Annotated in this window: 94 protein-coding genes, 6 tRNA genes, 1 riboswitch and 1 other annotated feature (2 of these 102 cut by a window edge); of the genes, 5 read left to right on the forward strand and 95 right to left on the reverse strand. The window is 60.6% G+C overall.

The genetic code is table 11. The features are described from left to right. From DWZ54_RS02525 to thrC, 6 genes are all read right to left on the reverse strand, one after another. A protein-coding gene (locus tag DWZ54_RS02525) for a DNA translocase FtsK (RefSeq protein WP_199663180.1) crosses the window boundary here: on the reverse strand, positions 1-2,085 show its 5' portion. 588 nt of this gene lie to the left of the window's left edge; only the first 2,085 of its 2,673 coding nucleotides appear in the window; the start codon lies at positions 2,083-2,085; its stop codon lies beyond the left edge, outside the window. A gap of 141 nt (positions 2,086-2,226) precedes the next feature. Next, entirely contained in the window at positions 2,227-3,507 is a 1,281-nt protein-coding gene (locus DWZ54_RS02530; protein WP_118474367.1) for an amidohydrolase, read from the reverse strand. Positions 3,508-3,662: 155 nt separating this feature from the next. Beyond that, the gene (locus tag DWZ54_RS02535; protein ID WP_118474368.1) at positions 3,663-4,904 is read right to left on the reverse strand and encodes an adenosylhomocysteinase; all 1,242 of its coding nucleotides are present in this window, start codon (positions 4,902-4,904) and stop codon (positions 3,663-3,665) included. A 103-nt stretch (positions 4,905-5,007) separates the two neighbouring features. Then, positions 5,008-5,445 (reverse strand): hypothetical protein, encoded by a 438-nt coding sequence (locus DWZ54_RS02540; protein ID WP_158573596.1) that lies wholly within the window; start codon positions 5,443-5,445, stop codon positions 5,008-5,010. Between the two features lie 220 nt (positions 5,446-5,665). Further along, on the reverse strand, positions 5,666-7,315 hold the full coding sequence (gene pckA / locus DWZ54_RS02545) for a phosphoenolpyruvate carboxykinase (ATP) (protein ID WP_118474370.1): 1,650 nt from the start codon (positions 7,313-7,315) through the stop codon (positions 5,666-5,668). A gap of 348 nt (positions 7,316-7,663) precedes the next feature. Further along, on the reverse strand, positions 7,664-9,160 hold the full coding sequence (thrC, locus tag DWZ54_RS02550; protein ID WP_118474371.1) for a threonine synthase: 1,497 nt from the start codon (positions 9,158-9,160) through the stop codon (positions 7,664-7,666). Between the two features lie 258 nt (positions 9,161-9,418). Here thrC and nadE point away from each other — a divergent pair, with 258 nt between their 5' ends. Beyond that, entirely contained in the window at positions 9,419-11,308 is a 1,890-nt protein-coding gene (gene nadE, locus DWZ54_RS02555; protein ID WP_118474372.1) for an NAD(+) synthase, read from the forward strand. Positions 11,309-11,368: 60 nt separating this feature from the next. Here the strand turns inward: nadE and DWZ54_RS02560 are convergent, their stop codons facing one another. From DWZ54_RS02560 to DWZ54_RS02585, 6 genes are all read right to left on the reverse strand, one after another. Next, complete coding sequence (locus DWZ54_RS02560; protein WP_118474373.1) at positions 11,369-12,625, reverse strand: type II secretion system F family protein; 1,257 nt, start codon at positions 12,623-12,625, stop codon at positions 11,369-11,371. Continuing rightward, positions 12,606-13,691, reverse strand: coding sequence for a type IV pilus twitching motility protein PilT (locus DWZ54_RS02565; protein ID WP_118474374.1), 1,086 nt, complete (start codon positions 13,689-13,691; stop codon positions 12,606-12,608). The genes DWZ54_RS02560 and DWZ54_RS02565 overlap by 20 nt, the downstream gene beginning before the upstream one ends. Continuing rightward, entirely contained in the window at positions 13,666-14,928 is a 1,263-nt protein-coding gene (locus DWZ54_RS02570; protein WP_118474375.1) for a GspE/PulE family protein, read from the reverse strand. The genes DWZ54_RS02565 and DWZ54_RS02570 overlap by 26 nt, the downstream gene beginning before the upstream one ends. 191 nt (positions 14,929-15,119) lie before the next feature. Beyond that, positions 15,120-15,818 (reverse strand): winged helix-turn-helix domain-containing protein, encoded by a 699-nt coding sequence (locus tag DWZ54_RS02575; RefSeq protein ID WP_118474376.1) that lies wholly within the window; start codon positions 15,816-15,818, stop codon positions 15,120-15,122. Between the two features lie 52 nt (positions 15,819-15,870). Continuing rightward, on the reverse strand, positions 15,871-16,614 hold the full coding sequence (locus DWZ54_RS02580) for a hypothetical protein (protein ID WP_118474377.1): 744 nt from the start codon (positions 16,612-16,614) through the stop codon (positions 15,871-15,873). A 49-nt stretch (positions 16,615-16,663) separates the two neighbouring features. After that, complete coding sequence (locus tag DWZ54_RS02585; protein ID WP_118474378.1) at positions 16,664-18,136, reverse strand: GDSL-type esterase/lipase family protein; 1,473 nt, start codon at positions 18,134-18,136, stop codon at positions 16,664-16,666. 216 nt (positions 18,137-18,352) lie between these two features. Between DWZ54_RS02585 and DWZ54_RS02590 the strand changes: the two genes are divergently transcribed. Continuing rightward, positions 18,353-19,315 (forward strand): site-specific integrase, encoded by a 963-nt coding sequence (locus DWZ54_RS02590; protein WP_233519418.1) that lies wholly within the window; start codon positions 18,353-18,355, stop codon positions 19,313-19,315. 85 nt (positions 19,316-19,400) lie between these two features. Here the strand turns inward: DWZ54_RS02590 and DWZ54_RS02595 are convergent, their stop codons facing one another. The 46 genes from DWZ54_RS02595 to DWZ54_RS02825 all read right to left on the reverse strand — a co-directional run bounded on the left by DWZ54_RS02595 (position 19,401) and on the right by DWZ54_RS02825 (position 81,463). Continuing rightward, positions 19,401-21,470 carry a polyribonucleotide nucleotidyltransferase gene (locus DWZ54_RS02595; protein WP_118474380.1) on the reverse strand — a complete coding sequence of 690 codons (2,070 nt, stop codon included), beginning with the start codon at positions 21,468-21,470 and terminating at the stop codon, positions 19,401-19,403. A 179-nt stretch (positions 21,471-21,649) separates the two neighbouring features. After that, positions 21,650-21,928, reverse strand: a complete 279-nt coding sequence (rpsO, locus tag DWZ54_RS02600) for a 30S ribosomal protein S15 (RefSeq protein ID WP_118014071.1) — start codon at positions 21,926-21,928, stop codon at positions 21,650-21,652. Positions 21,929-22,069: 141 nt separating this feature from the next. Beyond that, on the reverse strand, positions 22,070-22,996 hold the full coding sequence (gene ribF, locus DWZ54_RS02605) for a riboflavin biosynthesis protein RibF (RefSeq protein WP_118474381.1): 927 nt from the start codon (positions 22,994-22,996) through the stop codon (positions 22,070-22,072). Between the two features lie 42 nt (positions 22,997-23,038). Next, a complete protein-coding gene (gene truB / locus DWZ54_RS02610; protein ID WP_118474382.1) occupies positions 23,039-23,914 on the reverse strand; it encodes a tRNA pseudouridine(55) synthase TruB in 876 nt (291 codons plus the stop codon). Further along, entirely contained in the window at positions 23,914-24,912 is a 999-nt protein-coding gene (locus DWZ54_RS02615) for a bifunctional oligoribonuclease/PAP phosphatase NrnA (protein WP_118474383.1), read from the reverse strand. Before DWZ54_RS02615 ends, truB begins: the two co-directional genes overlap by 1 nt. Position 24,913: 1 nt before the next feature. After that, the gene (rbfA, locus tag DWZ54_RS02620; protein ID WP_118474384.1) at positions 24,914-25,321 is read right to left on the reverse strand and encodes a 30S ribosome-binding factor RbfA; all 408 of its coding nucleotides are present in this window, start codon (positions 25,319-25,321) and stop codon (positions 24,914-24,916) included. A 67-nt stretch (positions 25,322-25,388) separates the two neighbouring features. Further along, positions 25,389-27,839 (reverse strand): translation initiation factor IF-2, encoded by a 2,451-nt coding sequence (infB, locus tag DWZ54_RS02625; protein ID WP_118474385.1) that lies wholly within the window; start codon positions 27,837-27,839, stop codon positions 25,389-25,391. A gap of 14 nt (positions 27,840-27,853) precedes the next feature. Further along, a complete protein-coding gene (locus tag DWZ54_RS02630) occupies positions 27,854-28,186 on the reverse strand; it encodes a ribosomal L7Ae/L30e/S12e/Gadd45 family protein (protein ID WP_233519419.1) in 333 nt (110 codons plus the stop codon). Positions 28,187-28,188: 2 nt separating this feature from the next. Beyond that, positions 28,189-28,467: an RNase P modulator RnpM gene (gene rnpM, locus DWZ54_RS02635; RefSeq protein WP_118474386.1), complete on the reverse strand. Its 279-nt coding sequence runs from the start codon at positions 28,465-28,467 to the stop codon at positions 28,189-28,191. Then, positions 28,464-29,603 carry a transcription termination factor NusA gene (gene nusA, locus DWZ54_RS02640; protein WP_118474387.1) on the reverse strand — a complete coding sequence of 380 codons (1,140 nt, stop codon included), beginning with the start codon at positions 29,601-29,603 and terminating at the stop codon, positions 28,464-28,466. The genes rnpM and nusA overlap by 4 nt, the downstream gene beginning before the upstream one ends. Positions 29,604-29,647: 44 nt before the next feature. After that, on the reverse strand, positions 29,648-30,100 hold the full coding sequence (gene rimP / locus DWZ54_RS02645; RefSeq protein ID WP_118014089.1) for a ribosome maturation factor RimP: 453 nt from the start codon (positions 30,098-30,100) through the stop codon (positions 29,648-29,650). Positions 30,101-30,294: 194 nt separating this feature from the next. Next, positions 30,295-34,155 (reverse strand): PolC-type DNA polymerase III, encoded by a 3,861-nt coding sequence (locus DWZ54_RS02650; RefSeq protein WP_118474388.1) that lies wholly within the window; start codon positions 34,153-34,155, stop codon positions 30,295-30,297. A 105-nt stretch (positions 34,156-34,260) separates the two neighbouring features. Beyond that, the gene (locus DWZ54_RS02655; RefSeq protein WP_118474389.1) at positions 34,261-34,857 is read right to left on the reverse strand and encodes a lytic transglycosylase domain-containing protein; all 597 of its coding nucleotides are present in this window, start codon (positions 34,855-34,857) and stop codon (positions 34,261-34,263) included. Beyond that, the gene (gene coaE, locus DWZ54_RS02660) at positions 34,847-35,455 is read right to left on the reverse strand and encodes a dephospho-CoA kinase (protein WP_118474390.1); all 609 of its coding nucleotides are present in this window, start codon (positions 35,453-35,455) and stop codon (positions 34,847-34,849) included. The genes DWZ54_RS02655 and coaE overlap by 11 nt, the downstream gene beginning before the upstream one ends. Beyond that, positions 35,452-36,288 (reverse strand): bifunctional DNA-formamidopyrimidine glycosylase/DNA-(apurinic or apyrimidinic site) lyase, encoded by an 837-nt coding sequence (gene mutM, locus DWZ54_RS02665; RefSeq protein WP_118474391.1) that lies wholly within the window; start codon positions 36,286-36,288, stop codon positions 35,452-35,454. The genes coaE and mutM overlap by 4 nt, the downstream gene beginning before the upstream one ends. Before the next feature lie 455 nt (positions 36,289-36,743). Continuing rightward, entirely contained in the window at positions 36,744-39,383 is a 2,640-nt protein-coding gene (gene polA, locus DWZ54_RS02670; RefSeq protein WP_118474392.1) for a DNA polymerase I, read from the reverse strand. A gap of 135 nt (positions 39,384-39,518) precedes the next feature. Then, entirely contained in the window at positions 39,519-40,739 is a 1,221-nt protein-coding gene (locus tag DWZ54_RS02675) for a L,D-transpeptidase (protein WP_118474393.1), read from the reverse strand. 163 nt (positions 40,740-40,902) lie between these two features. After that, positions 40,903-42,975, reverse strand: a complete 2,073-nt coding sequence (fusA, locus tag DWZ54_RS02680) for an elongation factor G (protein ID WP_118474394.1) — start codon at positions 42,973-42,975, stop codon at positions 40,903-40,905. Between the two features lie 186 nt (positions 42,976-43,161). Next, a complete protein-coding gene (locus DWZ54_RS02685; protein WP_118014105.1) occupies positions 43,162-43,680 on the reverse strand; it encodes a cob(I)yrinic acid a,c-diamide adenosyltransferase in 519 nt (172 codons plus the stop codon). Positions 43,681-43,717: 37 nt separating this feature from the next. Further along, positions 43,718-44,155, reverse strand: coding sequence for a nucleoside-diphosphate kinase (gene ndk, locus DWZ54_RS02690; protein ID WP_118474395.1), 438 nt, complete (start codon positions 44,153-44,155; stop codon positions 43,718-43,720). A 14-nt stretch (positions 44,156-44,169) separates the two neighbouring features. After that, entirely contained in the window at positions 44,170-44,688 is a 519-nt protein-coding gene (locus DWZ54_RS02695; protein WP_370245724.1) for a gamma carbonic anhydrase family protein, read from the reverse strand. A gap of 81 nt (positions 44,689-44,769) precedes the next feature. Next, entirely contained in the window at positions 44,770-46,002 is a 1,233-nt protein-coding gene (locus DWZ54_RS02700) for an HD domain-containing protein (RefSeq protein WP_118474396.1), read from the reverse strand. Between the two features lie 198 nt (positions 46,003-46,200). Continuing rightward, on the reverse strand, positions 46,201-47,130 hold the full coding sequence (thrB, locus tag DWZ54_RS02705; protein WP_118474397.1) for a homoserine kinase: 930 nt from the start codon (positions 47,128-47,130) through the stop codon (positions 46,201-46,203). A gap of 3 nt (positions 47,131-47,133) precedes the next feature. Beyond that, positions 47,134-48,432, reverse strand: a complete 1,299-nt coding sequence (locus DWZ54_RS02710; protein ID WP_118474398.1) for a homoserine dehydrogenase — start codon at positions 48,430-48,432, stop codon at positions 47,134-47,136. 18 nt (positions 48,433-48,450) lie between these two features. After that, on the reverse strand, positions 48,451-48,897 hold the full coding sequence (locus tag DWZ54_RS02715) for an ACT domain-containing protein (RefSeq protein ID WP_118014114.1): 447 nt from the start codon (positions 48,895-48,897) through the stop codon (positions 48,451-48,453). 128 nt (positions 48,898-49,025) lie between these two features. Beyond that, complete coding sequence (plsY, locus tag DWZ54_RS02720; RefSeq protein WP_118474399.1) at positions 49,026-49,640, reverse strand: glycerol-3-phosphate 1-O-acyltransferase PlsY; 615 nt, start codon at positions 49,638-49,640, stop codon at positions 49,026-49,028. Further along, complete coding sequence (der, locus tag DWZ54_RS02725; RefSeq protein ID WP_118474400.1) at positions 49,640-50,974, reverse strand: ribosome biogenesis GTPase Der; 1,335 nt, start codon at positions 50,972-50,974, stop codon at positions 49,640-49,642. Before der ends, plsY begins: the two co-directional genes overlap by 1 nt. A 90-nt stretch (positions 50,975-51,064) precedes the next feature. After that, positions 51,065-52,453, reverse strand: coding sequence for a DUF512 domain-containing protein (locus DWZ54_RS02730; RefSeq protein ID WP_118474401.1), 1,389 nt, complete (start codon positions 52,451-52,453; stop codon positions 51,065-51,067). 91 nt (positions 52,454-52,544) lie between these two features. Next, positions 52,545-53,588 (reverse strand): 30S ribosomal protein S1, encoded by a 1,044-nt coding sequence (gene rpsA, locus DWZ54_RS02735; protein ID WP_233519425.1) that lies wholly within the window; start codon positions 53,586-53,588, stop codon positions 52,545-52,547. Positions 53,589-53,590: 2 nt separating this feature from the next. Continuing rightward, positions 53,591-54,418, reverse strand: coding sequence for a 4-hydroxy-3-methylbut-2-enyl diphosphate reductase (ispH, locus tag DWZ54_RS02740; RefSeq protein ID WP_118474402.1), 828 nt, complete (start codon positions 54,416-54,418; stop codon positions 53,591-53,593). A 109-nt stretch (positions 54,419-54,527) separates the two neighbouring features. Next, entirely contained in the window at positions 54,528-55,133 is a 606-nt protein-coding gene (locus tag DWZ54_RS02745; protein ID WP_199663199.1) for a 1-acyl-sn-glycerol-3-phosphate acyltransferase, read from the reverse strand. Beyond that, positions 55,133-55,798 (reverse strand): (d)CMP kinase, encoded by a 666-nt coding sequence (gene cmk / locus DWZ54_RS02750; RefSeq protein ID WP_118474404.1) that lies wholly within the window; start codon positions 55,796-55,798, stop codon positions 55,133-55,135. The genes DWZ54_RS02745 and cmk overlap by 1 nt, the downstream gene beginning before the upstream one ends. Positions 55,799-55,837: 39 nt before the next feature. Next, entirely contained in the window at positions 55,838-57,142 is a 1,305-nt protein-coding gene (gene aroA / locus DWZ54_RS02755; RefSeq protein WP_118474405.1) for a 3-phosphoshikimate 1-carboxyvinyltransferase, read from the reverse strand. Between the two features lie 75 nt (positions 57,143-57,217). Continuing rightward, a complete protein-coding gene (locus tag DWZ54_RS02760; protein WP_118474406.1) occupies positions 57,218-58,462 on the reverse strand; it encodes an NAD(P)/FAD-dependent oxidoreductase in 1,245 nt (414 codons plus the stop codon). Further along, positions 58,459-59,196: a pseudouridine synthase gene (locus DWZ54_RS02765; protein ID WP_118474407.1), complete on the reverse strand. Its 738-nt coding sequence runs from the start codon at positions 59,194-59,196 to the stop codon at positions 58,459-58,461. Before DWZ54_RS02765 ends, DWZ54_RS02760 begins: the two co-directional genes overlap by 4 nt. Positions 59,197-59,257: 61 nt before the next feature. Further along, the gene (locus DWZ54_RS02770) at positions 59,258-60,484 is read right to left on the reverse strand and encodes a D-alanyl-D-alanine carboxypeptidase family protein (protein WP_233541596.1); all 1,227 of its coding nucleotides are present in this window, start codon (positions 60,482-60,484) and stop codon (positions 59,258-59,260) included. A 96-nt stretch (positions 60,485-60,580) separates the two neighbouring features. After that, positions 60,581-63,970 (reverse strand): DNA polymerase III subunit alpha, encoded by a 3,390-nt coding sequence (locus tag DWZ54_RS02775; RefSeq protein ID WP_118474408.1) that lies wholly within the window; start codon positions 63,968-63,970, stop codon positions 60,581-60,583. Positions 63,971-64,077: 107 nt separating this feature from the next. Further along, the gene (locus DWZ54_RS02780) at positions 64,078-65,676 is read right to left on the reverse strand and encodes a ribonuclease J (RefSeq protein WP_233519426.1); all 1,599 of its coding nucleotides are present in this window, start codon (positions 65,674-65,676) and stop codon (positions 64,078-64,080) included. A 337-nt stretch (positions 65,677-66,013) separates the two neighbouring features. Continuing rightward, a complete protein-coding gene (locus DWZ54_RS02785; protein ID WP_118474478.1) occupies positions 66,014-66,832 on the reverse strand; it encodes a class I SAM-dependent methyltransferase in 819 nt (272 codons plus the stop codon). A gap of 65 nt (positions 66,833-66,897) precedes the next feature. After that, positions 66,898-68,868 (reverse strand): DNA mismatch repair endonuclease MutL, encoded by a 1,971-nt coding sequence (mutL, locus tag DWZ54_RS02790; protein WP_118474409.1) that lies wholly within the window; start codon positions 68,866-68,868, stop codon positions 66,898-66,900. After that, a complete protein-coding gene (mutS, locus tag DWZ54_RS02795; RefSeq protein WP_118474410.1) occupies positions 68,865-71,492 on the reverse strand; it encodes a DNA mismatch repair protein MutS in 2,628 nt (875 codons plus the stop codon). Before mutS ends, mutL begins: the two co-directional genes overlap by 4 nt. 153 nt (positions 71,493-71,645) lie before the next feature. After that, positions 71,646-72,980, reverse strand: coding sequence for a tRNA (N6-isopentenyl adenosine(37)-C2)-methylthiotransferase MiaB (gene miaB, locus DWZ54_RS02800; protein ID WP_118474411.1), 1,335 nt, complete (start codon positions 72,978-72,980; stop codon positions 71,646-71,648). A gap of 748 nt (positions 72,981-73,728) precedes the next feature. Then, a complete protein-coding gene (locus tag DWZ54_RS02810) occupies positions 73,729-78,204 on the reverse strand; it encodes a hypothetical protein (RefSeq protein ID WP_147369883.1) in 4,476 nt (1,491 codons plus the stop codon). After that, positions 78,188-78,949, reverse strand: a complete 762-nt coding sequence (locus DWZ54_RS02815) for a DUF6063 family protein (protein WP_118474414.1) — start codon at positions 78,947-78,949, stop codon at positions 78,188-78,190. Before DWZ54_RS02815 ends, DWZ54_RS02810 begins: the two co-directional genes overlap by 17 nt. Continuing rightward, the gene (locus DWZ54_RS02820) at positions 78,946-80,442 is read right to left on the reverse strand and encodes a replicative DNA helicase (protein WP_118474415.1); all 1,497 of its coding nucleotides are present in this window, start codon (positions 80,440-80,442) and stop codon (positions 78,946-78,948) included. Before DWZ54_RS02820 ends, DWZ54_RS02815 begins: the two co-directional genes overlap by 4 nt. Next, positions 80,420-81,463, reverse strand: coding sequence for a DUF2399 domain-containing protein (locus DWZ54_RS02825; protein ID WP_158573597.1), 1,044 nt, complete (start codon positions 81,461-81,463; stop codon positions 80,420-80,422). Before DWZ54_RS02825 ends, DWZ54_RS02820 begins: the two co-directional genes overlap by 23 nt. Positions 81,464-81,698: 235 nt before the next feature. Here DWZ54_RS02825 and DWZ54_RS02830 point away from each other — a divergent pair. After that, positions 81,699-81,785 (forward strand) — tRNA-Leu (locus DWZ54_RS02830). A gap of 211 nt (positions 81,786-81,996) precedes the next feature. On the opposite strand, the gene DWZ54_RS02835 is transcribed toward DWZ54_RS02830, so the two are convergent. The 9 genes from DWZ54_RS02835 to typA all read right to left on the reverse strand — a co-directional run bounded on the left by DWZ54_RS02835 (position 81,997) and on the right by typA (position 87,794). Beyond that, positions 81,997-82,914, reverse strand: a complete 918-nt coding sequence (locus tag DWZ54_RS02835; RefSeq protein WP_118474417.1) for a hypothetical protein — start codon at positions 82,912-82,914, stop codon at positions 81,997-81,999. 92 nt (positions 82,915-83,006) lie between these two features. Continuing rightward, positions 83,007-83,080, reverse strand: a tRNA-Cys gene (locus tag DWZ54_RS02840). A gap of 9 nt (positions 83,081-83,089) precedes the next feature. Next, a tRNA-Gly gene (locus tag DWZ54_RS02845) sits at positions 83,090-83,164 on the reverse strand. Between the two features lie 12 nt (positions 83,165-83,176). Further along, positions 83,177-83,250: transfer RNA gene (locus tag DWZ54_RS02850), tRNA-Cys, on the reverse strand. A gap of 9 nt (positions 83,251-83,259) precedes the next feature. Beyond that, a tRNA-Gly gene (locus DWZ54_RS02855) sits at positions 83,260-83,334 on the reverse strand. A 5-nt stretch (positions 83,335-83,339) separates the two neighbouring features. Then, positions 83,340-83,416 (reverse strand) — tRNA-Asp (locus DWZ54_RS02860). Between the two features lie 217 nt (positions 83,417-83,633). Continuing rightward, positions 83,634-85,085: a beta-Ala-His dipeptidase gene (gene pepD / locus DWZ54_RS02865; protein WP_118474418.1), complete on the reverse strand. Its 1,452-nt coding sequence runs from the start codon at positions 85,083-85,085 to the stop codon at positions 83,634-83,636. Positions 85,086-85,225: 140 nt separating this feature from the next. Further along, a complete protein-coding gene (locus tag DWZ54_RS02870) occupies positions 85,226-85,789 on the reverse strand; it encodes a cell division protein SepF (RefSeq protein WP_233541597.1) in 564 nt (187 codons plus the stop codon). A gap of 187 nt (positions 85,790-85,976) precedes the next feature. After that, on the reverse strand, positions 85,977-87,794 hold the full coding sequence (gene typA / locus DWZ54_RS02875; protein WP_118014162.1) for a translational GTPase TypA: 1,818 nt from the start codon (positions 87,792-87,794) through the stop codon (positions 85,977-85,979). Positions 87,795-88,101: 307 nt separating this feature from the next. Between typA and gltS the strand changes: the two genes are divergently transcribed. Beyond that, entirely contained in the window at positions 88,102-89,355 is a 1,254-nt protein-coding gene (gltS, locus tag DWZ54_RS02880; RefSeq protein ID WP_118474420.1) for a sodium/glutamate symporter, read from the forward strand. A 288-nt stretch (positions 89,356-89,643) separates the two neighbouring features. On the opposite strand, the gene metK is transcribed toward gltS, so the two are convergent. From metK to DWZ54_RS02985, 21 genes are all read right to left on the reverse strand, one after another. Beyond that, positions 89,644-90,819, reverse strand: a complete 1,176-nt coding sequence (gene metK, locus DWZ54_RS02885; RefSeq protein WP_118474479.1) for a methionine adenosyltransferase — start codon at positions 90,817-90,819, stop codon at positions 89,644-89,646. Positions 90,820-90,921: 102 nt separating this feature from the next. Continuing rightward, positions 90,922-91,027, reverse strand: a riboswitch (SAM riboswitch). Positions 91,028-91,105: 78 nt separating this feature from the next. Next, complete coding sequence (pyrR, locus tag DWZ54_RS02890; RefSeq protein WP_118014166.1) at positions 91,106-91,660, reverse strand: bifunctional pyr operon transcriptional regulator/uracil phosphoribosyltransferase PyrR; 555 nt, start codon at positions 91,658-91,660, stop codon at positions 91,106-91,108. Between the two features lie 43 nt (positions 91,661-91,703). Further along, positions 91,704-92,630 (reverse strand): RluA family pseudouridine synthase, encoded by a 927-nt coding sequence (locus tag DWZ54_RS02895; protein WP_118474421.1) that lies wholly within the window; start codon positions 92,628-92,630, stop codon positions 91,704-91,706. Between the two features lie 21 nt (positions 92,631-92,651). Further along, a complete protein-coding gene (gene lspA, locus DWZ54_RS02900) occupies positions 92,652-93,086 on the reverse strand; it encodes a signal peptidase II (protein WP_118474422.1) in 435 nt (144 codons plus the stop codon). Positions 93,087-93,096: 10 nt separating this feature from the next. Next, complete coding sequence (locus DWZ54_RS02905; protein ID WP_118474423.1) at positions 93,097-93,654, reverse strand: DivIVA domain-containing protein; 558 nt, start codon at positions 93,652-93,654, stop codon at positions 93,097-93,099. 21 nt (positions 93,655-93,675) lie between these two features. Beyond that, the gene (locus DWZ54_RS02910) at positions 93,676-94,470 is read right to left on the reverse strand and encodes an RNA-binding protein (RefSeq protein WP_118474424.1); all 795 of its coding nucleotides are present in this window, start codon (positions 94,468-94,470) and stop codon (positions 93,676-93,678) included. 3 nt (positions 94,471-94,473) lie between these two features. Further along, positions 94,474-95,274, reverse strand: a complete 801-nt coding sequence (proC, locus tag DWZ54_RS02915) for a pyrroline-5-carboxylate reductase (RefSeq protein WP_118474425.1) — start codon at positions 95,272-95,274, stop codon at positions 94,474-94,476. Between the two features lie 63 nt (positions 95,275-95,337). Continuing rightward, positions 95,338-95,832, reverse strand: a complete 495-nt coding sequence (locus DWZ54_RS02920; RefSeq protein ID WP_118014178.1) for a cell division protein SepF — start codon at positions 95,830-95,832, stop codon at positions 95,338-95,340. A 14-nt stretch (positions 95,833-95,846) separates the two neighbouring features. Then, positions 95,847-96,539: a YggS family pyridoxal phosphate-dependent enzyme gene (locus DWZ54_RS02925; protein WP_118474426.1), complete on the reverse strand. Its 693-nt coding sequence runs from the start codon at positions 96,537-96,539 to the stop codon at positions 95,847-95,849. A gap of 50 nt (positions 96,540-96,589) precedes the next feature. After that, entirely contained in the window at positions 96,590-97,417 is an 828-nt protein-coding gene (gene pgeF, locus DWZ54_RS02930; protein WP_118474427.1) for a peptidoglycan editing factor PgeF, read from the reverse strand. Positions 97,418-97,498: 81 nt separating this feature from the next. Next, the gene (locus DWZ54_RS02935) at positions 97,499-99,223 is read right to left on the reverse strand and encodes a TIGR03960 family B12-binding radical SAM protein (protein ID WP_118474428.1); all 1,725 of its coding nucleotides are present in this window, start codon (positions 99,221-99,223) and stop codon (positions 97,499-97,501) included. 47 nt (positions 99,224-99,270) lie between these two features. After that, positions 99,271-99,762 carry a transcriptional regulator NrdR gene (gene nrdR, locus DWZ54_RS02940; protein WP_118014186.1) on the reverse strand — a complete coding sequence of 164 codons (492 nt, stop codon included), beginning with the start codon at positions 99,760-99,762 and terminating at the stop codon, positions 99,271-99,273. Then, the gene (locus DWZ54_RS02945; protein ID WP_118474429.1) at positions 99,759-101,633 is read right to left on the reverse strand and encodes a YgiQ family radical SAM protein; all 1,875 of its coding nucleotides are present in this window, start codon (positions 101,631-101,633) and stop codon (positions 99,759-99,761) included. Before DWZ54_RS02945 ends, nrdR begins: the two co-directional genes overlap by 4 nt. Continuing rightward, positions 101,633-102,541, reverse strand: coding sequence for a helix-turn-helix domain-containing protein (locus DWZ54_RS02950; protein WP_118474430.1), 909 nt, complete (start codon positions 102,539-102,541; stop codon positions 101,633-101,635). Before DWZ54_RS02950 ends, DWZ54_RS02945 begins: the two co-directional genes overlap by 1 nt. 132 nt (positions 102,542-102,673) lie before the next feature. Then, positions 102,674-103,810, reverse strand: a complete 1,137-nt coding sequence (locus tag DWZ54_RS02955; RefSeq protein WP_118474431.1) for a cysteine desulfurase family protein — start codon at positions 103,808-103,810, stop codon at positions 102,674-102,676. Further along, a complete protein-coding gene (locus tag DWZ54_RS02960) occupies positions 103,807-104,259 on the reverse strand; it encodes an Rrf2 family transcriptional regulator (RefSeq protein WP_118014194.1) in 453 nt (150 codons plus the stop codon). The genes DWZ54_RS02955 and DWZ54_RS02960 overlap by 4 nt, the downstream gene beginning before the upstream one ends. Positions 104,260-104,390: 131 nt before the next feature. After that, on the reverse strand, positions 104,391-105,719 hold the full coding sequence (locus tag DWZ54_RS02965; RefSeq protein WP_233541600.1) for a replication-associated recombination protein A: 1,329 nt from the start codon (positions 105,717-105,719) through the stop codon (positions 104,391-104,393). A 99-nt stretch (positions 105,720-105,818) separates the two neighbouring features. After that, positions 105,819-106,283 (reverse strand): dUTP diphosphatase, encoded by a 465-nt coding sequence (dut, locus tag DWZ54_RS02970; protein ID WP_199663184.1) that lies wholly within the window; start codon positions 106,281-106,283, stop codon positions 105,819-105,821. Between the two features lie 90 nt (positions 106,284-106,373). Further along, a complete protein-coding gene (gene hfq, locus DWZ54_RS02975) occupies positions 106,374-106,631 on the reverse strand; it encodes an RNA chaperone Hfq (RefSeq protein WP_118014196.1) in 258 nt (85 codons plus the stop codon). A gap of 34 nt (positions 106,632-106,665) precedes the next feature. Further along, a complete protein-coding gene (gene miaA / locus DWZ54_RS02980) occupies positions 106,666-107,619 on the reverse strand; it encodes a tRNA (adenosine(37)-N6)-dimethylallyltransferase MiaA (protein WP_233541598.1) in 954 nt (317 codons plus the stop codon). An 8-nt stretch (positions 107,620-107,627) separates the two neighbouring features. Further along, complete coding sequence (locus DWZ54_RS02985; RefSeq protein WP_118474433.1) at positions 107,628-108,302, reverse strand: metal-dependent hydrolase; 675 nt, start codon at positions 108,300-108,302, stop codon at positions 107,628-107,630. A gap of 81 nt (positions 108,303-108,383) precedes the next feature. Here DWZ54_RS02985 and DWZ54_RS02990 point away from each other — a divergent pair, with 81 nt between their 5' ends. After that, positions 108,384-109,094, forward strand: coding sequence for a thiamine diphosphokinase (locus DWZ54_RS02990; protein ID WP_158573598.1), 711 nt, complete (start codon positions 108,384-108,386; stop codon positions 109,092-109,094). On the opposite strand, the gene DWZ54_RS02995 is transcribed toward DWZ54_RS02990, so the two are convergent. The 7 genes from DWZ54_RS02995 to DWZ54_RS03025 form a co-directional block, all read right to left on the reverse strand. Further along, positions 109,070-109,891, reverse strand: coding sequence for an RNA methyltransferase (locus DWZ54_RS02995; protein ID WP_233541599.1), 822 nt, complete (start codon positions 109,889-109,891; stop codon positions 109,070-109,072). The two genes, DWZ54_RS02990 and DWZ54_RS02995, sit on opposite strands and share 25 nt — an antisense overlap. Before the next feature lie 148 nt (positions 109,892-110,039). After that, positions 110,040-110,393, reverse strand: coding sequence for a 50S ribosomal protein L20 (gene rplT, locus DWZ54_RS03000; protein WP_005842448.1), 354 nt, complete (start codon positions 110,391-110,393; stop codon positions 110,040-110,042). A gap of 41 nt (positions 110,394-110,434) precedes the next feature. Continuing rightward, entirely contained in the window at positions 110,435-110,632 is a 198-nt protein-coding gene (rpmI, locus tag DWZ54_RS03005) for a 50S ribosomal protein L35 (RefSeq protein ID WP_118014204.1), read from the reverse strand. Next, on the reverse strand, positions 110,619-111,227 hold the full coding sequence (infC, locus tag DWZ54_RS03010; RefSeq protein ID WP_199663201.1) for a translation initiation factor IF-3: 609 nt from the start codon (positions 111,225-111,227) through the stop codon (positions 110,619-110,621). The genes rpmI and infC overlap by 14 nt, the downstream gene beginning before the upstream one ends. A gap of 2 nt (positions 111,228-111,229) precedes the next feature. After that, positions 111,230-111,336: a sequence feature (ribosomal protein L20 leader region), on the reverse strand. A gap of 67 nt (positions 111,337-111,403) precedes the next feature. After that, positions 111,404-113,326, reverse strand: a complete 1,923-nt coding sequence (gene thrS / locus DWZ54_RS03015; RefSeq protein ID WP_118014216.1) for a threonine--tRNA ligase — start codon at positions 113,324-113,326, stop codon at positions 111,404-111,406. 353 nt (positions 113,327-113,679) lie between these two features. After that, a complete protein-coding gene (locus DWZ54_RS03020; RefSeq protein WP_118474436.1) occupies positions 113,680-115,077 on the reverse strand; it encodes an AMP-binding protein in 1,398 nt (465 codons plus the stop codon). Beyond that, on the reverse strand, positions 115,070-115,343 hold the final stretch of the coding sequence (locus tag DWZ54_RS03025) for a thiolase family protein (protein ID WP_118474437.1). 929 nt of this gene lie beyond the right edge of the window; only the last 274 of its 1,203 coding nucleotides appear in the window; its start codon lies beyond the right edge, outside the window; its stop codon occupies positions 115,070-115,072. The genes DWZ54_RS03020 and DWZ54_RS03025 overlap by 8 nt, the downstream gene beginning before the upstream one ends.

Here is a 115,343-nt window from a genome sequence, read left to right on the forward strand (position 1 = left end):
GTGGATGCCGGCGGCGCGGGCCTTCTGCGCGAGGCGGCAGATGGCGTCCTCGACGTCGTGCGGCGCGACCATCATGAGGTCGGCGAGCTCGTCGATGATGATGACGATGGCCGGCATCTTGTCATCGGGGAATTTATTGTTGTACGTCTCCATGTTGCGGACGTTGTGCTCGGCGAATTTCGCGTAGCGCTTCTCCATTTCCTGCACGGACCAGTTGAGCACGGAAGCGGCTTTCTTGGCTTCGGTGACGACCGGGACCATGAGGTGCGGGATGCCATTGTAGTTCGAGAGCTCGACCATCTTCGGGTCAACGAGGATGAATTTTACTTCCTCGGGCTTGGCCTTGAATAGGATGCTCGTGATGAGCGTGTTGATGCAGACGGATTTGCCGGAGCCCGTGGCGCCCGCGACGAGCAGGTGCGGCATCTTCGCAAGATCCGCGAAGATGGCCTGGCCGCCGATGTCCATGCCGAGGCCGACGGTGAGCTTCGATTTGGCCGCGAGGAATTTTTCGTTCTCGAGCACTTCGCGCAGCTGCACGCCCTCGAGCTCGGCATTCGGCACCTCGATGCCGATGGCGGCCTTGCCGGGAATCGGCTCGATGCGCACGGAGGTCGCGGCGAGGCTCAGCGCGAGGTCGTCGGCGAGATTCGTGATCTTGCTGACCTTGACGCCAGGGGCCGGCTCGAGCTCGTAGCGCGTGACGGCCGGGCCGTGGCAGGCGTTGATGATGCGGGCCTTGACGTGGAAATCCTCGAGCGTCTTCTGCAGGATGCGCGCCTTGTCCTCGATCTCGATCTCGAGTGCGGCGTTGTGCTTCTTGACATGCTTCGAAAGGATGTCGGTGACGCGCGGCAGCACGTAAGGCCGGGGTGCGGGCTGCGGCGGCGTGCCTGCCCCTGCCGCCTGCGCTCCGCCCGTGTGCGGCACGGGGCCCTTTGCTGAGCCGTCGAGCAGCGCGGCCGCCGGCATGATCGGTGCGATTTCGTCGTAAGACGGCGCTGGCACGGGGTTCTTCTTCATGGGGCTGGGCGAAGGCGGCACGAGCGGCTCGGTGTGCGGCACTTCAAAATGCGCCGCCGGATCGTCAGGGGATGCCGGCGCGAGCCCCTCGCCCGCCTGGCTGCCGCGGCCGTATTCAATTGTGAAATGCGGCGCTGCGGCCTCTTCCGCCTCCAGGGCGGGTTCTCCCGCATCCTCAGGACTAAAGGCGTCGGGGTCCGGCGTGCGCTCGGGCGTGAGCTCGGCAGGCTCGGCGCGGACCTCGGCCAGATTGTCACTGCCGTCCGCAGCATACGGCGCGGGTTCGTGCTTTTCCGCGAAATGCGGGTCCTCGTCCTGGTCGTAGAAGGAGGAACGGCGCTGCATCTTCTCGCGTACCGTTTCAGAAAGCTGCTCCTCCACGCGGCTGCCGACCTCGGCCACGCGCTCGCAGGTGTTCGAGATGGCCGAACCCGCGACGATGGCGCCCTTTTTCGCCTGCTCCTTCGTCTTGAGGAGGCCCGACGCGAGCGACCACGTCGTCGAGAGCAGGATGGCGCCGACGACGCCGGCCCCGAGGATGATGATCGTGCCGTCGACGCCGAAGAACTTGCGCAAGAGCAGCAGCAGACCGCCGCCCAACAGACCGCCGCCCTTCGGCAGGCTGTCGGGCATGATCTCCGCGCCGACGGGAATCACGAAGTGATGGTAGATGGCGAGCACGCAGACAAAGAGCGCCAGCAGGCCGAAGAAACGCGGCGTGTAGCGCGGGCCGCTGTGCTTCGTGATGTACTGCCAGGCGATGAGCAGGATCAAAAAGGCGATGACAATGGCGCCGAGGCCGAAGAAGTAGTGCAGGAATTTGGCAAAGTAGAGTCCCACGAAGCCGACGTTGAGGCCGAAGATGCCGCAGATCGACAGGAGGCCCGCGGCGAGCAGCGCGAGTCCCAGGAGCTCATAGCGCCGGCCGGTGCTTTTGGCCTTGCCGGCGCTCCCCGAGGACCGTGTGCGGCCGGACGAGCTGCCCTTGCCGCGCGTGCGCGCCGTCTTCGCGGAGCCCGCTGACTTTGTGGTCTTGCGCCGGCTGGTCGTTTTCTTAGTCAAGGAATATCACCTCATTTATGGATATGGTGCATGAATTGCAAAACAAAACAGCTGCAGACGGAGAAAGCCCGCCCTTCGTCCTCCCCAGCACGGGAGACGAGCGGCGGGCTTCCCTATGGAATTAATCTTATCGTAGCCGGCTTATCTTGTCAAACGCTCGGCGCAGCGCTGCGCCTCAAAGAAGATGCGCTCCTTGTCGAGCGTCGTGAGCTCGCGGTTCTCCATGAGAACCTTGCCGTCGACGAGCACCGTGTCGACGCTGTCGGCATGTGCAGCATACGTCAGAAGCGACACGAGGTCGTGGCGCGGATACCAGACGGCGCTCTCCATGTCAAAGAGCGTGATGTCGGCCTTGCAGCCGGCCTCGAGTCTGCCGGTATCCTTGAGGCCGATGGCCTCGGCGCCGTACTCCGTACCCATCTTGACGGCCGTGCGCGCGGGGACAGCCAGCGGGTCGAGCGTGTGGACCTTGTGGAGCATCGCGGCGAGGTTAATCTCCTCGAGCATGTCGAGGTTGTTGTTCGAAGAAGCTCCGTCCGTGCCGAGGGCGACGCAGACGCCTTCCTTGAGGAGGCGCGGCACCGGCGCCGTGCCGCTTGCGAGCTTCATGTTGCTGCCCGGATTGTGCGCCACGCGGATGTGATGCTTCTTGATGATCTCGATGTCATGGTCGTCAAGATGGACGCAGTGTGCAGCGAGCGTGCCCCTGCCGTCGAAAAGGCCCGTCTCCTCCACCCAGGCAAACGGGCGCTTGCCGTATTCCTTGAGCGAGCCTTCAATCTCGGCCTGCGTCTCGTGCATGTGGATGTGGATCTCAGCACCGAGCGACTGTGCAGCAGCGGCGACCTTCTTGAGGAAGGCCGGCGGGCACGTATACGGCGCATGCGGGCCGAACATGACGGTAATGCGGCCGTCGGCAGCGCCGTTGAAATCCTTGTAGAGCGAGACGTTCTCATCGAGCTTCTTCTCACCGTCCGGAGCCACGCCGATGATGCCGCGGCAGAGCACGCCGCGCAGGCCGGAGTCAGCGACAACCTCGGCGACCTTGTCCATGTATGGCCCGTACATGTCGGCAAAAGCCGTCGTGCCGCCCTCGATCATCTCGACGGCTGCGAGCATCGCGCCCCAGTAAATGTCGTCCTCATTCATCTTGGCTTCGACGGGCCAGACCTTGTTGTTGAGCCAGTCCATGAGGTTCATGTCGTCGGCGTAGCTGCGCAAAAGCGTCATCGAGGCGTGCGTGTGCGCATTGACGAAGCCCGGCACGGCCAGATGATTGCGCCCGTCGATGATCTTCGCGGGACGGAAGTCCTCGGGCACTTCGCCGATAGCCTTGATCTTGTCCCCGTCGATGAGGATGTTCGTGCGCGGCGTCGTGCCGTCCGGCAGCAGTACGTAAGCGTCTTTGATGAGTGTTTTCACGAGATGAGTCCCCCTTGTACATGATTTTCTGTGATTTCGCTCTTTTTATCCTAACAGAAATAAACCGGCAGGAAAAGGCCATGCGTCATATTCCTGCCGGTTTTCTTCGGTTTTATCCGGAATGCTGGCACGCGGCCACATCCGCAGGCCCCTTGTCAGGCCATGCTGAGGTATGCGCGCTGCTCCGGCGTCAGCGTGTCGATGGCGACGCCCATGGACTTGAGCTTGATCTCCGCGATCTTCGTGTTGATCTCCTCGGGCATGAGGTGCACGCCCTTTTCCATCTCTTTGCCGTGCTTCAAGAGGTGCAGCGCCGAGAAGAACTGGACGCCGAACGAGAGATCCATAATCTCGGCCGGATGGCCATCGCCGGCGGCGAGGTTGACGAGGCGGCCCTCAGCGAGCAGGTAGAGCTTGCGGCCGTCGTGCAGCTTGAATTCCTCGATGTTCTTGCGGACCGTGCGGCGCGAGACGGACAGCGACTCGAGCTCAGGGATGTTGATCTCGACGTCGAAATGGCCGGAGTTTGCGAGGATGGCACCGTTCTTCATGACCTCGAAATGCTGCTTGCGGATGATGTCCTTGTCACCCGTCAGCGTCAGGAAGATGTCACCGATCTTCGCGGCCTCGTCCATCGGCATGACGCGGAAGCCGTCAAAGACGGCCTCGATGGCCTTGATGGGATTGACTTCCGTGATGATGACATTGGCACCGAGGCCGCGCGCACGCATCGCGCCGCCCTTGCCGCACCATCCGTAGCCGGCGATGACGACGTTCTTGCCCGCGATGACGACATTCGTCGTGCGCATGATGCCGTCCCAGGTCGACTGGCCCGTGCCGTAGCGGTTGTCGAAGAGGTATTTGCAGTAAGCATCGTTGGCCGCGATCATCGGGAATTCGAGCTTGCCCTCATTGGCCAGTGCGCGCAGGCGGTGCACGCCCGTCGTCGTCTCCTCCGAACCGCCGACAATGCCCGAGAGCAGCTCGCGGCGCTTCGTGTGCAGCATGTGCACGAGGTCGCCGCCGTCATCGATGACGAAATCCGGATGGATGTCGAGTGCCTTGTTGATGAACGTATCGTACTCCTCCGGCGTGCAGCCATGCCAGGCAAAGACGTGCAGACCGTCCTCGACGAGCGCCGCGGCCACATCGTCCTGCGTCGACAGCGGGTTGCTGCCCGTGATGGCAACCTCCGCGCCGGCATGCTGGAAGATCTCCGCCATGTAAGCCGTCTTGGCCTCGAGGTGGAGCGTAATGACCATCTTCTTGCCCGCAAAGGGCTTCGACACCGAGAACTCCTTGTCCACGGCCGCCATGACCGGCATGAAGTTCTTCACCCAATTGATTTTATCGTGGCCCGAAGGAGCCAGCTTGATATCACGGATCATCGATTCCATATGCCAAAAAACCTCCTAAAGTAATGCTATCTTTATTGTAGTGTCCGCCAAAGCGGCTGTCAAATGACGGCCCCGCCCGAAGTGCCTGCCCGCAGGCATGCCGTCATTTGAGATACGGCAGGCAGACCTTGAGGACCGATGCGGCGAGTGAGCCCGACTCCACCGTGTTCCACTGGCCGTCGGCATGGATCTTCCAGACCATCTCACCCTCGTCGTACATGTATTTGTAGATGTACGGCTGGCCCTTGTCCGTGTCGGAATGGAACGTGTAGACGACGCAGTTGAAATGATCCTTGTCGGGATTGTAGATGCTGTTCGTGTCGACGACATCCTTCTCGTAGACGATATTCTGGTAAGCCGTGACATAGGCTGCCTGCGTCACAGCAGGTGCCGCGAAAAATGCGAGCCCAGCCAGGAGCGGCACGCAAAGCGCCGCGGTCTTTTTGCCAAATGCCTTCGACATCATGCGCCCGGCAGACTTCCCTGCCCGTGCAAAAGATTGTACCGATACCCGGTTCACCATGTTTATGAAAATATTCATGCTTTATGACCTCTATTCTGTGATTTGATGACGCGCACGGATTTCCCAGACGCGCTTGCATCCAGTATAGGCGAAACGCCTGCACAAGACAAGCCCCTTTCTGCACAGATGCAGAACTTCTCCAACAGGGCCTGGGGTGCATCAGCTTCCGGCATTCAAAAAAGAGCCTCGTGCGAGACTCTTTTTATCATATGAGATTTTGATGCAAATGTCTGATGGATCAGAGCTGCGGGCCGGCAGCAACGAGTGCCTTGCCCTCATCATCGAACGTGTACTTCTTATTGAAGTTGTCGATGAACATCTGAGCGAGCTTCTTGGCTCTCGTGTCCCACTCGGACTCATCCTTGTAATCCCACTTGGATTTGGACGGATCCTTGTAAGTATCCTTCGGATCGAGGACTTCCGTAGCAACGCCTTCGAGCTTCGTCGGGATCTCGAGGCCGAAGTACGGGATCTTCTTCGTCGGAGCTTCGTTGATGGCACCGCTGTGGATGGCGTCGATGATGCCGCGCGTATCCTTGATGGAGATGCGCTTGCCATAGCCGTTCCAGCCCGTGTTGACGAGATATGCCTTCGTGCCGTTGGCCTTTACGCGCTTAACGAGTTCATGCGCATATTTCGTCGGTGGCAGCTCGAGGAAGGCCTGACCGAAGCAAGCGGAGAACGTCGGCGTCGGCTCCGTGATGCCGCGCTCCGTGCCAGCCAGCTTGGACGTGAAGCCGGAGAGGAAGTAATACTGCATCTGTTCCGGCGTCAGGATGGAAACCGGCGGCAGGACACCGAAAGCATCGGCTGCGAGGAAGATGACGCTCTTGGCAGCCGGAGCAGCACTGCGGTCATTGACAAAGCCCTTGACCGTGCTCTTGATGTGATCGAGCGGATACGATACACGCGTATTCTCCGTGATGCTCTTGTCGGCGAAATCGATCTTGCCATTCTCGTCGAGGACAACGTTCTCGAGGAGTGCGTTGCGCTTGATGGCGCCGAAGATGTCCGGCTCTGCATCCTGGTCGAGGTTGATGACCTTTGCATAGCAGCCGCCTTCGAAGTTGAAGATACCATCGTCATCCCAGCCGTGCTCATCATCGCCGATCAGCAGGCGCTTCGGATCCGTCGACAGCGTCGTCTTGCCCGTGCCGGAGAGGCCGAAGAAGATAGCCGTGTTCTGGCCCTGCTTATCCGTGTTGGCGGAGCAGTGCATGGCAGCGATGCCCTTGAGCGGCAGGAAGTAGTTCATCATGGAGAACATGCCCTTCTTCATCTCGCCGCCGTACCAGGTGTTGATGATGACCTGCTGGCGCTCCGTGAGGTTGAAGACAACGGCCGTATCAGAATGCAGGCCGAGCTCCTTGTAGTTCTCGACTTTTGCTTTCGAAGCATTGAAGACGACGAAGTCCGGTTTGAAGTTTGCTTCCTCTTCCGGCGTCGGTTTGATGAACATGTTGCGGACGAAATGAGCCTGCCATGCAACTTCCACGATGAAGCGGACAGCCATGCGCGTGTCCTTGTTGGCGCCGCAGAAACCATCGACGACGAACAGGCGCTTGTTGGAGAGCTCCTTCTTCGCGATGTCCTTTACAGCCTTCCAGGCTTCCTTGGAAGCTCTGTGGTTATCGTTGTGATATTCTTCAGAATCCCACCATACCGTGTCATGGGAGATCTCATCATCAACAATGAATTTATCTTTCGGAGAACGGCCCGTAAAGATACCGGTCTTAACATCAACGGCGCCAAGTTCAGAAACCTGACCTTTTTCATAGCCCGTGAGGCCTTCTTTGGTCTCTTCCTCGAACAACGTCTTGTAAGAAGGATTGTAGAGGATTTCCGTTACGCCCGTGATTCCATACTGACTAAGATCGATGTTTGCCATTTGCTGTCAACCTCTTTCATCAAAATCTGGTTTTTCAACCTATTGAGAGATATTTCACATTCGTCTTTCTTGTGTGAACCCTCAACTCAAGTATTATATTAACTTATCCATTCATAAATGTCAAATATTTATTTCACCTGCTTTTTAATGTTTTATTTATTGCTATTATTTTGCTTTATTTACTGTTTTTTAATAGGGAGAGCGATAAAATGCGAAATTCCGCAAAATCTTGTCCAAGGACCTCTTCCGCCCCTTCGGGGCACCTTCCCCGTGCGCGGGGAAGGCATTGCGTTGAGGCGCATTCATGCAAAAAAGGCCGGCCGTGGTTGCCCACGGCTGGCCGCTTGTTCAGCTGTTCTTCTTTTCGGCAAAGCGCAGCACGGACTGCTCCATCCCTTCCGGCGTGCAGGTGCCGTCGTGACGGATCTCCTTGTTGCGCAGAGACGCGAGCCCCTCGGGGATCTTCGTGCCGCTCACGGCGGCGAGGCGGTCGAGCAGCGCAAACTCGTCGAGCCCCCCGGTCTTCTCGCCGAGCGCCTCGAGCACGCTGCCGTTGAATTTATACGGGCTCGCCGTCGACACGACGACCATGTGATGCGCGTCGCCCGTTTCCTTCTGATAATGCTCGGCCACGCGCCAGGCCACGGCCGTATGCGGATCGGCAACATAGTGCTCCTTGGCAAAGACCTCGCCGATGCAGGCCTTCGTGTCCTCGTCAGACGTCCAGTCGGCCCAGAAGACCTGCTGGATCTTCGCGAGGAGGTCCGCATCGATCTCATAGCGTCCCGTCTCGCGCAGCTGCTGCATCCAGCCGGCGACCTTTTGCGTATCATTCGTCATATGGTAGAGCAGGCGCTCGAGGTTGCTCGAGATCAGGATATCCATCGACGGCGAGATCGTCTTGTAGAAATCGCGGTTGCGGTCGTAGACGCCCGTGCGCAGGAAATCCGTCAGCACGTTGTTCGTGTTCGATGCGCAGACGAGCTTATGCACGGGCAGACCCATGCACTTCGCGTAGAAGCCCGCGAGGATGTCGCCGAAATTGCCCGTCGGCACCGTGAAATCGATTTCCTCGCCCGCCTCGATGCGGCCGGCGGCCAGGAGGTCGGCATAAGTGCTGAAATAGTAGACGATCTGCGGCACGAGGCGGCCCCAGTTGATGGAATTGGCCGACGAAAGGCGGATGCCCGCCTCCTGCAGTTCATCGTTGAACGGGCGATCGCCGAAGATCTGCTTGACGCCGCTCTGCGCGTCGTCGAAATTGCCGCGCACAGCCGTGACGTTGACATTCGTCCCCTCCTGCGTCAGCATCTGCAGGCGCTGGATGCGGCTGACGCCGCCCTCGGGGTAGAAGACCATGATCTTGATCTGCGGGACGTCGCGGAAGCCCTCGAGCGCGGCCTTGCCCGTGTCGCCCGACGTCGCGACGAGGATCAGCACCTCATCCTTTGTGCCCGTCTTCTTGAGCGCCGTGCTCATGAGCTGCGGCAGGAGCTGCAGGGCCATGTCCTTGAAGGCGCTCGTCGGGCCATGCCAGAGCTCGAGCACGCTCGTCGCGCCACAGGCCGCAACGGGCGCGCGCTTTGCCGCATCGAAGCGGCCGTTGTTGTAGGCACGCTCCACGCAGCCCTCGATCTCCTCCGCCGTATAATCCGTGAGGAACAGCGAGAGCACGGCCTTGGCGCGCTCTTCATAGGAAAGCGGCTGCAGGCCGCGGATGAAATCCAGCGTGACGGCAGGGATGCTCTCGGGTACAAACAGGCCCCCATCCTCCGCGAGGCCGTCGATGATGGCCTGCGCCGAAGCGCGCGATGCTGCATTTCCTCTGGTACTCTTGTAGTTCAACACAATCTCCTCCTGCCAGCGCCCCCGCGGGACACTTTGATATTTGATAATAAAACGAACTATGTTAAAATGGAAAAAGGTTCCCCACTCGTCATCTCGTTTTTGACATTATACCATAGATTGCGCGCAAATCCTATAGAAATTGTTAAATTGTCAGCGCAGAAAATACGCAGTTTCATTTTTGTTACACAAAAAGCGTTATTTCTTCAATAATATTGCGCTTTTGTAATCATCAGAGACACGGAAAGGGTGTTGAATTTGTTGAACATTGCCATGGCACAGATGGAGGTCATTCCTGGCCATCCCGACGAGAACACACAGCGCATCCTCGCCTTTATCGACGAGGCCCGCCAAAAGCACGCCGACATCGTCATCTTCCCCGAGATGGCTGTCCCCGGCTACTTCCTGGGCGATACCTGGGAGCAGCCCGCGTTCCTGCGCGACTGCGAGAGCTACGGGCAGGACATCATCGCGGCCTCTACGGGCATCACCGTCATGTTCGGCAATGTGGCCGTTGACTGGCAGAAGAAGAACAACGACGGCCGCGTGCGCAAGTACAACGCGTTCTTCATCGCACAGGACGGGCAGCTCGTACAGCCCGACAACATGCCGTACCCCTACACCATCAAGACGCTCATGCCGAATTACCGCGAATTCGACGACACGCGCCATTTCTTCAGCCTGCAGAAGCTCGCGCGCGAACTCGGCACGACGCCGCAGAAGCTGCTCTCGCCCGTGAGCCTCAAGATTCGCGGCCGGCGCTTTGAAGTCGGCTGCCTGCTCTGCGAGGACGGCTGGAGCGACGACTACGAACTTGCACCGCTCAAGATCCTGGAAGAGGATGCCATCGACTTCTACGTCAACATCTCGGCTTCCCCCTACACGCTCGGCAAGAACGACAAGCGCAACCGCGTCTTCGGCCGCCAGGCGAAGGATGCCGGCGCACCGCTTTTCTACGTCAACTGCATCGGCCTGCAGAACAACGGCAAGACCGTCTACACCTTCGACGGCTCGAGCACGGCCTACTCGGGCAGGGGCGACGTCGTCTACACGGCGCCAGAGTACAAGGAAGACCTCAGGATCCTGCCGCTTGATGGCCTCAAGGATATGCCCGCAGCCCCCGTACCCGAAGAACCCGATATCGCGCATATCTACCGCGCGCTGCATTACGGCGTCGGCCATTTTCTCCAGAACATCCACATGAAGAAACTCGTCATCGGCATCTCGGGCGGCATCGATTCGGCCGTGGCCGCCGCGCTCTACGCGAAGGTCGTGGGTCCCGAAAATCTCCTGCTCGTCAACATGCCGAGCGTCTACAATTCCGCGACGACGAAGGGGCTGTCGCAGCAGCTCGCGGAGAATCTCGGCTGCCAGTACATGATCGTGCCGATCCAGAAATCCGTCGATCACACGATCAGGCAGCTCGAGGAAACGCCGATGACGCTGCTCGGCGACGGCAGCAAGTCGTATCTCAAAGTCTCATCCTTCGTCGCCGAGAACATCCAGGCGCGCGACCGCAGTGCGCGCGTGCTCGCAGGAGCGGCTGCGGCGTTCGGCGGCGGCTTCACCTGCAATGCCAACAAGGCCGAGACAACCGTCGGCTACTCGACGCTCTACGGCGATCAGTCGGGCTTCCTCGCCGCGCTCGCTGACCTCTGGAAATACCAGGTCTATGCGCTCGCCCACTACATGAACGACGTCGTCTACGGCCGCGAGGTCGTGCCGCAGGGCATCATCGACATCGTGCCGTCGGCCGAGCTTTCCTCGGCGCAGAACGTCGACGAGGGCAAGGGCGACCCCATCAAGTACCCGTATCACGACTACCTGTTCCGCTCCTTCATCGAGCGCTGGCAGAAGGCCACACCGGAGGACCTCTTAACCTGGTACGAAGAGGGTACGGTCGAGAAGAATCTCGGCTGTGAGGAAGGCCTCGTGGCCAAATACTTCCCGACGGCCGCCGACTTCATCAGCGATCTTGAGCGCTGGTGGAACCTCTTCTGCGGCATGGCCGTCGCCAAGCGCATCCAGGCGCCGCCGGTCCTCGCCGTGAGCCGCCGCGCCTACGGCTTCGACCACCGCGAGGCGCAGAACGGCGCTTACTACACGCGCCGCTACCGCGAGCTCAAGAAAAAACTGCTGCAGGAATAAGCGGCGACAAGCACATACAGGCCTGCCCCGGCGGGGCAGATTGTCACCAGATGGACGCTCTCAGCCGAGGGCGTCCATTGTCGTAAGCAGGGGCAGCATGACGGCGAGCACGAAGAAAAAGATCATGGCGCCGACGACGAGCGTCAGCACGGGCTCGACGAGGACCTCGAGGCGGCGCAGCCTCTCCTCATAACAGAAGCGCGCAAGGCCGGCGCCGCGCTGCATCATCTCCTCGAGGCGGCCGGCCGCTTCGCCTGACCGCAGCAGGGCCATGAGAAAGGACGGCAGCATGGCGCCGCGAAGCGCAGCCGTCAGCGGCTTGCCGCGGCGCAGGCGCGCGTGAGCCCGCTGCAGCGAGAGGCGCAGGAACGCATTGCGGGGGGCTTCCATCGCCAGGGCAAGCGCGCGGTCCAGGGGCACGCCGTGATGCAGCAGGACGGCGAGCAGCGACAGAATGGTCTGCCACTCGCCATAGCGGAGCAATGTGCCGAAGAACGGCAGGCCAAGGAGCAGGCGGTCGAGCCTTTGACTCAGCCCCGGACGCGAAAACAGCCAGCCGAAAAAGACGCAGCTGACGGCAAAAAGCGCTGCCGTGGCCGCGCCGTGCTGCTGCAGGAAAGCCGAGAGCGCGAGCAGCACGCGCGTGGGCCAGGGAAGCTCGGCCGCGAGACTCGTGAGCAGCGCGGCAAAGGCCGGCAGCAAAAAGACGGTCATGAGCATGCCGGCTAGAAGCGTCACAAAAAACAGCAGCACGGGATATGCCATGGCCGCGCGGAGCTTCGCGCGCGTCTTCATCGCAAGTTCCATATGGTCCGCGAGTTCCGGCAGGATGGAGGCAAGGGCGCCGCCCGCCTCGCCCAGCGCGATGAGCTGGCAGACACTGTGCGGGAAGACCGCCGGGTATGCTGAAAGTGCCGCCGAAAGGGATGTTCCCGCCAGCACCTGCCCGCGCAAAGCACCGACCATCTCCTCATAACCATCGCGGCGCCCGTCTCCAGCCTGCATGGCGCCGAGTGCCTCGTGCAGCGGCAGCCCGGCGGACGTCAGCAGGGCGAACTGGCGCAAAAAGAGCACACAGGCCCGCCGCCCCGATGGCAGGCGCCGCGAAAAGACGGGATGGGCGCACGCAGATGCGAGCAGGCGGCGCAGGCCAGGCAGGGTCTCCTTCCTCTCCGCCTGCTCCAGCGGGGTCAGAGAGGCCACCCAGAGCCCGCGCTGCCGGATCTCACGGGCAGCCTCACGGCGCGAAGCAGCTTCGACGTCGCCAGCAAAGTGCTCGCCCGTGCGGCTTCTCGCCTCATACGAAAAATGTGCCACCTGTCATCCCTCCTTCCCGCTCTCCCCGTTCTTCGCGCTGGTACCGTTCACGCGTCTTTGCCGTGATGCGCCCCTCCTGATAAAGCTGCGCGACGGCACGTTCCATCGTCTGCATGCCCGCTTGCTGGCAGCGCATCATGACGGAAGGCAGCTGCTCGTATTTGCCCTGACGGATCAGGCTGCAGACTGAAAGCTCGCGCAGGAGCACCTCGACGGCCGCCACGCGCCCGCCGCCGCTTGCCGGCAGCAGCTTCTGCGCGAGCACGGCCTGCAGGACTCTTGCGACCTGCTCGCGCACGCAGGCGCGTTCCTCCTGTTCATAGAAGGATTCGATGCGCGCGGGAGCCTCGGCTGCCAGACGTGTGTGCAGCGTACCGAAGACGAGCATGCCGCTCTCCGCCGCCATCAGCGCGGTCGTCAGCGCCGCGCGGTCGCGCAGCTCCCCGACGAGCAGGACATCCGGCATCTCGCGCAGCGCACTGCGCAGTGCCGCGGGAAATGAGCAAAAATCCCGCCCGAGCTCGCGCTGATTGATGAGCGACCTTGCCGGCGTGAAAACGTATTCGACAGGATCCTCAAGCGTCAGGATGTGGCGCGCCTCATTCTGGTTGATCGCGTCGAGACAGGCCGCGAGCGTCGTCGTCTTGCCGGAGCCCGTGGGCCCGCAGACGAGCACGAGGCCGCTCGTGAGGGCAAGGATGCGGGCAAGCGCCGTCCGCGCGGGCAGATTGAGCGTCGCAAGGCTTGGGACCGCAGGCGGCAGGAAGCGCAGGACGGCCGCGGGCTCTCCCCTTTGCCAGAAGGCGTTGCCGCGCAGCCGCCAGGAACCGTGAGAAAAGGCAAAGTCCACCTCCTCGCGCGCCTGCAGCCGCATGAGGCTTGACGCGCCCAATTTCTCCTCGAGCCAGGCGAGAAGCGCGGAGCTTTCGACGCGTTCCGCCCCGAAGGGCATGAGCTGGCCATCCACACGCAGCCAGACGCGCTGGCCGGCCGTCAGGTAGAGGTCCGAAGCCTTTTGGCGGCAGCCTGCCGCCAGGGCCTCATGAAAGAGCGCTGCCATCGCCATAGAGCACCCTCCTGACTTCTGAAAGCGACGTGATCCCCTGCAGGGCCTTCTGCCTGCCGTCCTGCCAGAGGCTTGCAAGCCCCTTGGACACGGCCAGCCGGCGGAGCTTCGCACGCGGCCACTGCTGCAGGATGCCGGCGCGCAATTCCTCATCGATGAGCAACACCTCGCTCACCACCGTGCGCCCGCGATATCCCGTGCCGCCGCAGGCTGCACAGCCTGTGCCGCAGGCAAGCTTTATCCCCGGCTGCCAGGCCTCCTGCAGCAGCGCGGCTTCCCTCGAGCCCGCCGGCACCTCCTGCCAGCGCCGGCACGCGGGGCAGATGCGCCGCACGAGCCGCTGCGCCACGACGCCGCTCAGAGTCGCCGCGAGCAGATACGCGGGCACGCCCATCTCGAGGAAGCGGTAGATGGCCGATACCGTGTCCTCCGTATGAAGCGTCGTCATGAGGAGATGCCCCGTCAAGGCAATGCGCACGGCCATGGCTGCCGTCTCCTCATCGCGGATCTCACCCAGGAGGATGCCCGTGACATCCTGGCGCAGGATGGCCTTGAGTCCCGCGAGGAAGGTCAGGCCGGCCTTCTCGTGAATTTCCACCTGATTGATGCCGGGCAGCAGGCGCTCGACGGGGTCCTCGAGCGTCACGAGGTTGTGCGCATCGTCGTTGAGCTCGCTGAGCGCCGCGTAGAGCGTGGAGGTCTTGCCCGAATTGACGGGCCCGCAGAGCACGACGAGCCCCGCGGGACGGTGTATGAGGCGGCGGAGACCGGCGAGATGAGCCTTGGAAAAGCCCAGCTCGCCGAGCGCCAGCCCCTGCTGGCGGCCGCGCAGGAGGCGCAGCACGAGCACCTCCCCATGCGCCGCAGGCAGTGAGGATACGCGCAGGTCGATGTCATCCCGGTAGTGAATGTGGCCGTCCTGCGGCCGCTGCTGCTGTGCGATGTCCATGCCGGCCATCACCTTGAGGCGGGAGACGAGCGGCGGCATCAGCACGAGCGGCAGGCGGCCCGCCTCCCCGAGCAGGCCGTCACACCGGACGCGCAGCCGCAGCTCCCCTGCCTGCGGCTCCAGATGCAGGTCACTCGCGCCGCAGGCAATGGCCTCATCGAGCAGGAAATCCGCGAGCCGCACGATGCCCGCCCGTTCCTGCCGCCCTGCCGGCTGCGCCGCCCGCCGTTCCTCGCGCAGTACCTGCCCCGCAAGGATGCGCAGCGATTCAAATGGCCGTTTTCCCATAAGACACCCTCCTCATCTGTTTTTCTGTATATCACACGAGAACAATGACTTATGATATCCCTTCGACACGCACATGCCGTTCTCCTGCCGAAGGTTCCTGCGGCAAAACGGGGCAGCAAAAAAGGGCGCTTCCCAGCACGGGAAACACCCTCTCAAAATCAGATTGCATGGCTCACGCAAAGAACCGCCTGTCACTTGGCACTCACGGGGCGGCTGAAGCGGTAGCCCACGCCGCGCACCGTCTCGATGGCATCACCAAGCGCCGCATCGTGCGGCGCGAGCTTGGCGCGCAGATGGCGGATGTGGACATCGACCGTGCGCGTGTCGCCGTAGTACTCATAGCCCCAGATGCGCTCGAGCAGCTCGTCGCGCGAAAAGGCGCGGCCGGGATTCGTCACGAGCAGCTTCAGGAGTTCGTACTCCTTCGGCGTCAGCGTGAGCAGATGGTCGTGAACCCAGGCCTGATACGAGGAAAAATCCATGCGCAGGCCGCCGCTCTGCAGGACATCCTCCTTCGGCGGGGCGTCGTGGCTCGAACGACGCAGCACGGCCTTGATGCGGGCCATGAGCTCGCGCATCGAGAAGGGCTTGACGACGTAATCATCGGCGCCGAGCTCGAGGCCGAGTACCTTGTCGATTTCCTCCGCCTTGGCCGTCAGCATGATGACGGAGATGCTCGCGGTCCGTTCATCGGCCTTGAGCCGCCGGCAGACCGTCAGGCCGTCGACTTCCGGCAGCATGAGGTCGAGCAGGATGAGATCCATGCCGGGCGCGAGCTTCAGAGCCTGCCGCCCATCGGCAGCCGTTATGACCTCATAGCCGTTCTTCTTCAAATTGAATTCCAAAAGCTCCCGTATCGACGATTCGTCATCCACCACGAGGATCCGCATACTATCTTCCACCTTTCTGCCAGCCAGCCCGTTTCATCACAGCGCTCTGCCCTCAATCGTAATAGTGCTCGCTGAGATCGATGAGATTGTCGCGCAGCTGACGCACGAAATCCCAGCGGTTGAGCTGGTCGGCTCCGACGGAGAAGGCATAGCCGCCGCGTGTCCAGTAGGCCACGAATGAATCGCTGGCGAGCTCCGCGATTTGCACCTGTGTCGCGCCGAGCTGCTGCGTCTGCCAGGAAGCACCGTAGACGCCGCTGAGCACTTCCGCGTTCATGTCGTCGCTCAAGAGAGCCGTGCGCACGACGAAACGCGCGCGTTTCTCTTCCTGACCGTAGCGCGACGTGTAGTGGAGCTCCGCCGTCGTCCCGCCGATGATGTAGCGGCCCGTGAGCTCGAGGCCCGAGCTCAGCGGGAAATAGAGCGGATGGAAGGACAGCTCTTCGACCATGGCCGCATAGGAATCGTACGGCACCATGGGATTCGGGATTTCCGAAGAAGCGACCGCTCCCGATTCCTCAGCATCAGGTGCCGATTCCTCAGCGGCAGCCGCCGTCCCGGAGGAAGCCGTCTCAGCCGCCTGGAGCTCTGCGTCAGCGGGAGCTTCCGTCTGCGCGGCCGCCTCCGCTTCCGTTGCGGCAGGAGCCGTCTTGGCGGCTGCTTCCTGCGCTGCCGGTGCCGCCATCTGAGCAGCCTCCATATCGGCACTTGCAGCCCCGGCCTGACCGGAGCCTGCGAGCAGGCAGCCCGCCGCTGCCAGAGCCAGCCATTTCTGTTTCCCACTCATGAAATTCACGAAAAATCCCCCTGTCCATAAAATCCTTTTATCATTACTACAAATTATATTACAAAGCTCTATCTGAGGCAATGCCTTCCGCGCCTGCCATCCCATCCTGACGGCTCTGCCGGGCCTGCTGCCACTGGTCGAGTTCAGCGTCCGCCTGCGCGCGGACGACGGTCCAGACGCTGTTGACATAGGCACCCATGAGGGCCTTGCCGTTTGCATCGGGGTGCAGGCCGTCGAGCGCGTACTCCGTCGGCAGTACACCGTCTGGCGCTTCGATGGCCAGGGCCATATCGATGTGGACCTGCGTGCGGATGTAATCGTTGACGGTGTCAAAGCGGTCCTGCCAGTCGTCAGCCGTCGGCTCGGCAAAGACGTGCTGGATGTTGTCGGGATGGATTGGCGGCAGCGTCAACAGGATGGGCCGGATGCCATGCGCAAGGCACATCTGGCGCATCGCCTCGAGGTCTGAGATCACGGCATCCGTGTCCTCGCCAGCGCGCAGGCTGTTGCTGCCCGTCATGATCAGCAGGTACTGCGGGTGAAACGGCAGCACATCACGCTCGAAGCGCGCGCGCGTCATGCCGCTCGTATCGCCGCTTTCCGAGAGGTTAATCGTATCAAAGTCCAGGTAATGCAGCCAGCTGAAATGGAAATCCGCCGGGCTGTAGGAGAAATGGCCGCCGCCATGACTGATGCTGTCGCCGAGCACCGCGACCTGCCAGTCATCAGAGGGCGCGGTGCGGAAGGAACGCACGGCCGACCACTCGCCGAGCGGCGCCCCCTCGGCATCGAAGGCATGGACGCGCCAGTAAAACGGCGTATCGCCGTAATGCGGCTCGGGGTCGTAAATCTCGGCCATCGTGGAGGAAAGCAGCTCGATGGGCTCGGCCTCGAGATGTTCCTCGGGATTCTCGTTGTAGATGGCCACTTCATAGCTCGCCGCATTCGACTGGCCAACCCAGGCGTAGACGGGATAGAGCAGCGTCTCCCCGCGCCGCCCGCCGAACTCCGAAGTCAGGACGGGCGCCTGCATTGGCGGCAGGTCCGGAGACGTGTAAAGAGCAGCGAGTCCGCTGAACGGCGTGTATGGCGTGCCGTTGAAATCAATGGCCCGCACGCGCCAGTAAAGCGGCTCGCTGCCGAGCAATTCACCCGCGATTTCCTGCAGTGGCGGATTGTAGCGGTTCTGATAGATGGCGCGCGTGCGGAAGATGGCTTCCGGCGACTCCTTCGCCTCCGACAAATGCTCGGGACAGTGGTCGAAGATCTCCATCTCGTAGCTCACGGCCTCCTCGTCCGAATCCCAGGTCAGGATGGGCGAAAACGAAACGGGCGTCGCGGCCGTCGTCGTGCTGAGGCCTGCTGGCGGTGGCGTCAGGAGGCGCGACGAAGCCTCCTGGCGCGGCCAGCAGAGCAGGGTCCCCGCCACGACGAGCACGAGGACGAGCAGCAGGCCAAGGAAGTGCGGAAAATGCGGCAAATGCGGCAAAAAGGAACGGCGCGCACGGCGCCCGGCACGTTTTTCTTTCATGGCGGTCCACCTCTCTTTACGAAAGAATTCAGAGCAGGCATCTTCTTGATGCTCCGCTTCATGGTGAGATTATAGCACAGAACATCCGCGCTGCACAATGTCAGCGCCGGAGGGTCCCCCTTTCCTTCCCAATTACAGGGATGTGATTTATAATAAAGAGTGAATTCATCTTTAAAGAAACCAGTGAGGATTATGATGCAGGCAGACAAGCATTTCATGCTGATCAAGAATCAGCGCGTTGAAGCCAATACGAAACTATCCGAAAAAGCCAAGCTGCGGCTCAGCAAGTCGAAAGCCGACAATACGCTCAAAGCCTACCGGGCCGACTGGCGCGATTTTGCCGCGTGGTGCGCCTACCACGGGGAACGCGACCTGCCGGCCGCGCCCGAGACGATCGTCAACTATCTCAACGACCTGGCCGACGACGCCAAGGCCAACACGGTCGCACGGCGCGTCACGGCCATCTCGGAGAACCACGTGGCCGCGGGCTACCAAGGCGAGCGCAACCCGGCCAAGAGCAGCCTCGTGCGCGCGGCGATGGAGGCCATCCGCCGCGAGAAGGGCACGTTCCAGCAGGGCAAGACCCCAATCCTGCTCGAGACGCTCCAAGTGCTCGCGGACTGCTTCGACGATACCATCGTCTCGCTGCGCGACCGCGCGCTCATCTTCCTGGGCTTTGCCGGAGCCTTCCGCCGCTCTGAGCTCGTAGCCATCCAAATCGAGCACCTGACCTTCACGAGCGAAGGCCTCATGATTCTCGTACCGCAGTCCAAGAGCGATCAGCTCGGCCGCGGCTCGACGATCGCCGTCCCCTACGCCCCCGATCCGTCCATCTGCGCGGTGCGCGCCGTGCAGGCATGGCTCGCGGCCGCCAACATCCACCGCGGCCCCCTCTTTCGTCCGTTCACGCGCGCCCACACGCTGCGCGACAGCCAGCTCTCCGACAAATCCGTCGCGCTCATCATCAAGAAATACGCGAAGCTCGCGGGCTTCAACCCCGACACCTTCGCCGGCCACAGCCTGCGCCGCGGCTTCGCGACGAGCGCGGCCCAGCACGACGTCGACGCGCTGACCATCATGCGCCAGACGCGCCACCACTCAGAAAAAATGGTGCACCGCTATATCGAGCAGGGCAACATCTTCAAGGAAAACCCGCTGAATAAAATGTACAAAAAATAAAAAGGAAGGCAAAAGGGCTGCCGCATTTTCATGCAGCAGCCCCTTTTTGCGTTTCAGCGCCGACAGCTCATGACGGCGCGTTTTTTTACAGTACGGCCTTGTGGCTCAGATTGATGCGGCCCTTGTCGTCGATCTCGACGACCTTGACCTGCAGCTGATCGCCGACCTGCACGACATCCTCGACCTTTTCGACGCGGTGTTTCGCGAGCTGGGAGATGTGGCAGAGGCCCTCCTTGCCCGGCAGCACCTCGACGAATGCACCGAACTTCATGAGGCGCGTAACGCGGCCCGTGTAGACCTGACCGACCTCGACCTCGCGCACGATATCCTCGATCATCTGCTTGGCCTTCTTCATGCCCTCGGCATTCACCGACGAAATGAAGATATTGCCGTCCTCGTGGATGTCGATCTCCACGCCCGTCTCATCGATGATCTTCTTGACGACCTTGCCGCCCGTACCGATGACATCGCGGATCTTGTCCGTCTTGATCTTGATTGTCTCAACGCGCGGTGCATACGGCGAGAGATCCGCCGCCGGCTTGTCGATGCACTCAAGCATCTTGCCGAGGATGAACGCGCGGCCGCGCTTGGCCTGCTGCAAAGCAGCCGAGAGAATCTCGCGCGACAGACCGTCGACCTTGATATCCATCTGGATGGCCGTGATGCCTTCCGTCGTACCGGCGACCTTGAAATCCATGTCGCCAAGCGCATCTTCCATGCCCTGGATATCCGTGAGGATCGTGTACTTGTCCCCTTCCTTGACGAGGCCCATGGCGACGCCCGAAACCGGACGCTTGATGGGTACGCCGGCATTCATCAGCGAGAGCGTGCTGCCGCAGACCGAACCCATCGAGCTCGAACCGTTCGACTCGAGCACCTCCGAGACGAGGCGGATCGTGTACGGGAATTCCTCGACGGATGGGATGACCGGCACGAGCGCGCGCTCCGCGAGGGCGCCGTGGCCGATCTCGCGGCGGCCCGGGCTGCGCATCGGACGCGCTTCGCCGACGCTGTAGCCAGGGAAGTTGTAGTGATGGATGTAATGCTTCGACGTCTCGGGTCCGAGGCCGTCGATGATCTGCTCATCGCCGAGCGAGCCGAGCGTCGTCACCGTGAGAATCTGCGTCTGGCCGCGCGTAAAGAGGCCGGAACCATGCGTGCGCGGCAGGAGGCCGACCTCGCACGAAACGGGGCGGACCTCGTCGACCTCACGGCCGTCCGGGCGGATCTTCTCATGCGTGATCATGTGGCGCACGACGGATTTCTCGAGGTCGTGGATGGCGATGGCAATCTCCTTGTCCATCTCCGGATAGAGCTCGAGGAAGTGTTCCATCGTATCCGTCGTGATCTCGGCGATATTTGCGTCGCGATTGAGCTTGTCCGCGTTGCGCACGGCGGCATCGAGACGCTCCTTCGCATAGTCGCGGATGGCCTCCTCCATCTCGTGCGGCACGAGGAAGAGCTTCGGCTCGCTCTTTTCCTTGCCGCAGGCAGCCTGGATATCCTGCTGGAACTCGACGAGGCGCTTGATCTCCTCGTGGCCGAACAGGATGGCGTCGAGGATGACATCCTCCGGCAGTTCATTCGCACCGGCCTCAACCATCATGACGGCATCGTGCGAGCCCGCGACCGTGAGGTTGAGCGTCGAAACCTTGCGCTGCTCCTCCGTCGGGTTGATGACGAACTCGTCGTCGACGCGGCCGACGCGCACGCCGGCAATCGGGCCCATGAACGGGATATCCGAAACCGTCAGGGCGCAGGACGCACCGATCATCGCGGCGAGCTCCGGCGCATTGTCCTGCTCGACCGAAAGGACCGTCGCGACGATCTGGACATCGTTGCGGAAGCCCTTCGGGAACAGCGGGCGGATTGGGCGGTCAATGAGGCGCGCGCAGAGGATGGCGTCACTCGACGGACGGCCCTCGCGCTTGATGAAGCCGCCCGGAATCTTGCCGGCAGCGTACATCTTTTCCTCATAATCAACCGTCAGCGGGAAGAAATCCACGCCCTCGCGCGGCTCGGATGAAGCCGTGGCCGTGACAAGCACGACCGTGTCGCCATAGCGCACCAGCACAGCACCATTGGCCTGCTTGGCAAGCTGGCCGTTCTCGATGACCAGCTTGCGGCCGCCGAGCTCTGTTTCAAAACGATGCATACGAACAATACCTCCTCAAATCTCTCTATCTGTTGAATGAAAACATCTCTTTATCGCATCTTGGATAACCCAGTCAAGCAAACATGCTTCCGATTTTTCAGTCTTTCCGATCCGGCATTTCAGCCAGAAAAAAAAGCGGGATTGCTCCCGCTTTCCGCTTCAGGATCGCCTGCCAGCAATCAACGCTCAACCGTGGAACGCAGACCGAGCTTCGCGATGATCGAACGATAACGCTCAATGTCCGTCTTATAGAGGTAGCTGAGCAGACGGCGGCGATGGCCGACCATCTTCAGCAAACCGCGACGGGAATGATGATCCTTCTTGTGCTCTTTCAGATGCTCCGTCAGATACTGGATACGGGCCGTGAGAACAGCAATCTGTACTTCCGGCGAACCCGTGTCACCCTCGTGAACGGCATACTTCTGCATGATTTCCTGTTTTGCTTCCTGAGTCAGCATGTTTGTTTTCCTCCTAGTCTTTCGTAAAACCTCCATCAGCCAAGAAAACGTCGGAGTTCTTCGCTATCTGGGCTGAGGTCTGCGCCTTTGCGGCACTTAAGATAGTATATCACATGGCTTGGCGCCTTGTAAAGCAAAAGCTTAGCGGCGCTGCCAGATTTTTTGGGCCTGCCGGCGGTCGTCGTACATCTTGCGGACGAGCTGGTCGACGGACGCAAACTTCTCCTCCTCGCGGATCTTGGCGAGAAACTGGACCTCGAGAAGCCTGTCGTAGAGGTCACCTGAGAAATCCTCGAGATGCACCTCGAGCCGGCGGTTGCAGCCCTCAAACGTCGGGTTGTCACCGATGTTGGCGAGGCCGAGGTATTCGCCGTCCCCGTAAAGAACGCGCGTCGCGTAGACGCCGTTCGGCAGCATGACCTGTGCGTCGGTGATGGCGAGATTGGCTGTCGGGAAGCCCAGCGTCCGGCCGCGGCGCTCGCCGTGGATGACGCGGTCGAGCACCGTGAACGGGCGGCCGAGGCACGCACGGGCCTCATCGAGCCTGCCCTGCTGCAAGAGGGCGCGGATGCGCGTGCTGCTGACCGTGCGCCCGCCTAAAAGGACGGCCGGGCAGACCTCCGCCTCGAAGCCATACGCTTCGGCATCACGCAGGAGCATGCGGTGCGTGCCCTTGCCGCGGCTGCCGAATGTGTAGTTTGGCCCCGTCACGACGCAGCGCGGCGCGAAATAGTCGCGCAGCATCGCGAGAAAGGCCTCGGGGCTGCGCTGTGCGAGCTGCTTTGTGAAGGGCACGGCCATCAGTATATCGACGCCGAGCTCTGCGATGAGGCGGCTGCGCAGCAGACTGCTACCGATCTGCGGCGGCAGGTCACGCGGAGAAAGCACCGAAAGCGGATGGTTGCTGAAGGTGAAGACCATGGCCCTGCCGCCCTGCTCATGCGCGAGCTCCACGGCCCGCCGGATGATGCTCTGATGGCCGATATGGACCCCGTCGAACATGCCGAGTGCAATGACGAGGCGCGGATACGCCGCGCGGAGGTCGATAAGCCGCGAATAAATTTGCATGGAAACCTCCTGATACGATTCGATACGATGCGAGAGACGTGCTCAGCGGCTCATGACCTTGGCCGGCACGATCTCCTGGCGCTTGCGGTCGTAGCGGCCGATGCCGAGGAACTGCCCCGCGCTGTAGACGCGCAGCGTGTCCGTCTCGGGCACATGGCGACGCTCGCCTGTGCCGAGCCCGTTGCGAAATGCCTTCTCGCGCTCGGGCGCCAGGTCGTAGCGCTCGAGGTGATTGAGATACGCTGCGGGTTCGAGCAGTGCGCTCTCGCCCTTTGCGGCCAGTTCTTCAAGCGTCAGCGTGTCGGCGAGCGAAAAGTCGCCGACACGGCTGCGCACGAGGAAGGTCATGGTCGCCGGCAGTCCGAGCGCCGCGCCGATATCGGTGCAGAGGCTGCGGATGTACGTGCCCTTCGAGCACGAAACATCGATGAGCACGCGCCGCTTCTCGGGCTCATACGCGAGCAGGCCAATGGCGTGAACCGTGACCTCGCGCGCGGGAATCTCGACATCGCGGCCCGCGCGCAAAAGGTCGCAAGCGCGCCGGCCGTTGATCTTGATGGCTGAATGCGCGGGCGGTACCTGGCGGATGCGTCCCGTGAAGGAACGAAGCACCTCGCCGATGGCCTCGCGCGCAGGCATCGCGAAGTCTTTCACCTCGTTGATGATTTCGCCCGTGTCGTCGCCGCTGTCCGTCGCGAAGCCGAAGGTCAGCTCCGCCCGGTACATCTTGTCGGCAAGCTCCAGGTATTCGATGAGACGCGCGGCCTGACCGACAGCGATTGGCAGGACGCCGGCCGCCGCGGGGTCGAGCGTGCCAGCATGGCCGACGCGCTTCATGTGCAGCACCTTGCGCACGGCGCCGATGACGTCATGCGAGGACATGCCGGGCGGTTTCAGGATGTTGAGAAAGCCGTCCATCAGTGCCCCTCCCCGCTCATGCCTGCCTTAAGCGCGGCCGCCTGCGGCAGATCACGGATGGCCTGCTCGATGGCCGCACAGATTGTCTTCTTTGCCTCGGCAAACGGCATGGAAAGCGTGCAGCCGGCCGCGCGGATATGGCCGCCGCCGCCGAACGAGAGCGCAATGGCGCTGACGTCCACGCCCTTCGAGCGCATGCTGACGCGGCAGAGCTTTTCTTCCTTCGCCTTGAGCACGACAGCCACATCGACACCCTCAACGACGCGGATGGCGCCGATGAAGCCCTCGGTAGCCTCCATGCGTGCCGTCGTCGCTTCGTCGAGGAAGATGCCGATGGCGCGTCCGTCCGCGAAGCGCTCGGCCATATTCACGGCCTCGGCCGTGTCCTTGACGACCTGATACGGCTTCTCTTCAAGGGCCTCGGAAATCTCGTTAGCCGTCACGCCGCATTCGAGCATCTCGGCGGCCGCGCGCATCGTGTGCGGCGTCGTGTTCGAGAACCGGAAGAATCCGGAATCCGTCGCGAGCCCCGTGTAGATGCACATCGCCGGTTCGCGCGTAAAGACGGCACCGAGCTCCTTTGCAAGGTCGTAGACGATTTCGGCCGTCGCCGCCCGCGTGTCGTCCACATATGTATATTCGGCTGCGCCGTTGTTCGTGCGATGATGATCGATATTGAGGACCGTTCCGGCCTTCGTGACCTCCGGCACGCGGCCGATGCGGTCCGGGGCCGTATCGAGGATAACGAGGAGATCCGCCTCGACGGATGCCTGTCCCTCCTCCGGTTTCCCAATAATATCATATCCCGGCAGCACCTTGAAGATGGCCGGGATATCATCATCGAGCAGAACAACAGCTTCCTTGCCCATGCCGTGCAGGATGTGCATGAGCCCGAGCGAGGAGCCGACGGCATCGCCGTCGGGATTCTCGTGGGCCGTGATGACCACCTTGTTGGCATGAGCCAGCATTGCTGCTGCTTCACTCAATGTCAGTTTCATATCAATTGTCTTCCTTTGCCTGGGATTCTGCCTGAGATTCCTGTGCCGCTGTCTCCTTCTGCTGCTCGTCCTTCTGGATCTTCAGCAGCAGCTCCTGGATGTGCGCGCTGTAGTCGAGCGACTTGTCGAGCGCGAAGGAGATTTCCGGCGTGAAGCGCAGGCGGATGCGCTGGCCGATTTCCCGACGGATGAATCCGAGGGAGCTCTGCAGCCCGGCCCAGCAATCCTTGACCTGTTTCTCACTGCCCATGAGGCTCACGTAAATCTTCGCCTCGCGAAGATCTCCGGTGCACTCCACGGATGTCACGGTCACGAACCCGATGCGCGGGTCCTTGAGTTCGCGCAGGATGATTTCAGAGATCTCCTGCTTCATAAGCTCCTGGACTTTCTCTACCCGAAGCTGGCTCATAGCTTACGCCTCCTCTGCTTTTTCGTATGGTATATATGGTACGGCTTCTGCCATGTGACAGGGAAAATCAATCGTTCTTCTCCGCCTTGGCCTTGGCCTTGGCTTCTTCCTCGCGCTTCTTGGCTGCAGCCTTGTTGGCCTCGGCAATCGTCGTCGCGATCTCTTCCATCGTGTAGGCCTCGATGATGTCGCCTTCCTTGAAGTCGCGGAAATCGACAATCGAGATGCCGCACTCATAGCCGGCATTGACTTCCTTGACCTCATCCTTGAAGCGGCGCAGCGAATCGATCTCGCCGTCGAAGATCTCGATGTTGTCGCGGATGATGCGGATCTTCGAGTTGTTGCAGATCTTGCCCTCGAGCACGTAAGAACCAGCGACGAGCGCCTTCGAGAACTTCATGACCTGGCGGATCTCGACGCGGCCCTGGATGACTTCCTTGTACTTCGGCTTGAGCATACCGCTCATGGCATCCTTGACGTCGTTGATGGCATCGTAGATGACGCGGTACGTGCGGATATCGATGTTCTCGGTATCGGCGAGCTTGCGCGCATTCGCATCCGGACGGACGTTGAACGCGATGATCAGCGCATTCGACGCCGAAGCCAGCATGACATCGGACTCGTTGACGGCACCGACGCCCGAATGGACGATGGAGACGCGGACCTCATCGTTCTTGTTGAGCTTGAGGAGCGAGCTCGAGAGTGCCTCGACGGAGCCCTGTACATCGGCCTTGATGACGATGTTGAGGTCCTTGATGTCGCCTTCCTGGATCTGATGGAAGAGGTCGTCAAGCGAAACCTTCTTGCTCTTGATGAGGTTGTTGCGCTTGCGCTCGATGCGGGCCTCGGCGATGGAGCGGGCCTGCTTCTCCTCGAGCGCTGCGAGGATATCGCCGGCTTCCGGCACGTCGTTGAGGCCGAGGATCTCGACCGGCACGGACGGGCCTGCCTTCTTGACGTTCTCGCCGCGGTCGTTGATCATCGCGCGGACCTTGCCGTACGTCGTGCCGCAGACGACGGAATCGCCGATGCGCAGCGTGCCGTTCTGGACGAGGACGGTTGCGACCGGGCCGCGGCCCTTGTCGAGCTTGGCCTCGACGATGACGCCGCGGGCGTCGCGGTTCGGGTTGGCCTTGAGCTCCTTGACCTCAGCGACGAGCAGGACCATCTCCAGGAGGTCGTCGATGCCGATCTGCTTCTTTGCGGAAACCGGCACCATGATCGTATCTCCGCCGTATTCCTCCGGCACGAGGCCCTGCTCCATGAGTTCCTGCTTCACGCGGTCCGGGTTGGCGCCGGGCTTATCGATCTTGTTGATGGCCACGATGATGGGGACATCAGCGGATTTCGCATGGTGGATGGCCTCGATGGTCTGCGGCATGACGCCGTCGTCAGCGGCGACGACGAGGATCGCGATATCCGTGATCTGGGCGCCGCGGGCACGCATGGCCGTGAAGGCCTCATGGCCCGGCGTGTCGAGGAAGACGATCTTCTTGCCCTTGCAGTTGACCTGGTAGGCACCGATGTGCTGCGTGATGCCGCCGGCCTCGTGCGTCTGCACGTGCGTGTTGCGGATGCAGTCGAGCAGCGACGTCTTGCCGTGGTCGACATGGCCCATGACCGTGACGACAGGCGGACGGAGCTTGAGGGATTTCGGATCATCTTCGATCTCCGGAATTTCCGTCGGATCGACATCAGGCGGCAGCTCCTCGCAGGTCACGCCGAATTCCGACGCGACGAGCGCCGCCGTATCGAAGTCGATTTCCTGGTTGATTGTCGCCATGACGCCCATCATGAAGAGCTTCTTGACGACTTCAGCGGCCGTGTAGCTCATCTTCGAGGCGAGGTCCTTGACGGCAATCGTCTCCGGCAGCTTGATGTGCTTCGGACGTGCGATCTCGACCTTCGGCGCCTGCTGGACATTGCCGCGGCGGTTGTTGCGGCCGCGCCCGTTGCGGCGGTCATTGCGGCCGTTGCGATTGTTCCGGTCGTTGCGGCCGCCGCGGTCGTTGCGCTCATTCTGGCGTCCGCGGCTGTTCCGGTCGTTGCGGCCGCCGCGGTTATTGCCGCCGGCGCTGTTTCCCGTGCGGCCATTGCTGTTGCCGCCGCTGCGGCTGCCGCCATTGCCGCCATTGCCGCCATTGCCGCCATTGCCGGATGCCGCCTTGGCACCGCGGTTCTGATTCTGGTTCTGGCTGTCGCGGTGCGAAGACTCGCGATGGCTGCCGGCAGCCGGTGCTGCAGCCTTTTCCTTCTTGTCCTTATGATGTGGTTGTCCCTGGCTGCTCTTCACGTTCTTAGCCTCCGGCTCATGTTTTGGCGCCGCTGGTGCCTTCTCTGCCTTCTTGTCCGTCGTATGTCTGGCGGCAAAGGCATTCTTCACTGCGTTGCGCTCATCATCACCGACACTGGAAAAGTTGTTGGCAGCCTTGAAATGGTTGCGCTTCAGGATATCCAGTATCACTTTGCTGTCTGTATGGAATTCTTTTGCCAATTCATAAACCCTGTATTTGGACATTAATCCACCCCCGATTATTGTTTCATGATTCCTCCATCAGCGACCAGCGTGCCCAGTTTCTTCGCAAAGCCTTCATCGAGAAGGGCTGCGACGGCACGATACGCTTTGCCGAGACACCCGCCGAGTTCTTCCCTCGTGAGTACCTCCTGATACGGAATCGCATATCGATCTGCTAGGATCTGATAATTTCGTTTTGTTTCTTCTGACGCATCCGCTGCCACGAGCAGCAGGCAGGCCTTGTGCTCCTTGACGGCCTTTTCGGTGGCAAACGCGCCGGAGACGATGCGTCCGGCCCGCTGTGCCATGCTCAAAAGGTTCGTGATGCGCTGTGTCTTATCCATCGCCATGGTCATTCCTCGCTCGCATGCACCTGGAGTTCGCGCTCCAGGAGCTCGTAAACGGCGGCATCGACCGGCGATTTGAAGGAACGCTCGAGACCGTGGCTCTTCTTCGCCTTGGCCAGGCATTCCGGATTGTTGCAGATATAGGCCCCGCGTCCCGGCTTCTTGCCCGTGAAATCCACGGAGAATTCGCCTTCGGGACTGCGCACGATGCGCACGAGCTCCTTCTTGGGACGGCTCGTCTGGCAGCCGAGGCACATCCGCTGCGGAATCTTCTTCACTTTCATGGTTCAACCTCTGCCGTGAAGGACTCCTCGCCCGTGACCTCGACCTCATTCATGTTCTCGTCGAGCACTTCGTCAGCGGCCTGGGACTCGCTCTTGATGTCGATCTTCCAGCCCGTGAGCTTGGCTGCGAGGCGCGCGTTCTGGCCTTCCTTGCCGATGGCCAGCGACAGCTGATAGTCCGGGACCACGACGCGGGAGACCTTCTCCGCCTCGTTGATGGCCACGGAAACGACCTTGGCCGGGCTCAGTGCATTGGCGATGAACTTGGCGGGATCGGCATTCCACTTGACGATATCGATTTTCTCGCTGCCGAGCTCATCGACGATGCCCTGCACGCGCATGCCGCGATGGCCGACGCACGAACCGACCGGATCAACCGACGGTTCGCTCGAGTAAACGGCGATCTTCGAGCGGTTGCCCGGCTCACGCGCCACGGATTTGATCTCGACGATGCCCTCGTGGATCTCCGGCACCTCGAGCTCGAAGAGGCGCTTGAGGAGGCCCGGATGCGTGCGCGATACGACAATCTGCGGGCCCTTGTTCGTCTTCTTGACCTCGACGACATACGCCTTGATGCGGTCGCCGTAGTTGTACGTCTCGCCCGGGATTTGCTCGGCCGGCGTCAGCACAGCTTCCGTCTTGCCGAGGTCGATGTAGACGTTGTGATTCTCGACGCGCTGCACGAGGCCCGTCAGGATGTCGCCCTCGCGGCTCATGAACTCCTCGTAGATAATGCCGCGCTCGGCCTCGCGGATGCGCTGCACGACGACCTGCTTGGCCGTCTGCGCAGCGATGCGGCCGAAGTTTGCCGGCGTCACCTCAATCTCGATGACGTCGCCGACCTCATAGTCCGGCTTGATCGTACGGGCCTGAGCGAGCGAGATCTCCGTGATCTCATCCTCGGGATCCTCGACCACCGTCTTGATCGCATAGACATGGTAATGACCCGTCTCGCGGGAAAGGGTGACGCGGACATTCTGCGCCGAGCCGAAATTGCGCTTGTACGCGGAGATCAGCGCGGCCTCGATGGCCTCGAACAGGACCTCTTCCTCAATGCCCTTCTCCTTGCCGAGCTCCCGCAGCGTCGTCAGGAATTCCTGACCATTGTCTTTTACCTTCGTCGTCTTTCTTGCCAAAATACATATCCTCCCAATAAAAGGGGGCCTGGCCCCCAGTATGATCAAAAATCAATGTGCAGGCGCACTTGTGCAGCATCCTTAAGCGGCAGCTTTTCCGTGCCGTCGAGCTCGAGGTTCTCCCCGTCGAAGCCCGTCAGGACGCCTGTGAGGCTCTTCTTGCCATCGCGCGGTGCAAACAGCGTGATGTCGACGGCCTTGCCCTCTTCGCGCACGAAGTCGCGCGGCTTGCGCAGGACGCGGTCGATACCCGGGGATGAAACCTCCAGGATATAGCTGTCGGCAATGACATTGCGCTTGTCCAGTTCGGCCTCGAGCTTTTCGCTGAGGTCCTGGCAATCCTCGATATCGATACCGCCCGGCTTGTCAATGTATACGCGCAGGTACCAGTCGTGCTCCTTGACGTATTCCACGTCGACCAGTTCAATCACGTCCTGGCCGGCCAGGAGGTCCTGCACGATTGCCTCCACAGCATCTTCAATCTGTTGTTTTGCCATAACATCCACCCCCAAGTAATTCGCTTGTTCTTTCCCGTGTGCCAGCCCTTTTGCATCAGCACATAAGATTAAAGAGTGGGCTCACAGCCCACTCTCTACTAAACACACTTAAATTAATTAACCATTTCATGATAGCATAAAACAAAAGTCTTGTAAATGCTTCCTTAAAAGTATTTTCATCTTCCTATGCCGGTTCAGACGAAGAGCGCGATCTGGTCGCTCTCGCTCATGCCGTCGAGGCAGCCATGCTGGCGCAGGATCTCGATGTTGGTCTTCGAGATGCCCGAACGGCGGCGCAGGTCCTCGATGGAGGTGAACATGCCGTCCTTGCGCGCCTCGACGATGCTCTGGGCCGCCTTCGTGCCCATGCCCGACAGTGAGGCGAGCGGCGGCAGCAGGGAATTCTCGAGAATGATGAATTTCTCGGCGTCCGAGCGGTAGAGGTCGACGTACTCGCAGCCAAAGCCGCGCAGGTAGAGCTCCCAGGCCAGCTGCAGGACGATGAGCGTCGCATTCTGCTTTGCGTCAAGCTTCTTCTCCCTGGCAATCGCCTCGAGCTCCGCGATCTGCTCTCCAACGTAGTCCTTGCCGCGCGCCACGACATTGGCGTCGAATTCAGCGGCACGGATTGAGAAATACGCGGCGTAATACGCGAGCGGGTAATGCACCTTGCAGAAGGCGATGCGGTAGGCCATCATGACGTAGGCCGTCGCATGCGCGCGCGGGAAGAGGTATTTGATCTTCTGGCACGACTCGATGAACCACTCGGGGATGCCGCCCTTGCGCAAGGTCTCGACGACATCCGGCGCGATGCCCTTGCCCTTGCGGACCTTCTCCATCGTCTTGAAAGAGAGCAGCGGGTCGATGCCGTTGTGAATGAGGTACATCATGATGTCATCGCGCGCCGAGATGGCGTTCTTGATCGTGCACTGGCCGCTCCTTATGAGGTCCTGCGCGTTGCCGAGCCAGACGTCCGTGCCGTGCGAGAAGCCCGATATGCGCACGAGGTCCGAAAACACGTCGGGCTGCGTATCGTCGATCATCTGGCGCGTGAACGGCGTACGGAACTCGGGGATGCCGAACGTGCCGCTCGTCGCACCGAGCTCCTCTGGCGTGACGCCGAGGGCATCGGTGGAATTGAAGATAGACATCGTGGCCTTGTCGTCAAACGGGATTGTCTTCGGGTCGCGGTGCGTGAGGTCCTCGAGCATCTTGATGACGGTCGGGTCATCGTGGCCGAGGATATCGAGCTTGACGAGGCGGCTGCTGATCGAATGGTAATCGAAATGCGTCGTGATCGTGCCGCAGTTCATGTCGTTGGCCGGATGCTGGATCGGCGTAAAGAAATGCACGTCCATGTTGCGCGGCACGACCATGATGCCGGCAGGATGCTGGCCCGTCGTCGATTTGACGCCCATGCAGCCGTGCGCAAGCTTGTCAATGTAGGAAAGGTGCTTCTTGACACCCTTCTCCTCAAAGAATTTCTTGACGTAGCCAAACGCCGTCTTATCGGCGACGGTCTGGATGGAGCCCGCGCGGTAGACGTTATCCTTGCCGAAGAGCACTTCGGTGTACTTGTGCGCAACAGGCTGGTACGTGCCCGAGAAGTTCAGATCGATATCCGGGACCTTGTCGCCGTCGAAGCCCAGGAAAACGGCAAATGGGATGTCGTGGCCGTCCTTGACGAGCGGCGTGCCGCAGACCGGGCAGACCTTGTCGGGAAGGTCGTAGCCGCAGCCATAAGAGCCGTCCGTGATGAACTTGCTGTACTGGCAGTGCGGGCAGCGCCAGTGCGGCGGCAGCGGGTTGACCTCGGTGATGCCCGTCATCGTCGCGATGAAGGACGAGCCGACGGAACCACGTGAACCGACGAGATAGCCGTCGTCATTCGACTTCTTGACGAGGCGCTGCGCGATGAGATAAAGCACGGAGAAACCGTGCCCGATGATGGGCTTGAGCTCCTGCTGCAGGCGGTCCTCGACGATCTTCGGTAGATTCTCGCCGTAGAGCTCGCGGGCTTTCCTGTACGACATCGAGCGGATCTCCTCATCGGCGCCCGGAATCTGCGGCGAATAGAGGTCGTCCGGAATCGGCTTGAAGCGCTCAATCTGCTCGGCGATTCTGCGCGGATTCGTGACGACGGCCTCGTAGGCGGCCTCCTCGCCAAGATAGGAAAACTCCGCGAGCATCTCCTCCGTCGTGCGCAAATAGAGCGGCGGCTGCAGCTCAGCGTCGTCAAAGCCCTTGCCCTTCATGAGGATGGCGCGGTAAATCTTATCTTCGGGATTGAGAAAATGCACATCGCAAGTCGCGACGAGCGGTTTGCCGAGTTTTTTCGCGAGCTCGGCAATCTTGAGATTGATCCGGATGAGGTCATCATCTGTCCGGATGTCGGGGTACTTGTCGCTGCGCTTGAGGAAGTCGTTGTTGTGGATGGGCTGAATTTCGAGATAATCGTAGAAATCCGCGATCTTCAGGAGCTCTTCATCCGTCTGGCGTTCCTCGATGGCGCGGATGAGCTCGCCGGCCTCGCAGGCCGAGCCGATGAGCAGGCCGTCGCGGTACTCCTCGATGATGCGCTTCGGCAGGCGCGGCTGGCGATGGAAGTACTTGAGGTGGGCAAGCGATACCATCTGGTAGAGATTGCGCAGGCCGTTCGGATTCTTCGCGAGGAAGATGATGTGGTTTGCGCGCTTCTGCTCGTAGTCCTCCTGCACGAGGTAGCCCTCCATGCCGTAGATGACCTTGATGTCCGTCTTGCAGTCCTTGAGGGCCTTGGCGGCATCCGGGAACGCCTGTACGACGCCGTGATCCGTGACGGCCACGGCCGGCCAGCCCCAGCGGTCCGCCGTCTTGATGAGGTCCTTAACCGAGACGACGGCGTCCATGCTGCTCATCGTCGTATGCGCGTGCAGCTCGACGCGCTTGACCTCGGCATGGTCCTCGCGCAGCTTGGCCTCCTTCTTCGCCAGGCTGTCCACGAAGAGCACGTACTCGTTCATGTACGTATCGAAGCGTACGGAGCCGCGCACGCGCACGCTCATGCCTTCCTTGAGCTGGCCCATGATGGCATCGTAATCCTCGGGCTCGGCGTTCCGGCCGCGCTTCGTCTTGAAGAATTTCTTGCAGGCGATGCCGTTCGTATCGTCGGCAAGGCAGAACGTCAAGAGCTTCGTACCCGTCTTAAACTCGATGGTCTTGAGTCCGGAGCCCGGGCCCTCGCCGATCGTGCCCTCGAGGATGACGTTCTTCATCTCGCCCTCGAGCTCGTCAATCTTCCGGACCTCGCCCATGACGCCGCGGCCAAAGACCAGGCTGCCCGCGCTCTGGATGACGACAGGCCCACGCGCGTCCCTGCGGTGCGATTTTGCCGCAGTCTTCTTCGCGGCAGGCGCGGCTTTCCTGGCAGCCGTTGCAGCCGTTGCAGCCGCTGCGGTCTGCGGCGCAGCGGCCTCTTTTCCCTGTGCACTGTGCTCGCGCTCCTTGCGCACGGCCTCGCGGTATTCCCGCGTATTGAAGCAGTCATCCACCTCGAGATTCTGCAGGACTTCCTCGCTCGCGTTGCACTCGATGCGGCAGCGGTAGCCGAGCATGCGCTCGACGATCTGCCCCATGACATGCGTGACGGCATGGGCGCGCATGATCTCGCCACCGAGCTCGCCCGGCACATCGATGAGGATGTGGCTGCCGTCCACCGTGTACTTTGAGCGCTTCAGGAGCTCGTAAACCGTCGGATTGCCCTCCGCCGTCTCATAGACGAGCTTCGGCCAGATTTTGCTGACGGCATCCTCCACATTGACGACATCCTGATAGAAGATGACCTTTTTCAGCTGACACTTCTTCTCAATCTGACGTGCCGCCTCTTGCAGGAGGTCATCGGCGATCAGCAGCTGCGACGTCAGCGCGATCTCCCAAGTGCTCGTATGCGGCGAAACCTCCACGTGACGGATGGTGCAGGCCTTCAAGAGCTCCTTCTGCTCATCCGTGAGCCGCATGCCCTGAATGAGCTGCCAGAACATGTTGTCCTGACTGGGCACAATCCGATACTTCTGCATGAAATCTGCCATCCTTTCGAGTCATTTTACACTGTCTATCATTATATGGCATTTTGCCGAAAATAGAAAGAAGAAGACGAGCGGATATTCCGTCGTCTTCGGTGATTAAGGGTAGAGTTCCTTATATTTTCTTTCGTTCATGAGGACGCGCTTGACATATTCGCGCGTCTCCTGATAGGGAATCGCATCGATGTCCGAGAAATCCTTCGGCCAACCGTACGTCGCAATCCACTCCTGTACATTGCCGCGTCCCGCGTTGTAGGCCGCGAGCGCGAGGATGTCGTTGTCGTCAAACTCCTGCTGCAGCGAATGCAGGTACCAGATGCCGTAGCGGATGTTGCGTTCGGGATCATGCAGGGCATCCGTGGAATACGAGGGATCGTCGAGCTGCCCGGCAATCCACGAGGCCGTATCCGGCATGAGCTGCATGAGGCCGATGGCCCCGCGGTGCGAATGAACCTCATTCTGGAATTTACTTTCCGTCTTGATGACGGCCGCCGCGAGATGCGGGTCCACCTGGTAGCGCGCCGCATACGTATCAACCAGACTGCGATACGGGAACGGATAGAGGTAATTGCGCTGGAACGGCTCTGAGAAAAAGGCGATGCAGGCGGCAAAGACCAGGGCCAGCACGAGGCCGCCTCCCCAGAAGGCAAAGCGGCGGTGCCGGTGTCCCGCCTCCTGCTCTTGTTCAAGTGGCATCAATTCGGTCCCTCCATAGGCGGCATAAGGCCGCTCTTAAATCTTCTTCCGTGCCGCTGTTGTCGATGACGACCGTCGCACGACGCCGCTTCTCGTCAAGCGGCATCTGCGCGGCGATGCGTGCCTCGGCCTCCTCCCGGCTATAACCGTTGCGCGCCACGAGCCGCTGCACTTGAATCTCGTGCGGCAGAGCGAGGAGCCACGTCTCATCGGCGAGCCTGTCCCAGCCCGCTTCAAAAAGCAGCGGCACATCGAGCAGTACGGCGGGCGGCCGGGACGCTCTGGCCCGCTCCAGGCGATCCTTAACGGCCCGCAGGATGACGGGATGCGTAAAGGCATCGAGCCAGCGGCGTTCTGCGGGGTCCGCCGTATCGGCAAAGACCAGTTGCCCGATGGCCGACCGGTCAAGGATGCCGTCTGACTGCAGCACGCGCGGCCCGAAATGGCGCACGAAGCCCTCATAGAGAGCCCCTCCCGGCTGCTGCAGCTCATGCGTGATGGCATCAGCGTCGATGTGAACGGCCCCAAACTCCCTGAGAATGGCTGCCGCCGTGCTCTTGCCGCAGGCGATGCCGCCCGTCAGACCGATGATCTTCATGACCTCGCCTCCGGCTGGCAGTGCGGGCAGAAATGCGTGCCGCGGCCGCCCACCACGATCTTCTCGACGGGGGTGCCGCAGCGTCGGCACGGCTGCCCCTCGCGATTGTAAACCCAAAGATGTTCCTGGTGATGCCCATGACCGCCTGCGCCATTGCGGTAATCGCGAAACGTCGTGCCGCCGTCGGCAATGCCGTCGCGCAGGACCGCCTCCACGGCTTCCTTTAAGCGCTGCCATTCCGCACCGGTGAGCGAAGAAGCACGGCGCAGCGGGTGCAGACCGGCCACGAAGAGCGCTTCATCGGCATAGATATTACCGAGCCCTGCCACGCGCTTCTGATCAAGCAGGAAGGACTTCACGGGCATCGCGGTCCGCTTGGCGCGCCCTGACAAGGCCCCGGCCGTAAAAGACGGCGTCAAAGGCTCCGGCCCAAGCGTCACGAGCCCCTTCGCCTCAGCAAGCTCATGCGGATAAAGCGCATAGAGCCGCCCGAACGTCCGCGTGTCACGGAACACCAAAGCATGCCCGGAGGACAGGGAAAAGATGACGCGCGTATGCGCGTCGGGCACGAAATCCCCCGGCTCATAGACGAGACTGCCCGTCATGCGCAGATGCACGACCAGCGTCAAATCCGCTGGCAATTCAAAAAGCAAATACTTGCCGCGCCTCAGGACGCGAAGGATCTCTGCCCCCTGCAGGCGTGCGGCAAACTCCTGCGCCGCAGGATACGCGATCTGCCGTGGCAGCAGCACCTGCGTCTTTGCGATGCACTGCCCGGCCAGCACACGGTCGAGATACGTCCGTATCGTTTCCACCTCCGGCAGTTCCGGCATACCGTTCACTCCTCTCGTCCACCTCACAAATTACGTATCTATTATACAAAGTTGGCACACATCCCGCAACGCCTTTCCGCGGAAATGTACCAATCTTGTCCAAGGACCTCTTCCGGCCCTTCGGGCCACCTGCGCATTTTGCTACGTTCTCTGTTAGCCCAAGCGGAGCCTGGAGGCGCGCAGCGGCTGCCCACAGGGGCAGTACACGAAGGGGACGAGGGAGCATAAGCGTAGCGTTGGCGCCTGGCGTAAAAAAGGGATTTTTTTCCTTGCCAGCTTCCTGACGAACATGCGTCGTTCAAGCAGCGCGCGTTTCGCATGTTCGTCGGGCTTTGTTGAAAAGGAAAAAATCCCTTTAGCCAGCCGACTTCGCGCAGCGTTGCTCCCTCGTCCCCGCCTTTCACAGGTTCAGCTGCACACTGAAGCTGGAATACATCCCGCAGCGCCTTCTGCACTCATTTTGCCGCGGCCCAGTCCTTGCCCCAATGTACATCGACCAGGAGCGGCACACGGAGCTCTGCCACGTGCTCCATCGTCTCGTGCAGGATGGCCTCCACCTCGGCGCGTTCCTGCTCCGTCACCTCGAGCACCAGCTCATCGTGCACCTGCAGCAGGATGCGGCTCTTGAGCCCTGCCTCGCGCAGCCGGCGGTACGCGGCGATCATCGCGAGCTTGATGATGTCGGCCGCACTGCCCTGGATTGGCGAATTCATCGCCATGCGCTCCGCGAGCATCCGCTGATTGAAATTGCGGCTCTTGATGGCCGGCAGATCGCGGCGGCGGCCGAACATCGTCGTCACATACCCCTTGGCATGCGCATCCGCCACCATCTGATCCATGAAGCGGCGCACACCCGGATAGCGCTCAAAGTAACGCGTGATATACGCGCCCGCCTCCTTGCGCGGGATGTGCAGATCGCGCGCGAGGCCGTAATCGCTGATACCGTAGACAATGCCGAAATTGACGGCCTTGGCCCGGCGGCGGAACTCCGGCGTCACCGCATCGAGCGGCAGCCCGAAGACCTCCGCGGCCGTGCGCGCATGGATATCCTGATTGCGGCAGAACGCATCGATGAGATTCTCATCCCCCGACATGTGCGCGAGCAGCCGCAATTCGATCTGCGAATAATCGGCCGACAACAGGCAATCGTAGCCCGAGCCCGGCTCGAACAGCGCGCGGATCGTGCGGCCCTCCTCCGTGCGCACGGGGATATTCTGCAGATTCGGGTCGGAGCTTGAGAGGCGGCCCGTCGCCGTCACCGTCTGATTGAAGCTCGTGTGGACGCGGCCCGTATCCTCTTGGATGAGCTCCCCGATGCCATCGAGATACGTCGACTTGAGCTTGCTCCAGAGGCGGTACGACAGCACCTCATCGACGACGGGATGCTCGCCGCGCAACTCGGCCAGCACCTCCGCATTCGTCGAATACCCCGTCTTCGTCTTCTTGATGGCCGGCAAACCGAGCTCTTCAAACAGCACGACGCCGAGCTGCTTCGGTGAATTGAGATTGAATTCCAGCCCCGTCGTACGGTAAATCTCCTGCTGGATGACGGCGAGTTTCTCGCCAACCTCCGCCGTCTTTGCCGCGAGATGGCTGCGGTTGACGAAAACGCCGTTCTGCTCCATGGCGGCGAGCACCTCGACGAGCGGCAGCTCGATGTCCTCGAGCAAGGATCGCATGCCCTCCTCCTCAAGGCGCGCCCAAATCACGGGATAGAGCCGCAAAAGCGCCGCGGCCTCCCAAACCGCCTGCTCGCGCGCATCGGCAAAGGCGGCGGGCACGGCGACGCCCGGCAGGTATTTCTGCACGAGCTCCGGCAGTGCGTACTGCGAGCGTTCGGGGTCGAGGAGATACGCCGCCAGCTCAGCATCCGCGAAATGCTTCCCGGCCGCGAAGCCCGCATGGTAATAGCGCTTGAGCCCCAGCAGGCAGACGGGCTGCTTTGCCCGCTCCAGCCGCCGGGAAAGCTCCTGGAAAGCCGCAGCGTCTGCCGGCACGAAGCCCTGGCCGCCTTCCGGCGACGCTATGGCAAGCCCCGTCAGTGTTTCAAACGGGGCCTTGCCTGCAAAGATGCCCGAAACGGCAAGATACGAAACGCCGGTGAGCTTTTCTTCCACATCCTCTTTAGACCACTCGTCAGCCGCAAGCGCAATGGGCTCACCTGACGCGGGGGCCGCAGAGGCATCCTCAGCCTTGCCGTAAAGCCGCTCTACATTCGTCCAGACGGCCTTTAAGTTGTGACTGTCGCAGAATGCGCGCAGCTTGGCAAGATCCGGCTGCATCCGGCACTGCTCGGGCTCGAATGTGAGCTCTGGCACATGGAGCTCAATGGTCGCGAGTTCCTTGGAAAGTCGCGCCTGTTCGCCGTACGTCATCAGGCGCTCCTTGAGCTTCTTGCCCGAGACTTCCTCCGCATGCGCGAGCACGCCCTCGAGCGAGCCGTAGGCCAGCAGGAGCTTCGTGGCCGTCTTCGGTCCGACGCCCGGGATGCCCGGAATGTTGTCCGACGTATCGCCCATGAGCCCCTTGAGGTCGATGAGTCCGAGCGGTGCGAAACCGTATTCCTCGGTAAAGGCCGCTTCATCGTACTCCTTGAGCTCCGATATGCCCTTCTTCGTGAGCATCACGCGCAGATTCGGCCGCACGAGCTGCAAGGCGTCGCGGTCGCCCGTGATGACCATGACATCGTAATCCTTCTCCGCCGCCTGCACCGCCAGCGTGCCGATGATATCATCGGCCTCATAGCGGTCCTTCTCGAGGAACGGGATGCCCATGCCCGCGGCAAACTCGCGCAGCAGCGGGAACTGCGACAAGAGCTCCTCTGGCGTCTTGTCGCGCGTGCCCTTGTAATCGGCGAACCGCTCCGTGCGGAATGTCTGTCGGCTTTTGTCGAATGCGAGCACCATGAGATCGGGCCGCAAGTCGGCAATGAGCTTTGTCAGCATGTTGGAAAAGCCGAAGATGGCATTCGTCGGCTGGCCCGCCGCATCGCTCAAGGGCGGCAGGGCGTAAAACGCGCGGAAAATCAGGCTGCTGCCGTCGAGCACCACAAAGCGCTCCCTTTTCGCCTGCTGCTTATCCTGCACCTGCTCCATATGGTCACACCGTTCCTTCCTGTCCATTGACTTGTTCTGTCTGTTCCATTCACTTCATGCCGTTGATATGACAAATCTCCCGGCCCGTCTTGACATGCGCCAGGCCGGAACCGGGAGAAAAGAATGCGTCTCTTTTTACTTTGCCTGAGTCTTGTCTGCGGCCGTCTTGGCAGCCGTCTCGGCCTTTGCCTCGGCCTTCGTTTCAGCAGCCTTGACCGTGCTCTCAGCCTTCGTCTCAGCAGCGGCAGCCGTGTCCTTCACAGCCGTCTCCGTCTTGGCGGCAGACTGGTTCTTCAGGACGTACTGGCCATTCTTGTCGAGGCCGCCATCGAGGTGATAGAGCGTGCCGATATCATCGGAGTTGCAGTAAAGCGTATCCTTCTTCTGATAGCCGACGGCCTGGCCGTACGTGCTCAGAAGGACCTTCTCCTCCGGCTTCCAGCCGAGCGAGACTTTCACGGCCTGTGCGAGCTCAACGGCCGGCAGGTAGACGATATCGTCCTGTACGACGGCCTTGCCCTTGAGCTTCGTGCCGTTGACGAACAGCGGATAGACCTTGGCGACGTAATTCGGGTTGCCGTCGGAAGCGGCTACTTTCTGCTCGACATCGGCATCGTTGACGAAATCAGCCACGCCGTAGCCAGCGAGCCATTTCTCGACGTCCGAGGCCGTGACATTCTGCCAGCCGTAACCGTCCGGGTAGACGTAGTAAGCGACCTGGTTGTCCGGCGTCTTCTCGACGACGATGCGGTTGTACGTGATCTCAACAGGCGTGCCGACCTCGACCATATCGAAGATTTTCTCGACGTCTTCCTCATGCATGCGGATGCAGCCGTTCGATACGTAGTGGCCGACGGAATCCGGACGGTTCGTGCCGTGGATGCCGTAGTTGCCGCCGATGCCGATCCAGCGGTAGCCGAGCGGATTGTTTGGCCCCGACGGGATGGAGTTGGCCGGATCGCCCGGGTCCGTCCAGGTCGGGTTGACTTCTTTGTTGATGACCTTGTAATAGCCCGTCGGTGTCGGCGTCGACGTCTTGCCCGGGCCAATCGGATAGAGCGCGACCTTCTTGTTGTCGCGGACAGCGGCCAGCGAGCGGGCGGCGAGGTTGATGACGAGCTTGTCGGCAAGCTCGACCTTCTGCGGCGCCTCAGCCGCAGCCGTCGTCGCCACAGCCGGCACCGCGGCGGCCGTCGTCGTGGCAGCCTTCGGAGCCTCAGGCAGCGGAGCACCCGGCTGATTGTAGAGCGTAACCGTTTTATCGGACTGCTCCTCTGCGGCAAACGTCGTCGCGGCAACACCCATGATCAGGGCAGCGCTGAGCATGCCCGCACAAATCTTTTTCCATGTAACCATTTTGTCAGTCTCTTTTCTATTAAGATTTTATGGCAAACGCGCCATACTTTCTACATACTACCATCATCCCTCTTTTTTTGCAACATCCCGCACGCGCCGGCAGCGCACAAAACGCCCGCAGCACGTGGCCATGACCGTGCTGCGGGCGTTTATATTCTTTGACTTATTCTTTGGCACGCTGCTGGCTCTCAGAGATGATGGCTGCTGCGTCCTTCTCGGGCACGGCCTCGTAGTGCGAGAACGTCAGCTCATAGCGGCCGCGCCCCTGTGTCAGCGAGCGCAGGTCCGTCGCGAAGCGGTAGAGCTCGGCCTCGGGGATCTGGGCCTTGATCTCGCCCATGTCCTTGCCGCGGCTGTCGATGCCCTGGATACGGGCACGCTTGCTGTTGGGCTTGCCCATGATGTCGCCCATGTAGTATTCCGGTGCGACGATCGTGATGATATCGATGGGTTCGAGCAGGATGGGGTCGGCCTCCATGATGCCCTTGCGGATGGCGATGGCCGTCGCCGTCTTGAACGCCGCCTCCGACGAATCGACCGGATGGTAGGAACCGTCGTAGAGATTGACCTTGACGTCGACGACGGGATAGCCCGCGAGCACGCCTGCGGCCAGTGTCTCCGCCGTGCCCTTCTCGACGGCCGGGATGTACTGGCGCGGCACGCTGCCGCCGAAGATCGTCTCGGTGAATTCATTGCCGCTGCCGGCAGTAAGCGGACTGATCTCGAGCCAGACATCGCCGTACTGGCCGTGGCCGCCGCTCTGCTTCTTGTGCTTGCCCTGAACCTTGACGCTCTTGCGGATTGTCTCGCGGTACGCGACGCGCGGCTTCTTGAGATGCAGCTCCACGCCGAACTTTCTCTGGAGTTTGTCGGCGAGGATCTCGAGGTGCACCTCGCCGATGCCTTTCAGGAGCGTTTCGCCCGTCGCCTGGTTCTTGCGCAGCGAGATCGTCGGGTCCTCATCCTGCTGCTTGGCAAGTGCCGCGAAGACCTTGTCCTCGTCGCCCTTCTTCTTCGCCGTCACGGCCATCTCGAGCATCGGCTCGGGGTAAGGAACGGCCTCGTAGAGGATGGCGTCCTGTGCGTCGCAGAGTGTATCGCCCGTCCTGACGGATTGCAGCTTCGTCGTGCCGACGATGTCGCCGGCCTCGGCCTGCGCAAGATTCTCCTGCCGCTTGCCCTGCATCGTGAAGATTGTGCCGACGCGCTCCATGTTGTCGCGGTTCGGATGGTAATACGACGCATCGCCGCGCATCGTGCCCGAAAGGATGCGCAGCAGGCTCAGGCGCCCGACGAAGGGATCGACAAACGTCTTGAAGACTTGTGCCGAGAACGCATCCTCCGTATGGCGTTCCTTGAGGTCGCCGCTCTTCGGGTCCGTGCCGATTGCCACCTTGAAGTACGGCGTCGGCATATACTCGACAATGCCGTTCATGAGCTTCTTGATGCCGATATTGGCCTTGGCCGCGCCGCAGAAGACCGGGAAGATCTTGCCGGCCTGAATGCCCTCGATGAGGGCCGCCGTGACCTCGACCTCCGTGATCTCCTTGCCTTCGATGTACTTCTCGAGCAATTCGTTGTTGAATTCCGCAACGGACTCGATGAGCTGCTGGCGCGCGGCCTCGACGTCCGCCTCAATGTACTCGGGGATGTCGGCGATGAGGTCCTCATCGTCGTGCGTGACGATCTTCATGTGCAGGGCCAGCAGGTCGACGACGCCCTGGAAGGCCGCTTCCTGGCCGATGGGCAGCTGGACCGGCACGACGCCGCTGCCGAAGCGCACGCGCAGTTCCTCGACGACCTGCTGGAAATCGGCGTGCTCGCGGTCCATCTTGTTGATGAAGAACGCGCGCGGCAGCTCCTCGTCGGCGGCGTACTGCCAGACCTTTTCCGTCTCGACCTCGATGCCGGACGGCGCCGAGATCACGATGAGTGCGCTGTCAGCGGCGCGCAGAGCACCCTTGACATCGCCCACAAAGTCGGGATACCCCGGCGTATCGATGAAATTCAGTTTATAGTCACGCCATTCGCAGGCGGCCAGCTTCATATTGATGGTCATGCCGCGCTTCGTCTCTTCCGGCTCATGGTCGAGCAGGCTCGTCTTGTCCTCGACGCTGCCGAGGCGCTTGGCTGCGCCGGCATTGAAGAGGCAGGCATCGAGCAGGCTCGTCTTGCCCGTCTTGCCATGACCGATCACCGCGACATTGCGTAAGTTCGTGCTCTTGTATGATTTCATCGACAATCCCTCCTGTATCATAAAATCCCCTCGGATTCGTAGTTTATATATTCTTTATTCTCTGAATACAGGTAGAATCCTGCAAGAAACCACAAAAAATCCCGCAGCCAGTCGTTTTATCCGGCTGGCTGCGGGATTTTTCAGTGACAGGTACGGCACTGCCGGCGTGCGGTCAGGCCGCGCCCCTCATTCGTCATCGCTGTCCGCGTAGACATCTTCCTCGAGGCGCATGAGCAGGAAGCAGTAGTCCGACACGCGGTTGAGGAAGAGGCGGTCGCTCTCGGCCACGGGCTCCTCTTTGGCGAGCCGGCAGCTGCAGCGCTCGGCGCGGCGCGCAATCGTGCGCGCATGGTCGAGCATCGCGCCGCCCTGCGTATCGCCCGGCACGATGAATGCGGTCATTTCAGGCAGGTCCTCCTCGATGGCTGCCATATCGTCTTCCATCGCCCGGACCTCCTCCATCGTGATGCGCGGCTCTCTGCCGAGGCTCGCGTAATCGGCCATGAGGCGACTCAGCGTCTTCTGGAGTTCGTGGATGCGCTCGCGCACCTCGTCCTTCGTGACGAACGCGCGGGCCATAGCCAGCACCGAATCGAGCTCATCGATGGTGCCGTACGTCTCGACGCGCAGGCAGCCCTTCTCGACGCGCTCGCCCGTGAACAGGCTCGTCTGCCCCTTGTCGCCGGTCTTCGTTGTAATCGACATGTACATGCCCCCTTTTCAAACGAGCAAAACACTTGCTTCAGCCCATGATCTCATACGTGCCGTCGTAGATCTCGCATTCGCTGAAGAAGATCGAAATCTCGCGCTTCGCGCTCGCCGGGCTGTCCGAGGCATGCACGGCGTTGCGGCGGCCCGAGGCGGCAAACTGCTTGCGGATCGTGCCCTCGGCGGCCTCCGCCGGATTCGTCTTGCCGTTGATCTCGCGCACGCGCGCAATCGCGTTCTCGCCCTCAAGCACCATCGCAATGAGCGGGCCCGACGTCATGAAGCCCACGAGGTCCTGGTAATACGGGCGGCCGATATGCTCGGCATAGTGGATGGACGCGAGGCGCTCATCCATCTTGAGGAGCTTCATCGCCACAATGCGGAAGCCTTCCTGCTCGTAGCGCTTGATGATATCACCGCTGTAATGTTTGTCAAAGGCATCTGGTTTAATGAGTACAAGTGTTTTTTCCATGAATCGATATCCCCTTATAATTTTTCTGCCCGATAGCGATCGGCCACCTCGCTGTAACTCAAGGCGGATTTCTTCAGCGCTTCGATCTCATCGTCACGCAGCGCGCGGATAATCTGCGCCGGATTGCCGAAAACGAGTGAATTCGACGGAATCTTCCGGTGCTGCGTGATCATGCTGCCCGCGCCGATCACGACATTCTCCCCGATTTCCGTGTAGCCAAGGATGATGGAGCCCATGCCGATGAGCGTGTTGCTGCCAATCTTGTGGCAATGGATCAGCGCGTTGTGGCCGATGATGACGCCGTCGCCGATCTCAGTCGGCGAATCCCACATCACGTGGACGGTCGCATTGTCCTGGATGTTCGTATTCTTGCCGATGCGGATGGACTGGAAGTCGCCGCGGACTACCGTGCCGAACCAGAGGCTGGACCCTGCGCCAATCTCGACGTCGCCAGAGACGACGGCCGTCGGCGCCAGGAATACGCTCGGATCGATCTTTGGCGCTTTGGATTTATAAGGAATGATATATGCCATGATGATCACCTCTTGAAGCAGTATTTTCTTACATTTTAGTTAATTCGCTGTCTGTGGGCAACCTCCTGCCTGGTTCAAAAATTAATCTTTCGCCGGCATGGCCATGCGCAGGGCCCGGACCTGCTCGCCGAAGAGCCAGTCGCGGATGGCGGGCCCCTGAAGCCCCGCTGGCGCCTTGTCCCCATGCACAGCCTTCATCACGGCGAGATAGCGGCTGCCGTTTGCAAGATACTCGGGCAGGCTGTGATGGTCCGCGAGGATGACGGCGTTGAATTCCGGAAGGCTCAGCACGCTGCGGTCGACGGCGAGCAGGAGATGTGCAATCTTGCCGGGCTTCGTCAAAAGCGGCGCGCGCATGTGCTGCTCGATGACAAAGTTCCCAGCCTTGAGCCAGAGACGCGGCAGCGTCGTGCGCGCGTCCCATTTCCTGAGGCAGTCGAGCCCGCGCTGCTCGTGGCCGTAGTGGTGCGGCTCCATCTCCCGCGGCGTCGTTCCCTTGCCGAGGTCATGGACGAGCGCCGCGAAGCGTGCGAGGATGGATGGCGTCTGATGTGCGACAGCGTCGACGACGAGCATCGTGTGCTCGAAGGCATCGCCCTCAGGATGGAAGGCCACGGGCTGCGTCCTGCCGATGAGCGCGTGAAGCTCAGGGAAAATGGCCGCGAGCAGGCCCGCCGCTTCGAGGCTCCGGAAAAAACGCGAGGGCTCTGGGGCCTTGAGCGCCCGCCGCAGTTCCGCGACGATGCGCTCGGCGGGCTCCATGGCCAGTTCCCCGCAGCAGGCACGCATGTAGGCAAGCGTCTGCGGCTCAATCGTGAAGCCGAATTCCGCGGCCTGGCGCGCCGCGCGCAGCGCGCGCACGGGATCCTCGAGAAAGTGGTGGGAGACGGCGCGGATGCAGTGCCCCTCGATGTCGGCGCGGCCGCCGTACGGATCGATCAGGCTGCCCATCGGCAGTTCAAGGGCCATGCTGTTCATCGTCGTGTCACGGCGGTAGAGGTCCTCCTCCACCGTCACGCCCGGGTCGCAGTCCACCGCAAAGCCGCGGTAGCCGGCCCCCTGCTTGCGCTCCTTGCGCGCGAGCGCAACCTCACATTGCGCCCCGTCGATCGGCACAAGGTAGACGGGAAAGCCGTGCCCGACGCGCCTGGCCACAGGCAAAACCGCCTCCACCTGTGCGGCCGTGAGCCCTGCTACCATGTAATCCTTGTCGTGCGGCACGGCGCCGCGGCACTTGTCGCGCACCCAGCCGCCGACGAGAAAGACACGTCCGCCCGCCTGCCGGAGCTTCTGTGCAAATTCTGCTTCTCGCAATCGAATCCCTGCCTTTCGTTAATCCCTTTCTTATGTGCTTCCACATGCCCGTGCCATTTTCCTGCTTTTGTGCCGCTCAGACAGGATGATTGCAAAACGCGGGCAAAGAAAAAGCCCTGCCGACTGGCAGAGCTTTCGTTTTCCTTGCTTCTGATTGCGTCCCGCGAATCATGGCGCATGCCTGATGGCCTCGCGCCGTCATTTGCGCAGCAGATGCGCACCGCGCGTGTCGAGGTCGAGCGTCAGGATGCGCGACTTGACGCCGTGCTTGCGGAATGCCTCCTGCATGGCCTTGCCCACGGCCTCCTCCACATGGCGGCGTTCAAGCACGTAGGCGATGAGGCACGGACCCGCACCGCTGAGTGTCGCGCCCGCGGCACCGGCCGCCCGGGCCGCCGCGAAGACGTCGTACATGCCCGGGATGAGCTTCGCGCGGTACGGCTGATGCAGCGAATCGTCGAAGGCATGGCGCAGGAAGCGCTCATTGCCGCGCGTCAGGGCCGCGACGAGCATCGACGCACGGCCGACGTTGAAGATGGCATCCTTCAGCGGTACCTCCTCGGGCAGCACCTTGCGCGCCATGCGCGTCGAGAGCGGGAAATCCGGCACGGCCACGACGAGCTTCAGCCGGAAGTTCGGACGGAAATGGAAGCAGTCGACATGGCCGTCGGTCACGGCATTGACCGTGAAGCCGCCGAAGATTGCCGGCGCGACATTGTCGGGATGGCCCTCGATATCCGTCGCAAACTCCAGCAGCTCGTAGCGGTTGTAGCGGTTGCCGATGAGCGCATTGGCCGCCGTGAGTCCCGCGACGATGGCCGTCGCACTGCTGCCGAGGCCGCGCGAGAGCGGTACGTGATTCTCCATGTGGATGACGGCGCCGCGGTAATCCTTGCTGCACCCGGCCTTCTGCAAAAGATACTGGACAGAACGCCAGACGATGTTGCGCGCATCGCACGGTATGTTCGCCGCGCCCTCGCCCGTCATCGTGATGGAGAGCCCAGGCTCGCGCGTCAAGCGCAGCCCGAGGTCGTTGTAGATGGTGCACGCGAGTCCCAGCGTATCGAAGCCGGGACCGCAGTTGGCACTCGTGCCGGGCACGCGCACCCGGACCATTTTCTCAGCCATGACTTACCCCCGTTCGTTCTCGACGCGAATGACATTGCGGATCTCATCGACCACCGGCAGCTCCTTGAGCGCGCGCAGGGCCGACTGGATGCGCGCATGCTCGACGATGTGCGTGACCGCGACGATCTCCGCATGGTCGACGACATTGCGGCGCGTCTGGATGACCGATTTGAGGCTGACGCCGGCATCGCCGAAGGCCGTCGCAATCGCGCCGAGCACGCCGGGCTTATCGTCGACGAGCAGGCGCACGTAATACGACGACTCGGTCTTGTCGATGGGGCACAGCGCCTTCTTCTCATAGCAGGTGCAGCGCACGCGGCCGAAAGTGCGGTTGACGATGTCGCGCGAGACATCGATGATATCCGAGACGACAGCCGAAGCCGTCGGCAGGGAGCCGGCCCCCTGGCCGTAGAACATGGCCTCGCCAATGGCATTGCCGCGCACGAAGATCGCATTGTAGACGCCGTTGACCGAGGCGAGCGGGTGGCTCTTGGGCAAAAAGACCGGATGGACGCGCACATCGACGCCGTTCTCCTTCGAATCCTTGCCGACAGCCAAAAGCTTGATGACGTAGCCGAGGTCCTTCGCGTACTCAATGTCGTCTGGCGTGATCTTCGTGATGCCCTCGACCGACACATCCTCGAGCTGGATGCGCGTGTTGAAAGCGAGCGACGCGAGGATTGCGGCCTTGCGCGCGGCATCGAGGCCGTCGACGTCGGCCGACGGATTGGCCTCAGCATAGCCCTTCTGCTGCGCCTCCTTGAGCACGGTGTCATAGTCTGAGCCGCACTCCGTCATCTTCGTCAGCATGTAATTCGTCGTGCCGTTGACGATGCCCATGATTTCCGTGATGCGATTGGCGGTCAGACACTGCTTGAGCGGCGTGATGATTGGGATGCCGCCGCCGACGCTGGCCTCGAACAGGAAGTCGACATCGTGCTGTTCAGCCATCGCGAACATGTCCTTGCCGAACTGCGCGACGACGTCCTTGTTGGCCGTGACGACGCTCTTGCCGGCTTCCATGGCGCGCAGCATGTACTCGCGTGCCGGATGCAGGCCGCCCATGAGCTCGACGACGACATCAATCTCATCATCGCGCAGGATTTCCTCGATATCATCCGTCACCCTGAGGTCCTTGAGGTACGGGCGCGGCTTCGTAAGATCGCGCACGAGAACCGTCTTGATCTGAATCGGTGTGCCGACGCGTTCGGTAATCTGACGCCGGTTCATGTCCAGAACCTTGATGACACCGGAACCTACCGTGCCAGAACCCAGCAAACCAATCTTGATGACTTTCTCCATTCGACACACCCTCTTTCCTCAGGACTGCCCCAGAACTTCGAGACGCTTGACCCCGTCGACCATGCGCAGCTTGTCGAGCAGTGCCTCGAGATCAACCGACAGGTTGGCCGTCTCAATGGACACCGTCGCATTGGCTACTCCCTGCAGGGGGATACCCTGATTGATGGTCATGACGCTGCCCGAGTCAGCCGAAATCGTGTTGAGCACACTCGAGAGGACGCCTTTCTTGTGCTCGAGCAGGAACGTGAGCGTGACGATCTTGTTCTGGCTGGCCTCGTAGAACGGGAATACGTAGTCCTTGTACTTGTAGTAGGCACTGCGCGAGAGCTCCATCTTCTCGACAGCCTCGTTGATCGTGCGCGCGTCGCCGCGCTTGAGCATTTCCTTGACACGGATGGTCTTCTTGATCGCCTCTGGCAGAATCTCTTCACGGACGAGGAAGAAGCCGCTTTTCTCTTTATTCATACATTACGCCTCCAATGGATACTATTCTTTTGACAAAGGATAGTATACCATATTATGTGTACGAATGCCAATATATTTTGCGGGAATGTCCAAAAGCGATACAATAAAATGCGAAAAATGATTACATTTTATCCACGCGTGTTTCCCCGGTGTCCCGCGTGTATCTTACTTTCGGTCCCATTGAGGAGACGCGCGATGTTGGACTTGTGACGCACGATGATGAAGGCCGCCGCGAGCACGCCGAAAACCGTGTACTCCAAGGGGTACGAAAACGCCCAGGCGAGCACGGGCACGAGCGCCGCCGCGATGCAGGACCCCAGCGAGACGTAGCCCGACACCTTGACGATGGCAAGCCAGACGAGAAAGACGATGAGGCTCGGCAGCGGCATGAGCATCGTGATGACGCCGAGGCCTGTCGCGACGCCCTTGCCGCCCTTGAAGTGCAGGAAGAGCGAACAGGAATGGCCGACAATCGCGAGCACGCCCGCGAGGATCATGACAAAGGGGATGCCCGTCAGAACCTCGGCGAGGTAGACGCTCACGGCGCCCTTGAGGAAATCGAGCAGGAAAATCAGGAAGCCCGGCCCCTTGCCGAGCGTGCGCCAGGCATTCGTCGCGCCGATATTGTGGCTGCCGTGCTCGCGCAGGTCGACGTGCCAGAGGAGCTTGCCGAACACAAGGCCGTTCGGGATGGACCCCAGAAGATAGCTCACGACACAGGTGATAAGAACGCTAGTCGTCATCAGCGGTATTCCTCCTCCTCGTCACGCGCGCGCACGATGAGCTGCAGCGGCGTTCCCTCGAAGCCGAAGCTCTCGCGCAGCTTGTTCTCGATGAAGCGCAGATACGAGAAGTGCATGAGCTCGGGGTCATTGACAAAGATGATGAACTTCGGCGGGCGAATATCGGCCTGCGTCATGAAGAGGATTTTGAGGCGCTTGCCGCGGTGCATCGGCGGCGGGTTGATCGAGACGGCGTCGCGGATGAGATCGTTGAGCACGCTCGTCCTGATGCGCATCGACTGCTGCTCGGCCACGTACTTGACGAGCTCCGTCACGCGCGAGACGCGCTGTCCCGTCAGGGCCGACGTGTAGAGCACCGGCGCGTACTGCAGGAAGCCGAGTTCATCGCGCAGTTCCTCGGTAAAGCGCAGCGTCGACTTGTCGTCCTTGTCGGGGTAGATATCCCATTTGTTGACGACGATGACGACGCCCTTGCCCGACTCGTGCGCGTAGCCCGCAATCTTCTTGTCCTGCTCCGTGATGCCCTCATAGGCATTGATCATCATGAGCACGACGTCGGCGCGGTCGATGGCGCGCAGCGAACGCATGACGCTGTAGCGCTCCACAGGCTCGTCGATCTTGCCGCGGCGGCGCATGCCGGCCGTGTCGATCAGTGTGAACTTGATGCCGTCCTTCGTGAAATGCGTGTCGATGGCGTCGCGCGTCGTGCCCGGCACATCGCTGACAATGACGCGCTCCTCACCGAGAATGGCATTGACGATGGAGGACTTGCCGACATTCGGGCGGCCGATGACGGCGATGCTGATCTCGTCCTCATCCTTCTGCTCCTCCTCATGCTCCGGGAAGGAAGCGACGATCGCGTCAAGCAGATCGCCGAGGTTCCGGGCATTCGAAGCCGAGAGCGGGATTGGGTCGCCGAGGCCCAGGTTGTAGAATTCATAGATGTCCATCTCGCGCTGCGGGCTGTCGATCTTATTGACGCCGAGCACGACGGGCTTCTTCGTGCCGCGCAGCATGCGGGCGACTTCTTCATCAGCCGCCGTCAGGCCCGTGCGGCCATCGACGAGGAACAGGATGACATCGGCCTCGTCCATGGCGAGCTGTGCCTGCTGGCGCATGGATTTGAGGATGTGATTGCTCTCGTCGAATTCGATGCCGCCCGTATCGATCATGGTAAATTCATGATTGAGCCATTCGGCATCGAGGTAAATTCGGTCGCGGGTCACGCCCGGCATATCGTCGACAATCGAGACGCGCTTCTTGCCGATCTGGTTGAAAAGCGTCGACTTGCCGACATTCGGGCGTCCTACGATCGCCACAATCGGTTTGCTCATATTCATCCTTCTTTCTATCTGTCTGTCAAAGTATCGTTTTTACGCAAAAGCGCTTGACCGGGTATTCCCAGCCAGGCTTCTCCGGTTTTCTCAGAGATTTTTCGTATAGCCTGCATTGCTCTGCCACATGTAGGCCGTCTCGCCGGCGCGTTCCTTGTGGTAATGATGCCAGTCCGTCAGGGCCCGGCGGTAATCGGCGCCCGTCTGCACGGGTTCGATGCGCGCCTCGGGGAACTCCTGCTGCATCTGCTGCAGAGACACATCGTCGAGGAAGATATCCTCGCCCGAGCGCAGGGCGGACTCGGGGATGAGGATGCCGTGGCGCGGCCCCTCTTGGCGGCGGAGCTCCGCGATGATGTCCTTCGCCGTCAGCAGGCCCGAGACGTTGACAGTCGTGCCAAAAAAGTCGTTCGCGACGGGCAGCACGCGCACGTGCAGGTTCTCCGCCTGCACGGACGCTGCGAGCTCCTCGATGACGGGCGCGACCGATGTGCCCGTGATAACATCAAGGTACACAGGCTCCTCGTACACTGCGGGGCCCGGCTGCGTCTGCTCCCAGTCGTCGAGGAAGTTGCGCGTCAGGCCGATGCCGTTGTCGAGCTGCGGGAAGCCGTCGTAGAACTCCGTCGGCGGCACGGGGCGGCCGGCGAGGAAGTAGAACTCGTCACCGAGGTAGAGGAACGTGCGCCCCTCCTCCTGCTGGAGCTTCTTCTGCCACTTCTCCGCCTCGTCGATGACGCGCGCGGCGCTCTCGGCATCAAACTGCTGCAACGGGAACGGATCCGTGCGGAACTTCGTGACGCCAACAGGCACAACGGCCAGCGACAGGGCATGCGGACGGCGCGCGACGATCTCGCGGATCGTGCGTGCGAGTTCCTCCCCATCGTTGAGGCCGCGGCAGAGCACGACCTGCGTGTGGTAATCGGCACCGGCCTTCTCGAGGTTGTCGAGCTGCTCGGCAATGCGCGCCGCGCCGGGGCAGCGCAGCATCTGGGCGCGGAGCTCCGGGTTCATGCACTGCACCGACACGAAGAGCGGCGACAGGTGGAATTTCTCGATGCGCTCGAAGTCACGCGGCCCCATGTTCGTCATCGTGACGAAATTACCGTAGAGGAAGGACAGGCGGTAGTCGTCGTCCTTGATGGAAAGGCTCTGGCGCATGTTCGGTGCGATCATGTCGACAAAGCAGAAATAGCAGTGGTTCGCACAGTTGCGGATGCCGTCAAAGACGGCCGACTCGAACTCGACGCCGAGCTCCTCATCCATATCCTTTTCGAAGGAGATGATCTCGCGCTCGCCGTCCGCATGCTCGACAAGCAGGTCGATTTCCTCATCGGCCATCGCAAAGCTCAGATCGATGATGTCGCGCAGCGGCTGCTCGTTGATTTCGAGGATCTTGTCGCCCGGCACGAGCTCGAGTTCCTCTGCCAGGCTGCCGGGATAGACGCGCAGGATGACACCTGCGTAATGTTTGCTCATGGTTTCACTCTCTTGCACTACAAACAAAGGAGTGATGCATAAATCATCACTCCTCAGAAATGTCTTATTTCTTTTTCAGCTTGCGCCGAGATCAGTCACGTGCCTTCGTGATGGAAAGCGAGATGCGTTTACGCTTCATATCGATGCGAAGGATCTTGACACGGACGATGTCGCCGACGTGAACGGCTTCATCAGCACGCTCGATGCGCTTGTCAGCGAGCTCACCCATCGGGATCAGGCCGTCAAAGCCCGGCTCGATTTCCATGAATGCGCCGAAGTCCGTCAGTTTGATGACCTTGCCTTCGATGATCTGGCCTTCGCTGTACTTCTCAGCGTTGTCGAGCCACGGATCACGCATCGTATCCTTGACGGACAGCGAGATGCGCTTGTTCTCAACATCGACGTTCTTGACATAGACATCGAGTTCCTGGCCAACTTCGAGGACATCCGACGGATGCTTGACGCGATGCCAAGCGAGGTCGGAGATATGAGCGAGGCCGTCTACGCCGCCGATATCGATGAATGCACCGTAGTCGACGAGGCGCTTGACCGTACCACGTACCGTCTGGCCAGCTTCAAGCGTAGAGAAGACTTCCTCTTCCTTCTTGGCGCGCTCAGCCTCGAGCAGAGCACGGCGGGAAAGAACGAGGCGCTGCTTGTGAACATCGATCTCGATGATCTCAGCCTCAACCGTCTGGCCGACGTATACGGAGAGATCCTTGACAAAATGGAGTTCCATCTGGGATGCCGGAATGAAGCCGCGCAGGCCATCGACGGATGCTACGAGGCCGCCCTTGACAACCTGCGTAATCTTGGCCTGAACCGTCTCGCCAGCTTCCTTCTTCTTCTCCATCTCTTTCCAGGCAACCATGCGGTCAGCCTTGACCTTGGAGAGGATGCCGCCGTTGTCGCCGCCGAGGGATACGACGTAAACGTCAATCTCATCGCCGACCTTGACAACATCTTCAGCGGATTCCGGAGCCGGGTAAGCGAGCTCGCGCTTCGGAATAGCGATTTCCTGCTTATAGCCAATATCCACGTAAGCCTCATCGCGGTTTACCTGGATGACTTTACCTTTTACAGTGGTACGTTCCTGGATATCCGGCATGGACTCCTGCGCTAACAATTCTTCCATATTCATCTGTTCTGACACTTTTTATATACCTCCTTGATAATCCAGTCCGGTGTAGAAGCACCAGCTGTAATACCAATTTTTTTTATTTTGTCAAACCACTCGTCGTGCAGCTCAGCTGCCGTTTCGATGTGGTAAGTCAGGCATTTTTCGGAACAAAGCTGAGCCAGCCTTGTCGTATTGGCACTGTTCTTGCCGCCTATGACCAGCATGAGGTCGACTTTGCTCGCCAATTCGATGGCCGCGGCCTGTCGCTGATCCGTTGCCGTACAGATCGTTCGCAGAATCCTGATATCCCTGGATTTATCCAGCAAGCGCATTACAATCTGACGGAACTTCGCTCCTGAAAAAGTCGTCTGGCACACGATGCCGAGCTTGCCAGAGGGCTCGACGGCATCGGCCTCCTCCTCTGTCTCAACAATCATTGCCTTCCCCGAGGACCATTCAAAGATACTCTGGACCTCCGGGTGATCTTTTTCTCCAATGATGATGACAGGATATCCTTCATCAACGAGCGCCTTTGCGGAAAGCTGCGCTTTCTTGACATGGGGACACGTTGCGTCCACCACTTCGAGGCTGCGCCTCTCCGCTTCTTCATAGACCTGCGGCCCGACACCATGCGAACGGATGATGACCGTTCCGCGCTCCATCTCCTCAAGCGAATCCACCGAACCGACGCCTTCGCGCCGCAGGCGGTCGACCATCTGAGGATTGTGGATGATGGGTCCGAGCGTACAGGCAGTCCCGTCTTCCGAAGCATTTTCCCTCGCGATCTTGATGGCGCGCTTGACGCCATAGCAAAACCCGAGATAATCTGCCAAGATGACTTCCATACATCTACCACCATTATTCATATTCTTGCAAAAAGCACCGGAGAACTTCCGTGTTTTTTACAATCTATAGCCTAGTATATCATGCATGCGGGCCACAGGCAAATGGTTTTTACGAATTTTTTTCGATTTCTGCGCGCAGGGCCGCGATGTGCTGCATGATTTCCTGCGAAAAAGCCTCGAGCTCCTCCTTATTGCGGCGGTCGCCCGTAAAATGCATCGGCTCGCCGTAGCGCACGTGGAATTTCGGCAGCCAGCTGCCGTGCGCGAAGACGTGATTGGTGCCGACGATGCAAGCCGGCACGACGGGCGCGCCGCTCATGGCCGCGAGCAGGCCGACGCCTGCTTCCGCCTTGTGCATGCGCCCGTCCCTGCTGCGCGTGCCCTCAGGGAAGAGCCCGAGCACATGGCCCTGCTTGAGAACGCCGACGGCTGCCTTGATGGCACCGCGGTCCGCAGCGCCGCGGCGTACGGGAAAGGCATGGCAGTTGCGGATGGCCGCGCCGAAAACCGGGTGCTCGAAGAGCTCAACCTTCGCCATGTAGCTGACGGGGCGCGACAGGAAGCAGGCGAGCAGCGGCGGGTCCCAGTTGCTCAGGTGATTGGCCGCGAGAATGACGGGGCCTTCCTGCGGCAGGTTCTCCCGGCCCGAAATGTCCGCGCGGAAGAAGATCCGGAAGATAAACCAGAAAACAGCCCGGAGGATGTCGTAGAGGATCATGCCTTCTCACCCGCCATTTCGAGGATCTTCGCGACGACCTCATCAATCGTGAGGCCCGTCGTGTCGAGCAGCGTGGCGTCGTCCGCCTTGACGAGCGGCGAGATCTCGCGTTCCATGTCGGCCTTGTCGCGCGCGGCGATGTCGCGCCGGATGTCGGCGAGGTTTACTGCAAGCCCCTTCTCGCACAGTTCCTTATAGCGGCGCTGCGCGCGCTCCTCGATGGAAGCCGTCAGGTAAATCTTGACGTCGGCATCCGGCAGCACGTTCGTCGCGATGTCGCGGCCGTCCATGAGCACGCCGCCGCGCGTGGCCATCCTGCGCTGCAGGTCGACCATCTTCTCGCGCACGGGGCCGAGCGCCGCAACCTGCGAGACGATGTGGCTGACCTCCGGCGTGCGGATTTCCCCGGTCACGTCGCGGCCATCCACGCGCACCGTCGTCTGGCCGTTCTCATACGAGAGGTCCACGTCGATCGTGGGCACGACGGAGAGAATCTTCTCGTCCGTGACTTCGCCGCCCTGTTGCAGGACCTTCCAGGCCACGGCGCGGTACATGGCGCCCGTGTCGATGTACGTATAGCCGAGCTTTTTGGCCGCCAGCTGCGCCACGGTGCTCTTGCCGGCTCCGGCCGGCCCGTCGATTGCTACTACAAGTTTCTTCAAGACTGTTACCCCCAACTCAAATGATTCTTGCGCCTCTCTTCACTGCTGCAAGTCCTGCAGCGTCCGGTAGAACGCCGGATACGAGATGTTTACGCATTCCGGGCGCTCGAGCGCGACGCCGGCGCCGGCCGTGCCGAGAATGGCGAGCGACATGGCCATGCGGTGGTCATCGTACGAGAAGCAGGAAGCATGCTGCACCTTCGTGCCGCCGTGGATGACGAGGCTGTCCGCGCCGGCTTCCACGGAGCCCGGCGCGAGCTTGTTGAATTCGTCCGCGATGGCCTGCAGGCGGTCCGTCTCCTTGACGCGCAGTTCGCCGGCGCCCGTGATGACCGTGTCGCCCTCGGCAAAGAGTGCAGCCACGGCGATGACGGGAATCTCGTCGATGAGGCGCGGCATGATCTCAGCGCCAAACGACGTGCCGTGGAGCACCGAGGCCTCGACGCGGATGTCAGCCGCCGCCTCGCCGCCGCTCACGCGCTCATTTTGAAGCGCGATGTGCGCGCCCATGGCCCTGAGCACATCGAGGATGCCCGTGCGCGTCGGGTTGACGCCGACATTCTTGAGGAGCAGGCTGCTGCCCGGCACGATGGCGCCGGCCACGAGCCAGTAGGCGGCCGAGCTGATGTCGCCGGGTACCTCGATGGCCTCAGGCGCCGTGAATGACCCGACCGGGCGGATGGTCACGGCCGTACCCTCTTTTTCCGTGTAAACGCCGAAGGCCTCGAGCATGCGCTCCGTGTGGTCACGTGACGTGAAGGGCTCGACGACCGTTGTCGGGGCATCCGCGTACATGCCCGCGAGCAGGATGGCCGACTTGACCTGGGCGCTCGCGACGGGGCTCTCGTAGACCATGCCCGAGAGCCTGCGGCCGGCCGGCACGACCGTGATCGGCAGCTTCGTGTTCTGCACGCGGCCGTAGATCTTCGCGCCCATCTGCGTCAAAGGCTTGATGACGCGACCCATCGGGCGCTTGTGCAGCGAGGCATCGCCCGTGAAGGTCGTGAGGAACGGCTGCGGCGCGAGGATGCCCATCATGAGGCGCAGTGTCGTGCCGGAATTGCCCGCATCGATGATGGAGGACGGCTCCTGAAGGCCGTGCAGGCCATGGCCGCAGACCGTGAGTTCCGTATCGCTCTCAAATGTCACGGCAGCCCCGAGCGCCTGCATGCAGGCAGCTGTCGAAAGGCAATCCTGGGCATGCAGGAAATTCGTGATGTGCACAGGCGTCGAGCCGAGTGCCGAGAACATGACACTGCGGTGGGAAATGGACTTGTCGCCCGGGATCGCGACGGTGCCGTGCAGGCCGCGAGCAGCCTGCGCGATGGTCTTCGTTTGTTCCATAAGGAATCCTCCATTCTCGTCTTTCAGATGTTCAGCGGGACAGCGGCATAGACCCGCCCTCCCCTTTGGTACTTTTCAATCGTCGTTCCAGACGCTCCAGCAGCCCGCGGCGTTGCCCATCGAGAAGGCCGCCTGCAGGTTGTAGCCGCCCGTGTAGGCATCGACATCGACGACCTCGCCGGCAAAGTAGAGGCCGGGCACGAGCTTCGATTCCATCGTCTTCGGGTTGATCTCCTTGACGGAGACGCCGCCGGCCGTCACGATGGCCTCGGCGATTGGCCGCGTCTTCGTAATGGTCAGCGTCAGATGCTGCAGCGTCTCGACGAGGCGGCGGCGCTCCTCGGCCGTGACCTGATGCACGGGCTTGTCGGGGTCAAGGTAGGCATAGTCGAGCACGGGCTCGATGAGCTTGTGCGGCAGGAGGTCCACGAGGCCGTTCTTGAGGGACTTGCGGATGTACTGCGCAAAGTCGCGCTGGATCCTTGCATCAAGCTTCTCAGGTGTCAGTGCAGGCTTGAGATTGAGCGTGAGTTCCACGAGCTGATTCTTCGCGAGGCACTCAGCCGCCTGCCGGCTGGCCGAGAGGATGATTGGTCCCGTCACGCCGAAATGCGTGAACATCATCTCGCCGAAGAGTTCCTGCACGGGCTCGCCGTCCGCGAGCAGCGTCGCGCGCACATTGCGCAGCGAGAGGCCCTGGACATCTCTCACCCATTCTTCCTCCGTCTCGAGCGGCACGAGCGACGGACGGACCGGCACGATGGTGTGGCCGAGCTTTGCCGCCATCGTATAGCCGTCGCCAGAGGATCCCGTGCCCGGATACGACGCGCCGCCGACGGCGAGGATCACGGCATCAGCCTTGTAATGCGCACCCGTTTTCGTGCGCACGCCCGCCACGCGGCCATCCTGTGTCAGGATGTCGGATACGGGTGTCTCGAGCTCCATTGTCACGCCGAGCTCGTGCAGCCGGTGCACCATGGCGTCGACGGCGTCCTGTGCCCTGTCGCTGACGGGAAAGACGCGGTTGCCGCGTTCCACCTTGACAGGCACGCCCTGCTGCTCAAAGAAATCCATGACATCGCGGTTGTCATACGCGCGCATGGAACTGTTGAGGAAAGCGCCGTTGCCGTGGATATTGCGGATGATTTCGGGCACGTCGGCCGCGTTCGTGATGTTGCAGCGACCCTTGCCCGTGATCATCATCTTGCGTCCGGGCCTCTTCATCTTCTCGAGCAGTGTGACCGCCGCCCCGTTCTCAGCGGCGCGGATGGCCGCCATCATGCCGGCCGGCCCCGCGCCGATCACCAGTATGTGTTTCATGCTTCTGCCTCCTCAAGACCTGCCAGCCGGTAAAGCGCCTGCACTTCCTGCGCCTGCAGCGCGCGGTGCTGCCCGCGCGGCACGCCCAGGAGCGTGAGCCCGGCAAAACGGGTGCGCTTGAGCGCACGCACATCACAGCCGACAGCCGCGAACATGCGGCGCACCTGGCGGTTGCGTCCCTCGTGGATCGTGATGGCTGCGCGCGTGAGGCCGCGTTCCTCCCCCAAAAGCTCTACCCTGGCCGGTGCCGTCATGCCGTCTTCGAGCAGCAGGCCCTCGCGCAGGGCCTTGAGTTTCTCCGGTGTGAGCTCGCCCGTCACGCGCGCGACATACGTCTTTTCCACCTCGTACTTCGGGTGCAGCAGGCCGTTCATGAGTGCGCCGTCATTCGTGATGAGCAGGAGTCCCTCCGTGTTGTTGTCGAGCCGCCCGACGGGATAGACGCGCTCGCGCACCTCCGGCAGGAGGTCGAGCACCGTGCGGCGCCCACGCTCATCCTTCGCCGTCGAGAGATACCCCTTCGGCTTGTTGAGCAGGAAGTAGACGTGACGCTCCCTGCTGGCCAAAGGCTTGCCATCGACCGTTATGATGTTCTCCTCAGCCTCGAATTTGAGGCCGAGTTCGCGCACGACCTGGCCATCGACGGCCACACGGCCCGCTTCGATGAGCTTCTCGGCCGCCCGGCGCGACGCAACGCCCGCCTGACTGATGATTTTCTGTAAACGCTCTGCCATCGCTGTCTCTACTTCCTTTTCCTTTCTCATGACACGCTTCTCATGTGCCCGCACATGATTCTCATTTCGCACTGCTAACGCCCAGGAGCGACTGCAGCCAGTGCCAGACCGTCAGGAAGAACGAGCGCCGCGTGACGCTCGTGCCGGCCAGAAGATCCGTCGCGGCGACTTCCTTATCGTCGAGCAGCACGACGAAGCGGCCGACCACCTCGCCCTCCTCGACGGGAGCCTGCAGCTTCTGGGGTACCTCGAGCTTCGTCTCATACTGGCGCGCGTCGCCCTCCTTGAGCTTCGCGAGTGTGATGGTTCCGGCAGCCTTCAAGGGAACGCGCGTGCCGTTGCCGCCCGCCGTCGGTGCATAGCCGGCGACATCGCCCTCCGTCACGAGGGTCACGGGCTCCACATGCGCGAATCCGTAGTCGAGCAGCTTGATGGAATCGTTCCACATGTAGACGGAATCGAGCACAACGGCCACGAGCTGCAGGCCGTCCTTTTTCGCTGCCGAGACGAGACAGCGGCCCGCCGCATCGGTGTAGCCGGTCTTGACGCCGTTGGCGCCGCGGTAGAGCCAGAGCATCTGGTTCTCGTTGCGCAGGCGGTGCTCGGGGTCCTTGACCCAGTCAAAGTGCATCTCCTTCGTGCTGACGATTTCCTCGAAGCCCGGCACCCTGTAGCCATAGGAGGCGATGAGCGCCATATCGTAGGCCGTCGTGTAATGGTCGTCGCGTGGCAGACCATTGGCGTTGGCGAAATTCGTGTTGACCGCGCCGATCTCGTGTGCCTTCTTCGTCATCATCGCCGCGAACTTGTCGACGGAACCGGCGATGTGTTCGGCGACGGCCACCGTCGCATCATTGCCCGAATGCATCATCATGCCGTAGAGCAGATCGCCCATGCGGATCTTCTCACCGGCCTCGAGCCAGATGGTCGACCCTTCCGTGCCGGCCGCGTTGCTGCTGACCGTGACCACATCGTCGAGATTCGAGTTCTCGAGAGCCAGGATCAGCGTCATGATCTTCGTCGTGCTGGCCGGGAAACGCCGCGCATCCATGTCGCGCGCGTAGATGACCTGCCCCGTCGCGGCATCCATGACGACGGCCGAGCGGGCCGTCAGGTTCTGCAGGGGGTCATCGGGACGGACGACGAGCCCCGGCACATCGGGACGCGGCATCTCCTTGATATCGTATACGGCTTCCGCCCAGGCATGCTGCTGGCTGAGCGGGCTGATGAGGCAGGAAACGGCCATGCTTCCCGCCAGCAGCAGCCGGCCGGCTGTTCTCTTTTTCAAAATCCAAAACGCTCCTTATTTTCCCCTCTTGCGGGGAATTGATATGCATCTGTTTATTTTATCATTCTGTCCCGCCAATCGCAACACATTCCGGCATCACCGCTTCTTGATGGCGTTCTCGCCGAGCAGCGCGGTGAGCGCTGCGTCCGCCTCGGGGCTGCCGTCGAGCCAGAACGCGCCTGAGGCCTTCTGCCAGTGGCCCTGGCTGTGGAAATACGTGACGTGATTGCCGCGGTGCCCGGCAAAGATCTCATGCATCGCCGCTTTCTGCTGCTCGTCAAGGCCCGCGGGCGGCAGGGTGATGTAGTATTCCGTGAGGTAGAGGTCGAGCGGCCAGATCGTGTCGGCGATGAGCTTGACCTCACCGTCCGTCGTGATATCGGCCTTGCCCTGCACGACGATCGGTGAATCGGGCACGAGCATGTTGACATGCTGGTAGAAGATGCGCGGGAACACCGTGACCTCGATCGAATCGGTGAAATCCTCGAGCGTCACGAAGCACATCGTGTCACCCTTCTTCGTCGTGATGCGCTTGGCCTCCGTGATCATGCCGCCGAGCCGCAGCACCTGATGGTTCCGGATGCCGTTCTCCTGCAGCGAGCCGATGCGCGGCAGATTCTCGAGCTTGTCGGCAAACTGGTCCAGAGGATGCCCCGTGATGTAGAAGCCCGTCGTCTCCTTCTCCCAGTTCAGCATCTCCTGCTTCGAGACTTCGGGGATGTCGGGCAGCTTGATGGTACCGGCCTCGCCCATCGTCTCCTCCGTGAAGAGCCCGAGCTGACCGCTCTGGCGGTCGCGCTGCTTCTGATACGCCTCGGTGACGGCCTGCGGCAGGATGGCGAGCAGCTGGCTGCGCTTCGCGCCCGTGCTGTCGAACGCACCGCATTTGATGAGGCTTTCCATCACGCGCCGGTTGACGATGCGCATATCGACGCGCGCGCAGAAATCCTGCAGCGAAGCAAACGGCCCGTCCTGCGCACGGATCTTCTCGACGCTCTCGATGGCGCTCTCGCCGACGTTCTTGACGGCCGCAAGACCGAAGCGGATGGCATCGCCGTCGACGCTGAAATACGAGGAGCTCGCATTGATGTCGGGCGGCAGGATGCGGATGCCCATGCGGCGGCTGAGCTCGATATACGTCGATACCTTCGGCGTGTCCATGATGCTCGTGAGCATCGCGGCCATGAACTCCGCCGGATAGTGTGCCTTGAGGTACGCCGTCTGCCAGGCCACGAGCGCATACGCCGCACTGTGCGACTTGTTGAAGCCGTAATCGGCGAAATGCGTCAGGAGGTCGAAGATCGTGTTGGCAAGTCCCGGCTCGATGTGATTCTTCGCGCAGCCCTGCAGGAAATTCTCCTTCTGGGCCATCAGGATCTCGTGTTTCTTCTTGCCCATGGCGCGGCGCAGGAGGTCGGCCTGGCCGAGCGTGAAACCCGCGAGCACCTGCACGATCTGCATGACCTGCTCCTGGTAGAGCACGACGCCGAACGTTTCCTTGAGGATGGGCTCGAGCAGCGGATGCATGTAGGTGACCTCCTTCTCGCCGTGGCGCCCGGCGATGAAGTCCTCGACCATGCCGCTGCCGAGCGGTCCCGGCCGATAGAGCGCGACGAGCGGGATGAGGTCAGAGAAGCCCTCAGGCGCGAGGTCGCGCACGAGCTGCGTCATGCCGGACGACTCCATCTGGAACACGGCTCCCGTGCGCCCCTCGCAGAGCATCTTCGACGTCGCCTCATCCTCGAGCGGGATCTTGTCGATGTCGATTTTCTCATGGTGGCTCTTCTCGATGTTCGCGAGCGTGTCGCTGATGACCGTCAGCGTGCGCAGGCCCAGGAAGTCCATCTTGAGGAGGCCGAGCTCCTCGACGTGGTCCTTGTCGTACTCAGTGACGAGCGTGCCCTCTGAGATCGAGACAGGCACGTAATCCGTCAGCGGATTGCGCGCGATCACGACGCCGGCCGCATGCGTCGAAGAGTGGCGCGGCAGACCCTCGAGCTTGCGCGCAAGGTCGATGAGGCGCTTGACCTCGGGACGCTCCTCATAAGCCCGTCGGAAATCGGCCGACTCCTTCATGGCCTTATCGAGCGTGATCTTGAGCTCGTTGGGCACGAGCCCCGCGATCTCCGCCACCTCGGCATACGGCATGTTGAGCACGCGGCCGACATCGCGGATGGCGCCCTTGGCCGCCATCGTGCCGAACGTCACGATTTGCGCGACATGGTCGTAGCCGTAGCGTTCCTTGACGTAATCGATGACCCTGCCGCGCTGGATGTAATCAAAGTCCACATCGATATCCGGCATCGTCACGCGCTCCGGGTTCAGGAAGCGCTCAAAGAGCAGATCGTACTTCAGAGGATCAAGATTCGTGATGCCGAGCAGGTACGCGACGATGCTGCCGGCCGCCGAGCCGCGGCCCGGGCCCACGCCGATGCCGTGCTCGCGCGAATAATTGATGAAATCCCAGACGATGAGGAAGTAGCTGTCGTAGCCCATGCGGTGGATGATGCCGAGCTCGTATTCGAGGCGCTCCCGGACCTTTTCCGTAATCTCGGAGTAGCGGCGCGGCAGATTCTCCTCGCAGAGATGGCGCAGATACGCCTCGTCGTCGGCATACGGCGAAGGGATTGGATAATACGGCAGCTGCAGATGGCCAAACTCAAAATCCACCTGGCACCTTGCCGCAATCTTTTCCGTATTGGTGATGGCCTCGGGATACTCGGAAAAGAGCGCCGCCATCTCCTCGGGTGACTTGAGATAATAATCATCGCTCGCAAAGCGCATGCGCGAAGGGTCGTCAATCGTCTTGCTCATCTGGATGCAGAGCAGGATGTCGTGAAACTCACTGTCCTCGCGGTGCACGTAGTGCAGGTCGTTCGTCGCAACGAGCCCGACATCGTATTTCTTCGCGAGCTCCACGAGCCCAACATTGGCCTTGCGTTCCTCGGGCAGCCCGTGGTTCTGGATCTCGAGGAAGAAATTATCGCGGCCGAAAATCCCGAGGTATTCCTGTACGAGCGCCTCGGCATGCTCCCTGTTATCCTGCAGGATGGCACGCGGGATCTCGCCGGCAATGCAGGCCGACAGGCAGATGATGCCCTCGTGGTACTTTTGCAGGAGCTCCTTGTCGACGCGCGGCTTGTAGTACATACCCTCGATGTTCGCGAGCGAGACGAGCTGCACGAGGTTGCGGTAACCCGTCTGATTCTCGGCGAGCAGGATCAGGTGATAGTAGCGCACGCCGCCTGTCTCCTGGCGGTCCCTGCGGTCACCGGGCGCCACGTAGACCTCGCAGCCAATGATGGGCTTCACGCCCTGCTTCTTCGCTTCCTTATAAAAATCGATGACCCCGTACATCGCGCCGTGGTCGGTGATGGCAATGCTGTCCATGCCGAGCTCTTTCGTCGCCGCGATGAGATCCTTGATGCGGCTCGCACCGTCGAGCAGGCTGAATTCCGTATGGACATGAAGATGGGTAAACGACATTCTCGCACTCCTTCCCCCATGAAATCGGACAGAGCTTCTCTGTCCGCAGTCAGCAGAAAAGCCGGAGACGCAGCTCCGGCTCAAATTCCTTATGATGGTGCTAAGACTCAGACCTCCATGATGATTGGCAGGATCATCGGACGGCGGCGGGTCTTCTCGAAGAGATAGCGGCCGAGCGCATCGCGCACGTTCGCCTTGATGGCAGCCCATTCCTTGACCTTTTCATCCTCGCAACGATCGAGTGCCTGCTGGACGCGGGCCTTCGCCTCGTCCATGAGGGCCTCCGACTCGCGCACGTAAACAAAGCCGCGCGAGACGATGTCCGGGCCGGCGACGACGCGGTTCGTCTGCTTGTTCATCGTCACGACGACGATGAGAATACCGTCCTGCGAGAGCTGACGGCGGTCGCGCAGCACGATGTTGCCGACATCGCCGACGCCGAGGCCGTCGACCATGACCATGCCGGCCGTGACCTTGCCGGCCACCTGGCCCTTCTCGCGCGTGAACTCGAGGATCTGGCCGTTCTCGCTGATGAAGATGTTCTCCTTCGGCATGCCGAGCTCACGGGCAAGGCGTGCATGCTGCACGAGATGGTGGTACTCGCCGTGGACCGGGATGAAGAATTTCGGGCGTACGAGATTGTGCATGAGCTTGAGCTCTTCGCGGCTCGCATGGCCCGAGACATGGATGCCCTGGTTGCGGCCGTAGATGACGTTGGCACCGAGCTTCATGAGGTTGTCGATGGTCTTCGAGACAAGCTTCTCATTGCCCGGGATTGGCGTGGCCGAGATGATGACCGTATCGCCCGGCACAATGCCAACCTTGCGGTGATCCGACATCGACATGCGCGTCAGAGCCGACATCGGCTCGCCCTGGCTGCCCGTCGTGATGATGACCACCTGCTCCATGCGGTAGTTGTGGATCTCATCGATGTCGATGAGCGTGCCCTCAGGCGCCGTGATGTAGCCGAGCTCGAGCGAGATGTTGACGACGTTGACCATGCTGCGGCCAAGTACGGCAACATGGCGCTTGTAGCGCACCGCCGTGTCAATGACCTGCTGGATGCGGTGGACGTTCGACGAGAACGTCGCGACGATGATGCGGCCGCGCGCGTTGTGGAACGCCTTGTCAAAGGCCGCACCGACCGTGCGCTCCGACGGCGTATGGCCTTCGCGCTCCGAATTCGTCGAATCGGCCATGAGGACGAGCACGCCGCGGTTGCCGAGATCCGAGAACCGGCGGAAATCCGTCATCTTGCCATCGATTGGCGTGTAGTCGAGCTTGAAGTCGCCCGTGTGCACGATCATGCCGACCGGCGTCTTGATGGAAAGGCCGACGGCGTCAGGAATCGAGTGGTTGACGCGGATGAAGCCGACGGAGAAGCAGCCGACATTGATGATGTCGCCCTGCATGACCGAATGCAGATTGCTCGAGTCGACGCCGTTCTCCTTGAGACGTCCCTCGAGGATGCCGAGCGTCAGCCGCGTGCCGTAGACCGGCACATTGATTTTCTTGAGGACGTACGGCAGTGCGCCGATGTGATCCTCGTGGCCGTGCGTCAGCACGATGGCCTTGATCTTGTCCTTGTTCTCAACGAGATAGCTGATATCCGGAATGACGAGATCGATGCCGAGCATGTCCTCTTCCGGGAACATAAGGCCTGAATCGATGACGAGAATCTCATCGTCCACACGGATGACCGTCATATTCTTGCCGATTTCCCCCAGGCCTCCGAGAGGGATAATCTGTAATTTTTGTGCTCCTTTAGACAAAAAAAGTACACCTCCACTGATAATGCTGATTGAGTTCTTTCTTTATAGTGAATTTTATTGCGTTCGTAATTCGTAATACGACAAGCAGACCTGAAGCATCGCGCATTCAGGAATCGCTTATGAAATTGTATCCGCTCAAATCATTCTTTTTTATTTTATCATCATGTAATCCATAAATCAACGAAATTCCATGGAAAAAGGCCACTTCCTGCCAATGAGGAAGCGGCCTTTCGCAAAACAGGCAGAAATCTGCACATGATTTCGTATTGATTCAGTTGGTTTCGTCGAGAATGCGCACGCCGTAATGCACCTTGCTGTACCTGCCGCCCATGATGTGCGAAAAGCCCAGGCGCGCGAACTCATGGCTGCGGGCATTCTCCTTAAAGACGACGCGGTGGCGGGCGACGCGGCAGGCATCCTCGATCATCGCGGGCGTGACGGCCGCGTAGTTGGCGACGGTCCGCAGCGGCGTGAGACTGCGGCTCTCCATCAGCGGATGGCGGAACATCGGATCGAAGTAGACGACATCGAACGATTTGTCAGGCAGCGTCTTCAAGTAGTGCGCGGCCTCATCACAGACGGTATGGACGCCGCGCATGGCCTCCTGGATTGGCCAGTTTTCCGCCTTGAAATGCTGCAGGCCGTAGCCGACGACCGTCTCGATGAGAGGCTCGGACTCCACACCTGTCACGGAACCTTCGGGCCCCACCGCAAAGCTCGCGACGATGGCGTCGGCGCCGAAGCCCAGCGTGCAGTCGAGCACGTGCATGCCGCGCACAAGATCCATGGCCTCGACCATGCGGTCGCCCTCGCCGCCGCTGCCGAAGCGCAGGTTCTTGAGGCGAAGATGCGCCATATTCGGGTGGAAGAAGAGGTCGCCGTGCGGTGTCTCAAGCGTCAGGAGACCGTGCTTGGCCACGAGCAGGAACTCGGCGCCACAGTGCTCGCGCAGGGCTGCCGATGACCGGTTTCGGCGCTCGACGTAAGGGATGCCGGCGTGCGCAGCCGCCCATCTCGCAAGCGTCACGGCGTCTTCCGTCTGCTTGCGCCCCGTTGTCGCGACGGCTCTTATCCTTGATGCCTTTGGCATCACCAGGTCCAACGCTTCCCGTATGTCATTTGTCTCGTGCAAAAGAATCCTCCTCTCAAGCCGGGTCAAAAGCCGAAGCCCGTGCGCTTGAACATCTTCGCGAGCTCGTCGTTGCTGAATTTCAGGATGGTCGGACGGCCGTGCGGGCAGGTGTACGGGAACGGCGTGTGCGCGAGCTCGTCCAGGATAATCTGCATCTGGCGCAGGCTGAGCTCTTCGCCGGCCTTGATGGCCGCGCGGCAGGCCGTCGTCGCCAGACATGCCTGACGGATTTCCTTCGCGGAAGTCTTGTGCATCTCGTGCAGATTCGTCAGAATTTCCCGCACGATGTCCTCAGCCTCGCTGACGGGCACATCGGCCGGTACCTCCACGAGGCGGAATTCGCGCTCGCCGCTCGGCTCCATGTGGAAGCCCAGTGAGACGAAGAGGTCCCGGTTCTCTTCAATGAGCGCAGCCTCGCTGTCGTCAAACGAGAGAATCTGATGCACAAGCAGCTGCTGCGACGGGATGCCCTCGGCCATGGCCGAGAACTTATCGAACAGGATGCGCTCGTGCGCCGCGTGCTGGTCGATGATGTAGAGGCCCTTGGCGTCCTGCGCGATGATGTACGTGAGGTCGACCTGCCCAATGGGGATGATGTTGCCGTCATTTTCAAGCAGCACACCATGCTCTTGGCAGGACTCAGCGGCAGAATCTGCCTGCGGAGCAGTTTTTGCCTGCGGCTGTATGCCCGCTTCACCCTGTACGGCGGCAGCGGCTGGCGCGGACGCCCCTCTTGCCACTTCCTGGCGGCGCTCCTGCTGCAGGGCCGCCTGTGCCTCGTGAAATTCCATGGCAGGCCTTGCACTGCCATGCACGGCTTCGTAAATGGTCTGCGGTCTGCCAGCAGGCTGCAACTCCTGGCCGCCAGCTGCAGCCTGCTCCCGGCGCGGCCACGAGGGCACGGGCGAGAGCGGCTCCGTCGCGGGCACGAAGCGCATGGGCTCCATCGTATAATGATGCTCGGGCTTTTCCACGACGGCCGCCACCTCGCCGAGCGCGCGGTCTGCCGCCGGCCGTATGGCATCGAGCACGGCCTTGTAGACCGCCTTGAAGACGCGGCTCTCATCCTCGAATTTGAGCTCGCTCTTCTGCGGATGCACGTTGACGTCAATCGTGCGCTGCGGCACCTCGATGTTGACCACGGCCAGTGGGAAGCCGCTCTTCGGGATCAGCGACTTATAGGCGTTGTCAATGGCCTTCGCAATTGCGCGGTTCTGGATGATGCGCGAATTGACGATGTACGTCTGCCAGGCGCGGCTGCTCTTGAGCATCGACGGTTTCGTGATGTAGCCCGAAATGTGGATTTCCTCGCCGTCGAGCGACAGCGCGAGCAGGGAATCGGCCGCCTTGGCCCCGTAAATAGCGCGGATGGCATCGAAGAGATTGCCGTTGCCCGGCGTCACGACGGATACCTTATTGTTGTTGATGAACTGGAACGCGATATCAGGGCGCGAAAGGGCCAGTTTGACGATGAAATCGTTGATCTTGCCGCCCTCCGTATGCGTCGTCTTGAGGAATTTCTTGCGCGCCGGCGTGTTGAAGAAGAGGTCCTCGACCTTGATCGTCGTGCCGAGGCTGCAGCCGGCCTCGCGGATATCGGGCTCCTGCCCGCCGCAGATATCGACGCGCGTGCCGAGGTCCTCGCCTTCCTGCCGCGTCAACAGGGAAAAGCGCGAGACTGAGGCGATCGTCGGCAGGGCCTCGCCGCGGAAGCCCAGCGTGCCAATCGTGTTGAGGTCGCTGACGGCCTTGATCTTGCTCGTCGCATGGCGCAGGATGGCCAGGCGCGCGTCCTCCGCACTCATGCCCCGGCCGTTGTCCGTCACGCGCATGAAGCTCGTGCCGCCCGCCATGATTTCGACCTCGATGCGCGTCGCACCGGCATCTATGGCGTTCTCGACGAGCTCCTTGATGACAGACGCCGGCCGTTCGACGACCTCGCCGGCCGCGATTTTGTTGATGGTATTGTCATCGAGTACGTGAATCGTGCTCATGCCTGACCCTCCTCCCGTTTCGCCTGCTCCTGCAGCTTGTAAAGTGCGTTCATGGCCTCAAGCGGCGTCATCGTCATGACATCGAGTGCCAAAAGCGACGACGCGAGGCTCGAGGAAAAGAGCGAGCCCATCGAGGCGTCCGCCTGCTTCTGTCCTGCCGAAACTGCGGCAGCCGCAGTCCCCTTGGACACTTCTGCCGCCTGCCCGGCAGCCGGTACGGCCGCCTGCTCCGGCGCCGCGGCCTCGAGCTCCGCAAGGATTTCCTCGGCACGGGCCGTCACGGATTTTGGCAGACCCGCGAGGCGCGCGACGTGGATACCGTACGACTTGTCCGCCGCGCCCTTGATGATGCGGCGCAGGAAGGCCACCTGCTTGCCGCGTTCCTTGACGGCCACGCAGTAATTCTTGATTTTCTCGTCCTCGAGGTCCGTGAGCTCATGGTAATGCGTCGCGAAGAGCGTCTTGGCATGGACCTTCTTCTCGATGTATTCGATGACAGCGCGCGCGATGCTCATGCCGTCGAATGTGCTCGTGCCGCGGCCAATCTCGTCGAGGATGACGAGGCTGTCCTTCGTCGCGTACTTCAGGATCTGCGCGACCTCATTCATCTCCACCATGAAGGTGCTCTGTCCGCTCACGAGGTCGTCACTCGCGCCGATGCGCGTGAAGATGCGGTCCACAGGCGAAATCGATGCCTCGCGCGCCGGGATGAAGCTGCCAATCTGCGTCATGAGCGTCAGAAGGGCCACCTGGCGCATGTAGGTGGACTTGCCGGCCATGTTCGGCCCCGTGATCAGCATGATCTCGCAGTCGTGATGGTCGAGCTGCGTGTCGTTCGGCACGAAGAGGTCGCGCGTCAGGATGCGCTCGACGAGCGGGTGGCGGCCATCCTTGATGTCGATGGCCCCGTTCATCGTCAGCTGCGGACGCACGTAATGATACGTGCTGGCCGCTTCAGCGAGGCTCGCGAGCACATCGACGAGCGCAATCTCATGCGCCGTCTGCTGCACCTCGGTCAGATGCGCCTTGATCGTCTCGCGTACCTCCGTGAAAAGATTGTATTCGATATTGACAATCTTTTCCTGTGCACCGAGGATCTTCGTCTCGAATTCCTTGAGTTCCTCCGTGATGTAGCGCTCGGCGTTCGCGAGCGTCTGCTTGCGGATGTAGCGGTCCGGCACGAGCGACGTGCCGCTGTGGCGCACTTCAATATAGTAGCCGAATACCTTGTTGTAGCCAATCTTGAGCGTCTTGATGCCCGTCTGCTCGCGCTCGCGCTCCTCGATTTCCTGCAGCATGGCCTTGCTGTCGTGCGAGATGCGGCGGTACTCGTCGAGCTCTTCATTGTAGCCCGTCTTGATGATGCCGCCCTCGCGCAGGCTGATGCCCGGCTCATCGACGATGGAGCGTTCCAGCAGGTCGACGAGCTCCGCGAAGCACTCGATGCCCGCCGCGCACTGCCGCAAGAGTTCCGACTTGACCCCCTTCATATTTTCCTTGATGCCTGGCAGGCACATCAGCGAAATCTTGAGGGCGATGAGGTCGCGCGCGTTGGCCGTGCCGACCTCTATGCGCGTCAGGAGACGCTCGAAATCATGGATTTCCTTGCAGCCCTGCCGCACGCCGCCGCGCAGTGCAAAATCCGCCGCAAACTCCTCCACGGCATCCTGCCGCCGGCTGATTTTCGGGATGCTTAAAAGCGGGTACTCGAGCCATTTCTTGAGGAGGCGGCTGCCCATGGCCGTTTCCGTGAAATCGAGCACATCGAGCAGCGTATCCTTCTTGCCGCCGTCGCGCAGGTTGCGCGTGATCTCAAGATTACGTAGCGTGTACGTGTCGACCACGAGATTTTCCGAAGCATCGAGATACGTGAGCTGGTTGAGGTGCGTGAGATCCGTCTTGACGGTCTCGTGTAGGTAATCGAGAAGTGTCGCGACGGCTGCCCTGGCCTCGGGTGCCGTCGGGCGCGTCGCCGCGTCGAAATGCTGGACAAGGCGGTCATCGATGTGCGCCGACACCTCGTCGATCATCGTGAACGAGCAGTGCGGCAGGCGCAGCGCGATGAATTCGCGCAGTTCCTGCTCAAAGGAAAGCCTGCCGACGAGCAAGAGCTCCGGCATCATGAGGCGGTACAGCTCATCCTGCAGCATCTGCAGACGGTCCGGCCCCTGATAGATGCCGTAGAAGCACTCGCCCGTCGAGATATCCGCACCCGTCAGCACGATCTTTTCCGCCTGCTCGTGGACAAGCGCAATGTAATTGTTCTGCGCGTCCTTGAGCGCCGCTTCCGAGAGCACCGTGCCCGGCGTGATAATCTTGATGACTTCGCGCTTCGTCAGCCCCTTGGCCTTCGGATCGCCGATCTGCTCGGCGATGGCCACCTTGTAGCCCTTCTGCACGAGCTTGTTGACATACGTTTCCGCCGCATGATACGGCACGCCGCACATCGGCGCATTGTCCGGATTCTTGCTGCGGCTCGTCAGTGTCAGCCCGAGCTCCTTCGACACGAGCTTCGCATCGTCAAAAAACATCTCATAAAAATCACCGAGACGGAAGAACAGGATTGTACCGGGATTCTGCTCCTTCGCCGCGAGATACTGACGCATCATCGGTGTCATTTCCATCGATAGAAACACCTCCTGTAAAAAAATTCAGCGCTGCTTCCCTTCTCATCCAGCAGCCGATAAAACGAGAAAAGGCCCTCCCGCAGGAAGACCTTTTCCATCTGTTAAAAACCAGCCTGCTTCCCTGCAGGCAGTCATTCCAGGGATTTTCACTCAGCGGACGCGCTCGCCCTTGAGCACCCAGGTCTGCGGGTGCGTGATTTTCACCGTCACGAAATCGCCCGGCTGCTCGCCGTCATGCGCGAACAGGACAATCTTGTTCGTGCGCGTGCGCCCGGACCAGACAGCCGCATCATTCTTGCTCGGCCCCTCGACCATGACCTCGACTTCCCTGCCGAGCAGTTTCGTATTGATCTCGAGGCTGATCTCATTCTGCACGTCCATGAGCTGCTGCAGGCGCGCCTTCTTGACATCCTCCGGCACCTGGTCCTCCATCTTCGCGGCCGGCGTGCCCGAACGCTTCGAATAAATGAAGGTATAGGCCGAATCGTAGCGGATCTCGCGCAGGAAATCGAGCATCTGCGCAAAATCCTCATCCGTCTCGCCCGGGAAGCCCACGATGAGATCCGTCGTCAGGCTGACCTCGGGGATGGCCGCGCGGATGCGGCGCACGAGATCCTTGTAGGCTTCCACCGTGTAGACGCGGTTCATGGCCTTTAAAATGCGGTTACTGCCGTACTGCACGGGCAGATGGATGTGCTCACAGAGATGCTCGCCGTTACGGATGGCCGCGATGACCTTATCCGACAGATCCTTCGGATGCGACGTCATGAAGCGCACGCGGCGGATGCCCGGCACCTCATCGACCATCTTCAGGAGATCGGCGAAATCCGCCTGCTTGTGGTCCTTGCCGTACGAATTGACATTCTGACCGAGCAGCGTGACCTCCTCGTAGCCGGCTGCGACGGCCTCCCGGACCTCCTTCACGATTTCCTCCGGCAGGCGGCTGCGCTCGCGTCCGCGCACGTACGGCACGATGCAGTACGTGCAGAAATTGTTGCAGCCGTACATGATGGGGATCCACGCCGAGAGCTTGCCGCTGCGCGCCACCGGCACATCATCCGGCAGCTCCGTCTCGCCGAGCTCCACATCGACGACATGGCCGTGCTCCGCCTCGATCTCGCGCACCACGCGCGTGAGCTCATGCACCTTGTTCGTGCCGAGCACGAAATCGATATGCGGCGCGCGCTTGATGAGAGCCTCACCCTCCTTCTGCGCCATGCAGCCCGTGATGCCGAAGATCAGATCCGGATTCTGCCGCTTGAGATGCTTGATCTCTCCGATCTTGCCGTAGACGCGGTCTTCCGCCGTCTCGCGCACGCAGCACGTATTGATGAGGATGAGATCAGCCTCTCCCATCTCCTCCGTCGGCTCATACCCGATCGTCTCCAACTGCCCCAGCATGCGCTCCGCATCGCTCTGATTCATCTGACAGCCATAGACAATCAGATGTGCAAAACGATGTACCTTGCCATCGATACGTTTCATATATATAATCCATCCTTTATTCCATGTATTCCATGATAGTCAATAGCATATTTTATCAGAATCCCATCATTTTGTCCATACTGAGATCGTACAGAACAGGCTTATCCACGAACCTCTTCCACCGCTTCGCGATCCCCCTTCTCCGGGGATGCCCCCGGCATCCCGCGCTTCGCGCCCATGCGCGAGGACGGGCGACTTGCTGCGCTCGTCGTCCTACCGAAGGAAATGAGCCCGAGCGAAGGGATGCGTTCCGCCTGGAGGCACGTGGCGATTGCCCGCAGGGATGGGGCCCAATACGAAAACCTCGTCGCGCCGGATGTTAGAACGCCGCGGCAGGCGGCGAAGTACCTTTGCTGTTCACAGTCAGTTGGGTCACATTTAGGCGCGCGCTGAAGCCGGAATGCATCCCGCAGCGTCATCGGTCGTACGCACATCCTCGTCCATGGCCCCCTTTCGGCCCTGCGGGCCACACCCGGGGATGCCACCGGCATCCCGCGCTTCGCGCCCGTGCGCGGGGCTATAACGCTTGCAAGGACTTGCTGTTGGGTACTGTTCTTCCCCGTCCGTCCAAGGACCTCTTCCACCGCTTCGCGGTCCCCCTTCCCCGTGCGCGGGGAAGGCGCCACTCCAAGATGTGATTCTGCGTCGCTCCCTCGTCCCTGCTTTTCGTTTTTCTATCAGGACTGCCAGTCAATGCCGATGTTGCCTGACACTTCTTATGCCAGTCGCTGTTGGTCCGTGCGCAAAATCAATCAAAGAGCCCAAGCTGGTCGTAGGAGTTGAGGCGGGCCAGGCTTTCGGGATGGTGTTCTTCGAAGAAGGCGGTCTTGATCTCCTGCTCGGGAATCACCGTCCTGCTCTTGTGGTCAGCCGTATCGGCGAAGCGGCAGCTGTAGACGACGGGGAAGTATTTGCGGATGAAGCTGCCTTCCTGATGGGCTGTCAGCGCGATGATCTGGAAGCCCAGCTGCTGCGCGATGAAAAAGACCGGGCTAAGAACATGGTCGCTCGAAGCCTTGCCAAACGGGTTATCTGCGACGACCACGCGCGTATTGTATTTGGCTTTCCGGATATGGCAGCGCTTCTCCGAAAGGTAATTGAGACAGCCGAGGAACAGGGCCATATTCTTGCTCCACGTCTCGCCGCCCGACCACTGATTCGATTCTTCCCACGGATAGGGCCGCTCGGAGAAGGTATTGCCGCTCGTCGCCTTGCGGCAGCGTACCTTGACGGCCTGATTCCCGAGCACGACATGCAGCATCTGCTGCGTCCGCAGCCGTTTCTCCAGCGTGTCGCGGATCTTCTTGCCGTCTTCCTGGCCGAGTTCATCATGATACGCGTCGCCATCGAGCTCCTGCGCCAGGTTGTTCAGATAGGACCGGATGGACGTGCGGGCCGCGGCTTCCTCCCATTCCGGCAGCTGGATCATGATGATGTCCTTTGCCGCCTCGCCCACCTTGACGCGCGTCCTCGAGGCAAGCTCCTTCAAGCCGTCACAGACCGACTGCAGATGAAGGATCATGTGCCGGAGCATATGCTCCATATGCGCCAGATGACTCCTTCGCTCCTCCTCGAAGAGGCTGATGGCCCCCTGCAGGCGTTCCCTGCTCTTCGTCTGCCAGTCAAGATATTCCTCGTAGCGCTCCTTGCTGCGCAGGCCGTCGACGATGCTGCGGCGCATCCGTTCTTCATGCACCTTGTCCTCACAGTAGAGGATGAACGCATTCTTCTGCTTCTCTCCGGCGCGCTGGCGCTGCTTTGCCGTCTCGAATGCCGTCTCCGCCTGCTCCAGACATGAGGCAATCCGTGTAGAAAGCTCCGAGCTGCCGGCGTCTTCTTCGAGCTTTTCGGGAAGCACCATGGGGATTTCCTCGCGCGCAAAGCCAAGCTGTTCGTTGCGGATTTCCAGCTGATGCACGAGTCCATCGAGAGCTTTTTCCTCGCGTCCGTTTGCCTGCAGTTGTGCCGTCAGTTCAGAGGCGAGCTTCCTCAATACTTCCTGCTGCTGCGCCGCCTCGCGCTGCACGTCTTCAAAAGGCTGCACAAGAGGCGTATAAACGCCGTATTCGCGCTCATGACGCGCCCGCTCGTTCTCGCACTGTCCGTCCTGTCGGTTGTACGTATCCTGCCGCGCCCGGCATTCCTTTTCGGCCTGCTGCTGTGCCTTCTTAAGCTGATGGGATGCCTGCAGCAGCGTTTCTTCGCGCAGGGCACCATCCTCCGGATAGACGAACGTCTCGTCGAGCTCCGTCTCCGCCCGGCGCTGCTGCTCGCAAATCTCTTTTTGCAGGCGTTTCTTGTCGGCCTGTGACTGGGCAATCTGTGCCTCGAGGCGCGCCCGACTGCTGTCGGCACCTTCCAGCTGGCTCTGCAGGCGGCGCCGCGTTTCCGCCAGTGCCTCATAGGAAAGTCTCTCTTGCGGCAGGACGGCCGTTTCCTGCTGCACATCCGGATAGTACATCATGCGCCGCACTTCCTGCAGGCGCGTTTCGGCCCCGGCCTCGTCATACGTCAGCGCATCCTGCTGACGTCGCAGGGCATCCAGTTCCCCCGTCAGCCGCTTTTCCTCTGCCTGCAGGACTGCGCAGGCCTGCAAAAGCTCGCTGTTACGCGCGAGGATTTCCTGGTGCTGGCGACGCAGTTCCTTATACTGCGCCAGTTGCCGGAGGCCATAGGAAAGCCAGGCCTCCCGTCTCTCCGCCTCCTGATGCTTCTTGCGGAAGCCCTCGGCATTCTGGCGGCACTGCTCCTGATTCCGGCGGGCTTCCCGCAGCACATGCTGCGTGCGCGAAAGGGTCTCCTGCAGCGACTGATACGCATCCCGCTGCTCGCGGTACCAAGTAAAGGGATACCGTTCCTCAAACTGCTTCAGGACTTGCAGCGAATGGCTGAGTTCCTGCCATTCCCGGTCATTTTCCCGCAGCAGGCCGTCAGCCCGGTCAGCCTCCTCCCGCATGGCGTCGAGCCAGTCACGGAACGCTGCCGGCTGCATGACGCGCTGCCAGTGCGAAGGTGCTACGATATGCAGGCCGCCGGTCAGCGTCTCCCCTGCCACGATGGCCCTTGCCTGCTGCTCGGACAGGATGAAGACAGGCTCAAAGAAATCCCCGGCCTCCTTTGCAAGAAGGCGCTGCAGCTGCGGCACATCCTCCTCCATGACCACGACGCTGAGTGCCCAGAACGGATATCGCGCATAAATCTCCTGTTGTTTCTCAGCCACGGCTTCCACGTGCAGCTGGAAGAATTCCACGCCGCTTTTAAGGAATACGAACTCGCTGCTCCAGGCTTCGATCTTGTCAAGCAGGACAGGATCCGCCGCGAATGCCTCGAGCCCATCGTAGAGATCCAGCCAGCGATGGGCCTGCCGGCGCTTCTTGTCGAGATCGTTATGCTGCTTTTCATGCATGACGACGGCATCGCTGAGCTGCTGGGCAAAGTATTCCGCCTGACGGTAGAGATCCGCTGCCTCGCGGGTGGTGTTGGCGCACTGCGGCCATTTCTGCAGATTCGCGAATACATCGCGCGCCGCCGTCGTCACGCGGTCCAGAGCGACCGTCCGCTCCTGCAGGGCCTGCTGCTGTTCATCACAGGCCTTTTCGGCTTCCGCAATCTGTCCGGCAGCCTTCTCTCCCTCTTCTTCGAAAAAGGCAATGTTCTGCGCATAATCATCCCGGTTCTTCCGGACTTCTGCCAGTTCCCGCCGCCAGGCCTGTTCCTGGGCATCCACATCCTGATGGACGGCATCGGTGAAGAGTTCCTGCTCGATGACTTCCTGCTGCGCGACAAGCGCGCCGATGCGCCCTTCGCCGCTGTCGATCTCCTGCCGGAGCTTCTGCTGACGGCGATGGTTCTCCCTCTGCTTTGCCTGACACGCAGCTTCGTGCTGCTTCTGCGTCTCCCGCTGCTGCCGGATTTCCTGGATGCGCGCTTCATGCTTCTGCTCCTGCTGCTGGAACCAGCCATGAAGCCAGGCGCCATTCTCCTTGAGCTGGGCGGCAAGCTCCTGCGTCTTCTGGTCGGCTGCCAGGAGAGAAAGTGCCCGCTGACGCTCGGCAAGCAGGCCCTCGGCCTGTGCGAGCTCCTGTTTCCTGCGGGCATAGCTGAGATTGGCGGACATGGTCTGATTATCCCGATACGCCTGTGCCGCATCGTCAGACGCGCGTTTTGCTTCTTCATAAGCAGCTCGTGCCTCCTCACAGGCAGCCTCAGCGGCCGCCACGCGGCAGGCCGACAGGATTTCCCGGTTCTTCTGGCGCTGGGCATCGTTTTCCTGCTGGCGCATTACCAGCGTTTCCTGTTCCTGCTGACAGGCAGCCCGCGCGCGGCGTACCTGCTGGTCGTACGCCTTGAGCAGTCCATTCTGATGCAGGAGCTCCTGCTCCGCCTCATACTGTGCCTTCTTCACGGCCGTATAATCCTGCATCTGCGCGAGGATGCCCTGCATCTCCCCGATGCGTTTCTCGAGGCGAATCTGCTGCTTGACATGTTCGCGCTGGCTCTCAAAAAGCGCAGCAAAGCCATTACCTTTCTGCTGACCATGAGCGGCCGCCGCCAGACCTTCCTCCACCGTCGGGATCAGCAGGCGGTCCACGAGCTCTGCCGTCGTGCGGCAATTGTTGAAATACGCCTCGACGCCGCCCTCCGTCTCGTTGATGGCCGCAATCTTATCCCATTCCGACGCGATGAGCTTGAAGTGCTCTTCGATGTAATCCTCATAGGCCTGCAAGATATCATATTCCGAAAAGAAATGAGCCAGCATATGGCGTTCCGCCGTACTGCGGAAGAATGCGGTCATTTCCTCTTTCGTCGCCGGCCGTTCCCTACTGCCCTCCTTCTGCACGAATGGCAGCGTATCGAGGCGAACGGAGGATTCCGGCGTGTACTCCATGGCAAATTCCTGGCTGCCGAGCTGGTCCTTGCTGTTGCGGAAAAGCGTCACGGCCGTCAGTGCATAGCGGCGCGGCCGGTCCTCAAGAATCCACTCCACGGCGATATGCGCCGCTGAGTTGCTGAGCTGCAGCGTTTCCTGGATCTTGCGCTGCGCCACGGATTTGCGCGGCAGCACCGCCTGTATGAGCGTCTGTACGAACACCGTCTTGCCCGCGCCATTCTCGAGCAGCAGGATGGCATTGTAGCCGTCAAAGCGAAAGATCGTATCGATGTAGCGTTTGTGTCCATGGTCATAGACCACATTCGTAAAGCGAATCCTACTGATGGATGGCATGGTCATCCGCTCCTTTCTCCCCGTCCTGCACGTCCTTGTGATCCAGTTCATACATGAAATCCAGGATGCCGTTGTTATAGCTCGCTTCCATGAAGTAGTTCGCAAAGATGGCCCTTGCCTTTTCCGTCAGCACGAGCTCGTCGTTGCCGATTTCCCGCACGAGATGCTGCTGCAGCAGGAAGGATCTGGCCATGCTCAAAAAGCTCAGGCGGCTGTTTGTCCGGGCGTCCTGTTTCCTGGCCGTTTCCTTGATGCTGTCGAGGTCATCCCACTTCCGCATGAGCGTCAGCCAATTGAAATTCATCGCGCCCTCAGCAGCCTTGAGCGTCTCCTCGTCATGGCGGTGCAGCGATTCGATGCGGCCGTTCATGGCTTCAAGCCAGGTGCTCATGCTCACGAAGTCCGCCGGCTCCTGCGTCTGATAGCTGTCGTAGAAGCAGCCGAACAGGACAATGATGGAAAGGTACAACAGGTAAATGTCCATATTGACCGCTTTCGATGTCATGTATCGTTTCTTGAACGCCTCATTGCTGATATGGAACGGCGATTCAAGTGAGGCCGGCAGAAGATACAGATAATCGGCATCGCTGATCAGCACACACTGCACCTGCCCGACGAAGCGCTCCACGAAATGGCGGACTTCCTCATTCTCCCAGTAAGCGGAAATCTCCGCTTTGCGCACTTGGCCGCTGGCTGCCAGGCGCGCATAGATGTCAAAGGCCAGCATCACATTATCTTCCATCATGGCTTCTCATCTCCATCCACTGTCACGGTGATATCCATATCGCTGATCGTATAGCCGTCAAGCTCCACAAACCCGGGGCGTTCCTGCACCACAAGCGACAGGAGCTCCGGGCAGACCGCCGGGATCCGCGCGTAGACCGAGTCCCTCGCGATGCGCTCAGGATTAAGATGCAAGCAGTGCTGCCGGTGCAGCAGCATCCAAAAGACGTAGAACTGTTTCTCGCTGCACCAGGCGGACCGCTGCTCCTCAAGCATCGCGCAGAACGCCCGCAGGGTCGTCTTCCTGCCGAGACCCAGGAAATCCAGCAAATTGCGCACAATGGCCGCATAATGTTCCTGGACATTCTGAAGTTTCTCACCATGGACCTCCGTATCGTCAATCTCCGGAAACGCTTCCTGTCGGCTCTCCCGCTCCAGCTTCTCGAGGCGCTGCGGCAGGAAGATCGTAAGCGGCGACCAGAGCTCGCAGGCCTGTAGCGGCAGGAAAGGCTCGACGAGACGGCGGGCTGCCGTCAAAGGCAATGGCGAGGCGAACATGCGGCTCGTGATCTCCTGTTCATAATTGAAACTGTCCACGCCTGTGAAATACAGCGCTTCTTCAGCCGCAGCCAGCGCTGATGTACCGAGGTCAATACCGGCCTTCAAGAGCTCGCGATGAAGCGCATGCACATGCGCAAGATGGCGCTCCACGGCCTGGATGTTCGTATAGGCACGCCGCTCGGGGTCGGCCTGTGGATTGCTGCGGATGCGCTCCTTCGTATCGCGCACAAAGGTCTGAAGCTCCGTGAAGGCATCTTCTTCGCTCTTGAGCCGCTGGTTGAAATCAGCCACAATCCTGCGATAATGCTCCAGCGTCTCCTGCGAGACGATGTTGCGATGGATTTCCTGACGGATTCTGTCCATGCGATTGCGCAGCGTTTCGACATCGAGCCGCATCTCCTCGATCTGACGCAGGGCCAGTACAAATTGCCCTTTCTCGAGCTGCTTGCGCAATATGAGCTGGTTGATGGACAGCTGGTACTCGCTGAAATACTCCTTCGTCGCAAAGATCAGCTCGAGTCCCTGTTCATCAAGGACATAATACTGCTCGTTGGCATGGATGTCGGCGCGGTCTGCCTTGAGATAGGAATAACGGGCCCTCACCTCTCTGCCCTGTTCCCAGTCGAAAAAGACCTGTTCATTGCGCCGGCCGGTCTGCGGGCGGAAAACGCCCACGATATCGCGGGCCAGCTGCTCATACGCTTCCTCCCCCTTCTCTACGGGGAAGAGACAGCCCTGCGTCTGCTGCTGCAGAAAAAGCGCAAGGTTCCGGATGCCGGCCTCACGCTTGCCGTCCAGCATTTGCTCAAAGAAAAAGAGCAGTGCCAGAAGGCCCAGCTCCATACCAGAATATGATTGTTCACCTTTCTGCCCGAACTGCCGCCTGCCAAGACGGTACAACGGTTCCATGAGCAGGATGCGTTTCATGCGTTCAGCAAAGTGTTCCGATTCCATTCCGTAATTCCTTTCCACATGTAAGCAAATCCGCTGCCGACAGGGCTTCCTGCGGATAATACCGATGATTCTCTAAGATTTGCCGGAACTTCCGTGTCTCCTCCGGCCGCAGCCAGTGGGAAAAAGCCTGCCAGGCCGTCTCGTCGGGTGTCTGCTGCTCCTTGCCCTGCGGTGCCGGCTGCTGCAAAAACGCGCGGTAAAACGGCGTGGCGAGGCGTACCTCAACGGTAGGGCAAGCCGTTACAGACTGAACGATCTTGAGGCCTTCCCAGTCAAAGTCGCCAAAGTACCAGGCAATGTGATGAGCCTCCGGGCATCCCGTCTGCCGGGGCAGGGCCGCGAGATTGCCCGCGATCTTCCAGCCGGCACCAAAGACCAGAGACGCAAGGCCCAGCTTCGCGAAATGAGGCAGCAGCTTATGATACGGGGCCTTGTTCTCCAGCACCAGATGGTGACAGATGCCGCCCTGCAAAGCAGAGGGATTGACCGCCATCATCAGGGGTTCCCACTCCCGTTTGACGCCAATGTCCTGCCAGCTGAGATGCAGACGATGCAGCAGCGTATCCCCTTCCCTGGTCAGCAGGAATTTCTCGTCGCGGAAGATATCCCAGGAACGCTGCTGGTCGGAAACCGTCAGCGGCCGCCGGACAGCCGTATGCTGCAGCCATTGGCTCAGCTGGATGATGTGCGCAAGATCCTGCTGCCAGCATGTGAGAGGCTGTCCATAATAAAAGGAAAAATCGAGCGATGCGGCCAAGCCGAGCCGTGCGATATCCTGCTGGATGGCATCGGCCGCCGGGCAGAGTCGCCCGCGTGCAAGGCGGCAGCGCCGCGGCAAGCCGCGAAAATCCGCCCCGCGCGCCGCCACCCGCGTCAGGCTGCCATCGCGCAGCAATGCTTCCATAGCCTGATGAAATGTCTCATAATCCATGGCAGCAAAGGCTCGCTGCAAATCATCCAAATCAACGGTCTTGCGCGTCCATGCCCGCAGGAACGCCCGGATTTCCTGTTCTGCATCCATCACCAGCCCTGCCTTTCTCATCATTTCATCTTCATTGTATCACAGAGCAATCATGAGCAAAAGCCACAATTTTCTCTCACATGTCCATGGACCTCTTCCGCCGCCGACGCGGGTCCCATCCCCTTTTTTTGCACCTTTTCCGTGCGCGGGGAAGGCTGATTTATGGATGGGTTGACAAAAGGAAAGATGAATGCTAAAATATATTATGTTAATGACGCATGAGTGATGTCATTTTGCCGGAGTGGCGGAATTGGCAGACGCAGCAGACTCAAAATCTGCCGTTGGCAACAACGTGCCGGTTCAAGTCCGGCCTTCGGCACCACTTGCAACACAAGGCTTCGCGGGTTTCCGCGGAGCTTTTTTTGATGACAAAAATAGCGTTTTGCATCTAACACTGCATCTAACGGGGCATTGAAGAAAATATAAGAAAAGCCAGGCACATCGATTGTCTGGCTTTTTCTACAGATACGAACGCCACAAACAAGATCATTTTGCATATATATGCATAACGAAGCACGAGCCTGCCGCGATGATTACGCCTCGGGCAGCAGCTGCTGAATGCGCTGGTTGACGAGATCGATCCATTCGCCGTGGAAACCGACTTCCATCAGGAGCTCTTCAATCGTCTCGATGCGCGGCTGCTCGAGGAACATCAGCACGCGGCTCTTCTCGAGCTGGCGGTAGATGTAGTAATCCTCGGGCATTGTGCCGGGCTGCGGGAACGCGACGGTGTACTCATGGTACATCTTGTCATTCATGGATTCATAGACGCCCGTCGAGCGCGCCGCATAGGCACGCCAGGTATCCGGCAGCTCTGAGAGCAGCGCGCGGATCTCCGCCTCGAGCGCCGCGATCTTCGTGCGGTAGTCGGCGAGGGTCTGACTGACGGCCTGCGTGTCCTCGAGCATGACAGCACAGATGAAGTCGCGCAGAGCGGCAAAATCCGTCAGCTGGTACTGCAGGAAGTCCTCAGGCTTCTCGACGCCGGCCAGCCAGTCCTTGAGCGACTGCTCCATGGCCGCACGGGCCTTGGCCACGACGAGCTCATCCTCGCCGTGCAGCTGAAGCGAGAGGTTCGCGACGCGCTGGCCGGGCTCCTCTGACTTCAGGATTTCCTGCCCGGCGCAGGCACGGCAGTAGCCGATGGCCTCATTCGTGAAGGGCTTGCCCGCATAGATCTCTCCCATGAACGGGAATTCCTTGCCGAGCTTGTCGTAGATGCGGCGTTCCTCGGCAAGCTTGCCTTTCGAATAATACGTCAGCGGACGCTTCTGATAGACGACGCGCGTCACCTTGCCGCAGCCCGGGCAGTGATATTCCTTGTCGACGAGATTCACAGCGATGTCGCGTTCCGGATTCGGCTTGAAGAACGCGTACGGTACCGTCTCGACGAAGCAGTAGTTGAACACGTTGAGCAGATTATCGGTGATACGGGAAGGTTCATTGGCCATCAAAGACACTCCTAACTTATTACAGGCAATCGCAGGTGATTACAGGCAAACAAAAAGCCCGGAAGGAAAACCTTCCGGGCTGCATTTCATCTTGGAGGCGACACCCAGAATCGAACTGGGGATAAAGGTTTTGCAGACCTCGGCCTTACCACTTGGCTATGTCGCCAAAATAAAATGGAGCGGAAAACGAGGCTCGAACTCGCGACCCCCACCTTGGCAAGGTGGTGCTCTACCACTGAGCTATTTCCGCATGATATAAAATTGGAGGCGACACCCAGAATCGAACTGGGGATAAAGGTTTTGCAGACCTCGGCCTTACCACTTGGCTATGTCGCCAAAATAAAATGGAGCGGAAAACGAGGCTCGAACTCGCGACCCCCACCTTGGCAAGGTGGTGCTCTACCACTGAGCTATTTCCGCATGAATGGCGACCCGAATGGGACTTGAACCCATGACCTCCGCCGTGACAGGGCGGCATTCTAACCAACTAAACTACCGGGCCGTTCTTCTTTTGTGTCGCTCTGTCTCAGCGACATGTATTATTATATGGGCAATCTGCGTTCTTGTCAACACTTATTTTAAAAAAAGTTGCGATTCCGTTGAAAAAGGGATGAAACAAAGAGCAGACACGCTACGTTATATAAAAAGGAGCCCGCCGTACAAAGCATTCGCACGCGGGCCTCCCCTCTATGTTCTTTTCGTTATGCCCCAAGCGGCCGTCAGCGCAGCGCAGCGATCTTCTCGAGTGTCGCGAGGATCAGATCCACCTGCGGCTTGACCGTGGCGAGGACAAGATGCTCGTTCGGGCTGTGGATGTCGCACGTCGTCACGCCGATGGACACCATGTCGAGCTGCGGATTCTTGAGGAAGTGCCAGCCGCATTCGAGGCCGGCGTGGATTGTCTCGACCTTCATGGGCTTGCCGTTCTGCTCCTCAAACGTCTCCGCCACGATCTTCGCGAGGCGACTGTCCTTGTTTTCCTTCCAGCCCGGCGACTGCGTGCCGATGTGGGCCGTGAAGCCCGTGAGCGCGGCAATCGTCTCGGCATACTGGCGGAACTCGTCGAGTTTCTGGTCGATGGCCGAGCGCGGGAAGAACTGGACCTCCACTTCATCCTCGCTCATATTGACGACACCGAGGTTCGCGCTCGTCTCAACGAGGTCCGGGATGACCGAGGACATCGCGTAGACGCCCGTGTGCAGGATCGTCAGCAGGCGCAGCAGGCGCTGCGTGTCGCCGGCCTTGATGACCTGCTCGGGCATCTCGGCCGGTGCGAGGCTGATGTCGATGGTCGGGTCGACATTGCCGTACATCTTCGCAAAGCGCGTGCGGATGTCGCGCAGCACCTCCACCATCTTCTCGCGCGGCAGTTCCGTCGCGATGACAGACCGGGCCGTATTCGGGATGGCGTTGCGCGCCTTGCCGCCCGTGAAGGAGATGAGCTCGATCTCGCCCTCTTTCTGCAGGGCCATCAGTGCCATGGCCAGTGTGCGGATGGCATTGCCGCGGCCGTCGCCGATACGCTCGCCCGAATGGCCGCCGAGCAGGCCCTGGATCTCAATCGTCCAGGCATGCTGGCTCTCGGCCGGCACACGGCGCAGCTCGCGCGTGAAATCGAGGTTGACGCTGCCGGCACTGCCGACGGTCAGCTCGTCATAATTCTCGCTGTCGCAGTTGATGAGGAAGGAAGCATCCTTGAGGTGCTCAGCGCCGAGCTTGATGGCGCCCGTCATGCCCTGCTCCTCGTCCACCGTCACGATGAGACGCAGCGGGCCGTGGTTCTTCGCATGCTTCAGCACGTAGATGCCCTCGGCCACACCGATGCCGTCGTCGGCGCCGAGGCTCGTGCCCTCTGCCGACAAATACTTCTCGTCGCGTACGAGCTTGATGGGATCCTTGAGCGGATCGTACGCATAGCCTTCCTCCGCGACGCAGACCATGTCCATATGGCCCTGCAGGATCGTCAGCGGCGCCTGTTCAAAGCCAGGAGCTGCCGGCTTGTCCGCAATGATGTTGTTGACCTCGTCCTGCGTCACCGTGCAGCCGAGTTCCGTCAAATACGACTTCAGGAAGTCGCTGACAGCCTGTTCATGGCCCGACTTGCGCGGGATGGCCGCAAGCTTCGAGAATTCCTGCAATACCCCTTCGAGTACCTCATTTTCCTGTTTCATCACTATCACCTTTCCTCGTGAAATTCCGCCTGTCTCCACCTGCCGCAGATGCGAGCAAAGCGGGAGGCAGGCAAAAGGAAAAGCCTGCCCCACCTTGGGACAGGCTGAGAACCTTCAACAAATGAGCGGACACCGGGACCTCAGTCCGTGAGGGCTGCCGGCATCGCTTCCGCCACATCGACACCTTCCGGTGCGTAGAGGACAATCTGCTCGGAAATGCGCTTTGCGCAGCCGTTGACCACGTAGCAGGCACCATTGACAAAATCGCAGATGCGGCGCTGCTCCTCGGCAGCGACACTCTCGTAGTTGACAACAGCAGCCTTGCCGGCCTTGAGGTCATCGGCAATCGACGTCACGAGGTCGAAATCCTCAGGCACGTAGATCTTGACGCGCAGTTCGGCGACCTTGGTCGTATGGACCGTGAACTGGCGGCGCGTCGTCGCATGAGACGGCTCGCGGTAGGACGGAGCGGCCGTCGTGCGGCGTTCTTCAGCCGGTGCAACGAAAATGGAGCTGCCACCCGAAACCTTGTACTCTTCTGCCGTTCTCACGGAAGATGCCTGCGCCGCAGCCTTCTGCTGGCCGGCCTTGCGCTGTTCCTGCTGAGACTTCGTCTCGAGGACCTCTTCTTCTTCGACTTCTTCCTCTTCCCATGGCAGAATCATATCCATGAGGCCCGTGAGTTTGCCTTTCACTTTCTCCATACCGCTCATACTCATCTCGTCCTTCCAAGCTGAAATCCAATCATCTCGACGTCTTGCTGATACCGACATACGGTGTAAATTTACATTTAACTATCGACATGATACCACATTTCGTCAAAAAATGCAAAAATCCTGCTGGAATTCACATCCAGCAGGATTTTTTACAAAAAACAAGCAGCGTAACGTCTTACTTGCGTGCGTTCTTGGCTGCGCGGCCGCGGACCGTGCGGTCGAGGATGGCCTTGCGCAGACGGATGTTCTGCGGCGTGACCTCGACGAGCTCATCGCTGTTGATGTACTCGATAGCCTGCTCGAGCGACAGGATGCGCGGCGGCGTGAGGCGAATGGCCTCATCCGAAGCGGACGTGCGCATGTTGGATACGTTCTTCTTCTTGCACGGGTTGATATCGATATCGTTCTCGCGGGAGTTCTCGCCGACGATCATGCCCTCGTAGACCTGCTGGCCCGGGGAGATGAACATCGTGCCGCGATCCTGCAGCGTGTAGATGCCGTAGCCCGTCGTCTCACCCTGCTCGAACGCCACGAGGGAACCGCGCGTACGGCCCGGGATGTCGCCCTTGTACGGAGCATAGCCGTGGAAGACGTGGTTCATGATGCCATTGCCCTTCGTGCTCGTCAGGAGCTCGGAACGGAAACCGATGAGGCCGCGTGCCGGGATCGTGAACTCGAGGCGCATGTAGCCGGCCGTCTCCGTCATGTTCGTGAGCTCAGCCTTGCGCGTGCCGAGGCCTTCCATGACAGCACCCATGTACTCCTGCGGCACTTCAACCGTCAGGTTCTCGATCGGCTCGCAGAGCTGGCCGTTGATCGTCTTGTAGACGACTTCCGGTTTGCCGACCTGCAGCTCGTAGCCCTCGCGGCGCATCTCCTCGATGAGGATGGACAGATGCAGCTCGCCGCGGCCCGAAACCTTGAAGACATCCGGAGAATCCGTCTCCTCGACCTTCATGGCGACGTTCGTCTCGACTTCCTTGAACAGGCGGTCACGCAGATGGCGGCTCGTGACGAACTGGCCCTCGCGACCGGCAAACGGGCTCGTGTTGACGCCGAACGTCATGGAGAGCGTCGGCTCATCGATGCGGATGGCCGGCAGTGCCTCCGGATTCTCAGCGTCAGCGACCGTGTAGCCGATGCTGACATCGCCGAGGCCCGTCAGTGCGACGATCTCGCCCATGCTGGCCGAAGGAACCTCAATGCGCTGCATGCCCTGGTAAACGAAGACCTTGCCGATCTTCGCGCGGATTTCCTGGTCACCGTTAATGAGCACGACGTTCTGGTTCGTGCGGGCCGTGCCGCGGCTGATGCGGCCGACAGCGACGCGGCCGACGAAGGAATCGGACTCGAGCGTCGTGACCATCATCTGCAGCGGGCCTTCCGGATCGCCGTGCGGAGCCGGGATTTCCTTGACGATTGTCTCCATCAGCGGCTCGAGGTTCGTGCTGTCATCATCCATGCTGTACTTCGCGATACCATCGCGGGCCGTCGCATAGATGACCGGGAAGTCCAGCTGATCATCATCAGCATCGAGTTCCATGAAGAGCTCGAGGACTTCGTCATAGACGTCGTCTACGCGCTGGTTCGGCTTATCGATCTTGTTGATGACGACAATCGGCTTGAGCTTCTGCTCGAGTGCCTTGCGCAGGACGTACTTCGTCTGCGGCATCGGGCCCTCAAACGCATCGACGAGCAAGAGGACGCCGTCGACCATGTTGAGGACACGCTCAACCTCGCCGCCGAAATCGGCATGGCCCGGGGTGTCGACGATGTTGATTTTGATGCCATTGTACATGATAGCCGTGTTCTTCGACAGGATCGTGATGCCGCGCTCACGCTCGATATCACCGGAATCCATGACGCGCTCGGCAACCTGCTCGTTGGAGCGGAATACATGGCTCTGCTTCAGCATCGCATCGACCAGCGTCGTCTTGCCATGGTCGACGTGGGCGATAATTGCGATGTTCCTGAGCTTATCATTTGTCATCATACTCATTCTGTGTAATCTGCCTCCTATAAAAGAAAAGGGATACGCACCGTATCCTTACTTACAAACTGAAAATCAAATCAATACTTAACTATTATACATACTTTCGAAGGGTAATGCAATACTTCTTGCCCTATCTTCCTGCACAGCGTTCCACCGGAGCCGCTCCGGCCGCACGCCCCTGAAAAAAAGAATATTTTTCAACAAAACTATAACAAAATTGTTGTATCTCCAATTAATTTTTGGTATGATAGTACACGTGTTACAGTTTTACACACGCGATTCCACGAAGTAAAGGAAGTTGTAAGCCATGAATGTAAGTTTAAACATCTACCAGACACTTGCCGCAGCGACCGCGGTTTATTACGTCGGCGTCCTCCTGCGCCTCAAAGTCCCCTTTCTGCGCAAATACTGCATTCCGGCGCCTGTCGTCGGCGGCATTCTCTTCGCCATCCTCAACGACATCCTCTATGTCAACGGCATCTGGACGTACGAGCAGGATACGATCATGCAGAATGTCTGCATGATGCTTTTCTTCACGAGCATCGGCTATACGGCAAGCATCAGCCTGATCAAGAAGGGCGGCATGCTCGTCGCCAAGATGGCGGTTCTGACAGCTCTCCTCATCGTCTGCCAGAACCTCATCGGCATTTTCTTCTCGCATCTCTTCGGCCTCAATCCGCTGATGGGCCTTGCAACTGGTTCCATTCCAATGGTCGGCGGCCACGGCACCTCGGGCTCCTTCGGTCCCGTGCTCGAGGGCGTCGGACTCGACAATGCGACGACGATTGCCTTTGCCGCTGCAACGTTCGGCCTCGTCGGCGGCAGCCTGCTCGGCGGGCCGACGGGTGAACGCCTCGTGCGCAAGTTCACGTTGGCAAGCTCCGCTAATGAAGAGCGCCTTGACCCCGCCAACAGCACCGAGGAAATCCACAAGCTCGAACAGGCCGCCCGCAAGGAGAAGCAGACCATTGAGGAAGAGAAGCGTGCGGGGCAGAGCATCAACAACCTGCGCTTCATGAATGCACTCGCCCACCTGCTGCTGGCCATGGGCCTCGGCACCGTCGTCAGCCAGCTCTTCGTCAGCGTCGGCCTCGTCTTCCCAGGCTACATCGGCTCCATGCTCGTCGCCGCCATCATCCGCAACGTCGCCGACTACACGCACAGCTACAAGGTCTACCAGCGCGAAAGCGAAGTGCTAGGCAACCTCGGCCTCACGATTTTCCTGTCCTGTGCGCTCATGAGCCTCAAGCTCTGGCAGCTCACCGACCTTGCCATCCCGATGATCGTCATGCTGCTGAGCCAGGTCATCTTCATCGCCCTCTTCACGAATTTCGTACTGTTCCGCGTCATGGGACACAACTACGAAGCCGCCGTCATGGCCGCCGGTACCTGCGGCTTCGGCCTCGGCGCCACACCGAACGCCATCGCCAACATGTCTGTCATGGTCGAGCGCTTCGGCCCCGCCCCCACCGCGTTCTTCGTCATCCCGCTCGTCGGTGCCCTCATCGTGGATTTCGTCAATTCCTCAATCCTGACCGTCCTCATCAACCTGCTGGCCTGAGCCGCAGGACCGCAAGGAACGTCCGTTTACATCGAGCACCTCTGTCCTGGCGAGCAGCCTCCCCTTCAGACGGCTCCGCCGCCAGCTTCCCCCAAGGGGACGCCTCAAGTCTTCCCTGCGTGGGCGCAAAGTGTAGGATGCGGAGCATCCCTGAAGAAGGGAGACCGCGCGAGCGGTGAAAGAACTCCATGTTTCGGAAATCAAAAAACGGTCCGCTGACAGCTTAGGTCAGCGGACCGTTTTTTACAAGGCCTGTGGTTCAGGCCTTTTTCTTTATGGATGCAATGCTCAGAGACCGGCTTCCTGGCGCAGGATGGCGGCTTTGTCCGTGTGCTCCCAGGGCAGGTCGACGTCCGTGCGGCCGAAGTGGCCATAGGCTGCCGTCTGCTTGTAGATGGGGCGGCGCAGGTCGAGCATCTTGATGATGCCGGCCGGGCGCAGGTCGAAATGCTTGTTGACGAGCGCTTCGATCTTCTCTTCATCGACCTTGTTCGTGCCGAACGTATCCACCATGACGGATACCGGGTGTGCGACGCCGATGGCATAGGCCAGCTGAATCTCGCAGCGGTCGGCGAGGCCGGCGGCGACGATGTTCTTTGCGACGTAGCGGGCGGCATAAGCGGCGCTGCGGTCGACCTTCGTGGGGTCCTTGCCCGAGAAGGCGCCGCCACCGTGACGGGCCCAGCCGCCATAGGTATCGACGATGATCTTGCGGCCCGTGAGTCCCGAGTCGCCCTGCGGGCCGCCGATGACGAACTTGCCCGTCGGGTTGACAAAGATCCGCGTGTCGTCGCGCAGCAGCTCAGCAGGAACAACGGCCTTGATGACATGCTCGATGAGGTCCTTGCGGATCTGCTCGAGCGAGACATCCTCATCGTGCTGCGTCGAGATGACAATGGTATCGACAGCCACCGGCTTGTTGTCCTCGTAGAGGATCGTGACCTGGGTCTTGCCATCCGGGCGCAGATACGGCAGCGTGCCATCCTTGCGGACTTCGGCGAGGCGGCGTGCGAGGCGGTGTGCGAGTGCGATCGGCAGCGGCATGTACTCCGGCGTCTCATTCGTCGCATAGCCGAACATCATGCCCTGGTCGCCGGCGCCGATGGCGTCCTCGATATCCATGTCGCCTTCACGTGCCTCGAGCGCCTGGTTGACGCCCTGCGCGATATCCGGGGACTGCTCGTCCAGCGAGACGAGGATGCCGCAAGTCTCGGCGTCAAAGCCGTACTTGGCGCGCGTGTAGCCGATCTCACGCACCGTCTCGCGGATGATCTTCGGGATGTCGACGTAGCATTTCGTCGAAATCTCGCCAACGACGTGGACCTGGCCCGTCGTCACGAGCGTCTCACAGGCCACGCGGCCATTCGGGTCCTTCTCGAGGATGGCGTCGAGGATGCTGTCGGAAATCTGGTCGGCCATCTTGTCCGGATGACCTTCCGTGACCGACTCGGAAGTGAATAACATGCGTTTCTTGCTCAATTCATAAACCCCCTTGATGGTTGTTTGGTTTGTATACTGGACAGACAGGCAGAAAAAAGGCTCTCTATAAAAGAGAGCCTTTGCGTACTCTCATCTTATAGGCATGAAACCTAAAGGAATTGGCACCGTTTTGACCGCGTCAATGGTTGCCGCAGCTTCATCGGGCCAGTCCCTCTGCTGCTCTGGATGAGTTCTTATTCTGCTTTGTTGTTACCATCATAACGTATCGGCGAAATGGTGTCAAGTAGAAAAATGAACACAGTTCATTTTTTCATTCGTCGCGGAATTCGCGGATGACGACCTTTTCGGCCTTGTCCGTCGCGCTGAGCTGGACGCTGACGACCTCCTTCGAGGACGTCGGCACGTTCTTGCCCACAAAGTCCGCGCGGATTGGCAGCTCGCGATGGCCGCGGTCAATGAGCACGGCCAGCTGGATGGTCTTCGGACGGCCCATGTCAATGAGCGCGTCAAGTGCTGCGCGGATCGTGCGGCCCGTGTAAAGCACGTCGTCGACGAGGACGATGGTCTTGCCCGTAATGTCGACGGGCAGCTGCGTCGGGTGCACAATTGGCTGATACGAGAGCGTCGAGAGATCGTCGCGGTAGAGTGTGATGTCGAGGACGCCGACGGGCGGACGCTTGCCCTCGATGCGCCCGATGGCTGCGGCGATGCGCTCAGCAATGGGGACGCCGCGCGTGCGGATGCCGACGATGACGAGGTTCTCCACGCCCTTGTTCTTCTCGACGATCTCATGGGAGATGCGCGTCAGGGCACGACGGATCCCCTCGGAATCCATCAAAACGGTCTTATCGGTCAGTACTGGCATAGAAATCCCTCCAGACTACAAAACAGTTGGTCACACCAAATCTTCAGCGCTTATACTTTGCCCGCAGGACCTTGAGAATGTTCGCCATATCCTCGGGCAGCGGAGCCGTGAAGGTCATGCGCTCGCGCGTCACGGGATGCGTGAGCGAGAGGCTCAGGGAGTGCAGCGCCTGCCCCTCGATGGCAAACGGGCAGGCTTTGCGCGGACCGTACTTGGGGTCGCCGAGCACGGGATGCCCGATGCTCGCCATGTGCACGCGGATCTGATGCGTGCGCCCCGTCTCGAGGCGGCATTCGACGAGCGTGTAGTCGCCGAAGCGCTCAAGCACGCGGAAATGCGTCACGGCAGGCTTGCCGTGCTCGTGGACGATGGCCATTTTCTTGCGGTCCGTCGGATGGCGGCCGATGTCACCCTTGATGATGCCAGCCTCCTCGCGGATATTGCCGCAGACGATGGCGTTGTAGATGCGGTGCGCCGTCTTCGTGCGGATCTGTTCCGCAAGGTCGATATGCGCCGCATCGTTCTTCGCCGCCACCATGACGCCCGACGTGTCCTTGTCGAGCCGGTGAACGATGCCCGGCCGAATCTCGCCGTTGATGCCCGAGAGGTCGTGGCAGTGGAACAGGAGTGCGTTGACGAGCGTGCCCGAATAGACGCCTGTCGCCGGATGCACGACCATGCCGCGCGGCTTGTTGACGACGATGATGTCGGCATCCTCGTAGAGGACATCGAGCGGGATATCTTCCGGCAGGATGGCGACGGGCTGTGCTGCAGGAATCGTGAGCGAGACCATTTCCCCTGCCTGCAGCTTGTAATTGGATTTGCGCGCCCTGCCGCTCACCTCGGCCTTGCCGGCCGCGACGAGTTTCTGGATGTGCGCGCGCGAGAGCTCCGGCTCCATGCGGGTCAGAAACACATCGAGACGTTCGCCCTCCTTGTCAGCCGTATACTGTTTGCTTTCCTCCGCCATATATCACCCATCCGTTTCTTTTTAGTCTTTCATGCGAAATATAATCGCGTAAATCATGCTGGCCACGCCAAGGACGATGGCCACATCGGCGACGTTGAACACCGGCCAGATGCGGAAATCGAAGAAATCGATGACCACGCCGAGCCGGATGCGGTCGATGAGATTGCCCACGGCGCCGGCAAGCAGCGCCACGCAGCCGTAATAGAAAAAGGCGTCCTGACGGCGCAGCCGGTCACGGCAGCAAAAGAAGGCGACCATGAGAGCCATGGCAGCCAGAATGAAGAACCAGCGCGCATGCTCGAGGAGGCCAAAGGCCGCGCCGGGATTCAGCACATACGTCAGGTGGAAGACGGAGCCCAGGACCGGCACGCTTTCGCCAGGCAGGAAAACCGCATCCACGATGAATTTCGTCAGCTGATCTGCGACGAGGATCAGGAAAAACAATACGAGAGCCATCTGGTGTCGCTTATCCTTCCTGTACAGGCGCTGCCGCAGCCTGTTCATCAGCGGCCGGTGCTGCTGCCTGCGCGGCCGTTTCCGCCGGCGCATGGTTCATGGCATCCTCGAGCACGGCGAGCTCCGACTCGAGCGCAGCCTTCACGCGGCAAAGAAAGGCACTGCGCTCCCCCGTCAGGCGCTCGTAAGCAGCCTGGGCATCGCGGACCTTCTGCTCGGCATCCGCCGTCATCTGGCGGGCGGCGAGCTCGGCCTCGCGGCGCATGTTCTGGCACTCCTTGGCCGTGTTGTCGCGCAGCTCCTGCGCGTTCTGCTTGGCCGTGGTCGTGACTTCTTCTGCCGTCTTCTGTGCGACGAGCAGCGTATCCTTGAGGTTCTTCTCGAGCTTCTGGTACTGGGCGTTGTCCTGCTGAGCACGCGCGAGCTCTTCCTTGAGCTTGTCGTTCTCGCGGAACAGCTTCTCGTAATCGTTGACGACCTGGTCGAGGAAATCATCGATCTCATCCTCGTCATAGCCGCGGAAGCTGCGTTTGAATTCTTTGTTGTGAATATCCAGTGGTGTAAGCAATGCTAAGATCCCCTATCTCTCTTAAATATAACGCTTGAGCACGACGACCGTGCGCCCCTTCTTCGTCTGGCCGCGGACTTCCGCGACTTCGAGGCGGCCGCGGCCGCGCATGGAGATGATATCCCCTTCCTTGACCGTCTGCGATGCGCTCTTGACATGCTGCCAGTTGAGCTTCACCTTGTCGGCCGCGATATCGGCTGCGGCGCGGCTGCGCGAGGAGCCGAAGCCCGAGGCCGCAATCGAATCGATGCGCAGCGAGGCCACGGTCGCGCGAATCTCCTTGCAGCGTTCCTCGCGCGGCGCGATGTCCGCAAGGTTTGCCTCTTCGCAGGTGACGCCGACAGCGCCGATCTTCGTGAGATTCTGCAAGAGGTATGACGCCATCTTCGTATCGCAGAGGATGCGCACGGAATCCGCCGTCACGAGGAGATCCCCGAGGCGGTCGCGCTCAATGCCGAGCCCCATGAGGGCGCCGAGCACGTCGCGGTGGCTCAGGCGTGCGAACTGTCCGTTCCAACTCGCCTTGATGCAGGCGATGTCAAAGCCTGCAGGCTTTCCCTGGAAGTCCTCGTGGACGTACATGGCGCGGGCGCGCTCAGCGCCCGGGTAGCCACCGTCAAAGTCGACACGCAGATTGCCGTAATTGGCCGCGACCGTCTCGGCGATTTCCTGGCAAAACGGATCCAAAAAGCCGCTGATGCGGAACTTCTGCGTGCGCTGCACGGTTTCGGCAAGGTCCGTGAGCTTGATGACGGCTTCTTCGCCTTCCGTGCCCTTATAGAAACGAATGAGTTTTTCTTTCTGTTCACTTGCCATAGATTATTTCTTTCCTAACTCCTTTGATTTCTCCGTCGCGGCGAGCACGGCGTCGATGAGGGCACCGCGCACACCGCGCTGCTCCATGACCCGGACGCCTGCGATGGTCGTGCCCGCAGGGCTCGTCACCTGGTCGCGCAGCACATCGGGGTGCCTGCCCGTCTCGAGGACCATCTTCGCGGCGCCCAGGAGCGTCTGCGCCGCGAGCTCAATGGCCGCCGGACGCTTGAGCCCCGCCGCCACGCCGCCGTCGGCGAGCGCGTCGATCATCAGGAATGCATAGGCAGGGCCGCTGCCCGAAAGCCCCGTGACAGCATCCATGGCCGCTTCGGATACTTCGACGGCCCGGCCGGCTGACGCGAGGAGCTCCTGCACGACAGCTGCCGCCTGACGGTCCGCATGTGTGCCGCAGGCAAAGGCCGACATGCCGGCACCGACGGCCAGCGGCGTATTCGGCATGACGCGCACGACGGGCTGCTCCGGAAAAGCCTTCTCGAGGACCGAAAGCGTCAGGCCGGCAACAATCGAAAGGATGATCGCATCCTTGCGGACCCTGCCCTTCACTTCCTCCATGGCCTTGGCCGCAGCCTGCGGCTTGATGGCCAGCACGAGCACATCAACGGCCCCGGCAAAGCCGTCGGCGCCGACACTCGTGTGGATGCCGTAGTGTTCCGCGAGTTCCTCACAGCGCTTCGCCTTGTGGTCGGAAACGTAGATATCCTCGCGGTCCACCGTACCCTGCGTGATGGCAGCGACGATAGCCTCTGCCATCGCGCCGCCGCCGATAAAGCCAACCTTCCCCATCGGAAAATCCCCTTTCTGCGTCTGTGCTGGATAACAAAAAAGAATCAAAAGACCGGCTCCGGCTTACTTCTTGAGCCAGGGCATCTCGGCTGAAACCTTGCGTTCCTCTTCCGTATACGTCACATTGACATTGCTCGGCGCACAGAGGAAGACGTTATGACCGACCTTCTTGATCTCACCGTTGAGCGCATACGTCGTGCCGCTGATGAAGTCGATGATGCGCTTCGCGGATTCAGCGTCCGTATGTTCGAAATTGATGACGACCGGCTTGCGCTCGCGCAAGTTGTTGGCGACCTGCTGGGCATCGTCAAAGGTCTTCGGCTCGATGATGATGACCTTCATCTTGGCCGCCACGACATTCTCGCGTACCGAAGCACCGGAATGGAGATTGACCACATTACTCGCCTCCTCGCGGCGTTCCTGACGGGCGCCGGGTTCCTCCTTATCGTAAGGGCGCTTTTTCTGATCCTGATCCATGTCTTCCTCCTCAAGGTCCAGGTTTTCATCTTCCGGATCCGAAAGCCCAAACTTGCCACAAATCTTATCGATGACATTCATGCGTAAACACTCCTCTAGTACTGACGCGGGCCGAAGATGGCTGTGCCGACCCGGACGATATTGGCTCCTTCTTCGACGGCGATGGTGTAATCATGGGTCATGCCCATTGATAAATATGATATATTCGCGGTCTTGAAGGGAATTTCCTTTACCTGCTGGAAAATTTCATACATTTCATGGAACAGGGGACGGCAGTCCTCGACGTTCTCGTAATTCGGCGCGATGCACATGAGGCCGCGCAGCCGCAGATTCGGCAGTTCATCGACGAGGTCGAGCAGTGGCCGCAGATCTTCCTTGTAGACACCGGACTTGCTCGCTTCCTTCGCGAGGTTGACCTGCACGAGCACATCCTGCAGCTTGCCAAGCTTGCCGGCCTCATGGTCGAGCGCCCTTGCCAGATGCTCCGAATCGACCGAATGGATGAGGCTGAAATACTTGACCGCCTGTCTGGCCTTGTTCGTCTGCAAATGGCCGATGAGATGCCACATGACGTCGCGCTCAAGGACATCGAATTTGCTCTTGGCTTCCTGGATGCGGTTCTCGCCGATATCCGTGACGCCGGCATCGATGGCCTCGCGCATCGCGGCGACGTCATGGTTCTTCGTGACGGCCACGAGCTTCACGGGCGCATTCTTCGGCACGCGCGTGCGCCGCGCCATGGCGGCACTGATTTCTGCTTCTACCTGATGGAGTCGTTCTGCGATCATGAATAATCCCCCATTCCCCAGATGATCTCACTTGTACGATATATGATGATTTACGATTGCTTCTTCAGCGCGATGACGGCTGCCATGCGCCCCGTCCTGCCGCCGTCGGCACGGTAGGAATAGAAGATGGCGTGATTGCAGGCTGTGCAGACAGAGGCACAGTCGATATGCTCGCGCGGAATGCCCGCCTCCTCGAGTTGAAGGGTATTCGCCGCCCAGAGGCTCAGATGCGTGTGCCCCGGCTGCGGCTCTGTGAAGAGCTCGCGCTCGTGCCCCGGAAAGGCCGCGCGGAACTGCTCAGCGACCTCCGCGCCCACCTCGTAGCAGCAGGGTCCGATGGACGGGCCGATGCCGACGAGGATGTCCTCCACGCGGCTGCCGAACTCGTCCTGCATGCGCCAGACGGTCTTGGCGGCGATGCGGCGCACAGTGCCCTTCCAGCCGCCATGGGCGATGCCCACGGCCCGGCGCACAGGATCGAGAAAGAGGATGGGCGTGCAGTCGGCAAAACAGAGCAGAAGCGGCAGATCCTCTTCGTCTGTGATCAGTGCGTCGGTCGCCGCGATGGCATCGTCATAAGAGAGTGCGCCGCGGCCGGCATCACGCGCCGTCACGCGCGCGATGGCCTCGCCGTGAACCTGCTCCGGCGTCACGAGACGCGCGGCGTCGAGGCCGAGCGCCGTGAGATAGCGCCGGCGGTTCACGATGACAGCCTCCGGCTCATCGCCGACATGCAGCGCAAGGTCGAGCGAATCGCAGGGCGCCTTGCTCACACCGCCCAGACGGCCCGACAGGCCGTGTGCGGCCACCTCTGACGGAAACGAAGAAAAGGAACCGCTCCAGATACCCGAAGCGATCTGTTTTAACTCGAAACTCATCGAAACCCCTCTTTCTGCTTTCTGCGGGCCAGGCCCGGATACGATAAAATCGGCACAATCAGCAAAATCGGCCGGGGCGTCTCAGCAGACGCCGCAGCGGTGGCAGCCCTCGAAGCACGGGATTGTCGGCTCGAGACGCTGCGAGCGCTGCAATTCCTTGTAGAGATACGCTTTCTCGAACCCCATATCGAGCCGCTCCCAGGGGAAGAGCTCGTCCTCCGGGCGGCGGCGGTAGAGATAGAATGCCGGGTCAAGCGAACATTCCTTGAGCGCGCGCTTGAACGCCTTGCTGCCGCCCAGCTCGTGCGCGCGCATCAGGGCCTCGGCGACACGGCGGTCGCCGCGCGAGAGCACGCCCTGGATATAGGCTTCCTTCGGCGACTCGATGTTGACGATGATATGCTTGCGCCTGCGCAGGGTCTTCTCGAGGCGCTTGAGGCGCTTCTCGACGACACGGCGGTCGGCCATTGGCTCCCACTGGAATGGCGTGAACGGCTTCGGGATGAAGGGATTGACCGAAAGCGTCAGCGTACCCTTGCTGCCCTTTTCCTCCATATAGTCCTTGAGGCGGTTCGTCATATCGATGATGGCATCGATATCCTCCTCCTCCTCAAACGGCAGGCCGACCATGATGTAGAGGCGGAAATTCCGGATGCCCGCCGCCAGCCCGAGATCCATCGATGTGAACAGATGGTGTTCCTCGATGCCCTTGTTGATGACGGCACGCATGCGCACGCTGCCGGCCTCGGGCGCCATCGTCAGCGTCTTGAGGCCGCTCTCGGCGAGCGAATCGACGAGCTCCTTCGTGACGGAATCGGCGCGGAACGAGGCCACCGACATCGAGAGCCCCTCGCCGAGGATGTCCTTGCAAAGCGCGTTGATCTCGGGATAGTCTGAGATTGCCGCCCCCATGAGGCCGATGCGCTTGCGGTATTTAAGCGCCTCCTGCACCTCCGCCTCGATGACTGGCAAGGACCGGTTCCGGGGCTTGCGGAAGCAGTAGCCGGCCATGCAGAAGCGGCAGTGGCGGCCGCAGCCGCGCGCCGTTTCGATGAGGTAGAAATTGAATTCCGTATTGTCCGTCACGACGATGGTATGCGCCGGCCAGGCATCGAGGTCCCTGACCCACTGGCGTGAGACAGCGGCGGGCGCACCCGGCAGCGGCTCGATGGACACGAGCGTGCCGTCTTCTGCATAGCGGTGCTCGTAGAGCGACGGCACGTAAACGCCCGGCACACGTGCGAGCTTCTGCAGCGTTTCCGTGCGCGTCAGGCCCTCGCGCTTTGCTTCCTGGTACGCATCCATGAAGGCGGGCATAATGACCTCGCCCTCGCCGATGATGAAGGCATCAAAGATGGCGGAGAGCGGCTCGGGATTGAACGTCGGGCACGGGCCGCCGGCAATCAGGATGGGGTCGCGCTCGCCGCGCTCAGAGGCACGCGCCTTGACGCGCCCGAGTTCCAGCAGTTTGAGGATGTTGAAGTAATCCATCTCAAAGGATACGGCGAACGCAATCAGCGGGAATTCGTAAAGCGGCGTCTGATTTTCCAGCGTCATGACAGGCGTGCGCGTGTTCTCGTAGCGCGCGAGGTCCTGCCGGTCCGGCAGGAAGGCGCGTTCACAGGCCACATCGGGCCGCTTGTTCAAGAGGTCATAAATGATGTGGAACCCGAGGTTCGACATGCCGACAAAGTAGGAATTCGGATAGACGAGAGCCGTCCTCGTCCGCGTTCCCGCCGGATACCGGTAATAGCCGCGTTCCTCCTCGAGCTGTTTCTGCAGCCCCTTCTTCAATTCCCAATCCAATCGCAAATTCCTCCACGTATGCGCTTTATGCGTTCCTGTCCTTACTCTTATTTTCCCTCCGGCTTCTCTGCCGGATCCTTCTGTTCCTTGCGGGCCTGCAGGTCGCGCAGCTCCTCGAGGAAACTCGAGATATCCGCGAACTTGCGGTAGACCGACGCGAAGCGGATGTAGGCCACGTCGTCAAAATCCTTGAGCTTCTCCATGACGAGATTGCCGATTTCCTGCGAGGAAATCTCCTGGTCCATCGTGTTGCGGATGTCGCGCTCGATCTCATTGACGAGGGCGATGATGCGCTCCATCGAGATATCGCGCTTGTCACAGGAGCGGATGATGCCGTTGAGGATCTTGTCGCGCTTGAATACCTCGCGGCGCCCGTCGTGCTTGACGACCATCAGCGGCATCTTCTCCACAACCTCATACGTCGTGAAGCGGCGGCCGCAGCCATTGCATTCCCTTCGCCGGCGGATGGTCGTACCGTCTTCTGTCGCGCGGGAATCCACCACCCGGCTGTCGGCCTGCTTGCAATATGGACATCTCATGGCTGCACCTTCTTTTCCTGTTTCCCTTGTTTTCCCTGTTTATGCTGGCGTCGCGAACGGCCCGGATGCTCCTGCCTGTCCTGCTCGCGCGGCCGCACGAGGCATTTTGGGCCGAAGCCGATGAGGTCCTCGCGATGGGCCATGTGCAGGGCCTTGCGGACGATATCGTGATTCTTCGGCAGCCAGTACTGCATGAGCGCCCGCTGCATCTTCTTCTCTTCGTATGACTTGGCCGTGTAGACCTTTTCACCCGTCAGCGGATGAATCCCCGTGTAGTACATGCAGGTCGAGAGCGTGCCCGGCGTCGGGATGAAATCCTGCACCTGCTGCGGATGATAACCCATGTCGCGGATGAACTCCGCGAGCTCGATGGCATCGCTGAGCTCCGAGCCCGGATGGCTCGACATGAAATACGGCACGAGATATTGTTTCTTGCCGAGCTTCTCGTTCATGCGGCGGAACTTCTCGACAAAGCGCAGGTAGACCTCGCGGTTCGACTTGCCCATGAGCTCCGTCACGCGGTCCGAGATGTGCTCAGGCGCAATCTTGAGCTGGCCGCTGATGTGATGCTCGCAGAGCTCGCGCAGGAAATCATCCTTGGCGAGCAGCAGATAATCGAAACGAATGCCCGAGCGCACGAAAACTTTCTTGACGCCCGGCAGACTCCGGAGCTCACGCAAGAGCTTGATGTAATCCGAATGATCGGCGACGAGCTGCCGGCACGGCACCGGCGAGAGACATGGCTTGCCGCGGCAGGTGCCGCGCTTCAGCTGACCGTCGCAGGACGTGCGGCGGAAATTGGCTGTCGGGCCGCCAACATCGTGGATGTAGCCCTTGAAGCCTTTCATCTTTGTCAGGATCTTCGCCTCACGTATGAGCGACGCATGGCTGCGCCGCTGGATGATGCGCCCCTCATGCGAGATGATGGCGCAGAAATTGCAGCCACCGAAGCAGCCGCGCTGCGAGACGAGACTGAACTGCACTTCCTGGATGGCCGGCACGCCGCCCATCTTGTCGTAGATGGGATGCCAGGTCCGCATGTACGGCAGGCCGTAGACCTCATCCATCTGCTCTTCGCCAAGCGGCAGCGCCGGCGCATTCTGCACGACGCACCACTCGTCATTCTGCTGCAGGAGGCGGCGTCCGCGAATCGGGTCCTGCTCGAGGTATTCGAGCTTGAAGGCCTCGGCGAACTTCAGCTTGTCGCGGCAGACCTCCGCAAACGAGGGCAGCTCGAGATAATCCCAGGCGTAATCCTTGCTCGGCACGCGGTAGCACGTGCCCTTGACGTCCTGGATGTTTTCGACTGCGACCCCCTGCTGCAGATTGGCCGCGATCTCGAGGATGGCGCGCTCGCCCATGCCGTAGATCAAAAGGTCCGCCTGGCTGTCGACGAGAATCGAGCGGCGCAGCGCATTCGTCCAGTAATCGTAATGCGCGAGCCGCCTGAGGCTCGCCTCGATGCCGCCGATGACGATGGGTACGTCGGGATAAAGCTCACGCAGGCGGTTGCAGTAGACGATTGTCGCGCGCTCCGGCCGGTAGCCGGCGCGGCCGCCCGGCGAATACGCATCCTGATGGCGGACTTTCTTGGCCGCCGTGAACTTGTTGAGCAGCGAATCCATATTGCCCGCGGAAACAAGGAACCCCAGCCGCGGCTTTCCCAGGCGGTCGAAGTCCTTGGTGGAATGCCAGTCTGGCTGGGGAATGATACCAACCTTATACCCATGTTTCTCGAGGAGACGGCAGATGATGGCCGGACCAAAGCTCGGGTGATCGACATAGGCATCACCCGAGATGAAGACAAAGTCAAGCTGCTCCCAGCCGCGCTCGTTCATGTCGCGGCGTGAAATCGGTAAAAAGCCATTCATCAGTTTGCATCCTTCGTGAACGTCTTATTGGCGACCTGGCCTTCCTTGCCAGCCTTGCCAAGCTCCTTGCCATTGACCGTGAATTCGACGGCACCGGCGTTGCCGGCGCGGACCGTCACGTTCTCCTGGCCCTTCCAATCCATCGAGTCGCCCTTCTTGAGCGTGCCCTCGTAGACAACCTTGCCGTCGGCCTTGACCTCGATCCAGCAGTCGTCGCTGAACTTGCCCGTGACTTCGACGCCGTCATACGTCTTCTGCGGCTCGGCCGCCTGTTGCTGCTGCGCCTGCTGCGGAGCCGGTGCCGGCGTCTCGGAGGACGAAGATCCCAAGAGATATGCCGCCACGCCGACCACGACGACGAGCACGACCGCGAGGATGATGAACTTGCCGCGGTTCGAGTCCGAGGAAGGCGCAGAAAACGAGCGCTGTACAGGGGCTGCCTTGCGCGCCTTATGCTCCTGGCGTGCAGGTGCTGCCGGACGCTGCGGTGCTTTCCGCGGTGCGGCGGCAGGTGCCGGCGCAGCTTTCGTCTCAGCCGGCGCCTTTTTCTCCTCGGCTGCTGCAGGCTGTGCAGCAGCCGCTGCCGTCTCGCGGGCCTTCGATGCCTGCTCCTTCTGCGGGGCGGCCGGTGCCGCCTTGACTTTCGCTGCCTGCGCGACCGGAGCAGCCGCGGCCTTCTCCGGATGACGCTCCGCCACGAACTCATGCACGAGTTCCGTCGCATTGAGCTTCAGGTAGTTGGCATAGTTGCGGATGAAGCCCTTCGTGTAGACCTCGCCCGGCAGCTGCTCGTAATCCCCTTTCTCAATGCATTCAATATATAAAGCCCGGATACTCGTACCCTTCTCGATATCCTTGACCGTAAGATTCTGCTTTTCGCGCTCTGCGCGCAGTTTATCGCCGACCATTCCATTACCTCCTTGAAATCAGCCCTTGCATAGAGCCATCCCAATTTATTATACATGAAATCATAGTATTTGCAAATGATTTGCCAAATGCACAAAAAAGGCACTCACTTGCGCAAGTGCCACGTAAAATTTTCATGATGCATGACGGATTTCTGCCACAGCCTGACGAAGCGCTGCCGCGAACGCCGTAACCTCCGCCTCCGTCGTGAAGCGCCCGAGCGTGACGCGCAGGGCCGTCCGCGCCTCATCCGGCGACTGCCCCATGGCCAGCAGCACGTGCGAGGGCTCAAGCGAACCCGCGCTGCAGGCGCTGCCCGCCGAGACGGCAAAGCCCATGAGATCGAGCTTTATGAGCAGCGTTTCCTGGTCGATGCCGGAAATGGCGAGGTTAAGGTTGCCCGGCAGGCGATGCTCCGCGTCACCGTTGAGCGTCATGCCCGGTATCGCCTGCACCTGCTGCCAAAGAGTGGCGCGCAGCGCGAGCAGTCGCTTTGTCTCCACCGCCATCTCCTCCCGCGCGAGCTCGGCAGCCTGTCCGAGGCCGACGATGCCCGGCACATTCTCCGTGCCGGCCCGCTGCGAACGCTCCTGTTCACCGCCACAGATCAGCGGCTTTACGGCAAGGCCGCGCCTCATGTAGAGCGCGCCCGTGCCCTTCGGGCCGTAGAGCTTGTGACCGGAGAGCGAAAGCGCATCGACGTTTAGCTTCTCCACATCGATGGGAAGATGCCCCGCCGCCTGCACGGCATCCGTGTGGAAGGGCACGCCGCGTTGGCGGCAGATGGCGCCGATGGATGCGATGGGCTCAACGGTCCCGACCTCATTGTTCGCCATCATGACGCTGACGAGGATCGTATCGGGGCGCAGCGCCGCCTCCACATCCTCGGGGGCGACGCGGCCCTTGTCATCGACGGACAGATACGTCACGGCAAAGCGGTCCTTCGGCAGAGCCTCGCAGGCCCGCAGGACGGCGTGATGCTCGACGGCCGTCGTCACGATATGACCGTGCCCGCAGGCTGCCGCCACACCCTTGATGAGCCAGTTGTCGCTCTCGCTGCCGCCGCTCGTGAAGAAGATTTCCTCCGGCGAGGCTCCGAGCAGGGATGCCACCTGGCGGCGCGCCACGGCCACGGCCCGGCGCGCCTCGCGGCCGAACGAATAGAGGCTCGACGGATTGCCGAAGTGCTGCGTGAAATACGGCAGCATGGCAGCGACGACGCGCTCATCCACCGGCGTCGTCGCCGCATAATCGAGATAGACAGGCTTCACCGCGCACACCCCACTTTCTGCGAGATATGGTCTTTGTCATTGCAGAGATCATAGAGCGTGATGTTGTTGAGCACGCTGCTGATGCTGTCACAGACTTTCTCCCAGACGCCGCGCGTCACGCAGTCGCAGGCCCTGTCGCAGGGCTGCTCGGACGATTCAGCACTCGTCAGCAGGCAGTCGACGAGCGCGATGGGCCCCTCGACCGTCGTGATGATCTCCCCAATCGTAATCTCAGCCGGACTCTTCGCGAGCATGTAGCCGCCCTGCGCGCCGCGCACGCTCTTGACGATGCCGGCACGGCGCAGCGGTACCATGAGCTGCTCGAGATAATTCTCAGAAAGCCCTTGACTCCTGGCGATGTTCTTCAGGCATACGGCGCCTTCCCCGTAATGGAGCGCAAGCTCATAGAGCGCCGTCACACTGTATCTTCCCTTGGTCGATATCTTCATCTCGGATACCTCATTGAACAATCATAAACAGAATATATGAATCGAATTCCGAGTAATTTCCTCGGATTTAAATGCTATAGACAATATAGCAGAAATGCACCGCCCTGTCAAAAGACATCTGTCCTGTTCCGTCAGGTATTCTCATCCTCATGGAAACGCTCGGGCCAGCATTTCCTGAGGTAATCGCGCAGGCGCTTCTCCTCGCCGTTCTCCGTCGGCTCGTAATAATGCGCATGGCGCATGGCCTCCGGAAGATAGGACTGCCGCTTGAAATGGCCCGGGAAATCGTGCGGATAGATGTAGCCCCTGCCATGGCCGAGCGTCTCGGCCCCTTTGTAGTGAGAATCGCGCAGATGCACGGGCACGCTGCCGCAGTTGCGGCCGCGCACGTCGGCAAGCGCCGCATCGATGCCGAGATACGCGGCGTTCGATTTCGGCGCCGAGGCGATGTACGTCACGGCCTGTGCCAGGGGGATCCTGGCCTCGGGCATGCCGACAAACTGCACAGCCTGCACGGCCGACATCGCGACGACGAGCGCCATCGGGTCGGCATTGCCCACATCCTCCGCTGCGCAGATGGCGACGCGCCGCGCGATGAAATTCGTATCCTCGCCGGCTGCAAGCATGCGCGCGAGATAGTGGAGCGCCGCATCGGGATCGCTGCCGCGCATGCTCTTGATGAAGGCTGAAACCGTATCGTAATGGTTGTCGCCCGTCTTGTCATAGCGCTGCACGCGCTCGCCCGTGATCTCGTCGAGCAGTTCCATCGTGAGTTTGCCGCCCGCCGGCGGCAGCATGGCGGCCGCACCCTCGAGCACATTGAGCGCCATGCGGGCGTCGCCGTTTGCGAGCTGAGCGATTGCCGGCAGGACGCCTTCATCGGCCGTGATGCTGCGGCTGCCGAGCCCGCGCTCCGCATCGCCAAGCGCGCGCTTCAAGATGGCGAGCAGCTGCCCGTCCGTCAGGGGCCGCAGCCGCACGATGCGCACGCGCGACAAGAGCGCATGGTTGACCTCGAAGAACGGGTTCTCCGTCGTCGCGCCGATGAGCACGAGCCGCCCGTCCTCCACGTACGGCAGCAGGACATCCTGCTGGCTCTTGTTGAAGCGGTGGATTTCGTCGATGAAGACGATCGTGCGGCGCTGATAATAGCGCCGGGCTTCCTCGGCTTCCTTGACGATCTTGCGGATATCGGCGATGCCCGCCGAGACGGCATTGAGCTTCTTGAACGCGCTGTGCGTCATCTGTGCAATCATCTGCGCGAGCGTCGTCTTGCCCGTGCCCGGTGGTCCGTAAAAGATCAACGACGGGATCTGGTCACGCTCGATCATGCGGCGCAGGAAATGCCCCGCGCCCACGGCCTCCTGCTGGCCGATGAACTCCGCGAACGTCCGCGGCCGCATGCGCTGCGCGAGTGGCTCGAACGCATGCAGCGCACCGCCGGCAGGCGACTCCTGCATGGCGGCATCATGGGGGGCATCCTCGGCTGCCGGCCCCGCAAAGAGATCCATGCCGAGGCCGCCCATATCAACCTTGTCGTCTTTCACACTGCTCCCTCCTCATGCGCGGCCCGTCGAGCCGAAGCCGCCCTTGCGCACGCTGCCCGTACCGGCCGCATCCTCCGTCACCGTCAGATACTTCTGGAAGATACCCTGCGCGATGCGCTCGCCGCGCTCAATCACGACGGGTTCTTGCCCGCGGTTCCAGAGCGCGATGTAGATATGGCCCTCGTTGTCTTCATTATTGTAATAATCCGCATCGACGATGCCCACGCTGTTCATCAGCACGAGGCCGCGCTTGACGGCAAGGCTCGAGCGGATGTGGATCGTCAGCATCTCATCGGGCTGCATGTACGCCTTGAGCCCCGTCGGCACCATCGCCATCTGCTGCGGCTCGATAACGGCGCGCTCGGCCGCCTCGAGATCGTAGCCGGCGCTCGCTGCCGTCTTGCGCTGCGGCAGTGTGATGCCAAGCCCCTCATACGACGACACGACGGCAAAGCCCCTGCCCTTCTTTTCCATCATATTCTTCATCCCTTTGTTTCATACATTTCATTCATCTGCGGATACAAAAAAGGCCCTCCTCGAAGAAGGGCCTCCATAAGGCAAGAGGCATCAAGCCTCTTCGCTCTTCCGTTCACCCGTGGCGACGACCGTCCCCTTGACCGGGCGGGCCGGCGTGATTGTGGAGATGGCATGCTTGTAGACCATCTGCTGCTTGCCCATGCTCTCGAGCACGACCGTGAAATTATCGAATCCCTTGACATTGCCCTTGATCTGGAAGCCATTGACGAGATGGATCGTCACGGCGATGTTCTCTTTGCGCACCTGATTCAAGAAACTGTCCTGCAGGTTGATTGTCTTATTTGGCATAGGAATGGGTCCCCCTTACTTCTATGATTACTGCTTATAGGAAAAGATTCGACTCCTGTGGCCAAAATCCTGCCAGATCCCGCAAAACCTCTGCGAAAAGTTCCTGCTCCGGGCGGTTGTCCATCGCATACCAGCGGATGTACGGCATCTTGCGGTACCAGGTCAGCTGACGCTTCGCGAAATGGCGCGTGCCCTTCTTGATGGCGTCAACGGCTTCCTCGCGCGTCAGCTCGCCCGCGAGATACGCCGCCATCTCCTTGTAGCCGATGCCCTTCATCGCGGGCATCGCGCGCGTCACCTGCGAAGCGAGCAGACCGCGCACCTCCTGCTCGAGTCCCGCCTCCATCATGAGATCAACGCGGCGGTTGATGCGCTCGTAGAGGGCTGGCCGCTCCCACGCGAGGCCGATGACAAAGGCATCGTAAGCGAGCTCCTGCCCGTCATCATAGGCGCGCGTGCGCGAAATCTGCTCGCCGCCAAAATGCGCGACCTCGAGTGCCCGGATGACGCGCGGGATATTGTGCGCGTGAATCGTCCCGGCAGACTCCGGATCCACCTGTACAAGCCGCGCGTAGAGGGCTTCGCGCCCCTCACGCTCGCAAAGTTCGCGCATCTCCTCGCGGAACGCCTGATGCTCGCCCGTCTCATTGAACGTGTAATCCTCGAGCAGGGCCTTTAAATAAAGGCCCGTGCCGCCCGCGATGATGGGGATGCGCCCCTCCGCGCTGAGCCGGCGGATGATGGCTCCGGCCTGCTGCTGGAACTGCGTCACACTGTACGACTGCGAGGGCTCGAGGATATCGATGAGATGGTGCGGGATGCCGCGCCGTTCCGCCGGCGTCGGCTTGGCCGTGCCGATATCAAACCCCTTGTAGACGAGCATCGAATCGCCTGAGATGATCTCCGTGCCGAGCCGTTCCGCGAGATCGAGCGACAAGGCCGTCTTGCCAGACGCCGTAGGCCCCAGGATAACGATGACCTTTGACACATCCGCCCTCACAGTTCTCTTGACTCGCCCGGCTCGACGATATGAACCTCGGCGCGCGTCATCGCCTCGGTGATTTCCTTGTAATGACGCACATCCTGGTTGATGATTGGCCAGGTATTGTAATGCACGGGAATCACATGCGGCGCATTGAGCAGCTGCGCGGCCATCGCCGCATCCTCGAGGCCCATCGTGTAGTTGTCGCCAATCGGCAGGATGGCATAATCGAGCGTATCCTTGTGGCCGATGAGCTGCATGTCGCTGAAGAGTGCCGTATCGCCGGCGAAATAGATGACGAGGCCGCCCATGTAGATGACGTAGCCGCAGGCCACGCCACCCGCAACGCCCGAACTGTGCTGTGCGAGCGTCATACGGACCTTGCCGAACGGCAACGTTAGCGAACCGCCGAGATTCATCGGATGCTGTTTGAGACCCGGCAGGCGCTCTTCACAGATGGCCAGCACCTCCGGGATGCCCACGAGCTCCGCGCCCGTGTGGCCCGCGATCTCCGGCGCATCGCCGAGATGATCGCCGTGCGCGTGCGTGATGAGGATATAGTCGCACTCCACCTCATCCGCCTTGATTGCAGCCTTCGGGTTGCCCGTCAGGAACGGATCGCAGAGCACCTTGTATTTCCCATCGTCGAGCAGGAAACAGGAATGACCGTAATACGTGTATTTGACCATATGACTTCCATCCTTTCTTCGTAAATGGTATCCTAATAATAAGTATACCATGTGATTCGACAAAAAAGCGAGGTAATGTTCATGTCCGAGCATCGTTTTCATCTGCCGCAGCTCACAGCCGTCTCCGCCTCTCCCGCCGTGCCGCAGGAAACCGGCCTGCTCGTGAGCGGCGGCCGTGCACCAGACGTCCGCTGGCTGCACGAAGCCGCCCGTGGTCGCAGGCTCATCGCCGTCGACCACGGCCTCGACGCCTGCCGGAAGGCAGGACTCCGCCCCGCCAGCCTCATCGGCGACGGCGACAGCGCGAGCCCTCTCGCCTGGGAACAGGCCAAAGCCAGCGGCATCCCCATTCACGCATACCCGCCCGAGAAAGACGACACGGACACGCAGCTCGCGCTGACCATCGCCCATGAGGAAGGCATGCCAGCCGCGCTGCTCACGGGCGTCTTCGGCGGCCGCTTCGACCACGCCTACAGCACGATTTTCAGCTGTGCCGCCGCGCCGCTGCGCTGCGTGCTCGCCGACGAGCGCGAAGCCCTCTTCTACCTCAAGGACGGCGAAAATATCGCCATCACCTGTCATGTGCGCCCCAAGGCCATCTCCCTGCTGCCGCTGACGCCGCTGGCAGAGGGTGTGACCGCAGACGGCGTGCACTGGCCGCTTGCTGACGCCACCCTGCCACAGCTGCTGCCGCGCGCTGTCAGCAACGTGCTCGAGCCGCCGCAGGACACCTTCCGCGTCTCCCTCAGGCAGGGCATCCTCGGCATTTACCTCGTCTGGGGCGATGCCTGAAAGCGGCGCTGACGCACGGCCTCGTAGAGCACGACGGCCGCCGAAACGCCGACGTTGAGCGATTCCGCGCGGCCGTACATCGGGATATAGACTTTCTGTGCCGCCACGAGCAGCCCTTCTGAGACGCCGTTCCCCTCGTTGCCGAAGACGATGGCCGAGGGCTTGCAAAAATCCGCCGCAAAGAGCGGCTGCGCCGTCTCGTCGAGCGCCGTCGCCAGGAGCTGCCACCCCTTGCGCTTCGCCAGTTTGCTGATTGTGGCAGACTCCATGTCCTGCAGGATTGGCAGGTGGAAGATCGAGCCCATCGAAGCACGCACGACCTTGTCGCTATAGATATCAACCGAGCCCTTCGTCAGGATGATGCCGTCCGCGCCAATCGCATCGGCCGTGCGGATGATCGTGCCCGCATTGCCGGGGTCCTGCACGCCGTCGAGCACTACATAGAGCGCGTCACCCGTCGCGCCAAGCTCCATTGATTGCCACCGCGGCTGCCGCATGACAAGGAAGATGCCCTGCGGCGTGTCCGTCGCGGCCACGCGCCGCGCGAGCTGATCCGAGATCTCATAGAGCGGGCCCCGTTCCCTGAGCGCCTGCAGCAGATGGCTGCCGCGTTCTTTTCCCGCTAGCTCCTGCGTGTAGAGGCCGAAGACGAGCTCCCAGCCGGATTCTGCGGCCATCTCCGCGAGGCGCACGCCCTCCACGCGAAAAAGTCCCTGCTTCTGCCGATGCTTGCGCAAAAGCAGGCTCTCCATCTGCTTGATCTTCTTGTTGGCCGGGCTGTCAATGCGTTCTGCCATCACCGTCTCCCCCATCCTTCTGTCCTGCTATCCTGCCGCCTTTTGGCAGCGCACCATAAATCCAAAACCATATGAGAAAACGGGCCCGCGAGGCTCTGCTTCATCGTGCAGAGCTTCGACGGGCCCGCCTCGTTATCGTGATAACGAATTACTGGTTCTCTTTGGCAACAGCGACGAGCTGTGCGAAAGCCTTCTCATCGGAGATAGCGAGGTCAGCCAGCATCTTGCGGTTGACTTCAACGCCAGCCTTCGTCAGGCCGTTGATGAGCTTGCTGTAGGAAATGCCGTTCGTGCGAGCAGCGGCATTGATACGAGCGATCCAGAGACGACGGAAGTTGCCCTTCTTGGCACGGCGGTCACGGCGTGCGTAGTAGAGAGCCTTCATGACAGTCTCATTGGCTTTCTTGAACTGTTTGCTCTTGGAACCCTTGTAGCCCTTTGCGAGCTTCAGGATCTTCTTATGACGTCTATGTGCAGTCACGCCTACTTTAACTCTTGGCATGTTCTTATCCTCCTAAAATCTATCTATCGCTGTCCCTCGGATTAACCGTTCGGGAGCATGTTCTTTACGCGGCCAAAATCAGCGCCAGCTACGAGCGTAGCCTTGCGCAGGTTGCGCTTGCGCTTCGGAGACTTCTTCTCCAGGATGTGGCTCTTGAAAGCCTTGTTACGTTTGAATTCACCGCTGCCCGTTACGGAAAAGCGTTTTGCTGCAGCTCTGCGAGTCTTAATCTTCGGCATTACTGTTTCCTCCCTTAATCTGCGTCTTGTTCGACTTTTTCTTTGATGCCTTCTGCACCTTCGGTGCGACGATCATCGTCATATTTTTTCCTTCAAGTTTGGCATTGCGCTCGACGGAGACGCGATCTCCGAGCTGTGCAGCCACACGAGCGAGTACCTCCTTGCCGAGTTCCGGATGCGAAAGCTCGCGGCCACGGAACATGATCGTTACCTTGACCTTATTCCCTTCCTCGACAAAGCGAAGTGCATTCTTCAACTTGACGTCAAAATCGTGTTGCTCAATGTTCGGGCGAAGCTTGACCTCTTTGATGTTGATGGTCTTCTGTTTTTTCTTCGCTTCTTTCTCCCGTTTCTGCTGCTCATAGCGGTATTTGCCGAAATCCATGATGCGGCAGACCGGCGGCTTGGCCTTTGGCGCAACCTCGACGAGGTCAAGATGCTGTTCCTCTGCCATGCGCAGTGCTTCGCGAGTCGGCATGATGCCGAGCTGTTCGCCCGTGGCGCTGGTCACGCGGACTTCGCGGATGTGGATCTGTTCGTTGATGCGTAACGATTCCCTGCTAATGGTAAAAACACCTCCTGCAAGATAGTATATAATAAAAAAGAAAAAAGAGGCGGCATAAAGCCACCTCTCATCATTTCAAGCTATAAACCCGACTGGCCTTGTGTCAGCAGGTGAGAAGCGGTGGCTCCTTCTTGTTTCGTACTTGACAAGTATAGCACGGGGATACAGGCCTGTCAAGCCTGTATTTGTCATTTTTCGACAGGATCTCAATATTCCTGTGCTCTCGTCTTGACCTTATCCTGCAGGTAAGCAATGAAGTCTTCGACCTTCATGGACTGGCCATTGTCCTTCTCGCCGTACTTGCGGACCGTGACCGTGCCGTTCTCGACTTCCTGGTCGCCGATGACGAGCGTGTACGGCGTCTTCTTGACCTGTGCCTCACGGATCTTGTAGCCGACCTTCTCATTGCGGTCATCGACCTCAACGCGCAGGCCGAGATCGAACATCTGCTGACAGAGCTTCTTGGCGTATTCGCCCTGACGCTCTGTGATTGGCAGGATGCGGGCCTGTACCGGTGCGAACCAGACCGGGAAAGCGCCGGCGTAGTTCTCGATGAGGATGCCGATGAAGCGCTCAATGGAGCCGTAGACAACGCGGTGTAGCATAATCGGGCGATGCTTCTCGCCGTCCTCGCCGACATACGTCAGGTCGAACTTCTCCGGCATCTGCATGTCGTACTGGATCGTACCGCACTGCCACGTGCGGCCGATGGAATCCTTGAGGTGGAAGTCGATCTTCGGGCCGTAGAAGGCGCCATCGCCTTCGTTGACGATGTACTTGAGGCCGCGGTGCTCGAGGGCCTTGCGCAGGCCGTTCGTCGCGAGCTCCCAATCCTCATCCGAGCCCATGGAATCATCCGGGCGCGTTGAGAGCTCGGCGACATACGTCAGACCGAACGTCTTGTAGACTTCGTCAAAGAGGTCAATCGTGTGCTGGATTTCCTCCTCGACCTGATCCGGCGTGACGAAGAGATGGGCATCGTCCTGCGTGAAGTTGCGGACGCGGAACAAGCCGTGGAGCTCGCCGGACTTCTCATGGCGATGGACGAGGCCGAGCTCGCCGAGGCGCAGCGGCAGGTCGCGGTAGCTGTGCTGGCGGGAATTGTAGACGAGCATGCCGCCCGGGCAGTTCATCGGCTTGATGGCGTAATCTTCACCGTCGATCTTCGTGAAGTACATGTTCTCTTTGTAGTGATCCCAGTGACCGGACGTCTCCCAGAGCTGACGGTTCAGGATCATCGGCGTCTTGATCTCCTGGTAGCCGTAGCGGCGGTGTACCTCGCGCCAGTAGTTGATGAGCTCATTGCGGATGACCATGCCGTTCGGATGGAAGAACGGGAAGCCCGGGCCTTCCTCATGCAGGCTGAAGAGGTCGAGCTGCTTGCCGAGCTTGCGGTGATCGCGCTTCTTGGCCTCCTCGAGCATATGGAGGTATGCGTCGAGATCCGCCTGCTTCTCGAAGGCCGTGCCGTAGATGCGCTGCAGCATCTTGTTGTGCTCATCGCCGCGCCAGTAAGCACCGGCGATGCTCATGAGCTTCAGGGCCTTGACTTTGCCCGTCGAGACGACGTGCGGGCCGGCGCAGAGATCCGTGAACTCGCCCTGCGTGTACATCGTGATCTTCTCACCTGCCGGCAGATCCTCGATGAGTTCGACCTTGTAATCTTCGCCCTTCTCCTTAAAGAAGTTCAGGGCCTCCTCGCGGCTGACTTCCTTGCGCTCGAGCTTGAGGTTCTCCTTGACAATCTTCTTCATCTCTTTCTCGATCTTGGCAAGATCCGCCTCCGAGAGCTGGCGGTCCATGTCGAAATCGTAGTAGAAGCCGTTGTCGATGGCCGGGCCGATGGCCAGCTTGACATTGGCATCCTTGTAGAGGCGCTTGACGGCCTGTGCGAGGATGTGCGAAGCCGTGTGGCGCAGTGCCCAGCGGCCGTCCGCATCCTCAAACGTCAGGAACTCCACCTTGCAATCTTTATCGAGAACGGTCGCAAGATCCTTCGTCTCGCCGTCCACCTTGGCAGCCAGGACCTTCTTGGCGAGGCTGTTGCTTACCTGTTTCACGAAATCCTGGATGCTGACGCCGGCCTCAACCTCGCGTACGGCACCGTCTTTCATGGTAATCTTTAACATAATGTATGCCCTCCTTGACAATAGGAAAATAAAAAAGCTCCGTCCCATGAGGGACGAAGCTTAAGCATCGTGGTTCCACCCTGATTGCCACCCTGCTCTTGCACAAAATGGCCACTCAGCATTTGATAACGGAGAATGTGCTCCGTCCCCGCTTACTCAGCAGCAGCGTTCAGCAGGGAAGCTTGAAAGGGGTAGCTCCGGCACGCTCCTGAAGTGCTCTCAGCAACTACACTTCTCTCTGTAAGAGGTGGTCTCCGCAGCCATGTCTTTCGCATTGCTTGTGTCGATGGCTTTATTATATGAGCCTTATACACCCTTGTCAAGCCATTCTGCATTTTTCTTTTGGCTTCTTTTTACGGCTTTTCCGCACCGAAAAGCCGTTTGAGCGCCGGACGGTCCACCTTGCCGCGATCATTCAGAGGGATCTGCGGCAAAAAGACCATCTTATCGGGGACTTCGACAGGTTTCAGCGCATGGCGCACGCCCTGACGAATCTGCTGCTCGGAGCTGCCCTCCTCTGCCACGAGGAATGCCGCGGCCGTATCGCCGCGCAGACTGTCACGCACGGGCAGGACGACGGCGTCGGCGACCCCCGGCAGGGCCTTCAGCGCGAGTTCGAGGCGAATCGTGCTGAGTTTGACACCGCCTTTGTTGATCCAGGCTGCACGCCGCCCGCCAAAAATCAGTTCGCCTTCTTCGTTGAGGTATCCCGTATCCCGGACCGTGAACGGAATCTTCGCGCCGCTCACATGATACGGTGTATCGACGTAGATGAGACCATCATCGCCGACCGAGACGCCGATGCCCGGGAACGGCCGGCCGAGGTTGCTGCTGTCGCGGTCCGGATCCTCGCAGACGGCGTACGTGATGTAATTGAGCTCGCTCGCGCCGTAATAGAGAAGGATCGTGACAGCGGGGAAAATCTGCTGCAGACGGCGCAGCATGGCGGGCGACAAGAGCTGCGAGCCCGTGAAGAGCGTCCGGAGCCCTGCGTAAGGCACTGCCATCGCCCTGCCGAGGAGCTGCAGCTTTGTCGGCACAAGGTAGAGCACGTTCACCTGATGGCGGCGCAGCAGCTCCTCCCAGACATGGCAGCGCGTCAGGCGGCTCGTCACGACCGTGCCGCCCTCATAGAGCACGGAAAGCCAGCTGTTCGTGTTGCCCGTGAAGCTCAGGCTGCCCTGCAGGAAGAGCACGGTATCCGCAGCGACGCGGAAGATCTCGTTCTGTACGGGGAAAAAGCCCGCCCAACTCGCATACGTGCGGTACATGGCCTTGGGTGTCCCCGTCGAGCCCGAACTCAGGACGCCCAATACATCCGGCTCCTCGTGCGGTCTTGCAGGAAGCCCTGACGGCTCAAAGATGCGTGCGCCGCCCTTTAGGCAGCGCCAGATGCCCTGCAGGCCGTTTTCCGTGAGGATTGCGCGCACCTCCTGCGCCTGAAGCCCGTGGTGCAGCAGGATGGGGCGCGCGCCGACGGCCTGCAGTGCGAGGAACGACGTGAGTTGCGAAAGAAAATCCTCCGCCTCCACGAGCACATCGCCGCGTACGCCGAGCGATGACGCCTCGAGCGCCATCGGCACGACCCGCTGCCAAAGCGCGCCATACGTCAGCTCTTCATCGTCGATGACGAGCGCCAGCTTCTGCGGCTGACGGCGCGCCTGCCAGCAGAGCAAGTCTGCGTAATTCCCGAGGCCCTGCTTTTCCAAGTCAAGCTGACGCTTCGCCAGCTTCCTGATTCCTTCATGCATCTTCGTGCACTTCCTCTCCGCTCCATTTCTCTGATGCCGCGTCTGACAGACGCTCGAGCAAGATGGCCTCGCCCATGCCGCCCGCGCCCGCAATCGACAGGAGCCCGAGGCCGCCGCCCGCAAGCTTCAACGACTGCATCAGATGCAGCGCGAGTATCGCGCCCGACGCCCCGTACGGATGGCCATAGGCAAGCGCCCCGCCGAGACGGTTGTAGCGGCTGAGGCACCCCGGATGCGCGCGCTCGAACAAGGCATCGATGACGGCA

This window comes from Mitsuokella sp. AF33-22, from assembly GCF_003475755.1.
Classification (GTDB): Bacteria; Bacillota; Negativicutes; order Selenomonadales; family Selenomonadaceae; genus Mitsuokella.

What these genes read in the sequence shown, in the direction of transcription:
- dut (WP_199663184.1), bottom strand. Translation starts at nt 106,283, where the DNA reads ATGATGGAAAAGAAGGGCAGGGGCTTTGCCGTCGTGTCGTCGTATGAG.
- DWZ54_RS02675 (WP_118474393.1), bottom strand. Translation starts at nt 40,739, where the DNA reads ATGGTTACATGGAAAAAGATTTGTGCGGGCATGCTCAGCGCTGCCCTG.
- pyrR (WP_118014166.1), bottom strand. Translation starts at nt 91,660, where the DNA reads ATGCCAGTACTGACCGATAAGACCGTTTTGATGGATTCCGAGGGGATC.
- DWZ54_RS02685 (WP_118014105.1), bottom strand. Translation starts at nt 43,680, where the DNA reads ATGTCGATTACAACGAAGACCGGCGACAAGGGGCAGACGAGCCTGTTC.
- rpsO (WP_118014071.1), bottom strand. Translation starts at nt 21,928, where the DNA reads ATGCTGACTCAGGAAGCAAAACAGGAAATCATGCAGAAGTATGCCGTT.
- DWZ54_RS02835 (WP_118474417.1), bottom strand. Translation starts at nt 82,914, where the DNA reads ATGGCCAATGAACCTTCCCGTATCACCGATAATCTGCTCAACGTGTTC.
- mutS (WP_118474410.1), bottom strand. Translation starts at nt 71,492, where the DNA reads ATGGAAATGACACCGATGATGCGTCAGTATCTCGCGGCGAAGGAGCAG.
- lspA (WP_118474422.1), bottom strand. Translation starts at nt 93,086, where the DNA reads ATGGCTCTCGTATTGTTTTTCCTGATCCTCGTCGCAGATCAGCTGACG.
- DWZ54_RS02730 (WP_118474401.1), bottom strand. Translation starts at nt 52,453, where the DNA reads ATGAGCAAACATTACGCAGGTGTCATCCTGCGCGTCTATCCCGGCAGC.
- ndk (WP_118474395.1), bottom strand. Translation starts at nt 44,155, where the DNA reads ATGGAAAAAACACTTGTACTCATTAAACCAGATGCCTTTGACAAACAT.
- plsY (WP_118474399.1), bottom strand. Translation starts at nt 49,640, where the DNA reads ATGACGACTAGCGTTCTTATCACCTGTGTCGTGAGCTATCTTCTGGGG.
- DWZ54_RS02825 (WP_158573597.1), bottom strand. Translation starts at nt 81,463, where the DNA reads ATGGATGCAGAACAGGAAATCCGGGCGTTCCTGCGGGCATGGACGCGC.
- pckA (WP_118474370.1), bottom strand. Translation starts at nt 7,315, where the DNA reads ATGGCAAACATCGATCTTAGTCAGTATGGAATCACGGGCGTAACGGAA.
- DWZ54_RS02565 (WP_118474374.1), bottom strand. Translation starts at nt 13,691, where the DNA reads ATGGCGATGGCAGCGCTCTTTCATGAGGCCCTGGCGGCAGGCTGCCGC.
- thrS (WP_118014216.1), bottom strand. Translation starts at nt 113,326, where the DNA reads ATGTTAAAGATTACCATGAAAGACGGTGCCGTACGCGAGGTTGAGGCC.
- miaB (WP_118474411.1), bottom strand. Translation starts at nt 72,980, where the DNA reads ATGAAACGTATCGATGGCAAGGTACATCGTTTTGCACATCTGATTGTC.
- DWZ54_RS02535 (WP_118474368.1), bottom strand. Translation starts at nt 4,904, where the DNA reads ATGGAATCGATGATCCGTGATATCAAGCTGGCTCCTTCGGGCCACGAT.
- rbfA (WP_118474384.1), bottom strand. Translation starts at nt 25,321, where the DNA reads ATGAGCCAGCTTCGGGTAGAGAAAGTCCAGGAGCTTATGAAGCAGGAG.
- DWZ54_RS02870 (WP_233541597.1), bottom strand. Translation starts at nt 85,789, where the DNA reads ATGGAGAAAGTGAAAGGCAAACTCACGGGCCTCATGGATATGATTCTG.
- aroA (WP_118474405.1), bottom strand. Translation starts at nt 57,142, where the DNA reads ATGGAACAAACGAAGACCATCGCGCAGGCTGCTCGCGGCCTGCACGGC.
- DWZ54_RS02765 (WP_118474407.1), bottom strand. Translation starts at nt 59,196, where the DNA reads ATGGCAGAGCGTTTACAGAAAATCATCAGTCAGGCGGGCGTTGCGTCG.
- typA (WP_118014162.1), bottom strand. Translation starts at nt 87,794, where the DNA reads ATGATGACAAATGATAAGCTCAGGAACATCGCAATTATCGCCCACGTC.
- DWZ54_RS02785 (WP_118474478.1), bottom strand. Translation starts at nt 66,832, where the DNA reads ATGCCAAAGGCATCAAGGATAAGAGCCGTCGCGACAACGGGGCGCAAG.
- DWZ54_RS02575 (WP_118474376.1), bottom strand. Translation starts at nt 15,818, where the DNA reads ATGCGGATCCTCGTGGTGGATGACGAATCGTCGATACGGGAGCTTTTG.
- DWZ54_RS02995 (WP_233541599.1), bottom strand. Translation starts at nt 109,891, where the DNA reads ATGGCAGAACGCATTGACAGCCCGGCCAACAAGAAGATCAAGCAGATG.
- mutM (WP_118474391.1), bottom strand. Translation starts at nt 36,288, where the DNA reads ATGCCGGAACTGCCGGAGGTGGAAACGATACGGACGTATCTCGACCGT.
- DWZ54_RS02960 (WP_118014194.1), bottom strand. Translation starts at nt 104,259, where the DNA reads ATGAAGATATCGACCAAGGGAAGATACAGTGTGACGGCGCTCTATGAG.
- polA (WP_118474392.1), bottom strand. Translation starts at nt 39,383, where the DNA reads ATGGAGCAGGTGCAGGATAAGCAGCAGGCGAAAAGGGAGCGCTTTGTG.
- DWZ54_RS02815 (WP_118474414.1), bottom strand. Translation starts at nt 78,949, where the DNA reads ATGATGGAAGATAATGTGATGCTGGCCTTTGACATCTATGCGCGCCTG.
- DWZ54_RS02650 (WP_118474388.1), bottom strand. Translation starts at nt 34,155, where the DNA reads ATGCAGAAGTATCGGATTGTGCCCAGTCAGGACAACATGTTCTGGCAG.
- DWZ54_RS02715 (WP_118014114.1), bottom strand. Translation starts at nt 48,897, where the DNA reads ATGAATAAAGAGAAAAGCGGCTTCTTCCTCGTCCGTGAAGAGATTCTG.
- nrdR (WP_118014186.1), bottom strand. Translation starts at nt 99,762, where the DNA reads ATGAGATGTCCATATTGCAAGCAGGCCGACAGCCGGGTGGTGGATTCC.
- DWZ54_RS02780 (WP_233519426.1), bottom strand. Translation starts at nt 65,676, where the DNA reads ATGACGGTCATCCGTGTGGACGATGAGATTCTCGTCATCGATTCAGGC.
- infB (WP_118474385.1), bottom strand. Translation starts at nt 27,839, where the DNA reads ATGTCCAAATACAGGGTTTATGAATTGGCAAAAGAATTCCATACAGAC.
- DWZ54_RS02965 (WP_233541600.1), bottom strand. Translation starts at nt 105,719, where the DNA reads ATGCAGGAGTCGCCTGCCGGCGGTGCGCTGCATGCGTTCGAGCCACTC.
- DWZ54_RS02945 (WP_118474429.1), bottom strand. Translation starts at nt 101,633, where the DNA reads ATGAATGGCTTTTTACCGATTTCACGCCGCGACATGAACGAGCGCGGC.
- DWZ54_RS02585 (WP_118474378.1), bottom strand. Translation starts at nt 18,136, where the DNA reads ATGAAAGAAAAACGTGCCGGGCGCCGTGCGCGCCGTTCCTTTTTGCCG.
- DWZ54_RS02895 (WP_118474421.1), bottom strand. Translation starts at nt 92,630, where the DNA reads ATGGCGGAGGAAAGCAAACAGTATACGGCTGACAAGGAGGGCGAACGT.
- DWZ54_RS02925 (WP_118474426.1), bottom strand. Translation starts at nt 96,539, where the DNA reads ATGATCGCAGAACGACTCCATCAGGTAGAAGCAGAAATCAGTGCCGCC.
- DWZ54_RS02655 (WP_118474389.1), bottom strand. Translation starts at nt 34,857, where the DNA reads ATGCCACTTGAACAAGAGCAGGAGGCGGGACACCGGCACCGCCGCTTT.
- DWZ54_RS02595 (WP_118474380.1), bottom strand. Translation starts at nt 21,470, where the DNA reads ATGCATCGTTTTGAAACAGAGCTCGGCGGCCGCAAGCTGGTCATCGAG.
- DWZ54_RS02695 (WP_370245724.1), bottom strand. Translation starts at nt 44,688, where the DNA reads ATGGCATATATCATTCCTTATAAATCCAAAGCGCCAAAGATCGATCCG.
- proC (WP_118474425.1), bottom strand. Translation starts at nt 95,274, where the DNA reads ATGGGGAAGGTTGGCTTTATCGGCGGCGGCGCGATGGCAGAGGCTATC.
- ribF (WP_118474381.1), bottom strand. Translation starts at nt 22,996, where the DNA reads ATGCAAATTTATTCGCGGCTTATCGACCTCCGCGCGGCGTATCCGCGC.
- DWZ54_RS02950 (WP_118474430.1), bottom strand. Translation starts at nt 102,541, where the DNA reads ATGGTCGGCGATAAACTGCGCGCAGAGCGCGAAAAGCAGAATCTTACG.
- gltS (WP_118474420.1), top strand. Translation starts at nt 88,102, where the DNA reads ATGAATGTAAGTTTAAACATCTACCAGACACTTGCCGCAGCGACCGCG.
- pgeF (WP_118474427.1), bottom strand. Translation starts at nt 97,417, where the DNA reads ATGAGTTTCGAGTTAAAACAGATCGCTTCGGGTATCTGGAGCGGTTCC.
- thrB (WP_118474397.1), bottom strand. Translation starts at nt 47,130, where the DNA reads ATGGCTGAGAAAATGGTCCGGGTGCGCGTGCCCGGCACGAGTGCCAAC.
- DWZ54_RS02920 (WP_118014178.1), bottom strand. Translation starts at nt 95,832, where the DNA reads ATGAATGTCATCGATAAGATTTGTGGCAAGTTTGGGCTTTCGGATCCG.
- rpmI (WP_118014204.1), bottom strand. Translation starts at nt 110,632, where the DNA reads ATGCCGAAGATTAAGACTCGCAGAGCTGCAGCAAAACGCTTTTCCGTA.
- DWZ54_RS02540 (WP_158573596.1), bottom strand. Translation starts at nt 5,445, where the DNA reads ATGAATATTTTCATAAACATGGTGAACCGGGTATCGGTACAATCTTTT.
- DWZ54_RS02630 (WP_233519419.1), bottom strand. Translation starts at nt 28,186, where the DNA reads ATGGCGATGGATAAGACACAGCGCATCACGAACCTTTTGAGCATGGCA.
- rpsA (WP_233519425.1), bottom strand. Translation starts at nt 53,588, where the DNA reads ATGGAAGAATTGTTAGCGCAGGAGTCCATGCCGGATATCCAGGAACGT.
- DWZ54_RS02570 (WP_118474375.1), bottom strand. Translation starts at nt 14,928, where the DNA reads ATGGGAAAACGGCCATTTGAATCGCTGCGCATCCTTGCGGGGCAGGTA.
- rplT (WP_005842448.1), bottom strand. Translation starts at nt 110,393, where the DNA reads ATGCCAAGAGTTAAAGTAGGCGTGACTGCACATAGACGTCATAAGAAG.
- metK (WP_118474479.1), bottom strand. Translation starts at nt 90,819, where the DNA reads ATGTTATTCACTTCCGAGTCGGTCACGGAAGGTCATCCGGACAAGATG.
- hfq (WP_118014196.1), bottom strand. Translation starts at nt 106,631, where the DNA reads ATGCCAAATAAGACAATCAACCTGCAGGACAGTTTCTTGAATCAGGTG.
- fusA (WP_118474394.1), bottom strand. Translation starts at nt 42,975, where the DNA reads ATGAAATCATACAAGAGCACGAACTTACGCAATGTCGCGGTGATCGGT.
- rnpM (WP_118474386.1), bottom strand. Translation starts at nt 28,467, where the DNA reads ATGAAAGTGAAGAAGATTCCGCAGCGGATGTGCCTCGGCTGCCAGACG.
- ispH (WP_118474402.1), bottom strand. Translation starts at nt 54,418, where the DNA reads ATGGAAGTCATCTTGGCAGATTATCTCGGGTTTTGCTATGGCGTCAAG.
- DWZ54_RS02760 (WP_118474406.1), bottom strand. Translation starts at nt 58,462, where the DNA reads ATGAAACACATACTGGTGATCGGCGCGGGGCCGGCCGGCATGATGGCG.
- DWZ54_RS02590 (WP_233519418.1), top strand. Translation starts at nt 18,353, where the DNA reads ATGCTGATCAAGAATCAGCGCGTTGAAGCCAATACGAAACTATCCGAA.
- DWZ54_RS02615 (WP_118474383.1), bottom strand. Translation starts at nt 24,912, where the DNA reads ATGAAACTGACATTGAGTGAAGCAGCAGCAATGCTGGCTCATGCCAAC.
- rimP (WP_118014089.1), bottom strand. Translation starts at nt 30,100, where the DNA reads ATGGCAAAACAACAGATTGAAGATGCTGTGGAGGCAATCGTGCAGGAC.
- truB (WP_118474382.1), bottom strand. Translation starts at nt 23,914, where the DNA reads ATGGACGGCTTTCTCAACATCCTGAAACCGCCCGGCATGTCCTCGCAT.
- DWZ54_RS03020 (WP_118474436.1), bottom strand. Translation starts at nt 115,077, where the DNA reads ATGCATGAAGGAATCAGGAAGCTGGCGAAGCGTCAGCTTGACTTGGAA.
- pepD (WP_118474418.1), bottom strand. Translation starts at nt 85,085, where the DNA reads ATGAAACAGGAAAATGAGGTACTCGAAGGGGTATTGCAGGAATTCTCG.
- DWZ54_RS02710 (WP_118474398.1), bottom strand. Translation starts at nt 48,432, where the DNA reads ATGGAGAAAGTCATCAAGATTGGTTTGCTGGGTTCTGGCACGGTAGGT.
- DWZ54_RS02775 (WP_118474408.1), bottom strand. Translation starts at nt 63,970, where the DNA reads ATGTCGTTTACCCATCTTCATGTCCATACGGAATTCAGCCTGCTCGAC.
- mutL (WP_118474409.1), bottom strand. Translation starts at nt 68,868, where the DNA reads ATGAGCACGATTCACGTACTCGATGACAATACCATCAACAAAATCGCG.
- der (WP_118474400.1), bottom strand. Translation starts at nt 50,974, where the DNA reads ATGAGCAAACCGATTGTGGCGATCGTAGGACGCCCGAATGTCGGCAAG.
- DWZ54_RS02820 (WP_118474415.1), bottom strand. Translation starts at nt 80,442, where the DNA reads ATGGAATCGGAACACTTTGCTGAACGCATGAAACGCATCCTGCTCATG.
- DWZ54_RS02910 (WP_118474424.1), bottom strand. Translation starts at nt 94,470, where the DNA reads ATGGCAAGTGAACAGAAAGAAAAACTCATTCGTTTCTATAAGGGCACG.
- coaE (WP_118474390.1), bottom strand. Translation starts at nt 35,455, where the DNA reads ATGAAGATCATCGGTCTGACGGGCGGCATCGCCTGCGGCAAGAGCACG.
- DWZ54_RS02985 (WP_118474433.1), bottom strand. Translation starts at nt 108,302, where the DNA reads ATGGTCAAATACACGTATTACGGTCATTCCTGTTTCCTGCTCGACGAT.
- DWZ54_RS02990 (WP_158573598.1), top strand. Translation starts at nt 108,384, where the DNA reads ATGTCCGAGCATCGTTTTCATCTGCCGCAGCTCACAGCCGTCTCCGCC.
- DWZ54_RS02810 (WP_147369883.1), bottom strand. Translation starts at nt 78,204, where the DNA reads ATGCCATCCATCAGTAGGATTCGCTTTACGAATGTGGTCTATGACCAT.